Origin of the sequence: Mesorhizobium sp. CA8 (assembly GCF_020164955.1) — a bacterium.
In the GTDB taxonomy this organism is placed as follows: domain Bacteria; phylum Pseudomonadota; class Alphaproteobacteria; order Rhizobiales; family Rhizobiaceae; genus Mesorhizobium.
The window spans coordinates 1-113,189 of sequence record NZ_JAIUHG010000013.1 but is presented as its reverse complement, the minus strand read 5'-3'; the positions used below and the strand labels follow the sequence as shown (position 1 = coordinate 113,189).

Annotated in this window: 100 protein-coding genes and 3 pseudogenes; 69 read left to right on the top strand and 34 right to left on the bottom strand. The window is 64.1% G+C overall.

Going from position 1 to position 113,189, the window contains the following annotated elements:
- Positions 1–107: 107 nt before the first annotated feature.
- Genes LB553_RS16180 through LB553_RS16170 form a run of 3 tightly spaced genes read right to left on the bottom strand, consistent with a single transcriptional unit; the run spans position 108 to position 4,130 of the window.
- Positions 108–311 carry a hypothetical protein gene (locus LB553_RS16180; RefSeq protein ID WP_224514769.1) on the bottom strand — a complete coding sequence of 68 codons (204 nt, stop codon included), beginning with the start codon at positions 309–311 and terminating at the stop codon, positions 108–110.
- A gap of 54 nt (positions 312–365) precedes the next feature.
- Positions 366–2,357, bottom strand: coding sequence for a protein-L-isoaspartate(D-aspartate) O-methyltransferase (locus LB553_RS16175; RefSeq protein ID WP_224514767.1), 1,992 nt, complete (start codon positions 2,355–2,357; stop codon positions 366–368).
- A 12-nt stretch (positions 2,358–2,369) separates the two neighbouring features.
- A complete protein-coding gene (locus LB553_RS16170) occupies positions 2,370–4,130 on the bottom strand; it encodes a thiamine pyrophosphate-dependent enzyme (protein ID WP_224514766.1) in 1,761 nt (586 codons plus the stop codon).
- 255 nt (positions 4,131–4,385) lie between these two features.
- Between LB553_RS16170 and LB553_RS30810 the strand changes: the two are divergent.
- Positions 4,386–4,481, top strand: a pseudogene (locus LB553_RS30810) (hypothetical protein); the annotation flags it as partial.
- Positions 4,482–4,488: 7 nt separating this feature from the next.
- Here LB553_RS30810 and LB553_RS16160 read toward each other — a convergent pair.
- From LB553_RS16160 to LB553_RS16145, 4 genes and pseudogenes are all read right to left on the bottom strand, one after another.
- A pseudogene (locus tag LB553_RS16160) lies at positions 4,489–4,709 on the bottom strand (DUF2267 domain-containing protein); the annotation flags it as partial.
- Between the two features lie 240 nt (positions 4,710–4,949).
- Entirely contained in the window at positions 4,950–5,765 is an 816-nt protein-coding gene (locus LB553_RS16155) for an alpha/beta hydrolase (RefSeq protein WP_224514764.1), read from the bottom strand.
- 8 nt (positions 5,766–5,773) lie between these two features.
- On the bottom strand, positions 5,774–7,222 hold the full coding sequence (locus tag LB553_RS16150; RefSeq protein WP_412033345.1) for an NAD-dependent succinate-semialdehyde dehydrogenase: 1,449 nt from the start codon (positions 7,220–7,222) through the stop codon (positions 5,774–5,776).
- A 56-nt stretch (positions 7,223–7,278) separates the two neighbouring features.
- Positions 7,279–8,505 (bottom strand): iron-containing alcohol dehydrogenase, encoded by a 1,227-nt coding sequence (locus tag LB553_RS16145; RefSeq protein WP_224514761.1) that lies wholly within the window; start codon positions 8,503–8,505, stop codon positions 7,279–7,281.
- Between the two features lie 202 nt (positions 8,506–8,707).
- Between LB553_RS16145 and LB553_RS16140 the strand changes: the two genes are divergently transcribed.
- Both LB553_RS16140 and LB553_RS16135 read left to right on the top strand, forming a co-directional pair.
- Positions 8,708–9,403 carry a GntR family transcriptional regulator gene (locus LB553_RS16140; protein WP_224514758.1) on the top strand — a complete coding sequence of 232 codons (696 nt, stop codon included), beginning with the start codon at positions 8,708–8,710 and terminating at the stop codon, positions 9,401–9,403.
- A 48-nt stretch (positions 9,404–9,451) separates the two neighbouring features.
- Positions 9,452–10,045: a DJ-1/PfpI family protein gene (locus LB553_RS16135; protein WP_224514757.1), complete on the top strand. Its 594-nt coding sequence runs from the start codon at positions 9,452–9,454 to the stop codon at positions 10,043–10,045.
- 131 nt (positions 10,046–10,176) lie between these two features.
- Here the strand turns inward: LB553_RS16135 and LB553_RS16130 are convergent, their stop codons facing one another.
- Together LB553_RS16130 and LB553_RS16125 are read right to left on the bottom strand one after the other, a co-directional pair.
- On the bottom strand, positions 10,177–10,431 hold the full coding sequence (locus LB553_RS16130) for a hypothetical protein (RefSeq protein ID WP_224514877.1): 255 nt from the start codon (positions 10,429–10,431) through the stop codon (positions 10,177–10,179).
- Between the two features lie 123 nt (positions 10,432–10,554).
- Positions 10,555–11,340 (bottom strand): SDR family NAD(P)-dependent oxidoreductase, encoded by a 786-nt coding sequence (locus tag LB553_RS16125; RefSeq protein WP_224514755.1) that lies wholly within the window; start codon positions 11,338–11,340, stop codon positions 10,555–10,557.
- A 167-nt stretch (positions 11,341–11,507) separates the two neighbouring features.
- Here LB553_RS16125 and uxuA point away from each other — a divergent pair, with 167 nt between their 5' ends.
- Positions 11,508–12,692 (top strand): mannonate dehydratase, encoded by a 1,185-nt coding sequence (gene uxuA, locus LB553_RS16120; protein ID WP_224514753.1) that lies wholly within the window; start codon positions 11,508–11,510, stop codon positions 12,690–12,692.
- 65 nt (positions 12,693–12,757) lie between these two features.
- On the opposite strand, the gene pqqE is transcribed toward uxuA, so the two are convergent.
- From pqqE to LB553_RS30550, 5 genes are all read right to left on the bottom strand, one after another.
- Positions 12,758–13,867, bottom strand: a complete 1,110-nt coding sequence (gene pqqE, locus LB553_RS16115) for a pyrroloquinoline quinone biosynthesis protein PqqE (protein WP_224514752.1) — start codon at positions 13,865–13,867, stop codon at positions 12,758–12,760.
- Complete coding sequence (gene pqqD / locus LB553_RS16110; protein WP_224514751.1) at positions 13,864–14,160, bottom strand: pyrroloquinoline quinone biosynthesis peptide chaperone PqqD; 297 nt, start codon at positions 14,158–14,160, stop codon at positions 13,864–13,866. The genes pqqE and pqqD overlap by 4 nt, the downstream gene beginning before the upstream one ends.
- On the bottom strand, positions 14,157–14,915 hold the full coding sequence (gene pqqC / locus LB553_RS16105) for a pyrroloquinoline-quinone synthase PqqC (RefSeq protein WP_224514750.1): 759 nt from the start codon (positions 14,913–14,915) through the stop codon (positions 14,157–14,159). Before pqqC ends, pqqD begins: the two co-directional genes overlap by 4 nt.
- Positions 14,912–15,850 carry a pyrroloquinoline quinone biosynthesis protein PqqB gene (gene pqqB, locus LB553_RS16100; protein ID WP_224514749.1) on the bottom strand — a complete coding sequence of 313 codons (939 nt, stop codon included), beginning with the start codon at positions 15,848–15,850 and terminating at the stop codon, positions 14,912–14,914. The genes pqqC and pqqB overlap by 4 nt, the downstream gene beginning before the upstream one ends.
- Positions 15,851–15,983: 133 nt before the next feature.
- Complete coding sequence (locus LB553_RS30550; RefSeq protein ID WP_263484085.1) at positions 15,984–16,118, bottom strand: hypothetical protein; 135 nt, start codon at positions 16,116–16,118, stop codon at positions 15,984–15,986.
- Positions 16,119–16,626: 508 nt separating this feature from the next.
- Here LB553_RS30550 and LB553_RS16095 point away from each other — a divergent pair.
- The 3 genes from LB553_RS16095 to LB553_RS16085 all read left to right on the top strand — a co-directional run bounded on the left by LB553_RS16095 (position 16,627) and on the right by LB553_RS16085 (position 19,385).
- The gene (locus tag LB553_RS16095; RefSeq protein WP_224514748.1) at positions 16,627–17,610 is read left to right on the top strand and encodes an ABC transporter substrate-binding protein; all 984 of its coding nucleotides are present in this window, start codon (positions 16,627–16,629) and stop codon (positions 17,608–17,610) included.
- Positions 17,611–17,700: 90 nt separating this feature from the next.
- Positions 17,701–18,504 (top strand): ABC transporter permease, encoded by an 804-nt coding sequence (locus LB553_RS16090; RefSeq protein WP_224514747.1) that lies wholly within the window; start codon positions 17,701–17,703, stop codon positions 18,502–18,504.
- Positions 18,505–18,626: 122 nt separating this feature from the next.
- Complete coding sequence (locus LB553_RS16085; protein WP_224514871.1) at positions 18,627–19,385, top strand: ABC transporter ATP-binding protein; 759 nt, start codon at positions 18,627–18,629, stop codon at positions 19,383–19,385.
- A gap of 157 nt (positions 19,386–19,542) precedes the next feature.
- Here the strand turns inward: LB553_RS16085 and LB553_RS16080 are convergent, their stop codons facing one another.
- Positions 19,543–21,162, bottom strand: coding sequence for a GMC family oxidoreductase (locus LB553_RS16080; RefSeq protein ID WP_224514746.1), 1,620 nt, complete (start codon positions 21,160–21,162; stop codon positions 19,543–19,545).
- 357 nt (positions 21,163–21,519) lie between these two features.
- On the opposite strand from LB553_RS16080, the gene LB553_RS16075 reads away from it, so the two are divergent.
- Genes LB553_RS16075 through LB553_RS16055 form a run of 5 tightly spaced genes read left to right on the top strand, consistent with a single transcriptional unit; the run spans position 21,520 to position 26,426 of the window.
- Positions 21,520–22,794, top strand: coding sequence for a flavin-containing monooxygenase (locus LB553_RS16075; RefSeq protein WP_224514745.1), 1,275 nt, complete (start codon positions 21,520–21,522; stop codon positions 22,792–22,794).
- A gap of 36 nt (positions 22,795–22,830) precedes the next feature.
- Positions 22,831–23,247 (top strand): RidA family protein, encoded by a 417-nt coding sequence (locus tag LB553_RS16070; protein WP_224514743.1) that lies wholly within the window; start codon positions 22,831–22,833, stop codon positions 23,245–23,247.
- A gap of 5 nt (positions 23,248–23,252) precedes the next feature.
- Positions 23,253–23,927 (top strand): DUF1028 domain-containing protein, encoded by a 675-nt coding sequence (locus tag LB553_RS16065; RefSeq protein WP_224514741.1) that lies wholly within the window; start codon positions 23,253–23,255, stop codon positions 23,925–23,927.
- Between the two features lie 22 nt (positions 23,928–23,949).
- Positions 23,950–25,440, top strand: a complete 1,491-nt coding sequence (locus tag LB553_RS16060; protein ID WP_224514739.1) for an aldehyde dehydrogenase — start codon at positions 23,950–23,952, stop codon at positions 25,438–25,440.
- A 50-nt stretch (positions 25,441–25,490) separates the two neighbouring features.
- Complete coding sequence (locus tag LB553_RS16055) at positions 25,491–26,426, top strand: LysR family transcriptional regulator (protein WP_224514737.1); 936 nt, start codon at positions 25,491–25,493, stop codon at positions 26,424–26,426.
- Positions 26,427–26,438: 12 nt separating this feature from the next.
- On the opposite strand, the gene argE is transcribed toward LB553_RS16055, so the two are convergent.
- Entirely contained in the window at positions 26,439–27,590 is a 1,152-nt protein-coding gene (argE, locus tag LB553_RS16050) for an acetylornithine deacetylase (RefSeq protein WP_224514734.1), read from the bottom strand.
- A 210-nt stretch (positions 27,591–27,800) separates the two neighbouring features.
- Here argE and LB553_RS16045 point away from each other — a divergent pair, with 210 nt between their 5' ends.
- From LB553_RS16045 to LB553_RS16030, 4 genes are all read left to right on the top strand, one after another.
- Positions 27,801–29,870: an NAD(P)-binding protein gene (locus LB553_RS16045; RefSeq protein WP_224514731.1), complete on the top strand. Its 2,070-nt coding sequence runs from the start codon at positions 27,801–27,803 to the stop codon at positions 29,868–29,870.
- 172 nt (positions 29,871–30,042) lie between these two features.
- Entirely contained in the window at positions 30,043–31,083 is a 1,041-nt protein-coding gene (locus LB553_RS16040; protein WP_224514729.1) for a proline racemase family protein, read from the top strand.
- Between the two features lie 221 nt (positions 31,084–31,304).
- Positions 31,305–32,297, top strand: coding sequence for a cell division protein FtsZ (ftsZ, locus tag LB553_RS16035; protein ID WP_224514728.1), 993 nt, complete (start codon positions 31,305–31,307; stop codon positions 32,295–32,297).
- A 180-nt stretch (positions 32,298–32,477) separates the two neighbouring features.
- On the top strand, positions 32,478–33,539 hold the full coding sequence (locus LB553_RS16030) for a maleylacetate reductase (protein WP_224514727.1): 1,062 nt from the start codon (positions 32,478–32,480) through the stop codon (positions 33,537–33,539).
- Positions 33,540–33,574: 35 nt separating this feature from the next.
- Here the strand turns inward: LB553_RS16030 and LB553_RS16025 are convergent, their stop codons facing one another.
- Entirely contained in the window at positions 33,575–35,071 is a 1,497-nt protein-coding gene (locus LB553_RS16025; RefSeq protein WP_224514726.1) for an aldehyde dehydrogenase family protein, read from the bottom strand.
- A gap of 320 nt (positions 35,072–35,391) precedes the next feature.
- Here LB553_RS16025 and fghA point away from each other — a divergent pair.
- Positions 35,392–36,225, top strand: a pseudogene (gene fghA, locus LB553_RS16020) (S-formylglutathione hydrolase).
- Here fghA and LB553_RS16015 read toward each other — a convergent pair.
- Positions 36,182–37,339, bottom strand: coding sequence for an NAD(P)/FAD-dependent oxidoreductase (locus LB553_RS16015; protein WP_224514725.1), 1,158 nt, complete (start codon positions 37,337–37,339; stop codon positions 36,182–36,184). The pseudogene fghA and the gene LB553_RS16015 sit on opposite strands and share 44 nt — an antisense overlap.
- Positions 37,340–37,544: 205 nt before the next feature.
- On the opposite strand from LB553_RS16015, the gene LB553_RS16010 reads away from it, so the two are divergent.
- The 3 genes from LB553_RS16010 to LB553_RS16000 all read left to right on the top strand — a co-directional run bounded on the left by LB553_RS16010 (position 37,545) and on the right by LB553_RS16000 (position 40,847).
- Positions 37,545–38,921 (top strand): aspartate aminotransferase family protein, encoded by a 1,377-nt coding sequence (locus tag LB553_RS16010; protein ID WP_224514724.1) that lies wholly within the window; start codon positions 37,545–37,547, stop codon positions 38,919–38,921.
- A gap of 140 nt (positions 38,922–39,061) precedes the next feature.
- Positions 39,062–39,514 carry a DUF2231 domain-containing protein gene (locus tag LB553_RS16005; protein WP_224514723.1) on the top strand — a complete coding sequence of 151 codons (453 nt, stop codon included), beginning with the start codon at positions 39,062–39,064 and terminating at the stop codon, positions 39,512–39,514.
- Between the two features lie 40 nt (positions 39,515–39,554).
- Positions 39,555–40,847, top strand: coding sequence for a PQQ-dependent sugar dehydrogenase (locus LB553_RS16000; protein WP_411962144.1), 1,293 nt, complete (start codon positions 39,555–39,557; stop codon positions 40,845–40,847).
- Positions 40,848–40,856: 9 nt separating this feature from the next.
- Here LB553_RS16000 and LB553_RS15995 read toward each other — a convergent pair whose 3' ends face one another.
- Positions 40,857–41,726, bottom strand: coding sequence for a LysR substrate-binding domain-containing protein (locus LB553_RS15995; RefSeq protein WP_224514721.1), 870 nt, complete (start codon positions 41,724–41,726; stop codon positions 40,857–40,859).
- Between the two features lie 150 nt (positions 41,727–41,876).
- On the opposite strand from LB553_RS15995, the gene LB553_RS15990 reads away from it, so the two are divergent.
- From LB553_RS15990 to otsB, 14 genes are all read left to right on the top strand, one after another.
- Positions 41,877–43,079, top strand: a complete 1,203-nt coding sequence (locus tag LB553_RS15990; protein ID WP_224514719.1) for a 2-aminoethylphosphonate--pyruvate transaminase — start codon at positions 41,877–41,879, stop codon at positions 43,077–43,079.
- A gap of 11 nt (positions 43,080–43,090) precedes the next feature.
- Entirely contained in the window at positions 43,091–44,347 is a 1,257-nt protein-coding gene (gene phnA, locus LB553_RS15985) for a phosphonoacetate hydrolase (protein ID WP_224514717.1), read from the top strand.
- Positions 44,348–44,577: 230 nt separating this feature from the next.
- The gene (gene phnY, locus LB553_RS15980; protein ID WP_224514714.1) at positions 44,578–46,032 is read left to right on the top strand and encodes a phosphonoacetaldehyde dehydrogenase; all 1,455 of its coding nucleotides are present in this window, start codon (positions 44,578–44,580) and stop codon (positions 46,030–46,032) included.
- Positions 46,033–46,037: 5 nt separating this feature from the next.
- The gene (locus LB553_RS15975; RefSeq protein WP_224514712.1) at positions 46,038–47,156 is read left to right on the top strand and encodes a TIGR03364 family FAD-dependent oxidoreductase; all 1,119 of its coding nucleotides are present in this window, start codon (positions 46,038–46,040) and stop codon (positions 47,154–47,156) included.
- On the top strand, positions 47,153–48,499 hold the full coding sequence (locus LB553_RS15970) for an aspartate aminotransferase family protein (protein WP_224514711.1): 1,347 nt from the start codon (positions 47,153–47,155) through the stop codon (positions 48,497–48,499). The genes LB553_RS15975 and LB553_RS15970 overlap by 4 nt, the downstream gene beginning before the upstream one ends.
- A 5-nt stretch (positions 48,500–48,504) precedes the next feature.
- The gene (locus LB553_RS15965) at positions 48,505–49,515 is read left to right on the top strand and encodes a 2-hydroxyacid dehydrogenase (RefSeq protein WP_224514709.1); all 1,011 of its coding nucleotides are present in this window, start codon (positions 48,505–48,507) and stop codon (positions 49,513–49,515) included.
- A 255-nt stretch (positions 49,516–49,770) separates the two neighbouring features.
- Positions 49,771–50,802 carry a 2-aminoethylphosphonate ABC transporter substrate-binding protein gene (locus LB553_RS15960; protein ID WP_224514707.1) on the top strand — a complete coding sequence of 344 codons (1,032 nt, stop codon included), beginning with the start codon at positions 49,771–49,773 and terminating at the stop codon, positions 50,800–50,802.
- Positions 50,803–50,833: 31 nt separating this feature from the next.
- On the top strand, positions 50,834–51,982 hold the full coding sequence (locus LB553_RS15955; protein ID WP_224514705.1) for an ABC transporter ATP-binding protein: 1,149 nt from the start codon (positions 50,834–50,836) through the stop codon (positions 51,980–51,982).
- The gene (locus tag LB553_RS15950) at positions 51,975–52,832 is read left to right on the top strand and encodes a 2-aminoethylphosphonate ABC transporter permease subunit (protein WP_224514703.1); all 858 of its coding nucleotides are present in this window, start codon (positions 51,975–51,977) and stop codon (positions 52,830–52,832) included. Before LB553_RS15955 ends, LB553_RS15950 begins: the two co-directional genes overlap by 8 nt.
- Positions 52,833–52,834: 2 nt before the next feature.
- A complete protein-coding gene (locus LB553_RS15945; RefSeq protein ID WP_224514701.1) occupies positions 52,835–53,632 on the top strand; it encodes an ABC transporter permease subunit in 798 nt (265 codons plus the stop codon).
- A 173-nt stretch (positions 53,633–53,805) separates the two neighbouring features.
- A complete protein-coding gene (locus tag LB553_RS15940) occupies positions 53,806–54,864 on the top strand; it encodes a glycosyltransferase family 4 protein (protein WP_224514699.1) in 1,059 nt (352 codons plus the stop codon).
- Positions 54,865–55,010: 146 nt separating this feature from the next.
- On the top strand, positions 55,011–57,173 hold the full coding sequence (locus tag LB553_RS15935; protein ID WP_224514696.1) for an amylo-alpha-1,6-glucosidase: 2,163 nt from the start codon (positions 55,011–55,013) through the stop codon (positions 57,171–57,173).
- Positions 57,174–57,320: 147 nt separating this feature from the next.
- A complete protein-coding gene (locus LB553_RS15930; RefSeq protein WP_224514694.1) occupies positions 57,321–59,114 on the top strand; it encodes an alpha,alpha-trehalose-phosphate synthase (UDP-forming) in 1,794 nt (597 codons plus the stop codon).
- Positions 59,111–59,893 carry a trehalose-phosphatase gene (otsB, locus tag LB553_RS15925; protein ID WP_224514692.1) on the top strand — a complete coding sequence of 261 codons (783 nt, stop codon included), beginning with the start codon at positions 59,111–59,113 and terminating at the stop codon, positions 59,891–59,893. Before LB553_RS15930 ends, otsB begins: the two co-directional genes overlap by 4 nt.
- Positions 59,894–60,016: 123 nt before the next feature.
- Here otsB and LB553_RS15920 read toward each other — a convergent pair whose 3' ends face one another.
- The 8 genes from LB553_RS15920 to LB553_RS15885 form a co-directional block, all read right to left on the bottom strand.
- Complete coding sequence (locus LB553_RS15920) at positions 60,017–61,123, bottom strand: ABC transporter ATP-binding protein (RefSeq protein WP_224514690.1); 1,107 nt, start codon at positions 61,121–61,123, stop codon at positions 60,017–60,019.
- The gene (locus LB553_RS15915; RefSeq protein ID WP_224514688.1) at positions 61,120–61,920 is read right to left on the bottom strand and encodes an ABC transporter permease; all 801 of its coding nucleotides are present in this window, start codon (positions 61,918–61,920) and stop codon (positions 61,120–61,122) included. Before LB553_RS15915 ends, LB553_RS15920 begins: the two co-directional genes overlap by 4 nt.
- A 1-nt stretch (position 61,921) precedes the next feature.
- Positions 61,922–62,782 carry an ABC transporter permease gene (locus LB553_RS15910; RefSeq protein WP_224514686.1) on the bottom strand — a complete coding sequence of 287 codons (861 nt, stop codon included), beginning with the start codon at positions 62,780–62,782 and terminating at the stop codon, positions 61,922–61,924.
- A gap of 69 nt (positions 62,783–62,851) precedes the next feature.
- Positions 62,852–63,856 carry an ABC transporter substrate-binding protein gene (locus tag LB553_RS15905; protein WP_224514684.1) on the bottom strand — a complete coding sequence of 335 codons (1,005 nt, stop codon included), beginning with the start codon at positions 63,854–63,856 and terminating at the stop codon, positions 62,852–62,854.
- A gap of 62 nt (positions 63,857–63,918) precedes the next feature.
- Positions 63,919–65,394 carry an aldehyde dehydrogenase gene (locus LB553_RS15900; protein ID WP_224514682.1) on the bottom strand — a complete coding sequence of 492 codons (1,476 nt, stop codon included), beginning with the start codon at positions 65,392–65,394 and terminating at the stop codon, positions 63,919–63,921.
- Positions 65,391–66,443, bottom strand: a complete 1,053-nt coding sequence (locus LB553_RS15895; RefSeq protein ID WP_224514680.1) for an LLM class flavin-dependent oxidoreductase — start codon at positions 66,441–66,443, stop codon at positions 65,391–65,393. The genes LB553_RS15900 and LB553_RS15895 overlap by 4 nt, the downstream gene beginning before the upstream one ends.
- Before the next feature lie 5 nt (positions 66,444–66,448).
- Positions 66,449–68,242, bottom strand: coding sequence for an alpha/beta fold hydrolase (locus LB553_RS15890; RefSeq protein ID WP_224514677.1), 1,794 nt, complete (start codon positions 68,240–68,242; stop codon positions 66,449–66,451).
- A complete protein-coding gene (locus LB553_RS15885; protein ID WP_224514674.1) occupies positions 68,235–68,822 on the bottom strand; it encodes an amino acid synthesis family protein in 588 nt (195 codons plus the stop codon). The genes LB553_RS15890 and LB553_RS15885 overlap by 8 nt, the downstream gene beginning before the upstream one ends.
- 140 nt (positions 68,823–68,962) lie before the next feature.
- Here LB553_RS15885 and LB553_RS15880 point away from each other — a divergent pair, with 140 nt between their 5' ends.
- Positions 68,963–69,637 (top strand): GntR family transcriptional regulator, encoded by a 675-nt coding sequence (locus LB553_RS15880; protein WP_224514671.1) that lies wholly within the window; start codon positions 68,963–68,965, stop codon positions 69,635–69,637.
- Between the two features lie 16 nt (positions 69,638–69,653).
- On the opposite strand, the gene LB553_RS15875 is transcribed toward LB553_RS15880, so the two are convergent.
- A complete protein-coding gene (locus LB553_RS15875; RefSeq protein WP_224514669.1) occupies positions 69,654–70,685 on the bottom strand; it encodes a hydroxyacid dehydrogenase in 1,032 nt (343 codons plus the stop codon).
- Between the two features lie 146 nt (positions 70,686–70,831).
- Between LB553_RS15875 and LB553_RS15870 the strand changes: the two genes are divergently transcribed.
- The 6 genes from LB553_RS15870 to pcaD all read left to right on the top strand — a co-directional run bounded on the left by LB553_RS15870 (position 70,832) and on the right by pcaD (position 76,545).
- Positions 70,832–71,908 (top strand): LacI family DNA-binding transcriptional regulator, encoded by a 1,077-nt coding sequence (locus LB553_RS15870; RefSeq protein WP_224514667.1) that lies wholly within the window; start codon positions 70,832–70,834, stop codon positions 71,906–71,908.
- A 61-nt stretch (positions 71,909–71,969) separates the two neighbouring features.
- On the top strand, positions 71,970–72,959 hold the full coding sequence (locus LB553_RS15865) for a substrate-binding domain-containing protein (protein ID WP_224514665.1): 990 nt from the start codon (positions 71,970–71,972) through the stop codon (positions 72,957–72,959).
- Positions 72,960–73,026: 67 nt separating this feature from the next.
- Positions 73,027–74,019 (top strand): ABC transporter permease, encoded by a 993-nt coding sequence (locus tag LB553_RS15860; RefSeq protein WP_224514663.1) that lies wholly within the window; start codon positions 73,027–73,029, stop codon positions 74,017–74,019.
- Positions 74,016–74,792 carry an ATP-binding cassette domain-containing protein gene (locus LB553_RS15855; protein WP_224514661.1) on the top strand — a complete coding sequence of 259 codons (777 nt, stop codon included), beginning with the start codon at positions 74,016–74,018 and terminating at the stop codon, positions 74,790–74,792. Before LB553_RS15860 ends, LB553_RS15855 begins: the two co-directional genes overlap by 4 nt.
- Position 74,793: 1 nt before the next feature.
- Positions 74,794–75,648 (top strand): sugar phosphate isomerase/epimerase family protein, encoded by an 855-nt coding sequence (locus LB553_RS15850; RefSeq protein ID WP_224514659.1) that lies wholly within the window; start codon positions 74,794–74,796, stop codon positions 75,646–75,648.
- Between the two features lie 93 nt (positions 75,649–75,741).
- Positions 75,742–76,545: a 3-oxoadipate enol-lactonase gene (gene pcaD, locus LB553_RS15845; protein ID WP_224514658.1), complete on the top strand. Its 804-nt coding sequence runs from the start codon at positions 75,742–75,744 to the stop codon at positions 76,543–76,545.
- Between the two features lie 30 nt (positions 76,546–76,575).
- Here pcaD and pcaF read toward each other — a convergent pair whose 3' ends face one another.
- The 3 genes from pcaF to LB553_RS15830 are packed head-to-tail and all read right to left on the bottom strand — an operon-like array spanning position 76,576 to position 79,438.
- Positions 76,576–77,781, bottom strand: coding sequence for a 3-oxoadipyl-CoA thiolase (gene pcaF / locus LB553_RS15840; protein ID WP_224514652.1), 1,206 nt, complete (start codon positions 77,779–77,781; stop codon positions 76,576–76,578).
- Positions 77,778–78,584, bottom strand: coding sequence for a CoA-transferase subunit beta (locus tag LB553_RS15835; RefSeq protein ID WP_224514650.1), 807 nt, complete (start codon positions 78,582–78,584; stop codon positions 77,778–77,780). The genes pcaF and LB553_RS15835 overlap by 4 nt, the downstream gene beginning before the upstream one ends.
- Entirely contained in the window at positions 78,581–79,438 is an 858-nt protein-coding gene (locus tag LB553_RS15830) for a CoA transferase subunit A (protein ID WP_224514649.1), read from the bottom strand. The genes LB553_RS15835 and LB553_RS15830 overlap by 4 nt, the downstream gene beginning before the upstream one ends.
- Before the next feature lie 101 nt (positions 79,439–79,539).
- Here LB553_RS15830 and LB553_RS15825 point away from each other — a divergent pair, with 101 nt between their 5' ends.
- The 8 genes from LB553_RS15825 (at position 79,540) to LB553_RS15790 (ending at position 87,110) form a co-directional block, all read left to right on the top strand.
- A complete protein-coding gene (locus tag LB553_RS15825) occupies positions 79,540–80,310 on the top strand; it encodes an IclR family transcriptional regulator C-terminal domain-containing protein (protein WP_224514647.1) in 771 nt (256 codons plus the stop codon).
- A 148-nt stretch (positions 80,311–80,458) separates the two neighbouring features.
- Entirely contained in the window at positions 80,459–81,184 is a 726-nt protein-coding gene (locus tag LB553_RS15820; RefSeq protein WP_224514646.1) for a GntR family transcriptional regulator, read from the top strand.
- A 2-nt stretch (positions 81,185–81,186) separates the two neighbouring features.
- Positions 81,187–82,215 carry an ADP-ribosylglycohydrolase family protein gene (locus tag LB553_RS15815; RefSeq protein ID WP_224514645.1) on the top strand — a complete coding sequence of 343 codons (1,029 nt, stop codon included), beginning with the start codon at positions 81,187–81,189 and terminating at the stop codon, positions 82,213–82,215.
- Positions 82,215–83,189 carry a PfkB family carbohydrate kinase gene (locus LB553_RS15810; RefSeq protein WP_224514644.1) on the top strand — a complete coding sequence of 325 codons (975 nt, stop codon included), beginning with the start codon at positions 82,215–82,217 and terminating at the stop codon, positions 83,187–83,189. Before LB553_RS15815 ends, LB553_RS15810 begins: the two co-directional genes overlap by 1 nt.
- Before the next feature lie 39 nt (positions 83,190–83,228).
- Positions 83,229–84,293, top strand: a complete 1,065-nt coding sequence (locus LB553_RS15805) for an ABC transporter substrate-binding protein (protein ID WP_224514643.1) — start codon at positions 83,229–83,231, stop codon at positions 84,291–84,293.
- A 26-nt stretch (positions 84,294–84,319) separates the two neighbouring features.
- Entirely contained in the window at positions 84,320–85,189 is an 870-nt protein-coding gene (locus tag LB553_RS15800) for an ABC transporter permease (RefSeq protein ID WP_224514642.1), read from the top strand.
- A complete protein-coding gene (locus LB553_RS15795) occupies positions 85,189–85,977 on the top strand; it encodes an ABC transporter permease (protein WP_224514641.1) in 789 nt (262 codons plus the stop codon). Before LB553_RS15800 ends, LB553_RS15795 begins: the two co-directional genes overlap by 1 nt.
- On the top strand, positions 85,977–87,110 hold the full coding sequence (locus LB553_RS15790; RefSeq protein WP_224514640.1) for an ABC transporter ATP-binding protein: 1,134 nt from the start codon (positions 85,977–85,979) through the stop codon (positions 87,108–87,110). The genes LB553_RS15795 and LB553_RS15790 overlap by 1 nt, the downstream gene beginning before the upstream one ends.
- Here the strand turns inward: LB553_RS15790 and LB553_RS15785 are convergent.
- Positions 87,059–88,087: a LacI family DNA-binding transcriptional regulator gene (locus tag LB553_RS15785; RefSeq protein ID WP_224514639.1), complete on the bottom strand. Its 1,029-nt coding sequence runs from the start codon at positions 88,085–88,087 to the stop codon at positions 87,059–87,061. The two genes, LB553_RS15790 and LB553_RS15785, sit on opposite strands and share 52 nt — an antisense overlap.
- 352 nt (positions 88,088–88,439) lie before the next feature.
- Here LB553_RS15785 and LB553_RS15780 point away from each other — a divergent pair, with 352 nt between their 5' ends.
- The 14 genes from LB553_RS15780 to LB553_RS15715 all read left to right on the top strand — a co-directional run bounded on the left by LB553_RS15780 (position 88,440) and on the right by LB553_RS15715 (position 102,616).
- Entirely contained in the window at positions 88,440–90,053 is a 1,614-nt protein-coding gene (locus LB553_RS15780; RefSeq protein WP_224514637.1) for an extracellular solute-binding protein, read from the top strand.
- A gap of 81 nt (positions 90,054–90,134) precedes the next feature.
- Positions 90,135–90,995, top strand: a complete 861-nt coding sequence (locus LB553_RS15775) for a carbohydrate ABC transporter permease (protein WP_224514636.1) — start codon at positions 90,135–90,137, stop codon at positions 90,993–90,995.
- Positions 90,992–91,948 carry a carbohydrate ABC transporter permease gene (locus LB553_RS15770; RefSeq protein ID WP_224514634.1) on the top strand — a complete coding sequence of 319 codons (957 nt, stop codon included), beginning with the start codon at positions 90,992–90,994 and terminating at the stop codon, positions 91,946–91,948. The genes LB553_RS15775 and LB553_RS15770 overlap by 4 nt, the downstream gene beginning before the upstream one ends.
- Positions 91,945–93,030, top strand: coding sequence for an ABC transporter ATP-binding protein (locus LB553_RS15765; RefSeq protein WP_224514632.1), 1,086 nt, complete (start codon positions 91,945–91,947; stop codon positions 93,028–93,030). The genes LB553_RS15770 and LB553_RS15765 overlap by 4 nt, the downstream gene beginning before the upstream one ends.
- A gap of 3 nt (positions 93,031–93,033) precedes the next feature.
- Positions 93,034–94,095 carry an ABC transporter ATP-binding protein gene (locus LB553_RS15760; protein WP_224514629.1) on the top strand — a complete coding sequence of 354 codons (1,062 nt, stop codon included), beginning with the start codon at positions 93,034–93,036 and terminating at the stop codon, positions 94,093–94,095.
- 35 nt (positions 94,096–94,130) lie between these two features.
- Positions 94,131–95,219 carry a Gfo/Idh/MocA family protein gene (locus tag LB553_RS15755; protein ID WP_224514628.1) on the top strand — a complete coding sequence of 363 codons (1,089 nt, stop codon included), beginning with the start codon at positions 94,131–94,133 and terminating at the stop codon, positions 95,217–95,219.
- Between the two features lie 76 nt (positions 95,220–95,295).
- Positions 95,296–96,210, top strand: coding sequence for a sugar phosphate isomerase/epimerase family protein (locus LB553_RS15750; RefSeq protein ID WP_224514626.1), 915 nt, complete (start codon positions 95,296–95,298; stop codon positions 96,208–96,210).
- 69 nt (positions 96,211–96,279) lie between these two features.
- A complete protein-coding gene (locus LB553_RS15745) occupies positions 96,280–97,224 on the top strand; it encodes a substrate-binding domain-containing protein (protein ID WP_224514624.1) in 945 nt (314 codons plus the stop codon).
- A gap of 130 nt (positions 97,225–97,354) precedes the next feature.
- Positions 97,355–98,305: an ABC transporter permease gene (locus tag LB553_RS15740; RefSeq protein WP_224514869.1), complete on the top strand. Its 951-nt coding sequence runs from the start codon at positions 97,355–97,357 to the stop codon at positions 98,303–98,305.
- Between the two features lie 2 nt (positions 98,306–98,307).
- Positions 98,308–99,084, top strand: a complete 777-nt coding sequence (locus LB553_RS15735) for an ATP-binding cassette domain-containing protein (RefSeq protein WP_140630653.1) — start codon at positions 98,308–98,310, stop codon at positions 99,082–99,084.
- A gap of 4 nt (positions 99,085–99,088) precedes the next feature.
- Entirely contained in the window at positions 99,089–100,270 is a 1,182-nt protein-coding gene (locus LB553_RS15730; RefSeq protein ID WP_224514622.1) for an aldose 1-epimerase family protein, read from the top strand.
- A 76-nt stretch (positions 100,271–100,346) separates the two neighbouring features.
- Positions 100,347–101,438 carry a fatty acid desaturase family protein gene (locus LB553_RS15725; protein WP_224514620.1) on the top strand — a complete coding sequence of 364 codons (1,092 nt, stop codon included), beginning with the start codon at positions 100,347–100,349 and terminating at the stop codon, positions 101,436–101,438.
- A gap of 29 nt (positions 101,439–101,467) precedes the next feature.
- Positions 101,468–101,782, top strand: coding sequence for a MocE family 2Fe-2S type ferredoxin (locus LB553_RS15720; protein ID WP_224514619.1), 315 nt, complete (start codon positions 101,468–101,470; stop codon positions 101,780–101,782).
- 30 nt (positions 101,783–101,812) lie between these two features.
- Entirely contained in the window at positions 101,813–102,616 is an 804-nt protein-coding gene (locus tag LB553_RS15715) for a 3-methyl-2-oxobutanoate hydroxymethyltransferase (RefSeq protein ID WP_224514617.1), read from the top strand.
- An 18-nt stretch (positions 102,617–102,634) separates the two neighbouring features.
- Here the strand turns inward: LB553_RS15715 and LB553_RS15710 are convergent, their stop codons facing one another.
- Positions 102,635–104,131 carry an HAL/PAL/TAL family ammonia-lyase gene (locus LB553_RS15710; protein WP_224514615.1) on the bottom strand — a complete coding sequence of 499 codons (1,497 nt, stop codon included), beginning with the start codon at positions 104,129–104,131 and terminating at the stop codon, positions 102,635–102,637.
- A complete protein-coding gene (locus tag LB553_RS15705) occupies positions 104,128–105,129 on the bottom strand; it encodes an ornithine cyclodeaminase family protein (RefSeq protein ID WP_224514612.1) in 1,002 nt (333 codons plus the stop codon). The genes LB553_RS15710 and LB553_RS15705 overlap by 4 nt, the downstream gene beginning before the upstream one ends.
- A gap of 439 nt (positions 105,130–105,568) precedes the next feature.
- Here LB553_RS15705 and LB553_RS15700 point away from each other — a divergent pair, with 439 nt between their 5' ends.
- The 6 genes from LB553_RS15700 (at position 105,569) to LB553_RS15675 (ending at position 113,088) form a co-directional block, all read left to right on the top strand.
- Positions 105,569–106,555: an ABC transporter permease gene (locus LB553_RS15700; RefSeq protein WP_224514610.1), complete on the top strand. Its 987-nt coding sequence runs from the start codon at positions 105,569–105,571 to the stop codon at positions 106,553–106,555.
- 86 nt (positions 106,556–106,641) lie between these two features.
- Positions 106,642–107,667 (top strand): sugar ABC transporter substrate-binding protein, encoded by a 1,026-nt coding sequence (locus tag LB553_RS15695; protein WP_224514608.1) that lies wholly within the window; start codon positions 106,642–106,644, stop codon positions 107,665–107,667.
- Between the two features lie 82 nt (positions 107,668–107,749).
- The gene (locus tag LB553_RS15690; RefSeq protein ID WP_224514607.1) at positions 107,750–109,873 is read left to right on the top strand and encodes an ABC transporter permease; all 2,124 of its coding nucleotides are present in this window, start codon (positions 107,750–107,752) and stop codon (positions 109,871–109,873) included.
- Positions 109,870–110,934, top strand: a complete 1,065-nt coding sequence (locus LB553_RS15685) for a hypothetical protein (RefSeq protein ID WP_224514605.1) — start codon at positions 109,870–109,872, stop codon at positions 110,932–110,934. The genes LB553_RS15690 and LB553_RS15685 overlap by 4 nt, the downstream gene beginning before the upstream one ends.
- A complete protein-coding gene (locus tag LB553_RS15680; protein ID WP_224514603.1) occupies positions 110,925–112,421 on the top strand; it encodes a sugar ABC transporter ATP-binding protein in 1,497 nt (498 codons plus the stop codon). Before LB553_RS15685 ends, LB553_RS15680 begins: the two co-directional genes overlap by 10 nt.
- A 259-nt stretch (positions 112,422–112,680) precedes the next feature.
- On the top strand, positions 112,681–113,088 hold the full coding sequence (locus tag LB553_RS15675; protein WP_224514601.1) for a carboxymuconolactone decarboxylase family protein: 408 nt from the start codon (positions 112,681–112,683) through the stop codon (positions 113,086–113,088).
- Positions 113,089–113,189: the final 101 nt, after the last annotated feature.

The following is a 113,189-nucleotide window of genomic DNA, read 5'->3' as shown; positions in this document are numbered from 1 at the left end:
GATTGCGATACGATTCAAACAAGAGACTCCTGCCGATGTTCCAACTGGGCTATGCACAAATTATACTTCGTTGTCACGCTGTTCGGGGCATAGCAACGTAAGAACGATTATTTGTTTGTACGGATTTTCTGCCTCGGGTTGATTCCACCGGCGGCGTTAGTGTCGTTCTCGACGTCCCCTTCGACCGTGTTCTCGCCATGCTCCAGCTCGTCGCCCTCCTTGATGGTGCCCTTGGACGTGCCGATGCCTGGATCGTTCGCCATATCCGCGTCGCTCGGTTTTTTCGATTTCGGGTGCTGGTTTCCGCTCATGGTTTTCCTCGCTCTTGTCTTTCTGAACCGGAAGCGGCGCCGAATGTTCCAGCGTCAAACGCCGAATGGGTAGGTTTCGGGCATGCCTCCAGCCGCGTGCTCGGGTCCAAGAGGCGTGACGGCGCTGGTTTGATCGAACCAGACGAAGGCGTCGAACTGCCGCGCCAGCGAAGCGTCGGCATAATGGCTGTGCAGTTCGGTTTCCGGTCGGTAGATCACGCCGATGAATCGTTCCAGGCGACGCTCCGTCAGCCGGTCGCGCAGCTTCGGATCGCGTCCGAGGTCAAGCAGGAACCGCTCGATGCCGGCGTCGTGGCAGAGCCGCTCGTAGCTGTCCTCGCGCGAAGGCCGCACCGACTTGATTTCCATCTCGCCGTCCCAGTCCGTTGCCGCGGCGACAGTGCCTGCATGCGTGCCGAAACCGATGAGCGCCGCGGCATCGCCGAACCGCTGCCGGCAGAGCTGGCCGATATTCACTTCCTCGCGCGAGATTCCCATTTCGGTGTAACGGGCGTCGCCGATATGGGAATTGTGCGCCCACACCACGGCTTTGGCGTTCGGACCCCGCGCGCCGAGAATACGTTCCAGCGTTTCGAACATATGCGTGTCGCGCAGGTTCCAGGATTGCGATCCGCCATAGTACATGGTGCGGTAATAACGCTCGGCGGAGGCAATGAGCCTGGCGTTTTGCGCGGCGTCGAAAAGTTCGTCGCCGTCCCGGCCGGCATGATCGAGTTGCCTCGCCAGCATGTCGCGGCACTGCTGTAGGACCGCTTTCTCGCAGTCGCGATAGCCTTTGGTCAGCGCGGCCCGGGCATAGGTAGACGGTTCGGTCTGCCACGGCGTCAGGCAGCCATAGCGTTCCCGCGCAACCCTCGCCGCTTCCGGATCGACGTGGTCGAGATATTCCAGGACCGCGGCGATCGAGCCGCGCATGTTGTAGATATCGAGGCCATAAAAGCCTGCTTGCGGCTGGAGTGCCTTGACCTTGTCATTATGCTCGCGCAGCCATTCCACGAATGCCGCGACGTCGGTGTTGCGCCACATCCAGGTTGGAAAGCGCTGGAACGGCCGATCGGCACCGGGCGAGGCGCCGCGGCCGCGGACATAGCGGTCGATCGCGGCGGCATCGGGCCAATCAGCCTCGACCGCGACGATGGTGAAGCCATGCCTCTCGATCAGCCTTTTTGTTATTGCCGCGCGCGCCCGGTAAAATTCCGACGTGCCATGGCTGGCCTCGCCAAGCAGGACGATCCGCCGGTCCGCAAACCGGTCGAACGCTTCGGCGAAGCCGGGATCGTCGAAGTCCAAAAGCGGCTCGGCTGCCGCCGCGATCATCTCCGGCAGGCTGCGCGGGCGGGCAAGCGGCATCGTGCGGGCAATTCCTGGGCGGCTTTCCTCCGGCCAGCCCTGTTCGCCGATCAAGGGGACGAAGCGCACCCCACCGAAATCCTCCTCGCTGTAAGTCGATGCGCCGGTGCGGGTTACCTTGAGCAGCCGCTGCTCGTCAGGATCGTCGCCGACCGGGATAACCAGCCTGCCGCCGACATCGAGCTGCTGCTGCAAGGCCAGCGGCGCGCCCGGCCCGCTCGCCGCTACCACGATGGCGTCGAAGGGCGCCGCTTCCGGCCAGCCTCTGGTGCCGTCGCCGGTCCGAACTTCGATATTGCCGTAGCCTAGTTTTTGAAAGCGCCGCCGTGCTGTCTCGGCCAGCGCCGCATGGCGTTCGATCGTGTAGACATGGTCGACGACGCGGCTCATGACGGCGGCAGCGTAGCCCGATCCCGTGCCGACTTCGAGGACCTGATCTCCCGGACCGATCTCCGCCATTTCCAGCATGAAGGCGACGATATAGGGCTGCGATATGGTCTGCCCCTCCGCGATCGGCAACGGTCCGTCTTCATAGGCGAATTCCTCGTAGCCAGGATCGACGAAGGCTTCGCGCGGAACCTCCCGCATCGCCGCCAATATCTCCCGATTGTGGATGCCGCGGCGGCTGAGATGCACATCGACCATCCGACGGCGCTCGCGGGAAAGATCGAGCATAAGGATTCCTTCCTATTCGCCTGCTTCCATCATCGTCTTGGCCGGCTGCCGGGCGACATTTTCCTCGATCAGGTCGCGGCCCGGAGTCTGGGGCAGCGCCTTGCGGAAGTTCCTGGCGTAGTCGCGCGGCATCTTCGGCGGCATCATCGGCTCATAGGCGTCGACCAGCGCTTCGATGATCACCGGCCCGCTGGCGGCGAAGGCCTGGTCGAGCACGCGCTCGACATCGTCCGCCCGCTCGATGCTGAAGCCTTTTCCGCCCATCGCCTCCGCAGCCTTGGCAAAATCGATCGGCTGCAATTCGCAGCCGAACTGGGGATTGCCGAGGAACATCATCTGCTCCCAGGCGATCTGGTTCAGCATGTTGTTCTTGATGACCAGGAGCTTCAGCGGAATGCCGTAGCGCACCGCCGTAGAAAATTCGCCGAGCTGCATGGCGAGCCCGCCATCGCCGACGATCGCCGCGACCGGACGGCCGGGAAAGGCGATGCCCGCGGCGATCGCGTAGCTCAAACCGCAGGACATGGAAGCAAGCGCGCCCGAAACGCCGAAGGCTTGCCCCGCGCCAAGATCGGCATGGCGAGCGGCCAGTTCCGTGTTCTGACCGGAATCGGCCGCCAGTATCGTGTTTTCGGCGAGGCGTTCGCCGAAGGCGCGCGCGATACGCTGCGGCTTGAGCGGATGCGCCGAGCTGTCTTCGGATTGGCGCATCATCTCGCGCCATTTTTGCATCGAGCTTTGCGCCGTCGCCAGGAATTCGCCATCGCTCTTCTGCTCCAGCCGCTTGTTGAGGGCGCGCAAGGTCTCCGCCGCGTCACCGACCAGGCCGGCCTCGACCGGGTAGCGCAAGCCGATGCGCTGCGCGTCGCAGTCGATCTGGACGCCACGCGCCTTGCCCGGCTGCGGATAATATTCGATGTAGGGGAAGGTCGAGCCGACAATGAGGACGGCATCGCAGGTTTCCATCGCCTGCTGCGAGGGCAAGGTGCCCAGAATGCCGATGCCGCCGGTGGTATAGGGATGATCGTCCGGCAGCACCGCCTTGCCGAGCAGCGCCTTGACGATCGGCGCCTTCAGCAGCCTCGCCGTGTCTTCGAGTTCGGCCGCCCCGCCGATGGCTCCGCGTCCCGCCAGGATCGCCACGCGCCGCGCGTCGTTGAGGATGGCCGCGGCCTTGTCCAACTCCGCATCCTCGGCGAGGCAGTGAGGAGCGAACATGTCCTGCGGCGTGTGCGCCGGCCGGTTGCGCTTGGACCGCTTGGCTGCGTCGGCGGGCTGTTCCTGGATATCGCTGGCTATCGAAAGATGAGCGACGCCCTTGCGGGCGAGCGCCGTGCGGCAGGCAAGGCTCGCCACGTTCTCCATATGCGCCGCATCCGATACCTGGACGTTATAGACGCTCACATCGTTGAAGACGCGGGTCAGATCGACGTCCTGCTGCGTGAATGTCTCGATAAGATCGTGGAACTGCATGCCCGTGATCGCCAACACCGGGGCCTGGTCGAGCTTGGCATCATAAAGGCCGGTCAGAAGGTGGGTGCCGCCGGGTCCGGACGTTGCGAGGCACACGCCGAGCCTGCCTGTCCATTTCGCGTAGGCGCAGGCCATGAACGCGGCCGACTCCTCGTGCCGCACTTGAATGAAAGAAATTTTGTCCTGGTTTTTGCGCAGCGCCTCCATGACGCCGTTGATGCCGTCGCCGGGGAGCCCGAACACGACTTCGACGTTCCAGGCAATCAAGGTGTCGACGAGGATTTCGGCTGCATTGGGCATTGCGAGGCTCCGCTGTTGGTTTCCGAACCATCACGATTGCGGTTGGTTCCCTTGTTGGCGGCCGCAACAAACCCAAGCGCCCAGAATGCGCCCAATCCCGAAACCCCTCTATGCAAAGCGCCAGTACAGCTGTGATGAGGAAACCCGTAGCGCCCGATAGGAAGACGCGACGGAGGCCGGCAATTCGGACCGGCCGAGGCGGTATCGGCCGGTCCTGGCGAAGGAACGGGATTTGGCGGCGGCGAGGGAACGCCTAGCTTCATCCATATCGTCGATTCCATGGTCAATCAGCACGCCAAATGGCTAAAGACCTCGGCGGAGCTTTTCTGGCGCGAACCGATCGCGTCGCTCACTATCTGCTGGGGTTGTACTGATCGTAATAGGCTCCGCGGATCAGGAGCGGCAACTCGGCGGCGAGATTGGCTCCCAGGTCCGGGGGCAGGCTGTCGCGCAAGGTCCGCAGGACAACGCCAAGGGTATGCCTGCCGATCCGGCCCGAGATCATCCATGATCTCCTTCAGCCAGATATTGGTGGTCTGGTATCGTCTTGTCGAACACGTCGAGGCCATTAGAGCTCATCGTCGCCTCCAGATGAGAAAATGCCCGCACACCCATCTAAGGCAGAACACGCTGCCAGAGTTATTGTTTCGTCCGTTTGGCAATCGTTTTGATTGGCTGCCCGGAAGCGCCCACATCAACAGGGGCGCCAGGGTCTGCTTCCGTGACCCGGATATTGCCGTCCGAGATGCGCCTCATGGTGTTCGGAGCAGATCCTATCCTTACCGAAAGACGACTTTCGATCGCTGGCGTCTAAGCCTTTCATCTGGCCAGCAGACGAGTCAACAAAGCCGAAGCCTGTGTGCCAGGCATGCCGAGGTCGCGAATGCTGCTCATATGATTTGCGCCCGCCAAGCTCGAGCGCGAAACGGCCAGCCCTTGCCGTTCCAGGTGCTCGGCAAACGCTGCAGCTTGACCATGGAAGGGGGGTGTCTCATCGCTTCCGACCGCGATCTCGACCGCCACCCGACTATCGAAACGATGGCCGATGGGCGAAAAGCCGGCCACCTCTTCGTTGGTGAGCGCGATCTCCCCAGCAAGGAAGGAGCTTTGCAACGGCCTCAGGTTGTAAAGCCCGCCAAGCAGCATTGCTCCCTTGATGCCCGACGGCTGGCTGCCGTCGTTGAAGAGCATGGTAGCAAGATGCGCCCCCGCTGAATGACCGCTGATTGTGAGTTGCCCGGGATCGCCGCCAAAATTCGCGATCCTCTCATCTAGCCACCGTCTTGCCCGGCGCACCTGATCCACGATTGCAACCATCCTGACGGCAGGCATCAACGCATAGCCAACGATCGCTGCAATGGCTCCTGCGCTTGTGACGGTCTCGGCGACATACGAATAGTCGCTCTTGGAAAACATGCGCCAATAGCCGCCGTGGATGAACATGTGCACCGGCAGCCGATCGCGCCTTCCTTCCGGGAAGAACAGGTCCAGGGTTTCGGCACGGCTCGGTCCGTAGGCGACATCGGCGACCATCGGGATTCTCGCCCTGGTCTCCGCGCTTCTGCGAACAATCTCGGCGACGATTTCGTCAAATTCGACGACGTGATCACGGGTGCGGAACGGGTCTTTCGCCATTTGTCTGCTCACATCGTCACGGCGATGTACTTCGCCTCCATGAACTCGACTATGCCGTGCTTCTGGCCGCCTTCCCGTCCCAACCCGCTCTGCTTGACGCCGCCGAATGGCGCCGCCGGATCCGACATGAGGCCGCGATTGAGCGCGATCATGCCGGACTCGATCTTCGATGCCACGCGCATGCCTTTTGCAAGATCACGTGTGTAGATGTAGGCGGCGAGGCCGTATTCGGTATCGTTCGCTTTTGCGATGACCTCCGCCTCACCTTCGAAGCGGCTGATCGGTGCCACGGGACCAAATATCTCCTTATGCGCCATGAGGGCGTCGGCAGGCACATCGCAGAGCACGGTCGGCGGATAGAAGTAGCCTCTGCCTTCAGAAATCGCGCCGCCGCACAGAACTTTCGCGCCGCGGGCAAACGCGTCCTGGACGAGCCGGTCGATCTTGTCCACGGCCTTCCTTGTGATCATCGGACCGCACGCTGTATCGGATTCAGTGCCCGGGCCGACCTTGAGCGCCGCCATGCGCTTGCGCAGTCCTTCCGCAAAAGCATCGTGGATGCCGGCCTGCACGTAGAGCCGATTGGCGGCCGTGCAAGCCTCGCCCGCATTGCGCATCTTAGCGATCATCGCGCCGTCGAGAGCCGCCTCCAGGTCGGCGTCATCGAAGACGATGAATGGAGCGTTGCCGCCAAGCTCCATCGAGCAGGAGATGACGTGTTTGGCCGATTCGGCAAGAAGCACCCGGCCGACGCCGGTCGAACCGGTGAAGGACAGCTTGCGTACGCGCGCATCAGCCAGCATGGCCGATGTTACCGTGCCTGGATTCGAGGTGGTGATGACGTTGACGACGCCGGGCGGCACTCCGGCTTCCTCGTAGAGCGCGGCAAGCGCGTAAGCCGTCAGAGGCGTCTCGCTGGCGGGCTTGAGGATCACGGTGCAGCCGGCTGCAAGGGCAGGCGCGATTTTGCGCGTGGCCATGGCCGCGGGAAAATTCCAGGGCGTTATAAGCACGCAGATGCCGATGGGCTGGTAGTCGACGACAATCCGATTGGTGCCTGATGGCGACAGGCCAAATTCGCCGCTGATGCGCACTGCCTCCTCGGCGTTCCAGCGAAAGAACTCGGCTGCATAGGCGACTTCGCCGCGCGCATCGCGCAGGGCTTTGCCGTTCTCCAGGGCGATCAGCGCAGCCAGCGTCTCTGCCCGTTCCGTCATCAGCTCGAAGCAGCGCCGCAGGATCTCGGATCGCCTGCGCGGCGGCGTTTCGCGCCAACCCGATGCTGCCGCCGCAGCCGCATCGACCGCGGCCCCGGCATCGGCCAGCGTCGCATCGGGAACCGCGGCGATGACTGCTTCCGTCGAGGGATCGACCACTTCGATGACGCGGCCGTCGGATGAAGCGCGCCAGTCGCCGCCGATGTAGAGGCCGTGCGAAAAGGTGGTGTAGTCGGACATGTCGGAATCCTGGTCAAACAAGTCTGGAGAGATGTTCATAGTTTCGGATTCCTCCATCACATCGCGCTGGCGCCCATGTCGCCTTCATACGCGGCTCGGATCAAGTTTCGCATCGCCGCGATGTCGAACGGACGGGGATTGTTCTTGATCAACCTGTCTATTCCGAGCGCCTGCTCGGCCGTCCAGTCGATCTTATCCGCGGGGAGGCCGAGTTCGGCCAACGTCCGTGTGATGCCTATCGCGGCGAACAGTCGGGCGATCTCATCGATGGTCGCTTCCGCCAGGGCGGCGGGATTGCCGTTGTGGCCGGCCAAACCGAAGGCTGAGCCGATCTCGGCTATCTCCGCTGTCGCGGCGGCAAGGTTATAGCGCATCACGTAAGGAAGCATCGTGGCGACGCCCAAGCCGTGCGGCGTGTGGGTGAGGGCGCCGACCGGATACTGCACGGCGTGGGCAGCTGCCGTTCCCGCGGTGCCGAAGGCGCAGCCGGCGGCCAATGCCCCCATCATGACATCCGCGCGTGCGTCCTCGTTGGAACCGTCGCGGCAGGCTGCTTCCAGGCTGCGGCCCAGGAGTCTGATCGCCAGCAGTGCGAAATGGTCGGTCATTGCGCTCTTGCCGATGAACACATGTCTTTGCGGCAGGTCGGGGTCGGTGCCCCGCTTGGCAGCGGTGAAGGCTTCGATCGCGTGTGTGAGTGCATCGGCGCCGGCAATGGCTGTCAGTGATGGGGGACAACTCGCTGTCAGGTCCGGGTCGCACAGCGCAACCGCGGCGATGAGATGCGGGCTGGAGATGCCGACCTTGAGCGTCCGCTCCGGATCCGAGATCACCGCGACGGGAGTAACTTCGGAGCCGGTGCCGGCCGTGGTCGGCACTGCGATAAGGGGAAGGGCAGGGCCCGGCACCTTGAACTCACCATAATAGTCCTGGAGCTTGCCGCCATGGCTGATGAGCAGCCCGGCGCATTTTGCCATATCGAGGCAACTGCCGCCGCCGATGCCGATCACCATGTCCGGCCTGAACCCCTTCGCCTCTGCGATACAGGCACCCACGCTGTCGCGCGGCACATCGGGCAAGGTGCGGTCGTAGACGAGGGTGTCGATCCGGGCAGCCTTTAACCCATCGAGCATCTCAATGAACTCGGACGTTCCGGCGAGCCGTTCGTCGGTGCAGATGAATGCACGCCGGCCATATCGGCCGGCAATGGCAGCCAACGCATGGCACTGACCTTTGCCGAAGAGAATCTCGCGTGGCAGGCGCGCGGCTGCAAAAAGGGTCATCGACTGAGATCTTTCGAAAGACTTTTAGAAAGTGTCGTGTTCATCGGGGCGGTCTTCAGTTCGGGGACCGGCTTTGTCGGCTTTCGTGCCCGCGTCGGGCTTCCTAGCTCATCGGTTCATATCCTTTATAAAATCGTATAGGATATCCTATTGAATTGGCCGGAGCATCATGTTAGGGCTCGCTCGTGTCAAGAGGTAACCGATGGAAAATCCCGACCTGACGGTTGAAACCGAAGCTCGCCCAAGCGGCCGCATCCAGCGCGCCAACAGCTTGGCGGGTGACGTTTACGAAGCAATCTTCGCACAATTGATGTCGCTGAAGATTCCGCCAGGATCGCGCATTACCGTCGATAATCTTGTTAGGGAATTCGACGTTTCACACACGCCTATCCGCGAAGCGCTGGGGCGGTTGGAAGGCGAAGGCCTGGTCGTAAAGACCCATTTGATCGGCTATCGCGCGGCCCCGCAGATCACTCGGCGCCGGTTCGACGAGCTCTATGAACTGCGTCTCCTGCTTGAACCCGCCGCTGCGGCAAAGGCTACGGCAACGCTCGACGAGGAGCGCCTCACGGCATTGCGGGAGGCGGCCGGCGTGATGGCCCGGCGGGTGGGGAAGGACGAGCGTCTGCGCTATTCCAACTTCGCGCGGCAGGATGCGATCTTTCACGACAAGATCATGGAGTTCGCGCAGAACGAGCTCATTCGAGAGACGCTGAACCATCAGCATACCCACTTCCATATTTTCCGCCTGATGTACCACTCGCGGGTCACCGAGGAAGCGTTGGATGAGCACGAGGCGATTCTCGCCGCGTTCGCTGCAGGCGACGCGAGCGGCGCCGCGGACGCGATGCGCGTTCACATCGAGAATTCGCGGGACCGGCTCCTGCCTGCCTTCTAGTGACAGGTTCCTACGGCCATCGCCGCCCCAAAGCAAAGAGGACAAATCATGCCAGCCAAAAAAATCCTGATGCTGACCGGTGAGTTCACCGAGGAATACGAAATCTTCGTCTATCAACAGGCGATGGAGGCGGTCGGCCACACGGTTCATGTGGTCTGCCCCGACAAGAAGGCCGGCGATGTGATCAAGACGTCATTGCACGACTTCGAGGGCGACCAGACCTATACCGAGAAGCTTGGTCATTATGCGTTGATCAACAAGACATTTTCCGATGCGGAAAGGCAACTTGATCAGTACGACGCCGTCTATTGCGCCGGTGGCCGCGGACCGGAATATATCCGCACGGATAAGCGCGTTCAGGCAATGGTGCGCCATTTCCACGAAACCAAGAAGCCGATCTTCACAATCTGCCACGGCGTGCAGATTCTGATCGCGGTCGACGGCGTCGTGCGCGGCAAGAAGGTCGGAGCTTTGGCTGCCTGTGAGCCGGAAGTGACGCTTGCCGGCGGCACCTATATCGACCTGTCGCCAACCGAAGCGTATGTCGACGGCACAATGGTTTCGGCCAAGGGCTGGACCGCGCTCGCGGCCTTCATCCAGGAATGCCTGAAAGTGCTCGGCACGGAAATCCGGCACGGCTAGAATTTGGCGGCGCGCAGAAAGTACTTGGAGCCGGAAGCCGGCTGAACTGAAGCCGCATCGCTCCAAGTACACAATGGCTGCCATCTTTCGCCGGCCCGTTAAATCGCGTTATGGGACCTTGCCGGCAAGGCCTATGCGTGCCGATCTACCAGATGCTGGGCGGCAAATTTCGCGATCACGTGCGCGTCTATTGCGATACCGACGCGGAGAAGCAGCTTCGGCCAGTCGTCGCCTTCGCCCATGTCGGAAAGCACGCCGGGCTTGATTTCATGGGCGAGCGCTCGGGTCGTCTCGCACTCGACATTGAGCATTTGATTGATGGAGGATCGTTCGTGGTCCTCGGGCATCTTGAGTGTGCAATTGAGACCAAAAGCGGTGAGCGGCATGTAAGTCCTCCTGCTTAGCCCCGAGGGATCAACGTGAAGCAGGGACCGAGGTTGCCTAGCGGGCAAAGCGGAAATTGTCTTGAGTCAGCGGTTCCGGTAAAGACCAAGACCGATCTTCATGGGTCACTTCACGCCGATGCCGGCGGTCAGGCCGCCGTCTATCTTGTAGTCCGCGCCGGTGCAGAAGCCGGCCTTCGACGAGCACAGAAAGGCGATCAGTTCCGCCACTTCCTCAGGTTCGCCGATGCGGCCGAGCGGATGCGCCGCGCCGAAGCGCCTGTAGGCTTCCTCGACATCGGCATCGCTGCCATTGTCGCCGCGCGCGGCCTTCTCGAGGATCGGTGTGCGGATCGAGCCGGGGCTGACCGAATTGACCCGGATGCCGGCGGCCGCGTAGTCAAGCGCCAGCGAACGCGTCAGCGTGTGGATGGCACCCTTGGTGGTGGCGTAGGCGGCGACGTTCTGCTGACAGGCGAAACCCTGCACCGAGGCGACATTGACCATGGCGCCGCCGCCGCGCTTGATCATTTCCGGGATGCCGAAATGGGCGGTCAGGTAGATCGAGCCGACATTGACCGTCATCGCCTTGTTCCAGGTTTCCCAGTCGGTCGTCGTCGCGGTTCCATAGGGATGGACCGCCGCCGAGTTGACGATCACGTCGAGGCCGCTGAAACGCTCGACGCCGGCGGCGATGGCGTCGCGAACCTGGTCCGGCACGGAGACGTCGGTGTCCACGACCAGCGCGCCGGCCCCGGAGCTTTCCAACTCCGCTCTCATCGCGGCATTGGCCGCGCGATCGATGCCGCAGGCGATGATCGCGGCGCCCCCGGCGGCGAGGCGCCTGGCGGCTGCGAGACCGATCCCGGTCGTTCCGGTCACCAGCGCGACCTTGCCGTCAAAATCCTTCATTGCTGAACTCCTTTGGCTACGTCTCGGAAGCCGGTTCTTCCAGCAGGAATCGCAGGGCGAAATCGAGATGGCGGCTTACTAGATAGGCGTAAGCCAACTGTCGCGCGCCTATTTGACTCTCATTGTGGTCCAACAATAAGTTGCCCACCTCGCGGAGGAAAGCGGCAATGGAACAATGCTGGCGCTGGTATGGCCCGGACGATCCGGTGACACTCGATCATGTCAAGCAGGCCGGCGCGACAGGCGTGGTTTCGGCCCTGCACGACATCTATGACGGGCGTGTCTGGCCGCTGGAAAACATCCTCGAGCGCAAGCGTATCATCGAGGCGGCAGAACTAACCTGGTCGGTGGTCGAGAGCATTCCGGTCCACAACTCGATCAAGATCGGTTCGCCGGAGCGGCTCCGCTATGTCGGCTTCTACAAGGATACGATCCGGGCCCTGGCGAAGGCCGGCATCGCGACGATCTGCTACAATTTCATGCCGGTGGTCGACTGGACGCGGACGGATTTAGCCTACCGTCTGCCGACGACGGGTTACGCGCTGCGCTTCGATGCGATCGATTTCGCCGCTTACGATCTGTTCGTGCTGAAGCGCCGGAATGCCGAGGCCGGCTACACGCCTGCCCGCATCGCCGAGGCGGAAGCGCGGCTGAAGGAGCTCGGCGACGAGAAGATCGACAGGATCGAGCGCAATCTCATCGCCGGCCTGCCGGCCACCGAGCGCGCCTACAACCGCGACAGCTTTCGCGAGGCCTTGGCTGACTATGATGCAGTCGGGCCGAAGGAATTGCGCGAGAACCTCGCTTGGTTCCTGCGCGAAATCATTCCGGTGGCCGAGGAGGAGGGGGTGCGCATGTGCATCCATCCCGACGATCCGCCATTCTCGCTCTACGGCCTGCCGCGCATCGTTTCGACCGCCGAGGATGTGCGCTTCATCCTCAATGTTGTCGACAGCCGGGCCAACGGGTTGACGTTCTGCACCGGCTCCTACGGCACGCGCGCCGACAACGACATTGTCGCGATGGTCAAGGAATTCGCGGAGCGAATCCATTTCGTCCATCTGCGCAATGTCACCATCGAGGACGACGGCTCCTTCCACGAGGCCGAGCATCTCGAGGGTGGCACCGACATGGCGCATGTCATTCTCGCGCTGATGCAGGAGGAGGCGCGTCGCCGTAAGGAAGGCCGCGCCGACTGGCGCATTCCGATGCGGCCCGATCATGGGCATCTGCTTGCCGACGATATCGGCAAGACCAAGATCAATCCCGGCTACTCGCTGATCGGCCGGCTCAAGGGCCTTGCCGAGTTGCGCGGCATCATGCGCGCCGTCGAGCGGTTCGGGCTGGCTTGAGGTGACTGCCACCAAGGCCGGGGTATCCTTCGGACCGTTATCGGTGGCCAGGCTCAGCGCGCGTGTCACGTGGGGGGTGTGGCGCCGATCCGCCGGAAAATGAAGCTTTCATTTCCCTCCGGCGCTGCCTGCGCGGCGTCGGTCAGCATCGCCATTCGCTTGTGGATCGGCGACTTGATGCAGGCCGGATCCGTTGCCGCCGCATCGCCGGCGATCGCCATCGCCTGACACCTGCAGCCGCCCCAATCGACCTCGCGGCGCTCGCAGCTTCGGCATGGCTCCTGCATCCAGTCGGTGCCGCGGAAGGCGTTGAATGCCGGTGAATCGGCCCAGATTTCGGCGAGCCTCCAGTCTCCGAAGCGCTCGAAGCGCAGCGAGGGAATGGTCTGGGCGGCATGGCACGGCAACACGGTGCCGTCGGGAGCCACCATGAAGGCGTCGCGCGCCCAGCCGCCCATGCATGGCTTGGGATAGATGGCAAAATAATCCGGCGTGACGAAATCGATGTTCATGATGCCGGCGAGCCTTTCGCGCGCCGCCGCGACAATGTCCGCCTGCCGGTTGACCGCCGCCAGGTCGGGCATCAGCCTGTCGCGGTTGGCGAGCGCCCAACCGGCATATTGGACGTTGGCGATCTCCAGCCGCTCCGCATCCAAGGAGAGGGCGAGATCGATGAATTCCGGCACTTCCTCGATGTTATTGCGATGAACCGGCGCATTGATGGTGAGGGGCAGCCCGACCGCGCGGGCGCGGCGTGCCGTCTCCAGCTTCTTCTCGTGACTGCCCCGGTGGTTGCCGATACGGTCGGTGGTCGCCGGACGGGCGCCCTGGAAGCTTAGTTGCAGATGGTCAAGACCGGCTTCGGCAAAGGCCTCGATGCGGCCCTCGGCAATGCCGACGCCGGCGGTGATGAGGTTGGTGTAGACGCCGCGGGCCGAAAGCCCGGCGATCAATTGCCCGAGGTCGCGACGCAGCGTCGGCTCGCCGCCGGAAAGATGCACCTGCAGGACACCGAGATCGGCGGCCTGCGAGAAGAGATCGAGCCAGGTCTGCGTGTCGAGCTCGCAGTTGGCCTTCAGCAGTTCGAGCGGATTGGAGCAATAAGGGCACTGCAGCGGGCAGCGATGCGTCAGTTCCGCCAGCATGCCGATCGGAGGCAGGAGGGGCGCACTCATAGCTTCACCAAAAGCTTGTCCGACCATTCCTGCAGGAAGGCGATGACGTCGGCCGCCACGTCCTCCGGATCCGCGTCATAGTCGGCCGCAAGATCGGCGATGATGCGCTCGACCGTGGACCGGCCGTCGCAGCGGCGCAGTATGTCGAGACTGATCTCGTTCGGCCAGAAGACCTTCTCCGGCGAAAGCACGGCGAAGGCCTGCCGCACGGGATCGTACTGGATGCGCACATGCCTGGGCAGTGATGGCGCCGACCGCAACGACACGATGGCTCTGTCGCGCAGCGCTGTCATGGCGCCGCCTCCGGGCGGAAGGCGCCGGGCGGTATGTTTCCCGGCGCGCCATAAGCATGCTGGAGCGCATCGAGCATGGCCCAGAGTATGTCGCATTTGAACACCAGCGCATCGATCGCCTGCTGCTGGCGTTCGGCCGTGTCGGCGTGGGCGAGCACGTAGGCGAGGGCGAAGTCGGCGTCGCGCGATGCCTGTTCGGGCCGGCGGGTGAAATAGGCCAGCGTATCCTCGGTGATGTAGTCGTATCTGGCCAGCATCGCCGGCACCCGCTCGCCGATGATGGTCGGTGAGAACATCTCGGTCAGCGATGACGCGACCGCCTCGAGCAGCGTATGGTTTGTGCAGAAGGAAAGATAGGCGCCGACGGCGAAGCGGGTCGCCGGGAGCGCCAACCTTTCGCTCTTGACCGCTTCGGCATCGAGCCCGAGCGAGGTCGCCAGGTGCAGCCAGCGCGCGATGCCGCCGCTCCATCCGTCCTCGCCGTCATGGTCCTCGATGCGTTTGCGCCAGGCGGCGCGGAACGCCGGATCCTCGGCGCGCGCCAGGATCATGGCGTCCTTGCGCGGAATGACGGCTTGGTAGCAATAACGGTTCAGCGCCCAGGCCTGCATTTCGGCCTTCGACAAGGCGCCGCCGGTCATCCTGTGATGGAAAGGATGGCGGTTGTGGTAGCGCTTGTCGCCGACCTGCCGCAGCACTGCCTCGAACTCGCTCTTGGACAGTCCGCCTCGGGCCGCGTCGTGGAAATCGCTCAAAATTCCATCTCCATGCCATCCCTGGCGACTTCCCAGCCAGCCGCCTTGACCGCCGCGTGTTCGGCGGAATTCTCGTCCAGAACAGGATTGGTGTTGTTGATATGGATGAAGATACGGCGACCGATCTTCACATCGGCCAGGCCGGCGATCGAACCCGCTTCCCCGGACATCGCGATGTGCCCCATGCGCGCGCCGGTTTTCTGGCCGACGCAGGCGGTTATCATCTCTTCGTCCGTATAGACGGTGCCGTCGAACAGAAGGCAGGCGGCATTCGCCAGGCGCGTGCGCAACGCGGCATCGATGCGCGCGCAGCCCGGAACGTAGAAGACGGCGCCGCGACCGCCGGTCCCGCTGATGCGGACGCCGATCGTGTCGCCCGTGTCGGAGCTGAAATCGGCGGCGAGATCGCCTCTTTGCTCAAGATAGAGCGCGACCTTGCCGGGCACCGGAAAGCTGCGGACGACCACCCCGGTCGGGTGACCGTCCGCGCCGCAGATCGGCATCTCCTCCGTCTGGGCCAGCAGGCGCCGGGGCACGATCGCCGGGTCGAGGACATTGAAGATCGAATTCGCCTCCAGCGTCGCCAGCACCTGTGCCGTCGCATAGATCGCGAAAGGCTGTCGCTCGCGCAGGCTCAGCAGGCCGGCGACATGGTCCACGTCGGCGTTGGTCAGCACCACCGCGCGGATCGGCGTCGAGCGCAGCGGAGCGTCAGCCGCGGGCTGAAGCTCGGGCGCTTGCGCAATCTGCTGGCGGATATCGGGCGACGCGTTGAAGAGAACCCAACCTGTGCCGTCCGCCGATACGGCGATGGATGATTGGGTTCGCGAACGCACGCCGGGCATGCCCGCGCGAGCCGCGCGGCTCAGGCGGTAATTGCAATTCCATTGCGGGAAGCCGCCTCCCGCCGCCGATCCGATGATCTTCACGCGCATGCCAAACGCCCGCTCCGCGCCCCGTCCGATCGGCTTTTCGGCGGCAGACAGCTTGGTATTCGCGTTTCCCGCTGCAAGCCCTCACATGCGGCGGAGTGCATGCCCCTGCTGCCAGGGACATGCACCTTGCGGCCTACTTCCTGGGAGGAATTTCAGCAGGCAGATACCGCGAAATTTCGAAGCCCGCAGCGACCTGGCACATGGTCGGTTTCTTCCAGCTCTTCTTCATCGCATTGTCCTCTTCTGCCAGCCCGAAGGGGCCGGTCATGTCGTTGGCCCATTGCGGGCGGGTGCAACGGCTCGTCCATCATCTCACAAATGGACAAATGAAACACCGGGTTCTCAAACAACCAAATCGAAGATCGGTTCCTTTCCTCTATCGCCTCTTTCGTTTTCACGCCCATCGAGCTCGCCCCGGCGTCGCCGGGATCGGGTTATCATACTCGTCGATTGGGCAAACCGCACTACAATCCCTTTGGCCGGCAAGCCTCCATGGTCATCGGCATATCTGCCGGCGCCCCCGGAACCACGGTTCACCTGGCGTCCTCAATTCAGGCTTATCAGCCAAGCTCAGCCTGCTGCTTCGGTTTCGGCGAAGCAAAGGACAGAAAAAGACTTCTTTTTGCGATCCGGGCCGGGTGCTCTCTTGCAGGCCTAGAACACGCTAGGCCCGCCCGGGAGGCGACGCATAACAAGAGAGCGGCTGCCAAAACGCCGCTTGGCATAGGCCGCTTGAATGGGGCCGACGCCGGCAACAGCCATGGGGAACCACGACAATGAAGACATTCCGAAATTGCCTGATGACGGCGGTCAGCGCAGGCCTGCTGGGCCTGGGGCTTGCCGCTCCCGCCAATGCCGGCGCCATTCGCCTCGGCATGACCACCTGGGTGGGCTACGGGCCGCTGTTTCTCGCCCGTGACCTCGGCTACTTCAAGGAAGCCGGCGTCGATGTCGACCTGAAGATCATAGAAGAATCAGCGCTTTACATGGCGGCGGTCGCAGGCGGCGACCTCGACGGCGCCGCTTCCACCGTTGACGAGCTGATGAAATACCGCTCCGAGGAGCTCTGCTTCAAATATGTGGTGGCGCTCGACGACAGCCATGGCGGCGACGGCGTCGTCACGCAGCCCGATGTCAAGTCGCTCAAGGATCTGAAGGGCCAGCAGGTGGCCTTGAACGAGGGCTCCATTTCCGAATTCTGGTTCAATGTGCTCCTGAAAAAGGAAGGCATGACCGAGGACGACGTCACCATCACTAACATGACCGCCGACGACGCGGCCACCGCCTTCATCGCCGGCCAGGTACCCGCAGCCGTGACGTGGGAGCCGCACCTCACCGAAGTCCGCAAGGGCGGGAAGGGCAAGGTGCTGATCGATTCCACGACCACCCCCGGCCTGATCGTCGATGTGATCGCGCTCAAATGCGACCTGATCGAGAAGCACCCAGAGGACGTGAAAGCTCTCATCAAGGGCTATTACAAGGCGGTCGACTACATCAAGACCAACCCGGACAAGGCCTATGAGATCATGGCCAAGGGCATTGGCGGCTATCTCGAGAAGCCGGAGGATTTCGCAGCCGGCGCCAAGGGCGTGCGCTACTACGATCGCGCCCGCAACCTGGAATTCTTCGGCACGCCGCAGAAGAGCGAAGCGGCCGACCTGGTAAATTTCGCGCAGGACGTCTGGGGCAAGGCCGGCAAGCTCAAGATGACGATCGACTCGAAAACCATCCTCGACACCGATTTCATCAAGGAACAGTAGGCCATCGGGATGGCCGGGGGTCGGCCCGTCGGGCCGATCCTGCTTCTCGAACGCCTGAGTTTCAGGCCTGAAATCAACGGAGGCCATCTCATGGCACAAAGGCGGACGGCGTGGACACGCCTGACGACCCCATTCGCCAACATCCCCGCCAGCACGGCCACCACGCTTGCGCTGGCGATGTGGGTGGTCGTGATCGGCGGCTGGGCGTTGCTGTCCTATGGCCGCGTCGTGCCGAACATGTTCCTGCCGACACCTGGAACCGTGCTCGAGACGACCTATCGCATGTCTCTGGACGGCAGCCTTCTCTACCACACTTTGACAAGCGCCAAGGTGGTGATCCTGGGCTTCATCGTCTCCTCGCTCATCGCGGTGCCGCTGGGACTGTGGATGGGGACCTATCGGGCGGTTCAGGCGCCGCTGGAGCCGCTGGTCAATTTCATCCGCTATCTGCCGGTGACCTCCTTCGTGCCGCTGTTCATCCTTTGGATCGGCATCGGCATCGAACAGCGCATAGCGGTCATTTTCTTCGGCACGTTCTTCCAGCAACTGGTGATGATCTCCGACTGCGCGCGCGGCGTCTCCAGGGACCTGGTCAACGCCTCCTACACTTTGGGCACCAAGCGCAGCGAAGCGGTGTGGCACGTCATTTTTCCTGCAGCGCTTCCGGCGATCCTCGACACGCTTCGCGTCACCATGGGCTGGGCCTGGACCTATCTGGTCGTTGCCGAGCTCGTCGCCGCGTCGAGCGGCCTCGGCTATATCAGCCTCAAGGCAATGCGCGGCTTCCAGGTGGATGTGATCTTCATGGCGATCGCCGCGATCGGGCTTCTGGGCCTGATCACCGACACGGCATTCCGCATTCTCCGGGCAAGGGTCGCGCCATGGGCACCTTGATCTTGAACGCATCCTCGCAAACCGCAGCCGGATCAAGGGTAGTGATGACCGAAACCGTCAAGGCGAACCATCCGGCCGGCACGGTCCATGCATCCGGCGATCCGCGTTCGGCCGGGACCACGATGGCCATCGAGGACGTGACATTGCGCTACGGCGATGCCAATGGCGTGCTGGCGCTGGACGATGTGTCGCTGAAGGTGGCCAAGAACGAATTCTGCGTCATCGTCGGCCCTTCTGGATGCGGCAAATCCAGCCTGCTCTACCTTGCCGCCGGCCTCAATGACGCGACCTCGGGCAGCATCAAGGTCGACGGCCGGGAAGTGATCGAGCCCGGCGCCGACAGGGGCATGGTGTTCCAGAGCTACACCTTGTTCCCGTGGCTCACGGTGCGCGCCAACATCGAATACGGGCCGAAGCGCAAAGGCCTGCCAGCGGAGCAGCGAAAGCAGATCGTCGACCAGTATCTCAACGAGGTTGGCCTCGCGTCTTTTGCGAATCACTACCCCGCCCAGTTGTCGGGCGGCATGAAGCAGCGCGTGGCGATCGCGCGCGCCCTGGCCAACGACCCTGCCGTCCTCTTGATGGACGAGCCGTTCGGCGCGCTCGACAGCCAGACGCGCGGCACCATGCAGAAGCTGCTTCTGCGCGTCTGGGAGCGGCAGCAGAAGACGGTGCTCTTCGTCACCCACGATATCGACGAGGCGCTGGTGCTCGGCGACCGCGTGCTGGTGATGACGGCAAGGCCCGGCAAGATCAAGGCCGAGATCAAGGTCGACATTCCTCGGCCGCGCTCGATGGATGTAATCCTCGAACCCGACTTCATCGCGCTCAAGCGCCGCATCCTCGGCCTTCTGCACGACGAGATCGACGAGGATCACTAATCCGCCGCCCAAAAATTCGCAGCGGTTTGGGAGGGGCTTAAACAAGGCTTAAAGCGCGTTACGCATTTTAGAGCAATCGCAAGCAATCACAAATAGTTGGGGGCAGTTCTGCATACAAACGCTGAACTGCCCTCAAACGTGAAGGGCGGAGGGATCTTTACCTTTGCGCGCGATGCGCCGGGCCGAGGATCATCTCCGAAGCCTTTTGCCCGATCATCATGCTTGGCGCGTTGGTGTTGCCGCCGATCAGCTTCGGCATGACGGAGGCATCGGCGACCCGGAGCCCATCCACGCCTCTCACCTTGAGCGTCGCCGGATCGACGACAGCCATGTCATCCGTTCCCATCTTGCAGGTTCCGACCGGGTGATAGACGGTCAGCGCCTCGGCGCGCAGATAGGCCAGGATCTGGTCGTCGGTTCGGACATCCTTGCCCGGCAGCATCTCCTTGCCGCGCACCGCGTCGAACTCGGACGAGGCAAAAATCCGGCGCGCGATCTTGATGCCTTCCACCAGCACCATGGCGTCGTCTTCATGGGTGAAGAAGCGGTGGTCGATCAGGACGTCGCGGCGGGAATTGTCGCGCGACAACCTGATCTCGCCCACGCTTTTCGGTCTGAGCACGCAAGTGTGAATGGCGTAGCCGTGGCCGTATTCGATCAGCCTGCCGCGATGGCTGCGATAGCCCGGCACGAAATGGAACTGGATGTCTGGAAGGCCGTTCGCATGCCTGGTCTTCGCGAAGCCGCCGGCTTCGACATAGTTGGTGGTGAGCATGCCCTTGCGGCGGGCGAAATACTGGAAGGGCGCCGCCGCCATGCGCGGCAGGTTGGCGAGTGAGAGGCCGAGCGTCCTGGTGCTCTTGGAGCGCACGGTGATCATGCCGTCGACATGGTCCTGCAGGTTCTTGCCGACGCCCGGCAGGTCGAGGACCGGCGTGATGCCGATCTGCTTGAGCTCGGCTGCCGGCCCGATGCCGGACGCCATCAGGATTTTGGGCGAGTTGATGGCGCCGGCCGAAAGCACGATCTCACGGCCGGCCGAGAGCGTCTTCTGCTGGCCGCCATGACGCACGCGCATACCCGTGGCGCGCCCTTCGGCAATGACGAGGTCGATCACCTCACATTCGCTGAGCAGCGTCAGGTTCTTGCGGTCGAGCACCGGGCGCATGAAGGCGCTGAAGCTGCTGAAGCGCTGTCCGCGATCCTGCGTGACGTTGTAGATCCCGAGGCCGAACTGGCTTGCCGCATTGAAGTCGGTGTTGGCGGGCAGGCCGGCGCTTGCGCCAGCTTTCACGAAGATCGCGGAAAGCTCGTTCGGATCGCGCGGATTGTCGACCAGCAACTCACCTTCAGTACCGTGATAGCGCGGGTCCTGGGCAAGCAGGTTGCGCTCCAGTTTCTTGAATACCGGCAGCACATCGTCATAAGCCCAGCCGGCGCAGCCGAGTTCGGCCCACTCGTCATAGTCCTCGGCGGCGCCGCGAATATAGACCATCGAATTGATCGAGCTCGATCCGCCCAGCGCCTTGCCGCGGTTGACCGGAATCCTGCGATTGTTGAGCTGCGGTTGCGGTACCCCGACGAAACAATAGTCGTAGTTCGGGTTGCCGTAGAGCGAGAGAATGCCTGCCGGCACTCTGACCCGCAGGCTCTTGTCGCTGCCGCCGGCCTCGATCAGGCACACTGTGACCGACGGATCGGCGCTCAGCCGATTGGCGACCACGCAACCGGCCGAGCCGGCGCCGACGACGATGTAGTCAAAGCTTTCAGTTTTCATGCCCAGCCCCTCGAGAATGCCGGCGCTCGAGGCATGGCAGAACCGGCCGCCGCGAAGGCGTATCCTTGTTCCGGAACCAGTTCCGCGCGGACACATGTCCGGCCTCGCCCGCCACCTCATGCAGCGCTGTCGATCCGACCGCCGGGACTCTAGGTGCGTCTATCGGTGCGAGAAATTCGGAAATGGTTACGCGTGACTTCGGAGATTCGTTATGGGCGCCCGCCGGCACGTGCTGCTACTTGTGAGCGCCAGCAGAGAAGCGGTCGGATGGCGCAGCCTGGCTGCATCCACCAACTGCCAGAGATCGTTTTCATCCCGCGCGGCGGAAGCTGTCGGATGGTCAGAAGAGGACTGAGCATGTCGGTTGAGAAGGTAGACACGCTCGTCGTCGGCGGCGGCCAGGCTGGAGTGGCCATGAGCGAGCATCTGAGCAAATGCGGGGTGCCTCATCTCGTCCTCGAACGCGGCCGGATCGCCGAGCGCTGGCGCTCGCAGCGATGGGACTCCCTGGTCGCCAATGGCCCGGCCTGGCATGACCGGTTTCCGGGCATGGAGTTTCCGGTGACGGGTCCCGACGGCTTTCCTTCCAAGGAGGAGGTCGCCGACTATTTCGTCGCCTATGCAAAGCAGATCAATGCGCCGATCCGCTGCGGCGTGGAGGTCAAGCTGGTGCAGAGGAATGTCGGCCGTCCGGGATTTCGCGTCGAGACATCGGATGGGGTGATCGAAGCCAACAGCGTCGTGGCCGCGACCGGGCCTTTCCAGGTCCCGGTCATCCCGCCTCTCGTTCCTGACGATGCCGGCATTCTGCAAATCCACTCCAGCGCCTACCGCAATCCGGCGCAGCTACCAAAGGGCGCGGTGCTGGTGGTCGGGGCCGGATCCTCGGGCGTGCAGATTGCCGACGAGCTGCAGCGCTCAGGCAGGCGCGTCTATCTCTCGGTCGGCCCGCATGATCGGCCGCCGCGCGCTTATCGCGGGCGCGACTTCTGCTGGTGGCTGGGCGTCCTCGGCAAATGGGATCTCGAAACCCCAGGGCCCGGCACGGAGCATGTCACGATCGCGGTGAGCGGCGCGCGCGGCGGCGAGACGATCGATTTCCGCCGCCTGGCCGCGCAGGGGCTTACGCTCGTCGGCATGACAAAAACATACCAGGACGGGGTGATGAGTTTCGCGCCCGACCTTGCGAAGAATATCGCCAGGGGCGACGCCAGCCTGATGTCGCTGCTGGACGAGGCCGACGCCTATGTCGAGCGCAATGGCCTCGACCTTCCGGAAGAGCCTGCTCTTCGCAAAATCGATCCCGATCCGGACTGCGTGACCAATCCGATCCTCGAGCTCGATCTGATCGAGGCCGGGACCGCGACGATCATCTGGGCGACGGGCTTCGCCGTCGACTACAGCTGGCTGAAGGTCGACGCTTTCGACGAGAGGGGCCGGCCAAGGCATCAGCGCGGCGTTTCGGTCGAGCCGGGGATCTATTTCCTGGGGCTGCCCTGGCAGTCGCGCAGAGGGTCGAGCTTCATCTGGGGCGTCTGGCACGATGCCAAGCATGTGGCAGACCGTATTTCGACGCAGCGCAAATATCTGGCCTACCACGCCGCCGCCAAGCGCGAGCCCGTGGACGCCTGACCAGAGCTGCGAGCCCGATCCCCAATGGAGACCAAGATGGCGCATACGCGAATTCGCAAATTCAACTCCAAGGACACCTATCCCGAGCAGAAGCTCGATAACGATCTCTGCCAGGCCGTCGTCACACGCGGCGGCCGCACCGTCTATCTGCGCGGCCAGTGCCCGCAGGACCTCGACACCGCCAAGAACATCGACAGCCACGATCCGGTCGAGCAGACCCACAAGGTGATGCAGAACATCAAGCAGCTCATCGGGGAGTGCGGCGGCACGATGGAGCATCTGGTGAAGGTGGTGGTCTACATCACCGACGTTCGCCATCGCGAGGCCGTCTACCGGACGATGGGCGAATATATCAAGGGCGTGCATCCGGTTTCGACCGGCCTGGTCGTGTCGGCGCTTGCGCGGCCGGAATGGCTGGTCGAGATCGACGGCACCGCCGTCATTCCGGACTAAGCGCCATGACCTTCTCCATCGTCGCGCGCTGCAGGCGCACAGGCATGTTCGGGGTGGCGGTGTCGTCGTCGTCTCCCGCGGTCGCGGCGCGTTGTGCCTATGCGCAGGCGGGCGTCGGCGCGGTTGCCAGCCAGAACGTCACCGACCCCACGCTCGGGCCTCGGGCATTGGAACTGATGGCGCGTGGCGCTTCCGCCACGGAGGCGGTCGCGATCCTCAAGCGCACGGGCGCTTTTATCGAGTACCGGCAGATACTGGCTGTAGACGCCGCGGGCGGCAGCGCAATCCATTCCGGACCGAAAGCGCTCGGCATCTGGGCCGAGGCGCGCGGCGAGGACGTTGCCTGCGGCGGCAACCTGCTCGCGAACGCCGGCGTTCCGCAAGCCATGGTCGACGCCTTCCTTGCCTCCGAAGGCGATCTCGGTGACCGGCTGATCGTCACGATGCGTGCCGCGCTTCAAGCCGGCGGGGAAGCGGGTCCCGTCCGCTCCGCCGGCATGAAGCTGGTCCGCGATGTATCCTGGCCCGTGGCCGACCTGCGTTGCGACTGGACGGAAGTATGTCCGATCGAGCAGCTGGCGGGACTGTGGGACATCTACAAGCCCCAGCTCGATGCCTACGTCACCCGCGCCCTCAATCCGTCCGATGCGCCAAGCTACGGCGTCCCCGGTGACGAATAGTCCGGCCAGTTCTGGAGCGAGCATGAGCGAACTCAGCCACAAGGAGTGGGTCCGCAAGGCGTCGGCGATCCGCTTCCGCGACAAGGCCTTCATCGACGGCAAGCCGGTGCCGGCGCGCTCCGGCCGGACCTTCGCCAGCGTCAATCCGGCCACGGGAGCGACGCTCGCCGAGGTCGCCTCCTGCGGTGAAGAGGACATTGACCTTGCCGTCGCGGCGGCGCGGCGCAGTTTTGAGGCCGGCGTCTGGTCGCGAGCAGCCCCCGCGCATCGCAAGCAAGTGCTGCTGGGGCTGGCGGAATTGCTGCGCGAGAACCTGCCGGAGCTCGCGCTGCTGGAATCGCTGGACATGGGCAAGCTGGTCAAGGACGCCGCCACCATAGACGTGCCGGGCTCGGCGGCGATCTTCCAGTGGTATGGCGAGGCGATCGACAAGGTCTATGACAAGGTAGCCCCGACGGGGCAAGGCGACCTCGCTTTGGTGCGGCGCGAGCCGCTTGGCGTCGTGGGCGCGGTTGTGCCTTGGAATTTCCCGCTCGACATGGCGACCTGGAAATGCGCGCCCGCGCTGGCCGCGGGCAATTCGGTGGTGCTGAAGCCGGCCGAGCAATCGCCTTTCTCGGCGCTCAGGCTGGCCGAGTTCGCCATGGAGGCGGGCCTGCCCGCCGGGGTGCTCAATGTGGTGCCGGGCCTCGGCGAGACCGCCGGCCAGGCGCTGGGCCGGCATATGGATGTCGATTGCCTCGCCTTCACCGGATCGACCGCCGTAGGCAAGCTGTTCCTGCAATATTCCGGCCAGTCGAACATGAAGCAGGTCTGGCTGGAGGCCGGCGGCAAGAGCCCCAATCTGGTGTTCGCGGACTGCGGCGATCTGGATGCGGCGGCCGACATGGCCGCCTTCGGCATCTTCTTCAACCAGGGCCAGGTCTGCTCGGCCAATTCCCGGCTGCTGGTGGAACGCGGCATCAAGGATGCGCTGGTCGAGAAGCTGGCGGAGCGTGCGGCGGCGACGCAACCCGGCGACCCTCTCGACCCGGCATCCAGGATGGGCGCGATGGTGGATGCGCGGCACGCCGCTACGGTGATGCGCTTCATCGATGGCGGCAGGCAGTCGGCACGGCTGGTCGCCGGCGGCGGCCGGATCTCGGTCGGCGGGCGCGGCAGCTTCGTGCAGCCGACGATCTTCGACAATGTCTCGCCCGAGGATCCGCTCGCCCGCGACGAGATATTCGGTCCGGTGCTGTCGGTCATCGCCTTCGACAGCGAAGAGGAGGCGCTGCGGATTGCCAATGACAGCGTCTACGGCCTTGCAGCGTCGCTTTGGACCGACAGCCTGTCGCGGGCACACCGCATCGCGGAAAGACTGCGGGTGGGCACGGTTTCGGTGAATACTGTCGACGCGCTGAGCCCGATGACGCCCTTCGGCGGCTTCAAGCAGTCCGGCTTCGGGCGCGACCTGTCGCTGCACGCGCTCGACAAATATACCGCGCTGAAGACCACCTGGATCAGGTATTGAGGAGCGGCCGCGACTTGATTGCAGCGACCAAACGGGCATCATAGAAGCCCATGCCGCTTCGTTTCACACTCAGACAACTCGAGTACTTCGTCGCCGTCGGCGAGGCAGGCTCTATCGCCAAGGCAGCCGAGCAGGTGAACGTGTCGCCGCCGTCGATCTCGGCTTCGATCGCCCAGCTCGAGGCGGAGTTCGGCGTCCAGCTCTTCGTGCGCAAGCACTCGCACGCGCTTGCCCTCACGGCGGGCGGGCGCCTGTTCCTCAAGGAAGCCGCGCGGCTGCTCAACGATGCCGATGCGCTGCATGACATTGCCGGCGATATCGCGGAAAAGGTGCGCGGACCGCTGGCGATCGGCTGCCTTCTGACTTTCGCACAGATCGTGCTGCCGGCGCTGCGCCGCAAATTCGAGGACGCCTATCCGGATGTGCGCGTCCGACAGTTCGAGCGCAACCAGGGGCAGTTATTCGAGATGCTGCAGCGTGGCGAAATAGACGCAGCACTAACCTACGATCTCGAATTGTCGCAGGATATGACGTTCGAGCCGCTGATGCAGCTGCCGGCCTATGTGATGCTGCCGGCCGCGCATCGCCTGGCGGGGAGGGCGGGCATCACCCCCGAGGAACTGGTCGATGAGCCGATGGTCCTGCTCGATTTGCCCTACAGCCGCGAATATTTCCTGTCGGCTTTCCAGCCCAAGGGCCTGCGGCCAAAGATCGCCGAGCGCACCGGCGACATCGCCGTGATGCGCTCGATGGTCGCCAATGGCTTCGGCTACGGCATCGCCAACATGCGGCCGCTCAACACCATGTCGCCGGACGGCAAGCTGCTGGTCTTCGTGCCCTTGCTGGGCGACCTCAGGCCGCTGACCATGGGAATTGCGCTGCCGAATGCCGAGCATCGCACGCTGACGGTGCAAGCCTTCATCGACCACTGCCGCCGCTTCGTTGTCGAGCAAGGGGTCTTCGGCACCGAACGTATCGTCAAATAAGCCTGGTCACGGTCAGCCGTCGGCGAGCCGCGACAGCAGCCTCTCCAGCATCTCGTCGCAACGCCGCAGTTGTTCCACGCTGATAAATTCCTCCGGCTTGTGCCCCTGCGCCATCGAGCCCGGTCCGCAGACGACGGCCGGCGTGCCGAGATCGCGGCTGAACAATCCGCCTTCCGTGCCGAACGCGACCTTCATGGTATCGTTGGCGCCGGCCAGCGATTTGACGAAGGCGACCGCTTCCGAAGCGACCGGCGTGTCGAGGCCCGGATAGGTGTTGGTGATCTCGATGTCGATCGCGGCTTCGGGCGCGATCAAAGCGGCGTCGGCTGCAATGCGTGCCGCGGCGCCGCGAAGCCTGTCGAGAATGCCGGCGGCATCGTCGGCGGCGATGTTGCGGATCTCGAAATCGACCTGGCAGAGATTGGGCACGATGTTGAGCGCCACGCCGGCATTGATTTTGCCCACATGCACAGTCGTGTAGGGAATGTCATAGTCGCCATCGCGAGCGCCTTCGCGTGCCAGCCGGTCCTGTTCGTCGCGAAGCGCCCGCACAAAATCGCAACCGAGATGGATGGCGTTGAGCGCCAGCGGGGCGAGCGCCGAATGGCCTTCGCGTCCTCTGCAGAGGGCGCGCGCTGCAAGCTTACCCTTGTGCCCCGTCGCCACCTGCATGTTGGTCGGCTCGCCGACGATGCACAGCAACGGGCGTTGCGGTGCAGCGCTCAGCATTTCGATCAGGTGGCGGACGCCCAGGCAGCCGACTTCCTCGTCGTAGGAGAGCGCCAGATGCAAGGGCGTGCGAAGCGTCATCTTCGAGGCCTTGAGACACGCCGCGAGAGCTGAGGCCACAAAGCCCTTCATGTCCGCCGCGCCGCGCCCGTAAAGCCTGCCGTCGCGCGCGGTCATGGCGAATGGCGGCAGCGTCCAGTTCTGGCCATCGACGGGGACGACGTCCGTGTGACCGGAGAGCATGATGCCGGGCTTATCGGCCGGGCCGATCGTGGCGAAAAGATTGGCCTTGTGCCCGTCCGGACTGTGGATGATCTGGGAGGCGATGCCGTTTGCTTGAAGCAGGGCCACCGCATAGCCGATGAGGTCAAGGTTAGAGTCGCGGCTCACCGTCGGGAAGGCGATCAACCGCTCGAGTATTCTGACGCTGTCCATTCTTGTCTGGTCCCGTTGCCGCAGCCGTTCTCTACATCGCGTCGCGACAGCCCTGAAGTCGCATTTGGCTCAGCCTCGCTTCATCTGAGGTTAATCCAGGCGACACAAGATTAGGCGCGCCCTAATCCCCGCGGAAGAAATCCGTAGTTTTCCCGCCCACGCGCCCACTTATGGGTAATCTCCAGAGCAGCCGGCATGAAGGAAGCTATTATGCGCGACCCACGCTACGACATTCTGTTCGAGCCGATGAAGATCGGTCCGGTGACCGCCAAGAACCGCTTCTACCAGGTTCCGCATTGCAATGGCGGCGGCTATCGCGATCCCTCGGCCGCGGCCGAGATGCGGCGCATCAAGTCCGAAGGCGGATGGGGCGTCATCTTCACTGAGCAGACGGAGATGCATCACACCTCCGAGATCACGCCCTTCATCGAGCTCAGGCTGTGGGACGACGCCGACATTCCGGCTCTGGCCAAAATGGCCAAGGCCATGCACGAATATGGCGCGCTCGCCGGCATCCAGCTCGCCTATTCCGGCATCAATGGTCCCAACCTCTACACCAAGGAGGTGCCGCGCGGGCCGTCGGCGCTACCGATCCGCACCTTCACCAACGATCCGGTGCAGGCGCGCGCCATGGACAGAGAGGACATCCGCGACCTGCGCCGCTGGCACCGCAATGCCTTCAAGCGCGCCAGGCAGGCGGGGTTCGACCTGGTGTGCCTCTACGGCGCGCATGGCTTCGGCATCATCCAGCACTTCCTGTCGACCGCTACGAACCAGCGCAGCGACGAATATGGCGGCTCGCTGGAAAACCGCTCGCGACTGATGCGCGAGCTGATCGAGGAAGGGCGCGACGCGATCGGCGACACGTGCGGCCTTACGCTCAGGCTGTCGCTGGACGAGATGGTCGGCGAGCTTGGCTTCGCCAATTCGGAAGTCCGCGAGATGATCGAGATGCATGCTGAGCTGCCCGATCTTTGGGACCTCGCCCACGGCGCCTGGGAGGATTGCTCCGGGCCGTCGCGCTTCAAGGAAGAGGCGGCGCAGGAAAGCCTGGTCTCCGGCATCAAAAAGCTTACCTCGAAGCCGGTCGTCGGTGTCGGCCGCTTCACCTCGCCGGACGTGATGGTGAAGATGATCAAATCAGGCACGCTCGATTTCATCGGCTGCGCTCGCCCGTCGATCGCCGATCCTTTCCTGCCAAGGAAGATCGAGGAGGGCCGCATCGAGGACATCCGCGAATGCATCGGCTGCAACATCTGCATCACCGGCGACATGACGATGTCGATCTCGCGCTGCACGCAGAACCCGACCTTCATGGAGGAATGGCGCAAGGGCTGGCATCCGGAGCGCATGCAGGCCAAGGGCGATAGCGACAGCGTGCTGATCGTCGGCGCCGGGCCTGCCGGACTGGAGGCCGCCCGCGCGCTCGGCCTGCGCGGCTACCAGGTTGCGATTGCCGAAGCCGGCACCGCGCTTGGCGGGCGCGTGGCGCGCGAATGCCTGCTTCCGGGTCTCTCGGCCTGGGGCAGGGTGCGCGACTATCGCCAGTATCAGCTCAGCCAGATGCCGAATGTCGACATTTATTTCGAAAGCCGGCTGTCGGCGGACGACATCCTGTCCTTCGGCTTCCAGAACGTGGCCATCGCCACCGGATCGACCTGGCGGCGCGACGGCGTGGCGCGTGCCCATGTCGTGCCGATGCCGATCGACGCCGCCATGCCGGTCTACACGCCCGACGACGTGATGGACGGCAAGGTGCCCTCCGGCAATGTCGTGCTGTTCGACGACGACCATTATTACATGGGCGGCGTGCTGGCCGAGCTGATGGCGCGCCAGGGGGCGAGGGTGACCCTGGTGACGCCGTCGGCCTATGTCTCGGACTGGACCCGCAACACGCTGGAGCAGGGCGCCATCCACCGCCGCCTGACGGAGCTGGGGATAGATATCGTCCTCAACAGGACCATCACGACCATCGCGCCAGGCGGCGTCGTGACGGCCTGCGTCTATACCGGCGCTCGGCAGGAGTTGGCGGCCGATGCCGTCGTCCTGGTCACGTCGCGCAATCAGGACGATGCCGTCTGGCGCGAGCTCAAAGCAAGGGAGAACGAGTGGACCAACAATGGCATCCGCTCGATCAAGGTCATCGGCGATGCGGAAGCGCCGGGGCCGATCGCCTGGGCGACCTATGCCGGCCACCGCTTCGCCCGCGAGCTGGACGAACCCGATATCGGTGACGCGCTGCCTTTCCGGCGTGAGGTGACGGCGCTGGCGGACGGGTAGAGCCCCTCGGTTGTGGCCGCTTCGGAGCACTGTCGTTTCTTATTTCGACAAGCAGCCCAAAAAACGTCGGCGGTCAGGATTCTCCTTGAGGCCGGCGCGCGGATTGATCAGTTTGTCCCCAAGCCGGACCGCTTGCCTGGCGGGTAATCGCGGCCGACAGGGAGAAAAAACAATGCGCACCAAAACCAGCATCCGCGTCGTCGGCTGCCATGCCGAGGGCGAGATCGGCGATGTCATCGTAGGCGGCGTGCTGCCGCCCGCGGGGAGCACGATGATGGAAAAGATGATCACGATGGAGCGCGATCACGACCATATAAGGCGCATGCTGATCTGCGAGCCGCGCGGCAGCGTTGCCCGTCATGTCAATCTCCTGCTGCCCTCGACGCGCGAGGATTGTGTCGCGGGCGCCATCATCATGGAGCCCACCGAATATCCGCCGATGTCCGGCTCCAACACGATCTGCGTCGCCACGGTGCTGCTCGAGACCGGCATGGTGCCGATGCAGGAGCCGGAGACGCGCTTCAAGCTCGATATGCCCGGCGGCGTCATCGAGGTGCGCGCCGAATGCAGCGACGGCAAATGCCTGTCGATCACGCTGCGCAATGCGCCCGCCTTCGCCGAGCGCCTCGATGCCAATATCGAGGTGGAAGGGCTCGGCACGATAAAGGCCGATATCGCCTATGGCGGCATGTTCTACGCGATTGTCGATGCGCCCGCGCTCGGCTTCTCGGTGACGCCCGACGAGGCGCGCGAGTTGGCGGTGCTCGGCGAGAAGGTCCGCCGCGCAGCGCGCGAGCAGCTCGATGTCGTGCATCCGCAGTTCGACAATGTGCGCGGTGTGTCTATCGTCCAGTTCGCCATGCCATTCCAGGGACCGGGCAACGTCACGCGCAACACCTGCATCGTTTCGCCCGGGCGCTCTGACCGCAGCCCGACGGGAACCGGCACCTCGGCCCGCATGGCTGTGCTGCAGGCGCGGGGCCAGATGAAGCAAGGCGAGGTGCTGATCCATGAGTCGATCATCGGCTCGCGCTTCACCGGCAAGATTCTCGAACTCACCGAAGTCGCCGGGCGCAAGGCGATCGTGCCGCAGATAACGGGCAGAGCCTGGATCACCGGAGAGCACAATTATTATCTCGATCCGACGGACCCGTACCCGCAAGGCTACGTGCTGTCGGACACCTGGGGCACCTCGACTTCGGTGACGCAATAGAATTCCCGCAACGACGCCGGCTCGCATAACTCGAGCGCCCGGACGCTTTCCAGCGGTCGGCCGAGGCATTTGCGCTTGCAGAATGTCAGCGGACCTTGCAGGGAGGCGCCTGCTCTGATTCCCTGCGGTTGGTGGGGATCGCCTGATTCGTGTGCTCGTTGTTCCGGTTCCGCATGATCGTGCGGCGGAGCAACAGGTACCTTCGGTAGAAAGATGAGAAAATGACCGCCAAGCCGGAAATCCTGGAGATGAGGCCCAAGATCACCGTTGTCGGGGTCGGCGGCGCCGGCGGCAACGCCGTCAACAACATGATCGCCGAAGGGCTGCAGGGCGTCGAGTTCGTCGTCGCCAACACCGACGCGCAGGCGCTCACCATGTCGAAGTCGTCGCGGCTGATCCAGCTGGGCGCGCATGTGACCGAGGGACTGGGCGCCGGATCCTTGCCCCAGGTCGGAAGTGCTGCCGCGGAGGAATCCATCGACGAGATCATGGATCACCTTGCGGGAACGCATATGTGCTTCATCACCGCCGGGATGGGAGGCGGCACCGGGACGGGCGCTGCGCCCGTGATTGCGCGTGCCGCGCGCGATGCCGGCATTTTGACGGTGGCCGTCGTCACTAAGCCTTTCGTGTTCGAAGGCAAGCGCAGGACCCAGGCAGCCGAGGAAGGCATAGAACGGCTGCGCGAGAGCGCCGACACGGTGATTGTCATCCCGAACCAGAACCTCTTCAGGGTGGCCGACGCCAAGACCACCTTCGCCGATGCCTTCGCCATGGCGGACCGCGTTCTCTACGCGGGCGTCGGCTGCATCACGGATCTCATCGTCAAGGAAGGCCTGATCAATCTCGATTTCGCCGACGTGAAGTCGGTGATGCGGGACATGGGCCGGGCGATGATGGGAACCGGCGAGGCTTCCGGGGAGGGACGCGCCAAGATCGCGGCCGAGGCGGCGATCGCCAATCCGCTCCTCGACGAGGCCTCGATGTCCGGCGCCAGGGGGCTGCTCGTGTCGATCTGCGGCGGCATGGACATGACGCTGTTCGAGGTCGACGAAGCCGCGACGCGGATCAGGGAAGAAGTCGACGCCGATGCCGACATCATCGTCGGCGCCATCTTCGACCAGGCACTGGCGGGAAAGTTTCGCGTGTCCGTCGTCGCGACCGGTCTGCGCAAGAGCGCGGACATCGCGCAATTCGAGCAACGGATCGCCTGAGACCACCGGCGATCTCGCGCCTATGCCGATGGCGTGACGCGATCGGCCGATGTGTGCTTCCGATGGCGGATAGATTAAAGACTGCCGGATATCGGTGGCTGGCGCACTTACGCACGCGCCTCTTCGTCGCTAAGTTTGATGCTCACGGCACACAATCGCGGCTGACGGGAAGGGGCTCACATGAACAGCTTCGTCTATAACGGCCAACCGGCACGCGTCGTCTTCGGATCGGGCACCATTGCGCGGCTGCCGGAGGAGATCGACCGGTTGGGGCTGAAACGCGTGCTCGTGCTGGCAACGCTGTCGCGTGAGGCCGATGCGCGGCGTCTTGCCGGATCGCTCGGCGGCGTGGCCGCCGGGGTCTATGCCGGGGCGACGATGCACACGCCGATGTCCGTGACCGAGGACGCGCTGCGGGTTGTGGCGGAGCTCCAGGCCGACGGGCTGGTTGCGGTCGGCGGCGGCTCCACGACAGGCCTCGCCAAGGCGATCGCCTTGCGCACCGACCTGCCGCAGATCGTGATGCCGACAACCTATGCCGGCTCGGAAATGACGCCGATCCTCGGCGAGACGAAGGATGGCGTGAAGGTCACTCAGTCGAGTCCGGGGGTACTGCCGGAAGTGGTGATCTACGATGTCGATCTGACGATGACGCTTCCTGCCGCTTTGTCGGGAACGAGCGGCATGAACGCCATCGCCCATGCGGTCGAGGCGCTCTATGCAAGGGAAGGCAACCCGGTGATAAATCTGATGGCCGTTGAGGCCATCGGCGCTCTGGTGCGCGCCTTGCCGGTCATAGCCGGGAGCCCGCATGACCGCGACGCGCGCTTCGAGGCGCTTTACGGCGCCTGGCTCGGCGGCATCTGCCTCGGCTCGGTCGGCATGGCGCTGCACCACAAGCTGTGCCACACGCTCGGCGGCAGTTTCGATCTGCCGCATGCGGAGACCCATGCGATCGTCCTGTCGCATGTGCTGGCCTACAACGCCCCCGCCGTTCCGGCCGTCATGGAAACCCTGCGGGCCGTGCTGAAGGCGGACGATCCTGCCATGGCTCTCTACGATCTCGCCGGCCGGATCGGCGCTAAGCGCGCTCTATCTGAGATAGGCATGCCGCCAGACGGGATCGACATCGCGGCGGACCGCGCGCTGGCCAATCCGTACTGGAACCCACGGGCGCTGGAGCGGGAACCGATCCGGGCTCTTATCGCACGCGCTTATGCCGGTGAGCCGCCGCAGGCCTGAGAAACCGAGCGTCGCAGGCCGGACTCACCTGAACATCAATCTGTCTGGATCCAGACCGCCTTCGTCTCCAGATATTCGTGCAGATGCTCGACGCCGCCCTCGCGGCCGTAGCCGGACATCTTCATACCGCCGAACGGCACGGCCGGATCGATGGCATGGTACATGTTGACCCAGACCGAGCCGGCCTTGACGCGGCGCGCAAGCTTGTGCGCGGTGCCGAGATTGGTGGTGAAGATGCCGGCCGCAAGGCCGTAAGGCGTTGCGTTGGCGCGCGCGACAACCTCATCCAGCGTGTCGAAAGGCATGGCCGAGATGACCGGCCCGAAGATTTCTTCGCGCGCGATGGTCATCTTGTCAGAGACCGCGCCGAAGACGGTCGGGGCGATAAAATTGCCGCCGTCATAGAGCTCGCCCGTCAGCCTTGAGCCGCCGGCGACCAGTTTGGCGCCTTCGTCGCTGCCCGCCTTGATGTAGCCTTCCACTTTGCCGGCCTGCCTTGCATTGATCAGCGGCCCGATTTCGGTCTCCGCCTCGATGCCATGGCCGATGCGAAGCTTGCCGGTGAAGTCGGCAACCCGACGCACGAACTCGTCATGGATCTCGCGCGCCACGAACAGGCGTGAGCCGGCAATGCAGATCTGACCGGAATGCACGAACACCGCCATCGCCGCGACCGGCACGGCCTTGTCGATATCGGCGTCGCGGCAGACGATGATCGGCGACTTGCCGCCGAGCTCCAGCGAAACGCGCTTGAGGTTGGCGACGCCGGCGCGGGCGATCGCCTGGCCGGTCAGCGTCGAGCCCGTGAAGACGATCTTGTTGACGTCCGGGTGCTCGGCAAGCCGCGCGCCGGCCTCGGCGCCCGTCCCGGTGACGACGTTGACGACGCCGTCGGGGACGCCGGCCTCCTGCATCAGCTTCGCGATCAAGAGCGGCGTCAGCGAGGCATCCTCCGACGGCTTCAGCACGATGGTGCAGCCGGTTGCCAGAGCCGGCGCGATCTTCCAGATCGAGGCGGCGGTGGGCGCATTCCAAGGGATGATCGCGCCGACGACGCCGACCGGCTCGCGCCGGGTGAAGGAGACGATCTCGCCGGGTATGGAATTGTCGATCGTCTCGCCATGCAGCGCGGTCGCCATGCCGCCATAGAAGCGCAGCATGCCGATGACCCGGCGCCGGTTGGCAAGCGTGCGGGTGATCGGCAACCCCATGTCGAGCGTGTCGGAAACGCTGAGCTCTTCCCAATGCTTCTCGAACAGGTCGGCGATCCGCAGAAGCACGCATTGCCGCTCGTAAGGGGAGAATTTCGACCATGGGCCTTCGAAGGCGGCGCGCGCCGCGGCCACCGCCGCGTCGATATCCGCGGCTCCGCCGCGCGGCACGGTGGCCAGCACTTCGCCCGTCGCCGGGTTCAGCGCCTGCATCTCCTCGCCGGATTGCGCTGCGACCCACTTGCCGCCGATGAACATCGGCCGGAATTCGCCATGGTAGAGCGTGGCGGCCTTCGCCCTCGGGTCGAAGTTCAGCGTCATCGTCTCCTCCTCACGAATTCCGACGCGACTATTACTCCCGCTGCTGGCGGGCTCAAACAAGGAAAGCTAAAGGGCGTTCAGATAATCGGATAACGCGCAGGTCCTCGCCTTGGCGACGCATCGATAGCGGAGAGCTTTGCGGCGACGCTCGATGGCCGCAGTCGGCACTGGGCGGCTCCTGGCGGCACAGGCCAGTGTTGGTCCGGCAGGCTACCGGTGCCGGCCTATTCATCGCCTTGATAGTTTTGCGAGGCGCAGGTTGCGTGAGTCCCGGCCGGCGGTTATGCCGGATCGAGATTTGCTGACGAAAGACAGAGCCGATGAAGGTCGTTTCCACATCGAAATCGCATGGCGGAATCCAGGGCGTCTATTCGCACGCTTCCGAAGTCTGCGCCTGCGACATGACCTTTGCTGTGTTCATGCCGCCGCAGGCCAAGGATGGGCGGCTCCCGGTCCTGTGGTACCTGTCGGGCCTTACCTGCACGCACGCAAATGTCATGGAGAAGGGCGAGTACCGGCGGATGGCATCCGAGCTCGGGCTGATCATCGTGTGTCCCGACACCAGCCCGCGCGGAGCCGACGTTCCGGACGAGAAGGACAATTGGCAGTTCGGCTGCGGCGCCGGCTTCTACCTCGATGCGACGCAAGAGCCTTATGCGGAGAATTAGCGCATGTATTCCTATATAGCCGAGGAATTGCCGGCGCTCGTCGGCGCCAATTTTCCGGTTGACATGTCGCGCCAGGCGATCTTCGGCCATTCGATGGGCGGACATGGCGCGCTGACGATCGCGCTCAAAAATCCCGAGCGCTACCGGAGCTGCTCGGCCTTCGCGCCGATCGTGCAGCCGTCGACGGCCGGCTGGTCGCGGCCGGCATTCGAGAAGTATCTCGGAGCGGACGAAAAGAGCTGGCGCGCCTATGACGCGACGCTGCTGATCGAGGACGGCAAGCGATATCCGGAATTCCTCGTCGACCAGGGCGCGGCGGACGGCTTTCTGCAGGATGGCCTCCGCCCATGGCTGCTCGACGAGGCCTGCAAGAAGGCAGGAATCGACCTCACCCTGCGCGTGCAGGAAGGCTACGATCATTCTTACAACTTCATCTCGACCTTCATGGACGATCACCTGAAGTGGCATGCCCGCCGCCTTGGGTGATTTTCGGCGTCAGGGACCGGGCCACATGGTCGGCGATCGCCAGGCTGGAGGTCAGGCCGGGACTTTCGATGCCGAAGAGGTTGACTAGGCCACCGATGCCGTGCGTCTCGGCATCCTGGATCACGAAGTCGCTGTTGGCGTCGCCCGGGCCTGACAATTTCGGCCGGATGCCGCTATAGGCTGCCTGCAGGCTGTCGTCGGCCAGGTCGGGCCAGTATCTGCGGATTTCGGCATAGAAGCGCTCGCCGCGCGCCGGATCGACGCGATAATCGATTGTGTCCGTCCATTCGACATCAGGCCCGAAACGGGCGGTGCCGGCAAGGTCAAGGGTCAGATGGACGCCAAGTCCGTCGGGCTCGGGCACGGGATAGACAAGATGTGAAAACGGCGCCCGCCCGGCAATCGAGAAATAATTGCCCTTGGCGAGGCGAAGCGCCGGTAGGAATTGCCGGCCGAAGCCTTCGATCGAGCCGGCAAGCGTGACCGCGCCGAGACCGGCCGCGTTGATGAAGCGCGGTGCGGCGATCTCGAACTCTGCGCCGCTCGCGGAATCCATCGTCTCCAGCACGACGCGGTCGGCCTCGATGCGGCCGGAAACGATGCGGGTATTGAGCGACAGCATTGCGCCGCTCTCCTCGGCATCGCCGAGCAGGGCAAGCATCAGCCCGTGGCTGTCGACAATGCCGGTCGAGGGTGACAGCAGCGCGGCGGTGCAATGCAGCGCCGGCTCCAGCGCTTGTGCCTCCTCAGCGGTAAGGAAGCGCAGGTCATCGACACCGCAGGCGTTGGCATTGGCGCGGATGGCGGCCAGCACCGGTTCCTGCGTCTCGTCGGTCGCGACGATCAGCTTGCCCGTGCGGCGGTGCGGGATCGAACGTTCGGCGCAGTAGCGGTAGAGCATGTCGCGTCCCGGTAGGCAGAGCCGGGCTTTCAGCGAACCCTGCGGGTAATGGATGCCGGCGTGGATGACTTCGGAATTGCGCGAACTCGTTTCGGTGCCGATGGCGTCCGCCGCTTCGACGATCAGGGTTTCGAGACCAAGCGCCGCCAATTTGCGCGCGATCGCCAGACCGATCACGCCGGCACCCGCGATGATGCAATCGACCTGTTCCATGCCCTGATCCTGCTGCGCGTCATTTACATCATTGCCGAGACAGTCCGAGGCTTGTTGGCGCTATCGATCCCGACATCGCGGCTCTTGCGATCAGCCAGCGCGATGAGGCATCAACCGCCACAATGCAAGGCGGAATCTTCGGACTTCTCAACCAGAGAGGCGGTCCTATTTCCGCTTTGGACGCCTGCCGACAGGAGCCACCACGATGGACGCCACACCGAATTCCCCTGAAGCCCGCGACATCCGCTATCACATGCATGGCTATACCAACGCCCGCAAGCATCAGGAAACCGGACCGCTAGTCATCGAAAAGGGCGACGGCATCTATGTCGAGGACATTGCCGGCAACCGCTACATCGAGGCGATGGCGGGCCTGTGGAGCGTCGCCGTCGGTTTTTCGGAAAAGCGGCTAGTCGAAGCGGCGACAAAACAAATGTCGAAGCTGCCCTTCTATCACGACTTCGGCTCGAAAGCGCATTCACCGTTGATCGATCTTGCGGAGAAGCTGGTGCAGATGGCGCCAGTGCCGATGAGCAAGGCCTATTTCACCAATTCCGGCTCTGAGGCCAATGACACCGCGATCAAGATGATCTGGTACCGGTCGAACGCGCTTGGCCAGCCGGCGCGCAAGAAGATCATCAGCCGCAAGCGCGGCTACCATGGCGTCACCATCGCCTCGGCGAGCCTGACTGGGCTGCCCAACAACCATCTCTCCTTTGACCTGCCGATCGCCAACATCCTGCACACCTCGACCCCGCATCACTGGCGCGACGCCGAGCCCGGCGAGAGCGAGGAACAGTTTTCCGCGCGGCTCGCCGACGAACTGGAAAAGCTCATCCTAGCCGAGGGGCCTGAAACGATCGCCGCCTTCATCGGCGAGCCGGTCATGGGCGCCGGCGGCGTCGTCGTGCCGCCTGCCGGTTATTGGGAAAAGATCCAGGCGGTGCTGGCGAAACACGACATCCTGTTGGTCGCCGACGAGGTGATCTGCGGCTTCGGCCGCACCGGCGAGATGTTCGGTTCGCAGACCTTCGGCGTCAAGCCGGACATCATGGTGCTGTCGAAGCAGATTTCGTCCTCCTACCTGCCGATCTCGGCGCTGCTGATCAACGATCGTGTGTTCGAGCCGATCGCCGACGAGAGCGACCGCATCGGCACCTTCGGCCACGGCTTCACCGGCGGCGGCCATCCGGTCGCCGCGGCCGTCGCGCTGGAGAACATCAAGCTGATCGAGGAGCGCGACCTGGTCGGCAATGCGCGCAAGGTCGGCGCGCATCTGCAGGCGCGGTTGCGCCAACTCGCCTCGCATCCGCTGGTGGGCGAGGTGCGCGGCGTCGGTCTCATCGCCGCCGTCGAGCTTGTCGCCGACAAGGCGACCAAGGCGCCCTGGGGCAAGCCAGCCGCGCTCGGCGCGCTGGTCAACGGCTTCCTGCAGCAGAACGGCGTGATCTCGCGCAACATGAGCGACGCGATCGCCTTCTGTCCGCCGCTGATCATCACCGAGGCGCAGGTCGACGCGTTGGTCGATGCGTTCGAGCGTTCGCTCGACGCCGCCCTGCCGCAGGTCCATCCGCGGAACTGACGAGGCCGCGAGGGCTACCCGGCGGTAGCCTGGGCTGGCAACCGGTTCGTTCACCTTCTGGTGAGCGGTAGATTTTCCAGCGGAACATTCGCGTTTTCGCGCTGTTACATCCAAGCAGCAGCGCGGAAAGGAGCCTCCGCATGGACAATCCGCGATCCACGGCAAGCATAGCCGGCCATCCCATCCACCCCATGCTCGTCACTATCCCGATCGCCTGTTTCGTCGGGACTTTGATCACCGATATCGCCTATTGGCAGACAGCCGAAATGACCTGGGCCAATTTTTCGGCCTGGCTCCTGACCGTGGGTGTCATTGTCGCTATTCTGGCCGCCATCGCCGGGCTTACCGACTTTCTTGGGGACCGCAAGATACGCGCTCAGCCGACCGCATGGCTGCACATGGGGGGTAACCTCATCGTGCTCGTGCTGTCCTTCCTCAACATGCTCATCCACACGCGCGACGCCTGGACGTCCGTCGTGCCGACCGGACTGATCCTGTCGGCGCTAGTTGTGATCATCCTGCTCTTCACCGGCTGGCTTGGCTGGGCGCTGGTCTATCGCCATCATGTAGGAGTGGCCGATGAGACGACTTGATAGCCTAATCAAATGGACGACCGCTGCGCTTTGCAGCGCAATGGTCCTGGGCGTTGCCGGCTGCAGCGACGACAACACCGATCCGAACGCGCAGATTGGCCCAAATCCGAAACTGCCAGAGATAAACCAATACCTGTTCCCGCCGATGCATCTAGCCTCGGTGGTCGGTTGGAAAAACGATGAAAAGCCGACCGTCGCGCAAGGCCTGCAGATCGAGGCGATGGCCAAGGGGCTTCAGCATCCTCGCTCGGTTTACGTGCTGCCCAATGGCGACATCCTGGTGGTGGAGTCCAAGGCGCCGAACGAAGCATCGGTCAAGCGCCCGAAGGACATCGTCATGGGTTGGGTCGAAAGCTGGGTCACCTCCAGCGGCGACACCGGCCCGAGCAACCGCATCACGCTCTTGCGCGACACCAATGGCGACGGCAAGCCGGATTACCAGGGCGTGTTCCTCGACCATCTCAACGCGCCTTTCGGCGTGGCGCTGGTCGGCAACGACTTCTATGTCGCCAATACCGATGCCATCGTGCGCTACCCCTATCAGCCGGGCGACACCAAGATCACGGCACCGGGCAAGGTGCTGACGGAACTGCCGGGCGGGCCGATCGATCACCACTGGACGAAGAGCCTGGTGGCGAGCCCAGACGGTTCGCTGCTCTATGTCGGCGTCGGCTCGAACTCCAACATCACCGAGAACGGCATCCAGGCCGAGAAGGACCGCGCTGCGATCTGGGAGGTCGACCGCGCCACCGGCCGCTCGCGCATTTTCGCCAGCGGTCTGCGCAATCCCAACGGCCTGACGTTCGAACCTGAAAGCAAGGCGCTTTGGACGGTGGTCAACGAGCGCGACGAGCTCGGGCCGAACCTGGTGCCGGACTACATGACGTCCGTGAAGGACGGCGCCTTCTATGGCTGGCCCTACAGTTATTACGGCCAGCACGTCGATCCTCGCGTCATGCCGCAGCGGCCGGACATGGTGGCGAAGGCCATCCCGCCGGACTACGCGCTGAGCTCGCATGTCGCGCCGCTCGGGCTTGCCTTCTACACCGCAAGCAACCTGCCCCAATTCTATCGCGGCGGCGCCTTTGTCGGTGAGCATGGCAGCTGGAATCGCTCCCGCTTCAATGGCTACAAGGTGATCTTCGTGCCGTTCAGCGGCGGGCATCCGAACGGCAAGGCGCAGGATGTCGTCACCGGCTTCCTCAACGACAAGGGTGAGGCGAGGGGCCGTCCGGTCGGCGTTGCCGTCGACAAGTCCGGCGCGCTGCTGATTGCCGACGATGTCGGCAACACGGTGTGGCGGGTCACCACGGCGGCACCCGGATCCACGTAAAAGCCGGGCTCAATCTTCCGACATCGAGCGGGCCATGTCGAGGAAGGCGCGCACGAGCTTGCCGCCGCTGCGTTCGCGCAGGCAGATCAGCGCTTCCTCCATCAGCGTTTCCGGCGCGTCGATCGCGATCGGCACCAGCCGCGAGTCGTGGCCGAACTCCGCAGCCGAGACGAAACCGACGCCGGCTCCGGAGGCGACGATCTCGCGCACAGCCTCACGGCCTTCGGCTTCGATGGCGGGCTTCAGCTCGACATTGGAAGCCGTGGCCAGATCTTCCAGCTTCTTGCGCGTTTTCGAGCCGCGCTCGCGCATCACGAGCGGCTCCTGCGCGAGCTGTCCGAGCGTCAGCGATTTCCTGCCCGACAGCGGATGATCGGCTGACACGAAAGCAATGATCGGCGTCGAGTTGAGCTTGAGCATCTCGAAATCGCGGCCCGCGGGCATCTCACCAAGAACGCCGATGTCGGCCTCGTAACTGTAAAGACCGCTGATCACGGTCTCGGTATTGCCGGAGCGCAGGGACACCTGGACGCCCGGATAACGGGCGCGAAAAGCGCCGAGAATATGCAGGAGATGGTGCGCCGCGTCGGCAACGATGCGCAATGTGCCGGAACGCAGCGCGCGCGATTCGGTCAGAAGCTCCAGCGCCTGCTGTTCGGTCTCGAACATGCGATGCGTGATCTCGAGCAGCCTCTGGCCTTGCGTTGTCAGCGTGACCTGCTTCTTGTTCCGGTTGAACAGGAGTACGTCATACTCTTCCTCCAGCTTGCGCACTTGGTCCGAAATCGCCGGCTGGGTGAGGAAGAGTGCTTCGGCGGCACGCGAAAAGCCGCCCGAAACGGCGACCTGGTGAAATGCCCTGAGCTGAACATAGCGCATTCGCATGGCTCCTATGGAGGCGCTTATCGTTCAGGTTCGTAGCATCGACCAGATCGATACATCAATACAAAATAACGATTTTACAAATATATCATGCCCACTGAGAATGGCTGTCATATTCCAATGACAGGATCGAAGTGGGAGGGCAGCATGCTCGCTGAGATGGAGTTTGCGGCGACCAAGCCTCTGGATGCGCCGGCGCTGGGCGAACCTTATCTGCTGACGCCCGGCCCGCTCACCACGGCCTATGCCGTCAAGCAGGCGATGCTGCGCGACTGGGGCTCCTGGGACGGCGATTTCCGCGCCATGACCGCCGAGCTGCGCCGTCGCCTTCTGGCATTGACCGGCGACGGCCGTGACGAATTCGACTGCGTTCCGATGCAGGGCAGCGGCTCGTTCTGCGTCGAGGCCATGCTCGGCTCGTTCGTGCCCAAGGACGGCAAGGTGCTGGTTTTGGCCAACGGCGCCTACGGGCTGCGCGCGGCGCAGACCATGCAGTATATCGGCCGCGCCTACACGTTGATCGACAAGGGCGACTACCTGCCGCCGCGTGGCGAGGAGGTTGCCGCAGCGTTGAAGGCCGACCCGGCCATTACGCATGTCATCGCCATCCACTGCGAGACGAGCTCAGGCATCCTCAACCCGGTGGCCGAGATATCGGAAGCCGTCTATGCCAATGGCCGCAAGCTTCTGATCGATTCCATGAGCGCGTTCGGCGCCATCCCGCTCGACGTCAACGACATCCGCTACGAGGCGATGGTTTCGTCGCCCAACAAATGCATCGAGGGCGTGCCGGGCTTCGGCTTCGTCATTGCCCGCAAAAGCGAGCTCCAAGCCGCCAAGGGCCGCAGCCATTCGCTGTCGCTCGACGTGCACGCGCAATGGGCGAACATGAACAAGACAGGGCAGTGGCGCTACACGCCGCCGACGCATGTGGTCGCCGCCTTCCTCGAAGCGCTGCGACTGCACGAGGCAGAAGGGGGCGTCGCGGGGCGCGGCGCGCGCTATACGCGAAACCGCGACGTCATGGTGGCCGGCATGCGTGAGTTCGGGTTCGAGACCCTGCTCAAGGATCGCTGGCTGTCGCCGATCATCGTCACCTTCTTCAACCCGGCGCATCCGAACTTCGTCTTCGATCGCTTCTACGAGCTGATGAAGGACAAGGGCTTCATCATCTATCCGGGCAAGCTCACGGTCGTGGACTCCTTCCGCGTCGGCTGCATCGGCCAGATGGACGAGCACGTCATGCGCCGCGTGGTCGAGGCGGCTTCCCAGTCGCTGAACGAAATGGGCGTCGACACCGCCGCCCCGTCCCCCGCCGCTATCGCCGAGCGCGCCAAGCTCGCCGCCTGAAAGGTCTTCGGATGAACCAGATGTCTCCCGTCAACGTCACGGCCAATGGCCGCTCCTATGCGTGGCCGCGCGTGCCGGCCATCGCCATCTGCCTCGACGGCTGCGAGCCGGCCTATCTCGATGAGGCTATTCATGCAGGGCTGATGCCGGCGCTGGAAAGGATCAAAAAGAAGGGCACGGTGCGCTTCGCCCATTCGGTGATCCCGAGCTTCACCAACCCCAACAATCTGTCGATCGCCACCGGCCGGCCGCCGGCGGTGCATGGTATCTGCGGCAACTACCTCTACAACCCGGAGACGGGCGAAGAGGTGATGATGAACGACCCGAAATTCCTGCGCGCGCCGACCGTGTTCCAGGCCTTCTACGATGCCGGCGCCAAGGTGGCGGTGGTGACGGCCAAGGACAAGCTGCGCGCGCTGCTCGGCAAGGGACTGAAGTTCGACGATGGCAGGGCGATGTGCTTCTCGGCCGAGAGGTCCGATACCACGACGAAAGCCGAGCACGGCATCGACAATGCCTCGAAGCATTTCGGCCTGCCCGTGCCCGAGGTCTATTCCGCCGAACTTTCGGAATTCGTTTTCGCCGCCGGCGTGCAACTCCTGAAGGAGTTCCGGCCAGACGTGATGTATCTCACCACCACCGATTATGTTCAGCACAAATACGCGCCGGGCGTGCCTCAGGCCAATGCCTTCTACGAGATGTTCGACAAATATCTCGCCGAACTCGACGCGCTGGGTGCCGCGATCGTCGTTACCGCCGACCATGGCATGAAGCCGAAGCACCACGCCGACGGCTCGCCCAATGTGGTCTATGTGCAGGACCTTCTCGACGAATGGCTGGGCAAGGACGCAGCCCGTGTCATCCTGCCGATCACCGATCCTTATGTGGTGCATCACGGCGCGCTGGGTTCCTTCGCCACCGCCTATCTGCCGAAGGGCGCCGACTGCGAGGCGGTGATGGAAAAGCTGCGCAAGGTCGAGGACGTCATCCTGGTGCTCGGCCGCGAGGAAGGCTGCGCCCGCTTCGAGCTGCCCGAGGATCGCATGGGCGACATCATCCTGATCTCGGGCGAGAACAATACGATTGGCACGTCGGAGCACCGGCACAATCTGGCAGCACTCGACGAGCCGCTGCGCTCGCATGGTGGGCTGACGGAGCAGGAGGTGCCGTTCATCGTCAACCGGGTGCTGCCGGATTTGCCGAGCGAGCCCAAGCTGCGCAATTTTGACGCGTTCTACTACGCGACGATGGCGGCGGCGCTGGGTTGAGGTGGGCGCTGTCGACCCCCACTCCGCCGGGCTTCGCCCGGCAACTCTCCCCTGATCGACCGGGAGAGGAAGGCGCCCAGTCGATTCCGCAGCGCTTTTGCTCAAATGCTGCGCTGTTGGATTGGAGGAGAGCGCTGAGCTGATTTCCTCTCCCCGTCGATCGGGGGAGAGGTGGCCCGAAGGCCGGAGTGGGGTCGACCCCGCGACGTATCCAAGACTGGAACCAATCGATGACCCAACTCGATCCTGCCATCAAAGTCCGCCATGAGCCGATGCGCATCGCCGGCGAGAAGGTCGATGCCGATCAGAAGCTGGAGGTGCGGTTTCCCTGGAACGACACCGTCATCGGCACGGTGCCTGCGGGCGGAGCGGAGCATGCGCGGCGCGCCTTCGAGATCGCCGCCGCCTACCAGCCGAAGCTGACGCGCTACGAGCGGCAGAAGATCCTGCTCAAGGCCGCCGAGCTGCTCGATGCGCGGAAGGACGAGCTATCGGATCTCATCACGCTGGAGCTCGGCATCTCTAAGCAGGATTCGCTCTACGAAGTGGGCCGCGCCTTCGACGTCTTTACGCTTAGCGGTCAGCTGGCCATCCAGGACGACGGGCAGATCTTCTCCTGCGATCTCACCCCGCATGGCAAGCAGCGCAAGATCTTCACCATCCGCGAGCCGCTCAGCGCGATCTCGGCGATCACGCCGTTCAACCATCCGCTCAACATGGTGTCGCACAAGGTCGCGCCGGCGATCGCCACCAACAACTGCGTCGTGGTCAAGCCGACGGAGCTGACGCCGATCACCGCGCTGATGCTGGCCGACATCCTCTACGAAGCCGGCCTGCCACCCGAAATGCTTTCGGTCGTCACCGGATGGCCGGCCGATATCGGCGGCGAGATGATCACCAACCCCAACATCGACCTCATCACCTTCACCGGCGGCGTGCCCGTCGGCAAGATGATCGCGTCGAAGGCCGGCTACAGGCGCCAAGTGCTGGAGCTCGGCGGCAACGATCCGCTGATCGTGCTCAACGATCTTTCGGACGAGGACCTCGCGAAAGCGGCCGATCTGGCCGTCGCGGGCGCGACGAAGAATTCCGGCCAGCGCTGCACGGCGGTCAAGCGCATCCTGGTGCAGAAAAAAGTCGCCGACCGTTTCGTGCCGATGGTGCTGGAGCGGGCCAAGGCGATCCGCTTCGGCGATCCGCGCGACCCGGCGACGCAGCTCGGCACCGTGGTGCATGAGAAGGCCGCGGCGCTGTTCGAGAAACGCGTCCACGTGGCGGCGGAACAGGGCGCCGAAGTGCTCTACAATCCAGGCCGCAAGGGTGCCTTGCTACCGCCGATCGTCGTCGACCGCGTGCCGCACCAGTCCGAGCTGGTGATGGAGGAAACTTTTGGCCCGATCGTGCCGATCGTGCGCGCGCCCGACGATGACGAGGCGCTGATCAAGCTGTCGAATTCGACTGCTTTCGGCCTGTCGTCAGGCGTCTGCACCAACGACTTTCGGCGCATGCAGAAATACATCACCAGCCTCAAGGTCGGCACCGTCAACATCTGGGAAGTACCGGGCTACCGCATCGAGATGAGCCCCTTCGGCGGTATCAAGGATTCCGGCAACGGCTACAAGGAAGGCGTCATCGAGGCGATGAAGAGCTACACCAACGTCAAGACCTTCTCCTTGCCGTGGTAGGCGCCGTGACGGACAGTTTCGACCTTGCCGTCGTCGGCTCCGGCATCATCGGGCTGGCTCACGCATTGGCCGCCGCTCGGCGCGGCTTGCGCGTTATCGTCATCGATCGCGATCAGAAGGCCAACGGCGCCTCGATCCGCAATTTCGGCCTCGTCGTCGTGACCGGACAGGAGCCTGGGCCGTCGCGCCGCCTGGCCGAGCGCAGCCGCGAGATCTGGCTCCAGCTTGCGAACGAGGCGGGGATCGAAATCCTGCATCGAGGCAAGCTCATCGCAGCGCAACGCCCGGAAGCGCTTGCGCTGCTCGAGAATTTCAAGTCCGGCGAGCATGGCGGCGCGTGCAAGCTTCTAACCGCGCGCGAGGCGCTCGCGCATCAGGCCGGCCTTGACGAGAAGGCGATCATCGGCGGGCTCTACAGCCCGTTCGAGTTGCGCGTGGAGTCGCGTGAGGTGCTGCCGCGACTGGTATCGTTCCTGGCTGAAAAGCATGGCGTCGTGTTTCGCACCGGCGTGTCGGCGACCGAGGTCGCTCCGCCCTTTGTCGAAATCAGCGCGGGACGTGTTCAAGCGGAAAAGGTCGTCGTCTGTCCCGGCGACGATTTCAGCTCACTCTATCCGGAACTGATCGGCAAGCACGGCGTGCAGCGCTGCAAGCTGCAGATGCTGCGCCTCGCCGATCCGGGCTTTCGGCTTTCGTCCGCGCTGATGTCCGATCTCAGCCTGTTGCGTTATGGCGGTTTCGCCGGCCTTCCCGAGGCCGGCGCATTGCGAAGCAAGCTGGGCGAACAGCGCGGGGCCGCGTTGGCCAACGGCGTTCACCTGATCGTGGTGCAGAGCGCGGACGGTTCGCTGGTCGTTGGCGATTCCCATCATTATGGGCTGACGCTCGATCCGTTCGGATCGGAAGCGGTCGACCAATTGATCCTGGATGAACTCAAGGCATTGTTCGGCAAGGTGCCGAACGTGCTTGCGCGCTGGACGGGATACTACGCTTCAGCGAAGAATGCGGTGCTGCGCGAGACCCCGCATGAAGATGTCCGGCTGGTGATCGTCACCAGCGGCACCGGCGCCAGCACCGGCTTCGGGCTTGGCGAGGAGACCATCGTGGAGTTGTTCGGCCAATGACGCTCGTCCATACCGAAGGCGAATCCAACAAGGCTCCAGCACGACAGGAATGGAACGCCAGGCAGAGCCACGCACCGTCACAGGAACTCCTGCGGCGCGACGCGGCGGTCTTCCTGCACCAGAGCCTTTCCAGCCCCTGCGTCTCGGCCATCGCCAAGGCGGGAGGCATCTGGATCGAGGACACGGCCGGACGCCGCTACATGGATTTCCACGGCAACAGCGTCCACCATATCGGCTACGGCCATCCGCGGCTTAAGGAAGCCATCCGCAAGCAAATGGATGAACTGCCCTTCTCGCCGCGCCGCTTCACCTGCGAGCCTGCGGTCGAATTGGCCGAGACGCTCGGCAGGCTGGCGCCGGGGGATCTCGGCAAGGTGCTGTTCACGACTGGCGGCTCCGACGCAATCGAGGTCTCGCTGAAATTGGCGCGCGCCGCCACTGGCCGGTTCAAGACATTGTCGTTCTGGGATGCTTTCCATGGCGCAGGCTTCGGCGCTTCCAGCGTCGGCGGCGAGGCGACGTTCCGCTCCGGCATTGCCGGGCCGCTTTTGCCCGGCACCGAGCATGTCGCGCCTTGGGCACCGCACAATTGCCCGTACGGCACCAATTCGCTGGAGGATTCTGCCCGAGCGTGCGCCAACATGATCGCTTACGTGCTAGGACGCGAAGGTGATTTCGCCGCTTTCATCGCCGAGCCGATGCGGGCGACGCCGCTGGTGCCGGCGCCGGGCTTCTGGAAAGCGGTGCGCGAAGCCTGCGACCGGTACGGCACGCTGCTCATCTTCGATGAAATCCCGACCGGGCTCGGCAAAACAGGAAAATTCTTCGCTTCCGAGCATGATGGGGTGACGCCCGACATCATCGTGCTCGGCAAATCGCTCGGCGGCGGCATCCTGCCGATCGCCTCGGTGATCGCGCGGCGCCATCTCGACGTCGCGGGCGACTATGCCATCGGCCACTACACGCATGAGAAGAACCCGGTCACCGCGCGCGCCGCGCTGACGACCATCGCTATCATTCGCGACGAAAGCCTCGTCGAGCGCTCGGCGGAGCTTGGCGCCTATGCGCTCGCCCGTATGCAGGACCTCATGCAGCGCTCGCCTTTCGTCGGCGACGTCAGGGGCAGGGGCCTGATGTTCGGCGTCGAGATGGTCGAGGACAAGGCGAGCCGGACACCGGCGCGTGCGCTTGCCGAGAAGATCTACTATCGCTGCCTCGACGAAGGCCTGAGCTTCAAGATCAGCCAGGGCAATGTGCTGACGCTCTCGCCGCCGCTGGTGATTGCGCGCGCCGATCTCGACCGGGCGCTCGACATCGTCGAGGCCGCAGTGCTGGCGGCGTGAGCCGGATGAAGGCTGTCCGCACCGACAGAGAGCTGGAGTGCCCGGGCATTGACGCCGGCTTGAGAGCGCGCGGCGTCGAGCTCGTCACGCTGCCGGACGGCATTCCCGAAGCCGAGCTCATGGCAGCGGTCGCCGATGCCGATCTCATCCTGATGTGCTACACGCCGATCACCGCGCGTGTCGTAGAGGCCGCGCGTAACCTCAAGGGCATCGTCAAATATGGCGTCGGCATCGATGCCATCGACATCCGGGCGGCGATGCGGCGCGGCATTCCCGTCGTCAATGTTCCCGACTATGCGGAAGAGACGGTCGCCGAGGGCGCTTTCGCGCTGATGATCGCGCTGGCGAAGCGGCTGCCCGCGATCACGGCGGCGGTTTCGCGCGACGGCTGGATCTGGCCCGAGCAGCGCTGGCTGGGGCGCGATATCGCCGGCGCCACGCTCGGGCTGGTCGGCTGCGGCAAGATCGGCCGCAGCATGGCGCGCATGGCGGGGCAGGGGTTTCGCGCTAGGGTGCTCGGCTTCGATCCCGGCGTCGACGCGGCAACGATGCGGGATGCGGGGGTCGAGAAGGTCGAGGACCTGAAGGCCATGCTTGGCGCTTGCGATTTCGTCTCGGTGCATTGCGTGCTGAACGATCAGACTCGCGGCCTGATCGGAGGCCAAGAACTGGCCTGCATGAAACCTTCGGCGATCCTCATCAACGTCTCGCGCGGGGCACTCATCGATGAAGCAGCACTTGTCGAAGCGATCGTTGCCGGGCGCATCGCCGGAGCCGGGCTCGACGTCTATTCGCTGGAGCCGCTGGCGAGGTCCGGCCACCCAATGAGCGCGCTTTTCGATCGCGACAATGTGATCCTGTTTCCGCATCTCACCTTCTTCACACATGAGGCGATGCGCCGGCTCGAGGACGACACGCTCGCTCGCTGTTTCGAGGTGCTCGAAGCTCGACCCGTGACGATCCGATCGCACGACCCGCGCTTGCGCGCGCAGACGACGAGCGTCGAATTTCGCTGAACAATCCGTCATTTCCCTGAGGCATCGGAACCAGATGTGCAGGAGAACATGCCTGCAACGGTCACGCGACAGTTCCGCGACAAATATCAGCTGAAGCTTGCCTGTCATAAAATAAATAGATTTTACTTATCGATCGACGGGCCTCAAAGTTGGCACAACGACGACATGCACCAGCGCTGCAGAACCCTTGGCGGGCCGACCAACGCCACCACGAGTGCGTCGCAGATTGTGCTTTCAATCAAAGGGGAACTGACCATGAAATCGCGAAATCTCATCGTGGCTATGGCCTTCGGCGCAGCGCTGCTGGGCTCATCGGCACTCGTCGCGCCGGCCTTCGCCGACGGCGTCGTCACCATCTATTCGGCCGACGGGCTGCATGACGGCAATGGCAGCTGGTACGAGACCGAGTTCGCCGCCTTCACCAAGGCCACCGGCATCACCGTGCAGTATATCGAAGGCGGTTCGGGCGGCGTCGTCGAGCGCGTCGCCAAGGAGAAATCGAACCCACAGGCCGATGTCCTGGTAACGCTGCCGCCCTTCATCCAGCGCGCAGCCGCCGATGGGCTACTGCAGGATTTCAAGCCGGAAGGCTCCGACCAGATCGACGGCGGCACTGACAAGTACCGGCCGCTGGTCAACAACTACATGAACTTCATCTACAACGCCTCGGTGCTCTCTGAAGCGCCGAAGAGCTACAACGACCTGCTCGATCCGAAGTTCAAGGGCAAGATCCAGTATTCGACGCCCGGTCAGGCCGGCGACGGCACCGCCGTCATGCTCGAGATCATCCACGCCTTCGGCGGCGAGGACGCCGGCTTCGAATACATGAAGAAGCTGCAGGACAACAATGTCGGCCCGTCCGCCTCGACCGGCAAGCTCACCGCGCTGGTCAACAAGGGCGAGCTCTATGTCGCCAATGGCGACCTGCAGATGAACCTGTCGCAAATGGCCGATAATCCGAACATCAAAGTGTTCTGGCCCGCAGGCCCGGACGGCACCCGTTCCACTTTCGCGCTGCCCTATGAAATCGGCCTGGTCACCGGCGCGCCCAACAGCGACAATGGCAAGAAGCTGATCGAGTTCCTGCTCTCCAAGGAGGCGCAGTCGACGGTAAGCTCCGTGGCGCTCGGCCTGCCAGCCCGCAAGGATGTGAAGCCGGACGACGCCAATTTCGCCGAGGCGCGGGAGGCGATGAAAGGCGTGACCATCTGGGCACCGAACTGGGACGACGCGCTCGCCAAGCTGCCTGACTACGTCAAGAAGTGGAACGAAGCGACGGGAAGTTGATCTCCTGGTGACCTATTCCGGAGTAGCAGCCATGTCGGTGCCCGCTTTCACGGGAAGCAATGTCATGGACGTCGACGCCGCGAAAATTCGCGGCGCCGGCTCCAATGTCCACTTCGACAAGGTCAGCGTCGCCTATGGCGCGCATGTCGTGCTGCATCCGCTGACGCTCGATATCGCGCCCGGCGAGATCCTGGCGATGATCGGGCCTTCCGGCTCCGGCAAGACGACGGCGCTTCGGGCCGTCGCCGGTTTCGTCAGGCCGGCAAGCGGCCGCATCCGTATCGGCGCCACCGACGTGACGGATCTTCCGCCCTATGAACGCGGGCTCGGCATGGTGGTGCAGAACTACGCGCTGTTCCCGCATATGCGGGTCGAGGACAACGTCGCCTTCGGGCTCAGGGCGCAAGGCGCAGACAAGGCGCTGATCGGCGAACGCGTCAAGGACTCGCTTGCGACGGTCGGCATGTCGGGCTTTGCCAAACGCTACCCGCGCGAGCTTTCCGGCGGCCAGCAGCAGCGTGTCGCGATCGCACGGGCGCTTGCGGTGCGGCCGCGCGTGCTGTTGCTCGACGAACCGCTATCGGCGCTCGACGCGCAGATCCGGCGCAATATGGTCGAGGAGATCGCCAAGCTGCATCGCGACCTGCCGGGACTGACGATCCTCTATGTCACCCACGACCAGACCGAAGCGCTGACGCTCGCCGACAAGATCGCCATCATGCGTGACGGCCGTGTGTCTTCGCACGGGCCGACGGTGGAGCTCTATCGCCTGCCGCCGAACCGCTTCACGGCTGAGTTCCTGGGTCGCGCGAACCTCTTGCCGGTGACGGTCACTGAAGGCGCTACGGGACCGAAGGGGTTCGCCACGGCTAGGCTCGGCGATGCCCTGCTGGCAGGCGCCGCACGAGGCGAGAAGCCCGGCGACAAGACCCTGCTCTGCATCCGGCCGCAGCATCTCAGCCTCACCGGGGACGAGGAACACACCAACAGGATCGTCGGTACGCTGAAGGAAGTGCACTGGCAGGGCGAACTCACCCATCTCGTGCTCGAAGTCGATGGCACGCCGGTGCGCGTCTCGGCAACCAGGCTGCCGGTGAGTCTGCCGGAGCGCGGCTCGGCCGTGCCGCTCTTCTTCACGCCTGGCGATACCTCGCTTGTTCCGGAAGACGTCCGTGGCTGACGCGGCGGTCCTTCCCGCGCCGGCAGCGAAAAGAGTGCCCGGCCGGTTCTGGATCGTGCCGCCGGCGGCACTGCTGGCGCTGTTGTTCTTCTATCCGCTGGTGTTGATCGTCCAGCAGGCGTTCATGGACGACAGCGGCATGGCCAATGTCGGTGAATTCGTGCGCGTGCTGCATGCGCGCTTCTTCCTCAACGCGCTCATCAACACCATCACCATTTCTGTCACGGCGACGGCCGGATGCCTGATCGTCGGGCTCGTGCTGGGGCTGATCCTCGCCTTCGTGCCGTTTCCAGGCAGCGGCGTCATTGCCCGGCTGATCGACACCTTCATCGCCTTGCCGACTTTCCTGGTCACGCTTGCCTTCACCTTCCTCTACGGCTCGGCGGGCATGCTCAATGCCGGATTGACGGAAGCGTTCTCGCTGCAGGCGCCACCCGTCAACTTCCTCTACTCGACCTGGGGCGTGGTGCTGGCCGAAGTCACCGTCTACTCGCCTTTCGTGCTGCGTCCGCTGCTTGCCGCCTTTTCGCTCGTCGACCGCGGCCAGATCGAAGCAGCGAGCGTGCTCGGCGCGAGGCCGTTCCGCATCGTGCGTCAGGTGATCCTGCCGGCGGCCGTGCCTGCGCTGATTGCCGGCGGCAGCCTCTGCCTGCTGTTGACGGTGAACGAGTTCGGCATCGTGCTGTTCATTGGCGCCAAGGGCGTCATCACGCTGCCGCTGCTGATCTACAGCAAGGCGATCCAGGAATCGGCCTATCAGGTCGCCTGCATCATCGCGGTCATCAACATCGCACTGTCGCTGGGACTGTTCGGCCTCTACCGGTTCGCCGCCGGCCGGCTGGGAGCATAGAGATGCTGGTCTGGTCGCGCCCCGGTCGCATCGTGATTTGGTTGGTCTTCACGCTGCTGTTCGGTGTGCTGTTTCTGGCGCCGCTGGCAGTGATCCTGCTCTCCAGCCTGGCCGACCAATGGAACGGCGTGCTGCCCAGCGGCCTGACAACAGAGCATTACAGCGATGTCGTGCAAGGCGCGGCGTGGAAGGCGGTGAAGGCGAGCCTCGTCACCGGCTTCCTGGCCAGCGCCGTGGCGCTGGTCAGCGGCACCTGGGCAGCGCTTGCGCTGCGTATCCAGGACGCCACTCTGGCCAGGGTGCTCGGCGTGCTGTTCTTTATCCCCAGCGCCGTGCCTTCGGTATCCGTCGGCCTCGGCCTGCTGGTGGCCTTCAGCCATCCGCCGCTGCTCCTCAACGGCACGATCGCTATCGTGATGGTCGCGCATTTCGTGCTGATCTCGGCCTTCACCTTCGGCAATGTGTCAGCCGGGCTGGCGCGGCTCTCGCCCGATTTCGAACAGGTGGCGTCGAGCCTCGGGGCGCGTCCGGCCTACCGGCTCCGGCATGTCACGCTGCCCTTGCTTGCGCCCTATCTGGTTGCCGCCTTCGGCCTGAGCTTCGCGCTGTCGATGGGCGAGCTTGGCGCCACCGTCATGGTCTATCCGCCGGGCTGGGTGACGCTGCCGGTATCGATCTTCAGCCTCACCGACCGCGGTGATGTGTTCGCGGGTGCGGCGCTGACCATGGTGCTCGTTGCCGTGACGCTCATCCTGCTGCTTGGGCTCGAACGCGTCACCGGCCGGCAGGCGAGGTCGTGACCTCGCCCATCTAGCGCGGTTCACCGCTTCAGGGGAACGGCGAACCGCTCTATCCGGTTGATTTGCTAAGGGAATTCCAGACAGAAAACCGCTCAACCGAGCCCGCGGCCAATTGGGCAGGAACGATCTTGCGGCTGACGCATTTTGCTTCGCGTCAACAGCCGAGGGACCCGATGCGCATTGCCCATGTCGCGCCGCTCTACGAATCCGTGCCGCCGAAACTCTATGGCGGGACGGAGAGGATCGTCTTCTACATCACCGAAGCATTGGTCGAGCTCGGACATGATGTGACTTTGTTCGCGAGCGGCGACAGCGAGACGTCGGCGCGGCTGGTGCCTGGACGCGACCAGGCGATACGCCTCGATCCGCGGCCGAAGAAATCGGAGATCGCCGCGCATCTGGCAATGCTTGCCGATGTGCGCGAGCGCGCCGGCGAGTTCGACGTCATCCATTTCCATCTCAGCCACTTCCTACATTTTCCGTTCTTCGAGCTGATGGCGGCGCGGACGGTGACGACGCCGCATGGCCGGCTCGACTATGTGGATATGGCGCCGGCCTACAAATGCTTTCCGCGTTTCCCGATGATCTCGATTTCGCACAGTCAGAAGCGCGGCCTGCCGGACGCGAACTGGCTCGCCACGATCTATCACGGACTGCCGCTCGACGCCTACCAACCGACTTATGAGCCGCAGGCGGAAGAACCGTATCTCGCTTTCCTCGGACGCCTGTCGCGCGACAAGCGGCCGGACCGCGCCATCGAGATCGCGCGTCGGTCCGGGTTGAAGCTGAAGCTGGCGGCCAAGATCGGCGACGATGACCGCGCCTATTTCCGCGACAATATCGAGGCGCTCATCGATGGCGACCGCATCGACTATGTCGGCGAGATCACCGAAGATGAGAAGGCCGGGTTTCTCGGCAATTCGGCAGGCCTGCTGTTTCCCATTGACTGGCCGGAGCCGTTCGGCCTTGTCGCGATCGAGGCCATGGCCTGCGGCACACCGGTGATTGCCTGGGACCAGGGCGCCTTGCCGGAGATCGTCGACAATGGCGTCACCGGCTTCGTCGTCGACAGTGTGGACCGTGCCGTGGCGTCGATACCCGCGCTTCTCGATCTTGACCGGCGGCAGGTGAGGGCGGTGTTCGAGAAAAGGTTCTCGGCGACAAGAATGGCAAGCGACTATCTTGCTGCCTATATGCGTCTGACCGGCACGCCACAGGCGAAGGCCTCTTGATCTTTATGCCTAGAGCCGGATGATTTCAGGTCTGTTCGGCCTGACCCTGAATCCGGCTCTAAATTAAAGAGATAGAGCGTGATGTCGTCCGAAAGCCGCTTTTTTCGGCATCATGCTCTGGGGCGGGGCAAACGAAGAGGTGACGAATGACGGAGCTCGACGAGCGCAAGCTCGATCCTGCCGTAGCCCTTTCTTCGCTCGACGAGATCGCGCCACGCGAACCGCACCGGCTTTTTGCCCTCAAGCAGGGCGACTGCTTCGCCGTCGCCGATGCCTATGGCGACATCAGAGGGGCGGGGGACGGTTTCTTCCGCGACGACACCCGCGTGCTTTCCGAATTCCGCCTGACTGTCGGCGGCAGGCCGATGTCGCTGCTCGGCGCCTCGCTCAGCCAGGATAATGTGCTGTTCACGTCCAACCTCACGAACCTGCCGATCCAGACTGCCGCAGGCCGCGATATCCCGCAGGGTGCAATCCATATCGAACGCGTCAGGCTCCTCTGGCAGGACAGGCTGTTCGAGCGCATCACGCTTTCCAACTATAGCCGCGAGCATTCGACCATCACTGTCTCGCTGCATTTTGCCGCCGACTTTCGCGACATGTTCGAGGTGCGCGGCTCGACGCGGGTGAAGCGCGGCACGACGCATGTCATCAAGACCGACAAGACCTCGGCGCTGCTCGGCTATGACGGCCTCGACGGTCTGCCGAGGCTTTCCGCGATCGCCTTTTCGCAGGCTCCCGACAAATTGAGCGACAACCGCGCCGATTTCCTGATTGCGGTGACCAAGCGCAGCAGCAAAGTACTTTATGTCGAAGTCGGCCCGGAAGCTTCGGAGGCCCCCAATCGCGACCGTTTCCGCGCCGCGGCGGCACGGGCCCGCTTTGGCATGCGCGCCAAGCGCAGGCATGGCGCCACCGTGCATAGCTCGGGCCGCGTCTTCAACGATTGGGTCGAGCGCGCCCGCGCCGATGTCGCGCTGCTTACCACCGAGCTTCCGACCGGGCCCTATCCCTATGCCGGCATCCCGTGGTTCTCGACGGCATTCGGCCGCGACGGCGTGATCTCGAGCCTGCAGATGCTTTGGCTCAATCCCGGCCTGGCGCGCGGAGTGCTTGCTTTCCTGGCCGAGCACCAGGCGACCGAAACCTCGCCCTTTTCGGATTCGCAGCCCGGCAAGATCATGCATGAGACACGCAAGGGCGAGATGGCGGCGCTGCGCGAACTTCCTTTCGGCCGCTATTACGGGGGCGTCGACACCACGCCGCTCTATATCCATCTGGCTTCCGCCTATGCCGACCGCACCGGCGACATGGCCTTCATCGACAAGCTTTGGCCTTCGCTGAAAGCCGCTGCCGAATGGATGGAGGAGGCGGGCCGCACCACCGGTTTCGTCACTTACCAGCGCGCCGCCGAGTCAGGCCTCGCCAACCAGGGCTGGAAGGACAGTTTCGATTCGGTCTTTCACGCCGATGGGCGCATCCCAAAGGGACCGATCGCGCTGGTCGAAGTGCAGGGCTATGTCTTTGCCGCCTTCCGCGGCATGGCGGCGCTCGCACGCCGCCGCGGCGAATTCGCGGACGCCGAGCACTGGGAGGGCCGCGCCGAGGAAATGCGGGTCGCCGTGGAACGCGACTTCTGGCTGGATGATATGAACTTCTACGCCTTGGCCATCGACGGCGATGGCCAGCCCTGCAAGGTCCGAACGTCAAATGCCGGGCACCTGCTTTTCGTCGGGCTGCCGCAGCCCGAGCGCGCCCGGCTGGTCGCCGACCAGCTGCTGTCGGCCTCCTTCCATTCCGGCTGGGGGCTGCGGACGCTCGCCGACGATGCGGTTTTCTTCAACCCGATGTCCTACCATAACGGCTCAATCTGGCCGCATGATACGGCGCTTTGCGGCGTGGGCCTCGCGCGTTACGGCGAGCGCGACAGCGTGGTGCGGCTGATGAGTGGTACGTTCGAATCTGCCGTGCATTTCAACATGCGGCTTCCGGAACTGTTCTGCGGTTTCGCTCGGGCGCCCGGCGAGGCGCCCATCGCCTATCCCGTCGCCTGCCTGCCACAGGCCTGGTCGGCCGGCTCCACTTTCATGCTGATGCAGGCATGCCTGGGCCTGGAGATCGATGGCTGGGAGGGCGAATTGCATGTCACGCGACCGAGGCTGCCGATCGGCATCGATACTCTCATGATCAGACACCTGACGGTCGGCGACAAGGCGATCGACCTCACCTTCCAAAGGGTTGGCGACCGCGTCGCCGCCTTTCTATCCGACCGGCATGAGGGCCAGGTGCCGCTTATCGTGCGCACGTAAATTCAGCGCTGCAACCCCACGTTCAACAATCGGGAAAGGTCGGAACTGATCGCTGGTTTGTGCGTTGCAAACGTGACCCGGCTTGCCCCTCCGCGGCCGGTAAGAACGAAAACAATGAACGATAGCCGGAGGCAACCTGGCATTTCAATGACACAATATGGCGTCGACCTGTTATTGGTCCTTATTCTCGCAAGCCTCGGATTGTCCGCACTAGCGATTTTCATTTCGATATCCCGGTACCGTCGCAATCACCCGAGGGCATCGGCCGTGCCGGGCGCCGGCGACGAGTTTACCACCGAGGCGGCGCGAAAGGTTCTACGCGAATACGAGAAGAACGGGCAGTCGGTCGATGCGGCTCTGGTGACATGGTCGCCGGACACGCTGCGCAAGATCCTCGCCGACGAGTTGCCGGGAGCGCAGGTGATCGTCGTCTCCAATCGCGAACCTTATATCCACAATGAGACGAAGGATGGCGGCGTCGAGCTCGTCGTGCCGGCGAGCGGACTGGTTTCGGCGCTGGAGCCGATCACGCGCGCCTGCGCCGGCACCTGGATCGCCTATGGTGGCGGCACCGCCGACCGGACGGTGGTCGATGGAAACGACCGCGTGCAAGTGCCGCCTGGCCATCCCTCCTACACGCTGCGCCGGGTCTGGCTCAGTGACGACGAGTATCAAGGTTATTATCTCGGCTTCGCCAATGAAGGCCTGTGGCCGCTCTGTCATATCGCCTTCACGCGGCCGATTTTTCGCGAGTCGGACTGGGAGGCCTATGAAGCCGTAAACCGCAAATTCGCCGAGACGGTGGTTGCCGAGGCTCGCAACGAGCGGCCGATTGTGCTCGTCCAGGACTATCACTTCGCGCTTTTGCCGCGCATGATCCGCGAGCGTCTGCCCGAGGCGATCGTCATCACTTTCTGGCATATCCCCTGGCCGAATTCGGAAGTGTTCAGCATATGCCCGTGGCGCGAGCGCATCCTCGACGGTCTGCTTGGCAGTTCGATCGTGGGCTTCCACACCCAGTTCCACGCCAACAATTTCACCGAGAGCGTCGACCGCTTCATGGAAAGCCGCATCGAGCGTGCCGATGCCGCTATTTCCTATGGCGGCCAGGTGACGCTGGTGCATTCCTATCCGATTTCGATCGAATGGCCGGTCGAGCTCCTGAACGCCCTGCCCAGCGTCGAGGAATGCCGGATGCGCGTTCGCAAGCGGTTCAGGATTCCAGCCGGCGCCAAGCTGTGCGTCGGTGTCGAGCGTCTCGATTACACCAAGGGCATACTCGATCGCTTCCACGCGCTGGAGGAGTTGTTCATTCGCCATCCTGAGATGGTGGGCAAAGTCGTGTTCCTGCAGATCGCGGCGCCGAGCCGCGGTACGTTGCCGGCCTACAAACAGCTGCACGAGGAATGTCTGCGCTGTGCCGAGGAGCTCAATCAGCGCTACGGCAGCGAGTCTTACCGGCCGGTGGTCATGGTGGCCGAGCACCATTCGCAGGCCGCGGTCTATGAACTCTATCGCGCCGCCGACATCTGCCTGGTCACCAGCCTGCATGACGGCATGAACCTTGTCGCCAAGGAGTTTGTCGCCTCGCGCGACGACGAGCAGGGCGTGCTTTTGCTCAGCACTTTCGCAGGCGCCTCGCGCGAGCTGCTGGAGGCGCTGATCGTCAACCCTTACGACGCGGCGATGATGAGCGAGGCGATGCTGCAGGCGCTGATCATGGGGCCGGACGAACAGCACGAGCGCATGCGGCGCATGCGCGAGATCGTGCGCGACAACAATGTCTTTCGCTGGGCCGGCAGTATGCTGCTCGACGCCGCGCGGCTGAGAAAACGCGGCGAGCTCGACCGGGTCACCGGCTTGTACGACCGGCCGGCAAGCGTCACCGGCGATAATGTCGTTTCCATGTTCGAACGCAAACAGGCAGTCGGATTCCGATGAATAGTCAGGCAGACCTTACCCCACCGCTTCCCGAAGGCCGGTGGGCGCTTTTCCTCGACATCGACGGGACTTTGCTGGAGCACGCGGCGCATCCCGACGCCGTCTCGGTCAGCCGGGAGTTGCGCCTTCTCCTGGAGAGGATCGAGCGGCGGCTCGACGGCGCGCTCGCCTTCATCACCGGCCGCTCGATAGCAGCCGTCGACCATCTGTTCGACCCGTTGAAACTGCGGATCGCCGGCCTCTACGGGCTGGAGCACAGACTTCGGCCGGACGGAAAGATCGAAGCCGCCGACGAACCGGCGGATATGGCGGCACTTGCCGACGAGATCGAACTGGAGCTGGCAAGCAAGGCCGTCTATGTCGAGCGCAAGGGCCCGGTGCTCGCCATCCACACAAGGGCCGCGCCGCAGCTTCTGGCGCGGGCGACGGAGCTGGTCGAGGCAGCGCTCGCCCGCTTGCCGCAAGGCTACCGCGTGATCGCCGGCAATGCCGGGGTCGAGCTGATGCCGCTCGAAGCCGCCAAGGGAGCCGCGATCCGGCGCTTCATGCAGATCGATCCTTTTACCGGCAGACGTCCGGTGTTCCTCGGCGACGACACGTCCGACGAGAACGGCTTCGACACGGTCAATGCCGCGGGCGGAATCTCGATCCGCGTCAAGCCGCAGGGCGAGACGGCTGCCCGCTTCGTCATCGAGGATGTCGCAAGCGCGATCGCCTGGCTAGAAGCCAATTTCGGCGAGCCGGTCGCACCAACGGTGAGCCGCAATCTCGTCGCCTAAACCGGCCAGATGCTCCACAGCTATTGCTGCTGCAGGCCCGTGATCATAGCGATGATCTCGTTTCTTGTCGGCCTTCTTCGTCTCGCGCACGCACGCCCGAGCGTTCAACTTTGATCGGGACCGTTAATATGACAGCTCCTTGCCGGTTTTGCTCGAGGCAGGAAACAGGAAGGCACCGGCGGGATCGAAGAATATCTGCCGCCCGCCGAGCGAGGCATCATGCGTTGCCGCTGCCGAAGATGTCGGCCGGATGTCGATTTCCTGTCCGGCGCCCGTGCGCGCCACAATACGCCGGCGTTCACCGTAGAAGGCGACATCGACGATCTCGACCGACAGCTCCGCATTGTTGGGCGAGCGCTCAAGGCGAAATGCTTCCGGCCTGATCATCAGCTTGGTTTTCTGTCCGGGCGCGAAGTTGCCATTGGCGTTTATGCCGGAGACAAGCGCGCCGTCGGCGAGGCGAATGGTCGAGGCGCCGCCCACCGTTTCCAGATGCTCGGCGGCGAGGAAATTCGAGTTGCCGATGAAGCCGGCAACAAAATCGGTTGCGGGCCTAAGGTAGAGGTCTTCGCCGGTGCCGATCTGTTCGATGCGGCCATCCCTGAAGAGGGCGATGCGGTCCGACAGATGCAGCGCTTCTTCCTGATCGTGGGTGACGTAAAGGATGGTGACGCCGGTTTCGCGATGGATGCGTCGGATCTCGGCCTGGATCTCCTCGCGCAGCTTCTTGTCCAGTGCCGACAGTGGTTCGTCCATCAGCAGGATCGGCGGATCATACGCCAGCGCGCGGGCAAGCGCGACGCGCTGCTGCTGACCGCCCGAGAGCGCCGCGGGCAGACGCTCGGCGAAGCTTTCCAGCCGCACCAGGGAGAGCATGTCGGCGACCTTGCGCCTGACCTCGGTCTCCGGCCGGCGGCGGACACGAAGCGGGAAAGCGACGTTTTCGGCGACGCTCAGATGCGGGAACAGCGTGTAGCGCTGAAAAACCATGCCGATGTTGCGCTTGTGCGAAGGCACTGAAAGCAGCGACTTGCCCTGCAGCAGCACATCGCCGGAGGTCGGATCCTGGAAGCCGGCGATGGCATAGAGCGTGGTCGACTTGCCGGAACCGGACGGCCCGAGGAAGGTCAGGAACTCGCCCTTCGGAATATCCAGCGTTACATCATGAACGGCGGTAAAGGCACCGAACGTCTTGCGCAAGTTGCGGATCGAGAGAAAGGCTTGGGTCATGTCTGCAGCTTTCGGCGCAAGAGTGCCGTCACGATCATCAGGGCCAGCGTGAGCGCGACCAGCACACTGGAGGCGGCGGCGATGACGGGGGTGAGGTCGGAGCGGAGACTCCCCCAGATCTTGACTGGCAAAGTCTGCAAAGTGGGGCTCGCCATGAAGATAGCGACCACGACCTCGTCCCAGGAGGCCAGGAAGGAAAAGATCGCGGCGGAGAAGATGCCGACGCGGATCGACGGCAGAGTGATGCGCAACTTGGCCTGCAGCGGGCTGGCGCCGCAGACGATCGCCGCATCCTCGATCGACTTGTCGAAGCCTTCCAGAGCGGTCGCGATCGGAATGATGGCGAAGGGCAGCGCCAATACGGAGTGGGCGACGACGAAGCCGATAGTGGTGCCGCCGAGGCCAAGCCGCAGGAAGAAGGCGTAGATCGCGATAGCGAAAACGACAACCGGCAGGACCATCGGCGTGAGCAGCAGCCCGCGCAGGACCTCGCGGCCGCGGAACTGGCCGCGAATCAGCGCGAAGGAGGCGAGCAGGCCGATGGCGACGGCGAGGATCGCCGTCATCGTGGCGATACGGGCGCTGGTGAGGGCCGCTTCGATCCAGGAGGGGTCGGCGAACAGTTCCTGATACCATTTCAGCGTCCAGCCGGGGGGCGGAAAGGCCAGCCAGCGCGAGGAGCCGAAGGAGAGAAGCACGATGAAGACCACGGGCAGCAGCAGGAAGGCGGCGACCAGGGCGGTGAAGGCGAGCAGTGCTGCCTTCAACCAGCCGAGGCGGTCATAGTCGAGCAGCATCTCAGGCGCCTACCGACGCGCGTTTTGACCCGACCAGGCGCAGCTGCAAGGCATAAAGTGCCATGGTGACGACGAGCAGGATGAAGGCGGCAGCACTCCCCAGGCCCCAGTTGAGCAGCGACTGGATCATTTGCGCGATCATTTCGGCGAGCATCATGTTCGACGTGCCGCCGAGCAGCGCCGGCGTGACGAAATAGCCGAGCGACATGACGAAGACCATCAGGCCGCCGGCGGCTATGCCGGGCAGTGACAGCGGCAACAGGATGCGCCTGAAGGCGGCGAGCGGGCTGGCACCACAAAGGGCGGCTGCGCGCAAAGTCATCGGATCGATGGCGCGCAAGGTGCCGACCAGCGGCAGGATCATAAAGGGCAGCATGATGTAGACCATGCCGATGGTGACGCCGGTGAGATTGTTGATCAGCGGTAGCGGCTGATCGATTATGCCGGCGCCCATCAGCGCCCGGTTGATGACGCCGGTGCGCTGCAAGAGCACCATCCAGGCATAGGTGCGGGTCAAGAGGTTCGTCCACATCGAAAGGATGATGATGCCGAACAGGATCGAGGCGAGCGCCGGCGGCATGATCGCCAGCATCCAGGCAACGGGGAAGGCGACGAGCACGGTGACGACGGTGACGACGAAGGCGACCACGAAAGTATTGAAGAACACACGCACGTATGTGCCGTCGCCCAGCAGCGCCGCGTAATTCTGCAGGCCCGGAGCGGGGTCGGTGACGCTGCGCAGCAACAGCGCCAGGACCGGAACGACGAAAAACAGTCCGACCAGGATCAACGCCGGAAGCAGGCCGCCCAGGCCTGATGGTATGCGCGAAGTTGCGATCCCTTGCTGTGCTTCCACCGACATAACGGTAATCCCGGATTGCGGATCGGGGCGGCGAGCGCCGTCCCGATCCTTGTCACGAAAGGACAGCGTCTACTTCGCCTGCCAGGCGTACCAGCGCGTGGCGATCTCGTCGCGATGCTCGGCCCAGTAGTTCATGTCGAGATTGATCTGTCCGTCGATATGGGCGTCGGGCAAGCCCTTGACCACGTCGACGGGCATTTCGGCCTTGGCCTTGGTGTTGATCGGCGCGTAGCCGCTTGCCTCGGCGAATTTCGCCTGGCCGGTCGGGCTGGTCGCGGCGGCGAGGAACTTCATGGCGCCCTCTTTGTTCTTGGCGCCCTTCGGCACCACCAGGACGTCGGCGGCGGTGAGGTTCTGGTTCCAGGACACGCCGACATCGGCGCCGTCCTTCTCGAGCGCGAAGACGCGGCCGTTCCAGAGCTGGCCGAATGCGGCCTCGCCAGAGGCGATCAGCTGCTGCGATTCGGCGCCGCCACCCCACCAGACGATGTCCGACTTGATGGTGTCGAGCTTCTTGAAGGCGCGGTCGAGATCGAGCGGATAGAGCTTGTCGGCCGGCACGCCATCGGCGAGCAGCGCGATCTCGATCACCCCGGGCGCCGACCATTTGTAGAAGGTGCGCTTGCCCGGAAATTTCTTGGTGTCGAACATGTCCGCCCAGCTTGCCGGCTCGCCGGTCACGGCGCCCTTGTTCCAGGCGAGCACGAAGGAATAGTAGAAGCTGCCGACGGCATTCTCATTGCTGAAGCGCGGGTCGAGATCGGCCTTCGGCACGACGGCGAAATCGATCGGCTCGAGCAGACCGTCCTTGGCCGCCTTGATGGCGAAATCCATCTCGACGTCGACGACGTCCCAGGTGACGTTCTTGGCGTCGACCATGGCTTTCAGCTTGCCGTAGTCGGTCGGTCCGTCCTGCAGCACCTTGATGCCTGACGAGGCGGCGAAAGGCTCGGCCCAGGATTTGGTCTGGGCTTCCTGGGTCGTCCCGCCCCAGCTGGTGAACACCATTTCATCGGCCTTCGCGGCCGTGGTCGCCATCAGTCCGGCAAGGATGCCGGCGAAAATCAGTTTCATATCGTTCTCCTCTGATTGGTTGTTCCGTTTCTTGTTCTTGTCTCCACCGTCGCCATGCCTTCTCAGCGCATGACGAAGGGATCGGGGATCGGGTCGTCCGAGGTGCGGATCCACACCGATTTCGAGCGCGTGTAATCGCGGATGGCGTCGAGGCCGCCTTCGCGACCGAGACCCGAAAGACCGTAGCCGCCGAAGGGGACCAGCGGCGAGACGGCGCGGTAGGTGTTGACCCAGACGACGCCGGCACGGATGCCGCGGGCCATGCGATGCGCCTTGGCGAGATTCGAGGTGAAGACGCCGGAGGCGAGCCCGAATTGCGTGTCGTTGGCCAAAGCCAGCGCTTCAGCCTCGCTGTCGAAGGCAAGCACGCTCAGCACCGGACCGAACAGCTCTTCACGCACGCAGGCGAGAGCCTGATCCTGCGCCTCTATGATGGTCGGCGCGTAGTAGTATCCGTCAGCCTTGCCCTTCGGCCGTGCGCCGCCGGTGACCAGTCGGCCGCCTGCCGCCACGCTCTCCGCCACGATCGCCTCGATCCTTTCGCGCTGGCGCGAGGTCGCCAGTGGGCCTATCTCGGTGGCGGGATCCTGCGGGTCGCCGATGACGATGGCTTCGGCTTTGCGCCTCAGCCGCGCCAGGAAATCGTCCTTGACCGAACGCTCGGCCAGAAGCCGCGAGCCCGCGACGCAGCTCTGGCCCGTGGCGGCGAAAATACCGGCCACTACTGCATTGGCGGCGCTGTCGAGATCGGCATCGGCGAAGACGACGACCGGGCTTTTGCCACCGAGCTCGAGCGTGGTGTAAGCGAGGTTCTCGGCGGTGTTGGCGACGATCCGCCGGGCGGTCGAAGGGCCGCCGGTGAAGGCGACGCGGGCGACGAGCGGATGGCTGGTCAGGCGGTGCCCGCAATCATGGCCGAAGCCGGTGAGAATATTCACGCTGCCGGCCGGAAAGCCGGCCTCATGGACGAGCTCGGCGAAAGCCAGCAGCGGCGCCGGCCCATCCTCGGAGGCCTTAAGAACGACGGTGCAGCCGGCGGCCAGCGCCGGGCCGAGCTTGACCGCCGACAGGAAGAGCTGCGAGTTCCAGGGTACGACGGCGGCAACGACGCCGATCGGCTCGGGCCGAACCGTCACTTCCATATCGGCCTTGTCGATCGGGACGAAGGCGCCTTCATGCTTGTCGGCCAGTCCGCCATAATAGCGGTAATAATCGCCGACATAGGCGATCTGGGCACGCGTCTCGCGGATGATCTTGCCGGTGTCGCGCGTTTCCAGCTCGGCCAGACGGCCGGCATTGGCGGCGACCAGATCGCCGAGCCTCACCAGCAGTTTTCCACGCGCCGTCGCTGTCATCGATGCCCATGGACCGGAGCGCAGCGCCCGGTGCGCTGCCTCCACGGCGCGATCGACATCGGCAACCGAAGCGGCAGGCATCGTCGCCCAGGGCAGGCCTGTGGACGGATCGACGCTTTCGAAGCTGGAGGCGGCTTCGGCGAACCGGCCGTCTATGTAGTTCCTGAAGACAGTGCTGCTCATCGCGACTCCGCCTCCTGGAAAGCCGGCATCACCTTGTCGATGAACAGCTGCAGCGATTTCTTCTTGCGCTCGTGCGAAAGGCCGCTGTCGATCCAGATCGAATACTGGTCGTAGCCTTGCGCCTCATAGATCTTCAGCCTGGCGATCACCTCGTCGGCCTCGCCGATGACCAGGTTTTGCCGGATCTTGTCCGGCGCGTATTGGGGCATCGCCGCGATCTCTTCCTCGGTCAGCGGCTCCAGGACGCCTTGGTGAACAGGTTTCTTGTTCAGGAACCAGGCGCCGAATTGGCAGTAGAACTGCGACAGGTCCCGGGTCAGGCCATCGGCGTCGGCGGCACTCTCGGCGACGAAAGTGTGCATCAAGAGCATGATCTGCGGTCGCGGGATGCCCGGATGGGCCTGGCAGGCGGCGTTGAAGCGCTCCATCAAGCTCGCTACCTCGCCATCTCCGGAGGCAAGCGGCGTCACCTGCACCTGGCATTTGTTGGCTACCGCGAACTCGTGCGAATTCGGGTCGCGCGCGGCCACCCAGATCGGCGGGTAGGGTTTTTGCAAGGGCTTGGGGGAGGAGGTGGTCGGCGGGAACTGCCAGAACTCGCCGGAATGCTCGTAGTCGCCGTCCCAAAGGCCGCGGATCGCCGGTATCATCTCGCGCATGCGCTGGCCGGCGCCCCACGCATCCAGTCCCGGGAAGATGCGCTGATACTCATAGCTGTAGGCGCCGCGCGCGATGCCCAGATCCAGCCGGCCGCCGGTGATGACATCGGCCATCGCCGCTTCGCCGGCGAGTTTGATCGGGTGCCAGAAGGGCGCGATGATCGTGCCAGTGCCGAGACGGATGGTATTCGTCTTTGCGGCGAGATAGGCGATGTTGATGAACGGGTTCGGCGAGATGGTAAATTCCATCCCGTGATGCTCGCCGATCCAGGCGGTCTCGAAGCCTGCCGCTTCCACCAGCAGGACCAGTTCTTCCAATTCTAGCAGCAATTCGGAATGCGGCTTGGCGAGATCCGAGCGCTCCATATGGACGAAAAGCGAAAATTTCATCGATCTCACCGCTGGCCGGAATGGATTGGCGTCGACGGCGCCGGCCTTGCGAGCGGCCGGACCTCGCCTTCGACCTCGTTGCCGACATAGACGCCGAACATGTCCTCGGCACGCTCGCGCGCGTAGCGGGCGAGCATCGAACGCACTGCCGGGTCGGCGATCTTCAATTCCGCGATCCGCTCGATCTCGACAAAGCGGATCTTGCCATCGCCGGAGACGGGGGCGTCCACAGTCCCGCGATAATAGACGTGCGTGCGTGCGGCGTCCGTCGCATCATCCCACACTGCGTAGAGGAAGCCGAGCTCGGCATCGATCGCCTTGGCGGCAAGTTTTCCCCTGAGGCTGCGGGCATCGTTCGCGGCACCGAGGCCGCGGCCGGCTGGCAATTGGTAAGATCCCTCTGCGGTCTCGAAGAAGAGCACGCGGCCTTCGTTCTCGAGGATCGCGCCGACCTCGGTCCCGGGCGGAGCGGCGGCTGCCAACGCCTCCTGGCTCAGGCCCGGCGTGACATAGGCGCCCCGGCAGTAGCCGAGAGGCTGTGCGCCATTGTGGCTGAAGTCATGGACGCGGCCGATGAGGATCGAATGGTCGCCGGCATCGACCAATTGCTCCATACCGCAATCGAACACCGCAACTGATCCCTCGATCAGCGGATTGCCGGTCTGCCCGGGTTGCCAAGCCACGGAGGCGAATTTGTCCGCGGCCTTTGAGGCGAAGATGCCGGACGCGGATTTCTGGGCTTCCGACAGGACGTTGATGGCAAAGCCTCTCGAAGTGGAGAATGCCTGATGTCCCAGCGCTTTCTTGGCAAGGCAGACCAGCACCAGCGGCGGGTCGAGCGAGACGGAGGTGAAGGAGTTGGCGGTGAAGCCGCGCGGATCGCCAGCCTCGTCGATCGTGGTGACGATGGTGACGCCGGTCAGGAAGGAGCCCAGCGCGCGCCGGAACTCCATGGCATCGAATGCCGGACCGGCGTCCGCGCCTGCGGAAGCGCTCGACGCCTCGTCGAGAAAGTCCATTATCCGTTGAGTCACTTTTTGCGGCGACGCGATTGTCATCATGTGCTTTTCGCCATTCAACACCAGGCACCGCCCCGCCGGCGCGAGCCGCGCCATCGCCGCCGACATGGCGGGGGTCGAGTTGCGATCCTCCGAGCCGGTCATGAACAGCGCGGGTGCGGCAAGGTCGGCCAGGTGATCGGTGTGCGCGGTGTCGGCACTGGCAAAGAGGCGGTAGGTGCGGGCATACCCTTCGGCGTTGACGCTTTCGAGTGCTGAACGAGCCGTCGCGGCCGCGTTTGAAAGAGCCGGCGGAATCGGATTGCCGAACCAACGAGCGATCGTGGCGGCGATGGCCGACGGATCGCCGGGCCGGCCAAGCGCTGCCGCCCGTTCGCGCACCGCCTGCGCGAGCTCGGGCGGGCGACGGAAGACGGCGTTGAGACAGACGATGGCGCTGATGCGAGCGGGCGCTCGGAGCGCGAGTTCCTGTGCCACCAGCGCGCCCATCGAGTGGCCGACAACGGCGACGCGATCGAGGCCGAGATAATCAAGCAGGCGGATCGCCTGATCGGCGAAGTCCGACAGCTGGGCATTCGCCGGCGGGAGGGGCGAAGAACCATGGCCGAGCATGTCGATGGCGATCACGTCGAAGCGGTCCTGCATCGCGGCGATCTGCGGCCGCCAGATCTCGGCATTCATGCCGACGCCGTGGATAAGCAGAACCGGTCTGCCTGAACCGGCACGGATGAAGCCGGTGCCGTCGGGTGCCTTGCTGCGGATCGTCGCGGCGTCAGCCATGCAGATCTCCGAGCTCCCTCAGATCCTGGTACCGATCGCCGATCCGGTGATGCGGGCGGCCGCCGATCGATGCGCCGAGCGCCACGACCAGTTCGTCCGGAGCCGGCGCGTCGCCGATCTGGAAATGCACCGTCAGGTAATGCGAGCGGCGGCCTTCGTCGTTCTTGTCCATCAGCGGGATCATGATCGGCGTGTTCGGACCGCCACGCAGATTGGTGAAGGCGAGATAGGTCTTGGCGCCGACAGCGCGGCGATAGTGGTTGCCGAAATGCAGCGTGTGGATCAGCGCCGAAGCATGCTCGACCTCGCCGGATGTGCCGCAAATGGCGGCCTTGCCGTAGCCTTCGATGGCCTCGCCCGAACCCGCCACGCCGATGATCTCATTGGTCAGCGTTTCGCCGAGCACCGGCGCGAAAGCGCGGATCTCGGGCGAGAGGTCCTCGGTGAAGCCGCGGCCTGCCCACGGGTTGGTGAGCACCGCGGCGACGCCGATCAGGCGCAGCGGCCGCGGGGCCGTCTTGCCGCCCTCGATCAGGGTGTTCTCGGTATAGGTGACGATCTTGCGGATGGCCGGCTGCATGAAAGTCCTCGGGATGGGAGCCGCTCGCGGCCGCATCGATTTGTGTATCATCTTATGGTATACCATGCTATGGGGTGCCGCATGCCTTGTCAATCCGTCATGGAATCTGTTTTTGTGATCAGGCTAGGGATTCAGGAAAAATGGCTGACACGCTTCGCATAGACCGCTCCGCCAAGACGTTGAGGACACTGGCGCTGGAGCGCATGCGCGAGGCAATCATGGATTTCCATTTCCAGCCCGGCGAAAGGCTGGTCGAGCGGCCGCTATGCGACCAGCTCGGGGTCAGCCGTTCGGTCGTGCGCGAGGTGCTGCGGCAGTTGGAGGCCGAAGGCCTGGTGCAGATGATACCTGGACATGGGCCGGCCGTGGCAAAGCCTGATCTTGGCCGGACCGACGAGATCTACGAGTTGCGCGCGCTGCTGGAGGGCATTGCGGCGAAGGCCTGCGCCACATCGGCCACCGACGGTCAGATCGCGCTGCTCGATGCGGCGCTGGCAAAGCTGCTCGAGGCGTGGGCGTCGGGCGTGCCGGCCGAGGTGATGCGGGCGACGGCGAGCTTCTATGAGGTGCTCTTCGAAGCCGCCGACAAGCGCATAGCCTGGGAGATCGTCACCGGTCTCAATGTGCGCATCAACCAGCTGCGTTCGATGACAATCCTGTCGCAGAACCGCCGCGAGCCGGCGATCGCCGAAATGCACGCGATAATGGATGCGATCCGTTCGCGCAAGCCGGAAGCGGCGGAGGCGGCGGCGCGGCGGCATGTGGAGACGGCCTGGCAAATCGCGCGCGACGCGCTTCGGCTCGGGACGCTTTAGGCAGCCCTGTTCGAAACTAATTCCTGTCGACCGGCTTGGAGCGCATGCGCGACACCGTTTCGCGTTCGGCGCGCTTGGAGCGCAGCGGCGGCAGGCCGCGGTCGATGAGGTCCATGTCCTCCAGCACCATGTCACCCATGCGCTTGAAGGCGATGTCGAGCGCGCCGGCGCGATGCGCCGAACGCAGGAAGCCGGGGAGGGTGCGGACGGGATGGTCCTTGGCCAGCGGCTCCTCCGGGAAGACGTCGCTTGCGGCGACGATGTGGCGGCTCTTCACCGCTTGCATCAATGCCGGGAAATCGACGACGCCGGCGCGGCTGAGCAGGATGAAGGCCGCGCCCTTGCGCATTTTGGCAAAGGAGTCCGCGCCGAGAAAGCCCTGGTTCTCGCTGGTGACGGAAGCGACCACAAAAACGAAATCGCTTTGCGACAGCACCTCGTCCAGCGAGGCCGGCTCGACGCCATTGTCGACCAGGATCGACGGCGGCAGCCACGGATCATAGACCTTGGTGCGTGTGCGAAAACCGGTCAGCAGGCGGTTGAGCGCGCGGCCGAGGTCGCCGAAGCCGATGATGCCCACATCGGCGCCGGAGAGAAGCCGCGCAGTCTGGTTGCCGTCGCCGCCCCACAGTTCCTTGCCCTGCCGGAAAGCGAGGTCAGCGTCGACAATGTTGCGCGCTAGGTTCAGCGCCATGGCGAGGCCAAGCTCCGCCACCGGTTCGGCAAAGACCAGCCCGGTGGTAACGACATGGATGCCGCGTGCGAACAGCGTCTCATAGGGCATGTTGTTGAGGAGGTTGGTCTCGACGTTGAAGATGCAGCGCAGCGCCTTCAGCTTTTCCAGCGTGTCGGAGGAAATCGGCGGTTGGCCGATGATGTAACGCGCCTCGGCCAAAGTTTCGGCGGGTAGGGCGGAAACGTCTTCCGGCGTGGTCTCGACAATGCGATAGTGGCTGCGCAGGCGTGCCAGTTGCGGCGGCGTGAAGATCAGGTCGAGCGTGCGCGGTTCGGGTGCGCTGATCACCAGCGGCAAGGTGTTGTCGGACATGTTTTCCTCCCGGGACACGATTGGGTCGCGTCAATCACTTCTTTCCAGTCTTACTCCCGGTGAAACGATTTACAAGAACGAAAAATCGATTTATCGATTGGAATGGCGAGGTGGCTGATCGGCTGCCTGCCTTCGGGAGGAAGTCAATGGCGCAACAGGAAGCCCGGCAGCGGCGTCCGTCGATCCATGACGTGGCAAGCCATGCCGGCGTGTCCGCGGCCACCGTCTCCAAGGTGCTGGCCGGCGTCATCACGGTGAAGCCTGAAAACGCGCAGCGCGTCTTCGATGCCGTCGAACGCCTGGGCTACCGCGTCGATCCATTGGCGTCCGACATGCGCAGGGCCAAGCGCCGCATCATCGGCGCCATCATGCCGGAATTCGAAAGCGAGTTCTTCGGTTCGATGGTCACCGAGCTGGAAGGCCTTGCCGAGCAGCGCGGCTATACGCTCGTCGCGGCATCGAGCCGTGAATCGGAGGCGCGCGAGAAGGAGATCCTCGCCCGCATGCATGACTGGCGCGTTGCCGGCGTGGTGCTGGCGCCGGTGCGCAATGAGCACGGGCCGGCGGCTGCCTTCATGAAAGCCCACGGCATGACCGGCGTGCTGATCGACCGTGTCTTGTCCGACGACGCTTTCGACACGGTCTCGGCCGATAGTTTCGCCGCCAGCGCCGAAGTGGCGCGGATGCTGATCGGCAATGGGCACAGCCATATTCTGGTCATCGGCCTTGCCGAGCAGGCGGCGACGGTGCGGGCGCGCCTGGAAGGTTTTCGCAGCCAGGCGCTGGCGCTCAACCCGTCGGCACGCATCGACGTCATCACCTCGGAAGTCAGCGTCGAGCCGCTGCGATCTTCGCTGCGCGACTATTTCGGGAGAGGCGAGAGGCCGACCGCCGTCTATTCGCTGCTTTTGAAGGGCACGCTTGTCGCGCTGTCCGAATTCCGCCGCCGCGGCTGGCACTGCCCGAACGATATCTCGCTGGTCGGCTTCGACGACGCCGAATGGATGCAGGTGACATGGCCGGCGATCGCGGCCGTGGTGCAGCCGGTGCGCCAGATCGCCAGCGAGGCGATGAACCTTTTGTTTCGCAGGGTCGAGGGTGATGCGGGACCACCCGCGGCGCGGCTCGAGCCCTGCCAGGTGTTGATGCGGGAATCCGTTGGCTCGCCAGGCAACGGCCCGCATTCCGGGGGAGGAGATCGACAACAGCCCCCATTGTCGTGAGCGGAAGCATGCGCCGGCCCTGGCCGTGGCATCCGGCGCCAAGAATCGAATGGAGGATCGAATGATATCGCATTTCTTGAAGATAAATCGATTTACACTTGCCGTAGGCGTCGCGCTTGCGTTCTCCGCCGTCGGCGTCGCCAAGGCCGAGGACGGCGAATATGGCGTGCTGATGAAGACGCTGGCCAACCCGTTCTGGGGCGCGATGGCGCAAGGCGTCGCGGACGGCGCGAAGGAAGCCGGGGTTAAATATTTCCAGCAGGCGGCCGAGAGCGACCAAGCGGCCGAGCCGCAGCTCAACCTTTGCAACACCATGCTCGAGCGCAAGCCGGTGGCGATGATCACTGCCGCCATCAACTCGACCAATCTTCTGCCTTGCCTGAAGTCGGCGCAGGAGGCCGGCATCAAGATCGTCGATCTCGACAACAATCTCGACCAGGCGGTGCTCGACAAGGAAGGCGTCAAGGTCACCTTCCATATCGGCTCCGACAACATCGCCGCCGGCGCGCAGGGTGCGGAATATCTCGCCAACAAGCTCGGCAAGGACGCCAAAGGTCCGGTGCTGGTGATCGAAGGCCTCTCCGGCAACATCACCGGCGAGAAGCGCGCCAAAGGCTTTGCCGACAAGCTGAAGGAACTGGCGCCCGGCCTTGAAATCGTCGCCTCGCTGCCGGGCGACTGGGATCGCGGCAAGGCCGCCTCGATCGCCACCGACACGCTGACCGCGCATCCCGATCTCGTCGCCATCTTCTGCGCGAATGACGGCATGGCGCTTGGCGCGGTGGAATCGGTCTATGCGGCGGGCAAGGGTTCTCAGGTGACGATCATCGGCGTCGACGGCAATGTCGATGCGGTGAAGTCGATCAAGGAGGGCCGCCTCAACGCCTCTGTCGCGCAGCTTCCCTATCTCGTGGGCAAGCAGGCGGTGGAGAACGTCAAGAAGGCGCTCGGCGGCGAGAAGGTTCCGGAAAGCATCGCCGTGCCGACTTTGGTGCTGACCAAGGACGTGCTCGACGCCGGCAAGGAGCCGATGCTGCAATATGTGAAATAGTCCTCCCGGACAGGCTGGCGCGGGTCTACCCTGCGCCAGCCAACTTTTTTGCGAACAGCGAGGCAAGATGGCTTCCGAAACGACGCAGCCCGGCTTCTGGGCTCGGGTGCAGCGCGCATCCGTCGAAAGGCTCCACATCAGGCTGGAGTCGCTGGTGGTGCTTCTGGCGCTGAGCACGGCGATGGCGCTGCTGTCACCGTATTTCCTGTCGCTCAGCAATTTCCTCAACATCCTTTTGGCCACCTCGACGATCGGCGTGCTGGCGATCGCCGCCACCTTCGTCATCGGCTCGGGCGGGCTCGACCTGTCGCTCGGCTCGGTCATGGGGCTGGCCGGGGTCGCGGGCGCTTTCGTCGCGGTCAATCTCGGCTGGCCATCGGTCTTCGCAGTAATCGCCTGCATTCTGGCCGGCGGGATCGCCGGCTACATAAACGGCCAGTTGGTCACCCGTGCCTTCGTGCCGGCCTTCATCGTCACGCTCGGCATGCTGGGTCTTGCGCGCGGGCTGGCGCTGGTCATCTCGAAGGGCAGGGCAATCTACGGACTGCCGCCCGAGATCGTCTATATCGGCCAGGGCCGGCCCTTCGGTGTCCCTATGCCGGTCATCATCTTCGTGCTGACGGCAATCGTCGCGCATGCGGTGCTCGCCTATACGCGCTTCGGCCGACACACGCTGGCGCTGGGGGACAGTGAAGGGGCTGCCCGCGCGGCCGGCATCCGCGTCGAGCATCACCGCCGCATCATCTACACGCTGTCCGGCGCGCTTGCCGGGCTCGCCGGCCTGCTCTTCACCGCCCGCGTCAATGCCGGCGATCCGACCGCCGGCATCAACTACGAGCTTACCGCGATCACGGCGGCTATCATCGGCGGCACCAACCTGTTCGGCGGCCGCGCCTCGATCCTCGGCACGATGATCGGCGCGCTGATCATGGGCGTCTTGCAGAACGGGCTGACGCTGCTTGCGGTGCAATCCTATTACCAGCAGATGGCGATCGGCGCGGTGCTGATCCTCGCCGTCTTCATCGACCAGTACCAGGTGCGGAAAGAGTCGCGCGTATGACCCTGCTTTCGCTTCGTGGCATCCGCAAGAGTTTTGGCGCGGTCGATGTTTTGCATGGTGTCGATCTTTCGGTCGCGGCCGGCGAGGTGGTCGGGCTGGTCGGCGACAATGGCGCCGGCAAGTCGACGCTGATGAAGACCATCACCGGCATCTACCGCGCAGACACCGGCTCGATCGAATTCGATGGCAAGGACATACTGGCGCTGGATCCCGGCCAGCGCCGCCGTCTCGGCATCGAGATGATCTACCAGGACCTGTCGCTGGCCAAACAGCAGGACGTGGCCTCGAACATCTTCCTCGGACGTGAACCGACGAAAAAGTTGCTCGGCCTAGTCCCGGGCTTCGTCGACAAAAGCGAGATGGATCGTCAGGCTGCGAAAATGATTGAGCGGCTGGGCGCGCATCTGCCGTCAATAAACCGATCGGTCGGTTCGTTCTCCGGCGGCCAACAGCAGACGGTGGCGATCGCGCGTGCGCTCACCTTCAATCCAAAGCTCGTCATCATGGACGAGCCGACTGCGGCGCTGGCCGTGCGCGAGGTGCAGAGCGTGCTCGACCTCATCCGGCGGCTGAGGTCGGAGGGCATCGCCGTCATCCTGATCTCGCACCGGCTGAACGACGTGCTGTCGGTCACCGACCGCATCGTCGTGCTGCGCCACGGCAGGGCGGACGCCGATCTCGTCACCGCCAACACCAACATGAACGAAGTCGTCAGCCGCATCGTCGGCGGCGGCGATACGGCCGCAGCGGCGGCGCATGAGCAACGAGGCTGACATGAATACCTTCGGACTGCATACTTTCGCCATCGCGCCTGTCTGGGATCTTGCCCGCATAGAGCCGCAGATGGACCGGCTGAAGGAGCTCGGCATCGGCCTGATGGAGATCCCGCTGCTTCGCCCCGAGGAGATCGATACCAAGCGCACGCGCGGCTTCGCCAATCACTACGGCGTCCAGCTTATCCCCTCGCTCGGCCTGCCGCGCGCGCTCGACGTGGTCGAGCGGCCGGACGAGGCGCTCGACTTCCTGCAGCCGGCCTTCAAGGTCTGCAACGAGGTGGGTGCGGAAGCGCTCGGCGGCGTCACCTATGGCACGATCGGCAAGACCACCGGCCGGGTGCCGACGCAAAGGGAGATCGACGGCATGTGCCGCTTCCTCGAACGGGCGGCGAAGGCGGCGAAGGCGCGCAGCCTCAAGCTCGGCATCGAGCCCTGCAACCGCTACGAGACGCATCTGATCAACCGCGGCATCGACGCGGCGCGCATCATCGAGCGCGTCGGCGCCGATAACATCTTCATCCATCTCGACACCTACCACATGCATATCGAGGAGGAGAGTTTTGCTTCCGGCTTCGAGGCGGCGGCGCCTTATCTCGGTTATGTGCATGTGTCGGAGGCCAATCGCGGCGTGCCGGGGCGCGGCATGCTCAACTGGGCGGCCTGCATGAAGGCGATCGCCGATATCGGCTACGAGGGCGCGATCACGCTTGAAAGCATGAACCATGTCGATGTCGACATCGCCGGCGGTCTCGCCGTGTGGCGGCCGGTGGCAGAAGATCCCCGCGACGTCATCGAGGTCGGCCTGCCGTTCCTGCGCGAGGAGGCGAAGAAGGCCGGACTGACGCTGGGATAGAATCGAGTAGCGCAGCCAAGAGACCGAAGCCTGGACGGCGCTATTTGCCGAACCAGATACCTCGTGCAATGTGGCTTCGGAGGATCAAAAATCGTGCCATTCGTCAGCATCGGCGGCGTCGCGCTGCACCACCGCTACATAGAAGCGAAGGGCACTTCGCGCCCGATCATCTTCATCAATTCGCTGGGCACCGACTTCCGCATCTGGGACGACGTCATCGCGCGGCTTACCGACGAAATGCCGATGCTCGTCTATGACAAACGCGGCCACGGGCTTTCGAATATCGGAAGCGGTGTGCGCTCGATCGACGACCACGTCGATGATTTGAGCGCGCTTATAGATCACTTCGGTTTCGATAAGGTGGTGCTCTACGGCCTGTCGGTTGGCGGGATGGTCGCGCAAGGGCTCTGTGCCCGGCGGCCCGAACTCGTCGATGCGTTGATCCTGGGCGACACCGCGCACAAGATCGGCACCGCCGAGAGCTGGAACAGCCGCATCGCAACCGTTGAGCGCGACGGCATTGAGGCGATCGCCGACGCCGTGCTCAAGGGGTGGTTCACGCCGCATTTCGATGCCACGCGCGCGGCCGATCTTGCCGGCTGCCGCAACATGCTTACCAGGCAGGCCCTGGCGGGTTATATCGGCACCTGCATGGCGGTCCGCGACGCCGATTTCACCGAGAGCGCCCGGCGCATTGCGGTGCCGACGCTCTGCCTCGTCGGCGACCAGGACGGCTCGACGCCGCCGGAGCTGGTCCTATCGCTGGCCGACCTGATCCCCGGCGCACGCTTCGAGGTGATCCGCAATGCCGGGCACATTCCCTGTATCGAGCAGCCGGAAGCGCTCGTCACTTTGATCCGCGATTTCATCGCCTCGCTTCCCGGCCGCGGGCGCTAACTCCGACTATCGAACGGCCGTCAATCGATGTCACACCCGCTCCAGCGCGATGGCGATGCCCTGGCCGACGCCGATGCACATGGTGGCCAAAGCGAGCTTGCCGCCGCGCTCGCGCAACTCGAGCGCCGCCGTGCCTGTGATGCGCGCGCCGGACATGCCGAGCGGATGACCAAGAGCGATGGCGCCGCCATTCGGATTGACGTGCGCGGCGTCCTCGGCGATGCCCAGCTGGCGGAGCACCGCAATGCCCTGGGAGGCAAAGGCTTCGTTCAATTCGACGACGTCGAACTGTTGGGGCGTCAGGCCAAGGCGGGCGCAAAGTTTCTTCGTGGCCGGCGCCGGGCCGATGCCCATGATGCGCGGCGCCACACCGGCGACGGCACCGCCGAGGATACGGGCGATCGGCGTCAGCCTATGTTTCTTAGCCGCTGCTTCGGACGCGATGATGATGGCGGCCGCGCCGTCATTGACGCCGGAAGCATTGCCGGCGGTGACGGTGCCGCCCCGGCGGAACGGCGTCGGCAGTTTGGCCAGCACCTCGATGGTCGTGCCGGCGCGAGGGTGTTCGTCCTTCGCGACGACGACCGGATCGCCTTTCTTCTGCGGGATGGTCACCGGCGTGATCTCCTTCGCAAGCCGGCCATTTTGTTGCGCGGCGACCGCCTTGTCCTGGCTGCGGACCGCGAAGGTGTCCTGGTCGGCTCTGCTGACGGAAAAATCCTCGGCGACGTTCTCGCCGGTCTCCGGCATGGAATCGACGCCGTACTGCTTCTTCATCAGCGGGTTGACGAAGCGCCAGCCGATGGTGGTGTCGTAGATCTCGGCATTGCGCGAGAAGGCGGTGTCGGCCTTCGGCATGACGAAGGGCGCGCGGCTCATCGATTCCACACCGCCTGCGATCATCAGCTCGGCCTCGCCTGATTTGATGGCGCGCGCGGCGATGGTGACGGCATCCATGCCAGAGCCGCACAGGCGGTTGACCGTCGAACCGGGGATGTCCTGCGGAAGGCCGGCAAGCAGCAGCGCCATGCGCGCCACGTTGCGGTTGTCCTCGCCGGCCTGGTTGGCGCAGCCATAGACGACGTCATCGACCGCCGCCCAGTCGACGCCCTTGTTGCGCTCAACGAGCGCTCTTAACGGGATGGCGCCGAGATCGTCGGCACGCACCGGGGACAATGAACCGCCGAAGCGACCGATGGGCGTGCGGATGTAGTCGCAGATGAAGGCGTCAGTCATTTATGCAGCTTTCCCGTTGGCGGTCCTTGATGCGCCGCCCTGGTGCGGGCCTGCAGGTCGCGCAATGTCTTCAACTCCAGTTCCGTCGGCGCCGGCGTCTCGTCAAGGGCCTCGGTGAACTTGACCAACCAGCCACAAGTCTCCTGCACCTGCTCGCGCGTGACGCCGGGATGCAGCGACACCACGGTAAACTCCTTCGTCACCGGGTCCGGCTTCCAGATGGCGAGGTCGGTGATCAAAAGCGTAGGCCCGGCGGTATCGATGCCGAGCCGCTTGCGATGATCGCCGCCGCCGCCATGGCCGAAGGAGGTGAAGAAGTCGATCTTCTCGACCATGCCGCGCTTCGACTGGGCCATGGTGATGTAGACCTGCCTCGACGAGGTGGCGATCTCCGGCGCGCCGCCGCCGCCGGGCAGGCGGGTCTTGGGATGCGCATAGTCGCCGATGACGGTGGTGTTGATGTTGCCGAATTTGTCGAGCTGGGCGGCGCCCAGGAAGCCGATCGAGATGCGGCCGCCCTGCAGCCAGTAGCGGAACATCTCCGGCACGGAGACGGTGGTGACCGCCGTCTCGCACAATTCGCCGTCGCCGATCGACAGCGGCAAGACGTCGGGCGCGGTGCCGATGGTGCCGCTCTCATAGATCAGCGTAATGTCGGGCGCATGGGTCAGCCGCGCGACATTGCAGGCGGCCGATGGCGCGCCGATGCCGACGAAGCAGACATCCTCGCTTTCCAGCGCGCGGCTGGCGGCGATCGTCATCATCTCGTTCGGGGTGAAGCCCAGATTGTCCGCGTCGCTCATGCGGCTTTCCTCAAATGCTCGACGCGGCAGGCAAAGTCGTCCGCGCTGCTTTCGATGACGTTCTTCTGGATCCACGCCTGGAAGCGGTCGCGGTCGGCGGCGATCTCGTCCCATTCGAGATAGGCGGCGTTGTCGCGCTCGTAATAGCCATGCGTGTAGGAGGGGTGCGAGCCGCCCGGCACGACGGAAATCGCCGCGATCGTCCAGTTCGGCAGCACGGTGAGGTTTGGGTGCAGATCGGCGAAATTGTCGACCACTTCCTCGACCGTAACCACTGCCCGCTTTGCGGCAAGAACGGCTTCCTTCTGGATGCCGATGATGCCCTCGACCAGCACGTTGCCCTTCCGGTCCGCCTTCTGCGCGTGGATGAAGGTGACGTCGGGCCTTATCGCCGGAACGGCCGCCAGCACCTCGCCTGTGAACGGGCAGGTGACCGATTTGATGTTGGGATTGACCGCGGCAAGACCGGCGCCGCGATAGCCGCGAAACACCGCGCAGGGCAGGCCGGCGGCGCCCGCCTCGTAGGCATTGGCCATGCCTGCGTGGCTGTGCTCCTCGACCTCGATGGCGCGCGGAAAGCCGTTCTCGATGGCGTCGCGGGCGCGCCTGAGCAGGCCGACGCCCGGATTGCCCACATAGGAGAAGACCACCTTCCTCGCCATGCCCATGCCGATCATCTGGTCGTAGATCAGGTCGGGCGTCATGCGGATCAGCGTCAGGTCGCGAAAGCCCTGGCGGATCGCCTCATGCGCTGCGGCGGTGGGGATCAGATGGGTGAAGCCCTCGAAGGCGACCGTATCGCCGTCGTGCAGGTTTTCCGCGACCGCTTCTTTCAGCGGCAGGAACTTGACCATCGCCGGGCTCCATGAAAAGTTCGTATTGCGAACATATGTTTTACATGAGATATTTTTAGCTCCAGCCTTTGCATTGAGTCAACGCCGGCCTGGAGGCGCCCGTGGAAGAGGAATCCATTTCGCGCGACCATGTCGGCTCGTTGGAACGCGGCCTTACGGTGATGGAAATCCTCGCGCGCCATCCGGCCGGCATGACGCTGACCGAGATGGCGGAGGAGGCGGATCTCACCCGCGCGGGCGCGCGCCGTTTTCTGCTGACATTGGTCGCCACGGGCTATGCCACCCGGTCCGGCCGGCTGTTTTCGCTGTCGCCGCGTCTTTTGACGGTCGCGCGGACCTGGCTCGGCGGCGCATCGCTCTGGACGTCCGCGGCGCCGATCATGCGCGAGGTGGCGGCGAAATTCGACGAGGCCTGCAACGCGGCCGTGCTGTCGGGCGAAGACGTCGTCTATGTCGCGCGCATCCCCGGACGGCGCATCCTGAATGTGGCGCTCGATGTCGGTACGCGGCTGCCGGCCTATTGCACGTCGATGGGGCGGGTGCTGCTGTCCGGACTGGCGGCGGACGAGTTGCAGACCTTCCTGGCGCAAGCGAAGATCGAGCGGCGGACGCCGAAGACGATCACCGGCCGCGCCGCGCTCGGCAAGGCCATCGACAAGGCGAGAGCGGATGGCTTTGCCATCGTCGACGAGGAACTGGAACTCGGGCTGCGCTCGATCGCGGTGCCGATCGTCGATCGCGCCGGCCGCACCGTCGCCGCCATCAATGTCTCGACGCAATCCGCGCGTTTCTCGGTCGAGGCGATGGAGCGCGACATCCTGCCGGCGCTGCGGCAGGCCAAGCAGCGCGTCGAGGAGTTCTTCTTCATTTGAGCGGCGCGTCTCCGATTCTGCCGGTCAAGGCCGCAGGCTCATTCCGCGCCCAACCCCTCATTCTTGAATCGTGACCAAGGTTCGTTGACGGGGGAATTCCAATCCGATATTGAACAGGATTATACAGGTTCACTGAACAGGTATCGATATGGCCCGTCGCGCGACGCAGATCACTCCCGGCACGGGCAAGCCCGAGCAGATCGCGACGGTTCTGGAGCATGAGATACGCTCCGGTCTGCTCGGCTTCGGCGACCGCCTGCAGAGCGAAAACGAACTCGTCCAGCGCTTTTCCGTCAGCCGCAATACGGTCCGCAAGGGGCTCGAGGAACTGTCGAGCCGCGGGCTGATCACCACCAAGGTCGGCATCGGCTCCTTCGTCACCTTTGACGGCATGCCGGTCGACGACGCGATCGGCTGGTCGCGCGCGCTTGCCAATGCGGGCGCCAATGCCGAGACCCGCACTTTGCGGCTCGAGATCATCGAGGATGCCGAACTGGCGGCCAGGCTCGGCGTCGAGAGTCCATCCTTCATCGCCGTCGATCGCGCCCGCACCAATGCCGATGACGGCCATGCCATCTCGATCGAGCGCAGCCGGCTGCCGTTGTCGCCGGAATTGGAGGACATACCGCTGCGCGGCCTGCGCGAAGGCTCGCTGCACCAGACCCTGCGCGGGGCAGGGCTTGTTCCCGATCACGGCGAGGAATGGGTCGACATCGAGATGCTGAGCGCCGTTGACGCGGCGATCCTCGCCTGTTCGCCCGGCACGCCGTTCCTGCGCACACGCCGCCTGACACGCGCCGCCGACGGGCGTGCCATCGAATTCGTCACCAGCCTGCTCAACCCGGCGCATTTCGCGCTGCACCTGGAGTTCTGAGCATGGTGGCCGACGCAATGGACCGGGCTATGGGCGCGCTGATCGGCGGGGCGCTGGGCGATGCGCTGGGCATGCCGACGCAGCTTCTGTCGCCGGCCCGCATCGCCGCGCTCTACGGCCACGTCGAGGATTTCGTCGCGCCTGCCGCCGATCACCCGGTGTCGAAAGGGCTGCCCGCCGGCGCGATCACCGACGATACCGAACAGGCGCTGCTGCTTGGCCGCATCCTCGTCGAATCCGGCGAGCGCTTCGATCATGCACGCTGGGTCAACGCGCTGCTCGACTGGGAGCGCGAGGTCAAGGCGCGCGGCAGCTACGACCTGCTTGGACCATCAACCAAGCGCGCAATCGATGCCATCAACAGCGGCGTGCCGGCGGAGGAGGCCGGGCGCAGCGGCGACACCAATGGCGCTGCGATGCGCATCGCGCCGGTCGGCATCATGATGCCGCCGGAGCCGCTCGACGTTCTGGTTTCCAAGGTGGCGGAAACCTGCCGGGCCACGCACAACACGTCGATCGCCATTGCATCGGCTGCGGCGGTCGCAGCCGCTGTCAGTCTCGGTGTCTCGGGCGGGGACTGGCGCGCCGCTTCCGACCATGCGGTCGCCGCTGCAAGGCTAGGTGCTGCGCTCGGCCATTGGGTCACCGGCGGCAACATCGCCGCGCGCATCATCTGGGCGCAGGAGCTTGTCCGCGGCAAGGCGGAGAAGGAAGCCATCAAGCTGATCATCGATCTGGTCGGCACCGGCGTCGCCAGCCAGGAATCGGTGCCGGCGGCCTTCGCCGTGCTGGAGATCGCGCAAGGCGATGCGTGGCGGGCAGCCGTCATCGCGGCCAATCTCGGTGGCGATACCGACACGATCGGTGCGATTGCCGCCGGCATGGCCGGCGCCTGCGCTGGCCTGTCGAGGCTGCCGCAGGACCGCATCGCCCAACTGCATGGGATCGACATCGCGCAGCTTCGCGGGCTGGCTGGCGACCTGGTCGCCGCACGCGGCTCCAAGGCCGGCCAAGGCAAGGAGGTTGCCTGATGAGCGGGCGCCTCGTTCATGTCGGCAGCGCCGTGGTCGACTATGTCTACCGCATCGATGCCCTACCGGCGGCCGGCACGGAAAAGACCGCGTCAGCTTACGCGCGGGTCGCCGGCGGCGGCTTCAACATGATGGTGGCGGCAAGCCGCACCGGCATGAAGGTGGTGTTCGGCGGCCAGCTCGGCACCGGACCGGATGGAGACTTCCTGCGCGCCGCCTTCGCGGCCGAAGGCATCGAGACGCTGACGCCGCCATCGCCTTCGATGGACAGCGGCAATTGCGTCGCCATGATCAGCGGCGACGCCGAACGCACTTTCGTCTCCTGGCCGGGCGCCGAGAGCCGGCTCACGCCGGACATGATGAAGCCGGTGCAAGTGGTTCCGGGCGATTGGGTTTTCACCTCCGGCTATACGCTGAGCTATCGTGGCAGCCGCGATGCGCTTGCCGATTGGATCGAGGCGCTGCCGGCCGGCATTCCTTTCGTCTTCGATCCGACACCGGTGATCGCGGATATTCCACGGCCGATCCTGGACAGGGTTTTGGCGCGTACGACCTGGCTGAGCTGCAACACCAATGAGGCCGCCGAGATTGCCGGCGCCGGCGATGCCCAGACCGTTGCGATCCGATTGCTTGCCGAGCATTGCCCCAGGGCCGAAGGCGTCGTCATCCGCGCCGGCGCGCATGGCTGCCTTGTGCGCATGGCCGATGGCGGCACCCGCGCGGTGCCGGGTTTCGAGGTGGAAGCCGTCGACACCAATGGGGCCGGCGACACGCATATCGGCGCCTTCGTCAGCGGCCTTTCGCGCGGCATGGGTGCTTGCGAGGCGGCACGCTATGCCAATGCGGCCGCGGCGCTTTCGGTCACCCGCCATGGCGGGTCATCGGCGCCGACCGACATGGAAATCCAGGAGTTCCTGGCTGAGCGCGGCGAAGCGACGACCGCGCTCGGCCGGGCGGAAGCGACTGCAACTTAACAAGCCCGTCAATCGGGCAAACAATGAGAGGAAAAGAACATGCGCATGCCCAGACTGACCGCTTTCCTGACGGCGACCGCCGTCTTCGTCTCAGCATTTACGCTTGGAGCACAGGCCGCCGAGGAAGTGCATGTGCTCAACTGGAAGGGCTATGGCGCCGATGAACCGTGGGCGGTCGCAAATTTCGAGAAGGCGACCGGCTTCAAGGTGGTCAACGACTTTTTCAACTCCGAACAGGAGATGCTGACCAAGATCCGCACCAATCCCGGCCTCTACGACGTCGTCATGATCAACGCCGCCTTCAACGACCAGGCGATGGCCGGCAAGCTGATCCAGCCGATCGATGTCTCGAAGCTTTCCAACTATGCCGACATCGCCAAGGACAAAGCCAGCTCGCCGATGCTCAACCATGACGGCAAGGTCTATGGCGTGCCGTGGGTGTGGGGCCTGACGGCTTTGGCGATCAACGAGAAGTCCTTCGACAAGCCGCCGACGAGCATCGCCGAGATGTGGCACCCGGCGCATAAGGGCCGCGTCATCATCCGCGACGACGCCGTAGAGGCGGTGCAGTTCGGCGCAATCGCGACGGGGCAGAACATCAACGACATCAAGGATATGGACGCGGTCAAGGCGAAGCTCACCTCGCTGATGCCGCAGATCAAGACCTTCTGGAGCTCGGAGAACGACTGGAACCAGATGGTCGCCTCAAACCAGATCGACATCGGCACCTATTGGAGCGGCTCGGCCGACCGCGCCAAGACGCATTTCAAGCTGCCGGTCTCGCTGGTCATCCCGCAGGAAGGCGCCGTCGCCTGGCTCGACGCCTTCTCGATCCCGGTCGGCTCGAAGAATGTCGCGGGCGCCGAGGCCTTCATCAACTATATGATCGACCCGAAATTCTATGTTGAATGGGTCACCAAGGTCGGCGCGCCGGTTTCGGCCAACACCAAGGCTGTCGACGCGCTGCCCGAGGACGCCTTCAACCGCAAGGTTATGGGCAGCCCGGATGTCGCCAAGCGCATCCAGTTCCAGGCGCCGATCACCGATGCGCAGCGCGAGAAGTACCTGGCGCTGTGGCAGGAGCTGAAGGTCAACGTGAAGTAATCACGTCTTTCGGTGAGGAGAGGCAGATGGCTGACCAGCTTGCGATCGGTTCGCGCCGCGGACTGAAGCCGGCCCTGCCGCTTCTCCTTCCCGCCTATCTGTGGCTGACGGTCGCGATCTTCCTGCCGCTGTCGGCCATGGTCTTTTTCTCGTTCATGACCGACTTGCCGCTGGCCGGGAAGGAATGGTCGTTCACGCTCGGCAACTACGCTGCCTTCTTCTCGCAGAGCCTCTATTCGACGCTGCTGCTTTCATCGCTGCGGCTCGGGCTCGAGGTGACGCTTTGGTGCGTCGTCATCGGCTACCCGGCGGCCTATGTGCTGGCCAAGGTGCTGAAAGGACGCAGCCGCGAGGCGATCTTCCTGCTCGTCATCTTGCCCTTCTGGTCGAACGGGCTGGTGCGCATCTTCTCCTGGGCGATGGTGCTGCGCGAAGGCGGCATCCTCGACACCGCGCTCAACGCCGTCCTGCCGTTCAAGATCAACATCGATCTCATGTATTCCTATCCGGCCGTCATCATCGGCCTGGTGCACTCCTATGTGCCCTACATGGTGCTGACCTGTTACCTCACGCTGCAGGCCATCGACGACTCGCTGATCGAGGCGGGCCGCTCGCTTGGCGCGTCGCGTCGGCAGGTGCTGTGGCGGGTGATCATCCCGCTGTCTATGCCCGGCCTGATCGCGGGAGCGGCGCTGATCTTCGTGCCGGTCGTCGGCTCGTTCATGGAGCCGCGCATCCTCGGCGGCCGCACCGGCACTTTCTACGGTACCGTCATCGAGGACCAGTTCGTCGCGGTCTTCAATTGGCCACTGGGCGCGGCACTCTCCTTTATCCTGCTCGCGGTCGTGCTGATCATCCTGGCGCTGGCGGCGCCCGTGCTGCGGAGGGCTGCGTGATGGCGACAACGCGCATCCTCGAATGGCTCGGGCGCCTCTATATCGTGCTTTTGCTCGGCTTCCTCTACTTGCCGATCATCATCATGACGGCGATGTCTTTCAACGCTTCGCCCTTCTACCAATTGCCGTTCGAGTGGACGACGGACTGGTACGCCTCGCTCTGGCAGAACGATCAGCTGATCGCCGCGACCTGGAACAGCATCGAGATCGCGATCATCACCACTTTGATCTCGACGGTGCTGGGTTCGATGGCCTCGCTGGCGCTTTACCGTTACGACTTCCGCGGCAAGAAAGTGCTGCAGGCGCTGCTCTTCCCGCCGATCGCCATTCCGTGGCTGATCACCGGCACGGCAATGCTGATCTTCTTCTTCGGCGTCGGCATCGGCCGCGGGCTGGTGGCAATCCTGCTCGGCCATGTCGCGCTGGCGCTGCCTTATGTGATCGTCGTCGTCTCGGCGCGGCTGCAGACCTTCGCGCCTGAGCTGGAGGAGGCGGCGCGCTCGCTCGGCGCCAACCAGTGGCAGGTGACCATGCGGGTTACTTTGCCGTGGATCATGCCCGGGGTGATCGCCGGCGGGCTGTTCGCCTTCGCGGTGTCGTTCGACCAGTTCGTGGTCTCGTATTTCCTATCGACGCCGGGACAGACGACATTGCCGGTCGAAATCTATGCCGCGATCCGCAAGGGTTTTACGCCCGAGATCAACGCGGTCTCGACGATCATCATTGTCGTGTCGATGGCGCTGATGCTGCTCACGGCGCGCTTCTTCAAGTTTGGCGGAGAGAAATAATGGCTGGCGTCCAGGTCGCGAACGTTTCGCGCAGCTTCGGCGCGCACAGGGCGCTGGACGATGTCTCGATCGACTTCGCCGACGGCGGCTTCTATGCGCTGCTCGGACCGTCTGGCAGCGGCAAGACTACGCTGCTCCGCCAGATCGCCGGCTTCGATTTTCCCGACGCCGGCAGCATCGCCATAGGCGGCGAGAGCGTCGAGCGCGTGCCGGTCGAAAAGCGGCGCATCGGCATGGTGTTCCAGAACTATGCGCTGTTTCCCAATATGAGCGTCGCCGACAATGTCGCCTTCGGCCTTTCGGTGCGCGGCGAGCCGAAGGCGACGATCGCTATGGAAGTGCAGCGCGCGCTCGACCTCGTGCAACTCGGCAAGCTCGGCGGGCGAAGGCCGCATCAGCTCTCCGGCGGCCAGCGCCAGCGCGTGGCGCTGGCGCGGGCCATCGTCACCAAGCCGCGCGTGCTGCTTCTCGACGAGCCGCTCGGCGCGCTCGACAAGGCGTTGCGCGTCGATATGCAGATCGAGCTGAAGCGCATCCAGCGCGAGATCGGCATCACGACCATCTTCGTCACCCACGACCAGGAAGAGGCGCTGACGATGAGCGACCGCATCGGCATATTGCGCGACGGCAGGCTGGTGCAGGAAGGATCGCCGGAAGAGATCTACGATCGGCCGCAAAGCGAGTTCGCAGCGACCTTCCTCGGCGACGCCAATATCTTTCGCGGCGACGCGACCGGCTCCGGGATCAAGCTGCCGGACGGCACGACGATCGCGGCTTCCACAGGCGCATCGGTGCCGGCCGGCGCCAAGGCGAGCTGCGCGGTTCGCCCCGAGCGCATCCGGATTTCGCCCGGCGCGGCAAAGCCCGATCAAGCCACTGCCAACACGCTTACTGGGCAGATCTCGAAACGCATCTTCGCCGGCAACAACAGCACCTATTTCGTCGACCGCGACGGCCAGACGCTGAAGGTGATCGTCCAGAACACCGGCGCCGAGCGCCTGGCCGAAGGCCAGCCCGTCGTGCTCAACTGGTCGCCGGACAGCACGGTGCTTATCGCCGCTGAGCTTGGCGAGCCCCGCGGTCAAATCTCCGGGATGCTCTCGCGGAAAATCACCTGCAGCCGCGGCTGGTGAAGCTCGTAGGGCAATCCCCTGACCGAATGCGACAGGATGTTGAGCGCCTCCCGGGCCTCGACGCGCGGGTTCTGATCGATCACCGCGTCGAGCGTGCCGTCGAGCAAAAGCTCCTTCGTGCCGTCCGTCACCTCATGGCCGAGGAAGAGGATCTTCCTCGCGCGTCCGCGCTCCTTCAGCGCGCGGGCGATGCCGGTGTTGCCGGCGCCGACATTGTAGATCGCGGCGAGGTCGGGGTGGCGCTCGAGCAAAGCGGAGGCCTCGGAATAGGCCTTTTCGCGATCGTCGAGCATTTCACGCATCTCGACGATTTCGAGGTTGGGAGATTCTTCGGCGAGGATATGGCGAAAACCCATCTCGCGTTCCTCATGGCCGCGATAGGCGAGCGAGCCTGCGAACAGCGCAACCTTGCCCGGACGTCCGGCGCCCATGAAGCGGTTGAGCAGATAGCCGGCCAGCCGCCCGGCGGCGCGGTTGTCGATGCCGATATAGGCGACCCTCGGCACGTGCAGGATGTCGGAGGCGATGGTCACGACCTTGATGTCGCTCGCCGACAGCGAACGGATCGCCTCGCGCACCGTCGGGTGGTCGAGCGCGATGACGCCGACGCCTTGCGTCTGGCCGTGCAAGTCCTGCAGCAGGCGGGCGAGCCGGTCGGGGTTGAAGCCTTCGATGGTCGTCACGCGCACGTCGAGATCGGGCCGCGCCAATGCCTGCGCCTCGATGTGCCGGTGCAGCAGCTTGATGAAGGAGTTGGTGCCGGCCGGCAGCGCGAAGTCGAGCCTTATCGTCTGCCCCGGCACGGCTCTCTGCGGCGCGCCGTTCGGCGTTTCGGCGATGTAGCCCAGGCGCTGCGCCATCTCGATGACGATCTCGCGCGTGCGGGCGCGCACGCCTGGCCGGTTGTTGAGCACGCGGTCGACCGTGGCCGGAGAAACACCGGCTTCCCGGGCTATGTCTGTCAGGGTTGACCGCACGTCGAGCACCTCATCGCAAGCATCAAAATCACACAGGTTCCACTCAGTTCGGGAAAACGCTTCAGCAGCGACCGCGATTCTGATGTGAAATGATGTAACCGCCCTTGGCTTGCGCGCAAGCCAGCTGGGTACATAACGCGGCGAAGGTCCGGCCAATCCGGTCGGATCGAGGCGAAAGCCCCTCAAATCCAAGCAATGGGTGCGACGTGATGGGTTCGGCGGACTGCATTCTTTCCCTCATTTGCGATCTTATGACGTATTTTGAGTATTTATGATGTTGACAGGCTTCACGCACTGTCGTCAATATCCCTCACGCGGGCCATGGAGGAACAGGCCCCGAGGGAGGAATTCGATGTCTCAACTAATCCGCATGTCGCGGCGCCGCTTGTTGGCGTCCGGAGGAAAGGCGGCGGTGTTCGTCGCCGCGACTGGTATTGCACCGCAGTTCATTCGTCCCGGCCGCGCCTTCGCGGCGGACGCGCTGGCGCCCGGCATGATCGGCGGGCCGACCGGCTTCGATGGCGCCGAACGCTATCAGTACGGTCCCGACACGCCGGAAGGACGCGCCATCGAGGCAGCCAAGGCGCTGAAGGCGGCCGGCAAGGCGCCGGCAAAGATCGTGCTCGGCCTGTCGGACGGCTCGATCGGCCAGTTGACCAAGCCTTTCCCGGCCGGCGCGCCGTCGATCAAGGATCTGTGGGAAAAGGAAACCGGCATCGCGATCGAGATCGTCGGCCTGCCGAACGGCCAGGAATTCACCAAGACGATGCAGGACATCTCCACCAAGGGTGGGGCCTACGACATCTATTCGACCGAATGGAACCGCCTTGGCGATCTCGCCGAAACCGGCGGCATCGCCAAGCTCGACGACTTCGTTGCCAAGCACAGGCCGGAGTGGGACGACCCCAAACAGGGCTACGTCAACGGCGCCAAGGGCGTGTCGCTGCTCAACCAGTATCGCGGCTCGACCTATGGCGTGTCGCTGGACGGCGACTTCCAGACCTGGGTCTACCGCACGGATCTGTTCGGCGATGCCGCTGAGCAGAAGGCCTTCAAGGACAAATACGGCTACGACCTCGCTCCGCCGAAGACCTGGAAGCAGCACAGCGACGTCGCGGCCTTCTTCCAGCGGCCGGACAAGGGCCTGTTCGGCTCCACCGACCTGCGCAACCAGGGCTGGGGCTACACCAACTGGTACCAGCGCTATGTGTCGATGGCGTCGCCCAACCAGTTCCTGTTCGGCGACGACGGCAAGCCGCTGATCAATTCCGAGCAAGGCATTGCCGCCACCAAGGAATATGTGGAGTCGCTGGCGCATCATTCGCCCGACGCGATCTCGTGGGGCTGGCCGGAGCAGTATAGCAACTTCGCCAAGGGCGGGGCAGCGATGACCTGTGCCTTCTCCAACCTGCCGAAATTCCTCGACAATTCCGGCAACAAGGATTCCGCCGTCACCGGCAAGATCGGCTCCATGCTGCCGCCGGGCCGTGAGATCGACGGCAAGCTGATCAGCCGCTCGGTGCTCTGGTTCTCGCTGACCGGCATGGTCTCGTCGCAGTCGAAGAATCCGGAGGCCGCCTACCTGTTGCTGCAGTGGCTGGGTTCTGCCCGCATCTATGCCTGGATGAGTGCCAATCCCGGCGGTTATCTCGATCCGTTCCGGCTCTCGGACTTCTCCGATCCGCTGGTCCGCCAGACCTATCACGCCTACCACATGGACGTGGTGCGCGAGACGGTGGCGCGCACGGTGCCGACCATCAACTATCCAGGCGCCACGGCCTTCCACAACGCGCTCGACGAGAACCTCGTGGCCTCGCTGACCAAGGCCAAGACGCCGGAGCAGGCGATGGCCGACACCGAACGCGAATGGAAGAAGATCGCGCGGCGCATCGGCGAGGACAAACTCCTCGAAGCCATCAAGACCAACAAGGAGGCCTGGCCCACAGTTCTCGATCCGATCAGCTGATCCGCCTCCCTGGATCAGAGCCGGAGGGGAGGGGCGTCAGCTCTTCCCCTCCTTCCTTAACGCCGCCAGCAAAGCAACCAGATGAAGCGTTCCGTTCCCTTCGAGATATTCCGCTATGCCGCGATCTTCGCGGCGATGGCTGTGACGTTGGTGCCGATCCTGTGGATGGTGTCGATGGCGTTCAAGCCGATCGGCGAGTGGTCGGCGACCGGCGCCGACCTGACCTGGTGGCCGAGGCAGCCGACGCTCAGCAATTTCCGCTTCGTGTTCGGCGAATCCGACAACGACCTGATCGTCGCGCTGGACCATACGGCGGTGAAGCCGATCCTGTCGTCGCTGCTTTCGGCGGTGTTCGGGACCGTGATCGCCATGTCGGCGGGCACCGCTGCCGCCTACGGCCTTTCGCGTTTCGGCTCGGGCCAGAACCTGCCGCTAGCGCTGACCCAGCTCAGGCTGTTTCCGCCGATGGCGGTGATGATCCCGGTGATGATCATGTGGGCTTTCCTCAACCTCAATGACACGTGGTTGGGGCTGGCGCTGATCTACGGCATCGTCACGCTGCCTTTCGCCTTCTGGCTGATGAAGACCTTCTTCGACGACATGCCGCGCGAGATCGAGGAGGCCGCACTGGTCGAGGGCTGCTCGCGGCTGCGCGTCTTCACCCGCATCACGCTGCCGATGATGCGCGCGCCGCTGGCGAGTGCTGCGCTCTTCGTCTTCATCCTCAACTGGTCGGATTATCTCATCGCGCTGCTGCTCACCACGCGCGAATGGGTGACGATCCCCGTCTACATGGCGTCGCTGTCGTCCTCGATGACAGGGCAGCTCTACGGCGCGAAGGCTGCGCTCGGCCTGATCGCGGCGGTGCCGCCCGTCATCATGGGCATCGCCATCCAGCGTCATCTGGTGCGCGGGCTGACCTTCGGAGCGCTCAAGCAATGAGCGCGGTGACGGCGACGATTTCGGAGGACGAAATGGGCGCGCGGACAAAGCCCGCCACGCCTGACGAGGGCGCGCGGCTGGGCTTCCGACTGACCTTGCCGGCGCAGATATTGGTGCTGTTCATCTCGGCCTTTCCGCTGCTGATGCAGCTCTACATCAGCGTCACCGACTGGTCGCCGCTCTCCGGCATCGGCTGGTGGAACGCCTGGGAGATGTGGAACAGTTTTGCCAACTATACCGACCTTGCGGCCGACACCCGCTTCTGGAGCGCCTTGCAGCGCACCGCGATCGTCATGCTGGTCTGCGTGCCGGCGGAGTTCCTGCTGGGTTTGGCGCTGGCGACGCTGTTTGCCGACGACTTCCCCGGCAAGCGCATCTTTTATTCGATCCTTTTGATGCCGATGATGGTCGTGCCCGCGGTCGCCGGCTACATGTTCTTCATGCTGTTCCAGTCGGGCGGCCCGGTGAACGACATCCTGTCGCGGATCGTTGGCACGCCGGTCACCATCGCCTGGCTGTCCGATCCGAACCTCGCGTTGATCGCGGTCATGGTCGCCGACATCTGGCAGTGGACGCCGCTGATGTTCCTCATCCTGCTTGCCGGCCTGGTCGGTGTGCCGGAAGACCAGATGAAGGCGGCGACGCTGCTCGGCGCCGATGCCTGGCAGCGCTTCACCACCATCGTGCTGCCGAAGATGAAGACGATCATCATCATCGCGCTGGCGATCCGGGTGATCGAGAACTTCAAGATCTTCGACACGCTCTACATCATGACCGGCGGCGGCCCCGGCGTCGCCACCGAGACGATCTCCGTCTACATCTATAAGGTCACCACGCAGGACCTGATCTGGGGCTATGGGGCGGCCATCGCTTTAGCCATCCTGATCGTGCTTTCGATCGTCGCGGTCTACGCCATGAAGCGCATGGCCAAGGCGCGGGAGGTGCCGGCATGAGCGCCATCCATCTTCAGAACCTGGTCAAAAAATTCGGCGACTTCACCGCGCTGAAGACGATGGATCTCGAAATCGCCGACAGCGAGTTCATGGCGCTGCTCGGGCCGTCCGGCTGCGGCAAGTCGACGACGATGAACATGATCGCCGGCATGGAGGAGCCGACCAGCGGCAAGATCCTGTTCGGCGAGCGCGACATGGCGGGCGTGCCGATGGGACGGCGCGGCGTGGGCTTCGTGTTCCAGAACTACGCCATCTTCACCCATATGACGGTGCGACAGAACCTCGCCTACGGACCAAGGATGCGCGGTGCCGCCAAAGCCGAGATCGATCGCCGCGTCGGCGCCATCGCCGAGATGCTGCAGCTTTCGCCACTGCTCGGCCACAAGGCGGACCGGCTTTCGGTCAACATCCTGCAGCGCGTGGCGATCGGCCGCTCGGCGATCATGGAGCCGGCGATCTTCCTGCTCGACGAGCCGCTGTCCAATGTCGACGCGGCCTTCCGCGCGGTGATGCGCACCGAGCTCAAGCAACTGCAGCGCCAGTTCAGGCAGACGATGGTTTATGTCACGCATGACCAGCTCGAAGCGATGACTATGGCCGATCGCATCGCGGTGATGGATCATGGCGTGCTGCAGCAGGTCGGCACGCCACTCGAAGTCTACAACAATCCGGCCAATGTCTTCGTTGCGCGCTTCATCGGCGCCCCGGGCATGAACCTGCTCAAGGGCAGGCCGGCGGAGAGCGATCGCGGGCTGGTGATCGATCTCGGACCGCTCGGCGTCACCCCGCCTTTGCCGGACGAACTGGCAACCGCGCTGCGCACAGTGCGCGGCGACGTGCTCTACGGTTTCCGGCCGGAGCAGGTGACGCTTGCCGAACGCGGGCTGTCGATGCCGGTGAGCTTCGTCGAGCGGATCGGGGCGCGCACGATCGTCCATCTCGGCGAAGGCGAGGGCGCGGTGAAGGCGGTGTTCGAGAACGGTGTCGGGCTGTCAGTCGGACAGGCTGCGGTGGTCGCGCCGCCGGCCTCGTCGGTGCGCGTCTTCGACGCCGCGACCGGCCTTGCAGTGAGGGCGGGCTGAGCCATGTCCGATATCGTTTTCCGCAATGTCACGAAGCGCTACGGCAACACCCTTGCCGTCGACGACACTTCCTTCACCGTCAACGACAACGAGTTCTTCTGCTTCTTCGGTCCGCCGCTGTCGGGCAAGTCGACGATCCTGCGCCTTGTGCTTGGATTGGAGCAGCCGGACCAAGGCGAGATCCTGATCGGCGGCAAGCCGGTCAACAGCGTCTCGCCGGCCGAACGCAACGTCGCTATGGTGTTCCAGAACCTGGCGCTGTTCCCGCATATGAGCGCGCGCGACAATGTCCGCTTTCCGCTGGTCGAGCGGAAGGTGGCAGAGGCCGAGATCGAGAAGCGGCTGGCCGAAGTCGCGGCCAAGCTCCATATCGGCCACATCCTGCATAAGCCGCCGGCGCAGCTTTCCGGCGGCGAGCGGCAGCGCGTGGCGATCGCGCGCGCCCTGGTGCGCGACCCGGCCGCCTATCTGATGGACGATCCGATCTCGGCGCTCGATGCGCGGCTGCGCGAGGAGACGCGCGTCGAGCTGAAGCGCATCCAGCGCGAGCTCGGCAAAACGCTGATCTACGTCACGCACGACCAGGAAGAGGCGATGTCGGTCGCCGACCGCATGGCGATCCTGGAGAACGGCCGCATCCGGCAGATCGGCGCGCCGTCGGAAATCTACGACCGGCCGGCAAGCGCCTATGTGGCGCGCATGCTGGGATCGCCGATGATGAACATCCTGCCGTCGGTGCGCGGCGCAAGCGGGATCGAGGCGGCCGAAGGGACAATCCGCATTGCCGATGCCGAAGCGCCCGCCGAGGCGATCGAGATCGGGTTGAGACCCGAAGACATCGAGGTGCGGCCATGGACGGGAAACGGGACGGCGGAAGTCCGTCCGGCGCGGGTGTTCGAGGTCGAGCCGCTCGGCGGCTACACCGTGGTGACTCTGGCGGCCGGGCAAGCACGGCTTAGGGCATTGCTGCGCGGGCAGCCCGACATCATGCCGGATGCGATGGTGGCGATTTCCTGCGAGCCGGGCCGCGTGCATTATTTCGGCCAGGACGGAGGCGCGCTGTGACGGCGGCCGCTAGGACGGAATTTCGGGAGGAAGAGATGGCAGAAAAACGCTTCGAGCCGGACGTCAAGGTTCGCACCAGGGACTACAAGATCGGCTGCGTCGGCGCCGGCATGATCATGGCTGAGTGTCATCTGGCGGCCTACAAGGAAGCGGGCTTTCCGGTGGTGGCAATCGCCTCGCGCACCAAGGCGAATGCTCAGAAGGTCGCCACCCGCTGGGACATTCCGACTGTCCACGACACGCCGGAACAGCTGATCGAAGATCCCAACGTCGACATCATCGATCTGGCCTTTCCGCCGGACCAGCAGCCGGCGCTGATCCGCCATGCGCTGAAGCAGAAGCACATCAAGGCGATCCTGGCGCAGAAGCCCCTGGCGCTGTCGGTCGAGGAAGCCGTCAAGCTGCGCGACGAGGCGGCGAGGGCCGGCAAGATCCTCTCGGTCAACCAGAACATGCGCTACGACCAGTCGATGCGCGTCCTGAAGCAGATCATCGACAGCGGCGCGCTCGGTGACATCGTCTTCGCGCAGATCGACATGCATGCGATCCCGCATTGGCAGACCTTTCTTCAAGGCTACGATCGGCTGACGCTCGCCAATATGAGCGTGCACCACCTCGACGTGTTGCGTTTCCTGTTCGGCGATCCCGACGAGATCACGACGCTGACACGCAAGGACCCGCGCACCCAGTTCGACCACTCCGACGGCATCACCGTCTCGACGCTGCGCTTCCCGTCGGGCGTGCTTGCCGTCTCGCTGGAGGACGTCTGGTCCGGTCCGCGCCAGGAAGGTTACAAGGATGACCAGCACATCAACTGGCGCGTCGACGGCACCAAGGGCGTCGCCAAGGGCACGATCGGCTGGCCGACGGGTGCGGCCTCGACGCTGACCTACGCTTCGGCCGAGACGACCGGCGGCGAATGGGTGTGCCCGAGCTGGGAAACGATGTGGTTCCCGCATGCCTTCATCGGCGTGATGGAACAGCTGCAGCACGCCGTGAAGACCGGCACGCCGCCGGCGCTCTCCGTCGCCGACAACGTCAAGACCATGGCGCTGGTCGAGGCGGGCTACCGTTCGATGGCCGCGGGCCGGACGGTCAAGCTCTCCGAAATCTCAATCACCTGAAAACATTGGCAACTGAATCAACCCAATCAACTGAAATCACTGGCAACTGAATCGCTTACAGGGAGGAATTCACATCATGATGCAGGCAGGTATTTTCACGGGCTATTTCCCGTACGGCCTCGAGGAGACGGCGCAGAAGATCCGCGGTCTCGGCTTCAACACGGTGCAGCTCGACCTGCACTTCAAGGACATCGACCTCTCGGCCGGCCAGATCACCACGGACAAGGCGAAGAAGGTGCGCGACACCTTCCGCGACCATAACCTGCCGATCTGCTGCGTGTCGGGCTACACCAACATCATCCATCCGGACAAGGCGGAGCGCGAGAAGCGCGTCGGCTATCTCAAGGAGATCATCCGCAATGCGCGCCATTTCGGCTCGCCTTACGTGATCTCGGAAACCGGCACCTACAACACCGAGTCGGACTGGGTGCATCACCCGAAGAACAAGACCGAGGAAGGCTTTGAGGAGTGCCGCAAGGTGATCGCCGACCTTGCCCAAACAGCTTACGACCATGGCGCGGTCTTCCTGCTCGAAACCTATGTCAACAATGTCGTCGGCTCGGTCGAAGAGACGGTGAAGATGTTCGCGCAGGTCGACCATCCCGGCCTCGGCCTGCTGATGGATCCGACCAACTATTTCGAGACCCACAACATCGACCGGATGGACCAGATCCTGAACCAGGTCTTCGACACGCTGACCGACAAGATCAAAATCGCGCATGCCAAGGACGTGAAACGCTCGGGCGACGACAAGTCCGAGAAGCATGCCGATATCGGCGATGCGGACGCGATGGAAAGCCACACCTTCCGCGGTGTGGGCGAGATCGAGCTGCCGGCGCCGGGCCTCGGCTCTCTGAACTACGACCTCTATCTCAAGCGTCTCGCCGAGAAGCATCCGAATATCCCGATAATCATCGAGCATCTGTCGGAAGACGACGTGCCGCGCGCCAAGAAGTTCCTCGACGGCAAGTTGCGCGAGAACGGCCTCTAAGGGGTCGCGCGGGCGCCGTCGCTCGGATGGCGCCCTGCGGCTGCATGAACACAAGGTGGAGGAAACCAGATGTTGAAATTCGGATTGAAACTGGCGGCCGCGGCGACCGTATTCGCCGGCATCGCGTTCGGCTCGGCTGCGCAAGCCGCGGACGGCCAGAAGACGTTCTATCTCTTGTCGCATGGCGGCCCGTCCGATGCGTTCTGGATCGACTGGAACGCCGGCGCCACCAAGGCCTGTGAACAACTCAAGGTGACCTGCAAGATCTCCTTCAGCGGCGGCGACATGGCGGCGCAGAAGGAAGCCTTCAACTCGGCGCTCGCCGCCAAGCCGGACGGCATTGCCACGACCTCGGCGCAGCCGGGGCTGTGGACCGAGGAAGTGAAGGCTGCCAAGGCCGCCGGCATACCGATCGTGTTCTTCAATACGGACGATCCGGCCACCGGCCGCCAGGCCTATGTCGGCGCCGATCTCAAGGAAGCCGGCGCCATCTGGGCGAAGTACCTCGTCGACCACAAGATGGTGAAGCAGGGCGACAAGGTGTTCCTGCCGGTCGAGGTGCCCGGCGCCAGCTACCAGCAGCTCGAGACGGAAGGCATCGCCGGCGTCTTCGATCCGCTCGGCATCAAGTATGATGTGGTCGATTGCGGCAGCGACCCGGCGGGCATCATCGCCAAGATGACCGACTATATGGTCGCCAACAATCCGCCGGCGATCATCGCGCTCGGCGATTCCGTCGCGGCCAGCGTCAAGCGAGTGTTCGACGGCGCCGGCATTCCGGCCGGCAAGATCCCCGTCGTCGGCTGGGGCAATTCCAAGGAGACGGCGCAGGCGGTCAAGGACGGCTTCGTCAATGCCGCCGCCTGGCAGTATCCTTCGGCGCAAGGCTTCATGCCGGTCGCGCTGCTCGGTCTCGCGGCCTCGGGCGAGCCGATCGGCTACGACATCCACACCTTCGGCCTCTACGACGCCTCCAGCGTCGAGCCGATCCTGAAGCTCTACGACAAGAAGTGAGAGAACTGGCGCCCGTCGTGTGAGCGGCGGGCGCAAGGCAGAAAGCATGGTTCAGCAAGTCATGGTTCAGCAAGTCGGGGCAGTCACCTCGGAAGACGGCGCGGGGCGCGCGAAAGGCAGGTCGAGCCTGATGCGCTCGCCGCAATTCTCCTCCTTCGTCATCCTCATCGTGCTCCTGGTGGTGTTCGCGCTCGCCGACGGCAATTTCCTGTCGCCGCTCAACATCTCCAACATGATGGCGTTCCTGCCGGAGCTCGGCATCATCGCGCTCGGCATGACGCTGCTTCTGACCGCCGGCGAATTCGACCTGTCGGTCGGCGCGGTGTTCGCGCTCGCCCCGGTGGTGGTGATGCTGCTGGTGCAGAATGCCGGGGTCGATATCGGGGTCGCGCTGCTCGCCGGACTTCTGCTGTGCATCGCGATCGGCGCGATCAACGGCGTGATCGTCACCAAGATCGGCATCTCGTCCTTCCTGGTGACGCTGTCGATGCTGCTTATCGTGCGAGGTGCGGCGCTCTACATCACGCAGGGCTTTCCGCTGAAGTCCTGGGACCAGCCGGGCTTCTTCGTCACGCTGCTCGCCGGCAGCTTCAACATCGGCGCGTTCCGCTTCTACACCTCGCTCTGGTGGTTCATAGGCCTGTCGCTGCTTGCGGTCTATGTGCTGCGCTACGCCAAGCTCGGCAACTGGATCAGCGCCATCGGCTCCAACCGCAACGCGGCGGTGGCGCGCGGCGTGCCGGCCGATGCGGTCAAGATCTGGCTGTTCATCCTGACCTCGCTGCTCGCCGGGCTCGCCGGCATGATCAGCGCTTTCCGCATCTCGGCGGCTTCGCCGGTCGCGGGCACGGGCTACGAGCTGGAGGTGATCGCCATGGTCGTGGTCGGCGGCACGGCGCTGACAGGCGGCCGCGGCACCATCCTCGGCACCATCGTCGGCGCGCTGATGCTGCGGGCGATCCGCAACGGCATCGTGCTCGTCGGCGTGCCGGGGCTGGCTTACAACATCTTCGTCGGCGTCATCATCCTCGCCATGCTCATCCTGCACGCGCTGCTGCAGAAAAACGCCACAAGGAGCTGAAGATGATGCAGGAAGTGCTCCGGCTGCAGAACTTACAAAAATCCTTCGGCAGCGTGCGCGCGCTGAAGAACGCCTCGCTGACGCTCAAGGAAGGCGAGGTAGTGGCACTGCTCGGCGACAACGGCGCCGGCAAGTCGACGCTGATCAAGGCGATCTCCGGCGTTTTTCCGATCGATCGCGGCGATATCTATGTACGCGGCGAGAAGGTCTCGATCCGCTCGACACGAGAGGCAATGGATCTTGGCATCGAGACCATCCACCAGGACACCTCGCTTGCGCCCGACCTCAGCATCGCGCGCAACCTGTTCCTCGGCCGCGAGCCGGTCAATCTCAAATGGCTGGGCGTCTTCGCGCCGCTCGACCTCGCCAAATTGCGCGATGCGGCTTCGGCGCTTCTCAAGCGCGTCGGCATCTCCAAGAAGCTCGACGCCGATGCATTGGTCTCGACGCTTTCCGGCGGCGAGCGGCAGTCGATCGCGATCTCGCGCGCCATGCAGTTCGCCGCCAAGGTGATCATCCTTGACGAGCCGACCAACAATCTCGGCGTCGAGGAAACGCATGGTGTGCTGCGTTTCGTGAAAGAGATGCGCGCGGCCGGGCATTCGGTGCTCTTGATCACCCACAACATCCACCACGTCTTCGAGGTCGCCGACCGCATTATCGTCATGCGCCGCGGCGAGATCGTTGCCGAGCAGACGGTCGCCGACACCGACCTCCTGACCGTGGAAAGCCTGATAACCGGCGCCGACCTGTCGGCCCTCATGAAAAGGGCGCAGTGACGGCATGGTGAAGCTCTACGGCCAGACGCTTTCACGCCGGCAGGTCGCCGAACGCTCCGGCATGCTGTCGCAATTCGCCGGCGTGCGGCTGATGACGCTCGGCGACGGCGTCGAGCGCGGCATCCGCATGCTCGAATTCCGCACCGGCTCGGGCCTGCGCTTCACCGCGCTGGTTGACCGGGCGCTCGACATCGCCGATTGCGAGTACAAAGGCCAGGCGATCGGCTGGCACTCGCCGAGCGGTTTTCGCAATCCCGGCCTGCATGACTATGAAGGCGAGGACGGCTTTGCCTGGGGCCGGTCCTTTTCCGGCCTGCTGGTCACCTGCGGCCTCGACCACATTCTCGGCCGCAACGAGGTGCCGGCCGAGAACTATAATTATCCTGGACGCAAAACGGTGACGCATTCGCTGCATGGCCGCGTCGGCACCATTCCGGCGCGGCTCACCGGCTATGGCGAAAGCTGGGACGGCGACCGCTGCATTTTGTGGGCGGAAGGCGTCGTCCAGCAGGCCAGCGTGTTCGGCGAGGATCTGCATCTCATCCGCCGCATCGAGGCCGATGTCGGCGGCAGCGAGATCCGGCTCTCGGACCGCGTCGTCAACCACGGCTTCCACCGCACGCCGCATATGTATTTCTACCACGTCAATGTCGGGCATCCGCTGCTCGACGAAGGCTCGCGTTATCTGGCGCCGATCCGCGACGTGGTCTGGGCCGCGCATGAAGGCGAGCGCTACGAAGCGCAGAACGTCGGCTATCGCACCGTGCCAGCACCGCAGCCTGGCTTCAGCGAGCAAGTCTGGCAGCATGAGCTTGGCGCCGACACCAGGAGCGAGGTGCCGGTCGCCGTCGTCAACGACCGGCTTGGCCTCGGCTTCGAGGTCGTCACCCGCAAGGACCAGATGCCTTGTTGCTATGAGTGGCAGAATTTCCAGGCCGGGCAGTATGCGCTTGGCATCGAGCCGTCGACGCACCATGTGCTCGGCAATCTTGCCGCGCGCGAGCGTGGCGAGATGATCTGGCTGGAGCACGGTGAAACCCGCGCGTATGACGCGGTGTTTCGCGTCCTCGACGGCAAGGATGCGATTGCCGCCGCGGAAGGAAGGATCGCGGCAATCGCCCGCCAGCCCGAGCAGGATTATCCTCAGCCTTCCGGCAATTTCCCAAGACTGGCGGGCAGGGGATGAGCGCGACATCTATCCATAGCAAGCTCTCCGGCCGGCGGACCGGATTGCCAGCGCTCAGTGAAGATTGGAGGCCGATGTGACGACGGCAAAAAAACGCGACTACAGCCTTGTCGGCGAAAGCACTCGGCTTGCGATCGAGACCGGGCTCGCCTCGGCCGAGTGGTACCATACCGACGTGCCTCGCAAGACCATGAAGGAGTTGATGCAGCGCTCCGACGGGCCGGCGATCCGTGACACCATCATCTGGATCGTCGCGATCCTGGGCTCGGCGGCTGGCATCGTCTGGTTCTGGGGCACGTGGTGGATCGTGCCGTTCCTGTTCGTCTATGGCGTGCTCTACGGCTCGTCGAGCGACTCGCGCTGGCACGAATGCGGCCACGGCACCGCCTTCCGCACGCGCTGGATGAACGATGTCGTCTATCACATCGCCTCATTCATGCTGATGCGCAACCCGGTGCAGTGGCGCTGGAGCCATGCGCGCCACCACACCGACACGATCATCGTCGGTCGCGACGCCGAGATCGCGGTGATGCGGCCGCCGGATCTCATCAAGGCGGCGCTTGCTTTCACGGGCATCCTCGATTTCCGTTATTCGCTGCCGACGCTGGTGCGCCAGGCCTTCGGCACATTATCGGACGACGAGAAGAGCTACATTCCGGAAATGGAGCAGCACAAGGCGGTGATCGCGGCGCGCTGGCACATGGTCGTGTATGCCGCGACGATCGCTGTCGCGATCGCGCTTAGGTCATGGATACCGCTGGTGCTGATCGGCCTGCCGCGCCTCTACGGCACCTGGCACATGGTGCTGACCGGGCTGCTGCAGCATATCGGGCTGGCCGACAACGTCACCGATCACCGGTTGAACACGCGCACCGTCTACATGAACCCGGTCAGCCGGTTCATCTACTGGAACATGAACTACCACGTGGAGCACCACATGTTCCCGATGGTTCCGTATCACGCGCTGCCGAAACTGCATGAGCTGATCAAGCATGATCTGCCGGAGCCGAACCCGTCGATGTGGCACGCCTATCGCGAGGTCTGGCCGGTGCTGCTCAGGCAGCTGAAATACGAGGACTATTATCTCAAGCGCGAATTGCCGCCGACGGCCAAGCCCTATCGCGGCGAATTCCATGATCTCGACATAACGGCCGCGGCCGCCGAATAGGCCTCGCGCAGGCAAGCTGGAGACAGACGATGGCGGAGTGGGTTGAAGCATGCGCGGTGGACGACGTGGACGAGGAAGATGTGATCCGCTTCGATCATGGCGGCCGCACTTTCGCGATCTACCGCTCGCCGGAGGATGCGTTCTTCGCTACCGACGGTTTTTGCACGCATGAAAAGGCGCATTTGGCCGACGGGCTGGTGATGGATGACATCATCGAATGCCCCAAGCACAATGGCCGCTTCAACTACAAGACCGGCCAGGCCAACGGCGCGCCGGTCTGCGTCAACCTCAAAACCTATCCGGTCAAGGTCGAGGCCGGTAAGGTGATGATTGATATCGGCTAAGGCCGTAGGCGAATCAACAGGGACAAACCAATGAGCCGAAAGAGACCGACCGTTGCCGATCTGCGCGCCATGAAGGGCAAGCGACAATTGACCATGCTGCGCGTGCTGACGCTGGAGGAAGCCGAGGCTGCCGAGCGGGCAGGGGTCGACATCGTCTCGGTGCCGCCGGAACTGGTTCTCAACCCGCAATATCGCGACGCCGCGCCCAGCCTCTTCACCATGCCGGGCGACAATTTCTTCGAGATCGGCACGGCCGACGATTTCGTGCGCTGGTCGTTCCGGCTCTACAAGGCCGGCGCCGACGCGGTCTATTGCAGCGCCGGCTACGCCACGATCAAACGCATGGCCGACGACGCCATCCCAGTCATCGGCCATGTCGGCCTGATCCCGTCGCGCGCGACCTGGACCGGCGGCTTCAAGGCGGTCGGGAAGACCGCGGATACGGCCATGCAGGTGTTCGAGGCGGTCAAGCAGCTGGAAGCGGCCGGCGCGATCGGGGCCGAGATCGAGGTGGTGCCGGTGGAAGTGGCGAAGGCGATCTCGGAGCGCACCCCGCTGATCATGCTGTCGATGGGCGCGGGCACGGGCTGCGACGCGCAATATCTGTTCGCCGAGGATATTCTCGGCACAAATCGCGGTCACATGCCGCGCCACTCGAAGGTCTATCGCAACTTCGCCGCCGAATATGACCGGCTGCAGCAGGAGCGCATCGCCGCCTTCTCGGAATATGTGGCCGACGTCAACAGCGGCGCCTATCCCGAAGACAGGCATGTCGTGCATATGGATCCGGAAGAACTCACCCTCTTCATGAAGAAGGTGGACGTAAAGTCCTGATCCAGGAGTCGAAAAGCTTCAGACCGTTGCCGGGGGACCTTGCCAGATTCCGCTGGCGAGGGCGGCGTAAAGCGCCTCGGAATCGATGCCCAGCGGCCTGTCTTCCTTGAGCGTCGCCACATGCGAACGCACGGCCGCGTGGATTGCGCCGGTGGCCGGCGCGAGCGCTATGCCTTCGCGCAAATCGATAGCCTGGGCCGCCGCCATCAGCTCGAAGGCGATCAGCCGCCGCCACAGCACGATCATCTCGGCGCATTTGGCGACGGCGAGCGGCGTCTGCGTGGCGTGATCCTCGACGCCCTCGGACACAGGCAGGAAATCGAGCATCACCGGATTGGCCTTATGGCGGATCGCAGCCAGGATCGCCGTCACCGTCTTCTGCAACGGCACGAAGCCGGCAGAGGCACCGCCGACCGGCGACAAATATTTCGGCAGGCCGTGGCGGGTCGAGCCGGTGAGCTGGACGAAGCGCGCGGCGGACGCTGCCGCGCATTGCGCGATCGCAAGGCCCAGCGTCTCGAGGGCGAGCGCCAGCGACGCGGTATGGAAGTTGCCAGTTGACATGACCAGTTCGTCCTCCACAAGCACCAGCGGATTGTCGGCGGCGGCGTTGAGCTCGATCTCGACAGCCAGCCTGGCATGGTCGATCGCCTGGATCAGCGCGCCGTGGATCGAGGGCATGCAGCGGATCGACAGCGGGTCCTGGATGGTGGTCGGCGCCGGCGCCTCATCGCGCGCCAGAAGGTCGCGCAGCGCCTTGGCCGCAAGCTGCTGGCAGGCGCCCGGACGCGCCTGATGCTGGCGCGGATCGAAGATGATGCGGTTGGCGCCGATGCCTTCCATCGTCAGCGCGCCGGCCTGCTGCTGCTGGTCGAGCGCCGACAGCGCATCGGTCAGCGCCAGCGCTGCGGTCCCGGTGGAAACCGCCGAAGCATTGATCAGCGAGAGACCGTCCTTCGGCGAGAGGGTGGCGGGTGCCAGCCGCGCCATCATCAGCGCCTTGGCGGCAGGCATGCGGCGGCCCTGATATTCGGCTTCGCCATCGCCGATCAGCACCCGGGCGATCGCCGTCATCAGCAGAAGATCGCCGGCGCCGATCGAACCCAGCGACGGCATCACCGGATGCACGCCGGCATTGAGCGCTTCGACCAGCGCGATGAACACGCGCGGCGACAGGCCCGAGCCGCCGGCGGCGAGCATCGCAAGGCGGGCAAACATCGCCGCCCGCACCACCGGCACCGGCAGCGCCTCACCGACGGCGGCGCTGCGGCCTTCGATCAGCTGGCGCTGGAACGCGCTGGCGTCGCCTTCGACCGCGGTGACGAGATTGGCGCCGAGGCCTCTGTTCAGCCCGTAGATCTGTTGGCCTGCGGCCGCAGCGGCATCGAGGACCTGGCGAGCCTTGTCGAGCTTTTCGAGGACGGCAGGCGTGACCTCGACCTTGCAGGCATTGCGCGCGGCGGCAACCACATCCTCGATGCTGACGCCGGCCCCGGTGAGAACGAGCGGGCTCATGCGAAGCGCAGCCTCTGGCCGATGCCGTTTTCGCCGGCCTTGGCAAGCATCGCCTTGCCGAGCGCGATGTCGGAGAGCGAGAGGCCGCGATGCCAGAACAGGATCGTCTCGCCATCGCTTTGCCGGCCGGCTTTGAGGCCGGCTGCGATCTGGCCGAGCTCGGCGTGCAGTGTCGCCTCGCTCAACCGTCCCGTCTCGACATGGGCGCGCAGCGAGCCGAACTTGCCGCCCTTGCACTGGCCCCAGTCGTCGACGACGATCTTCTGCATGATATCGGTCAATGACAGCTCGACCGCGCTCATCGTGCCATAGGGCACGACCAGCGCGCCGCGCTTGATCCATTCGGTCTTGAGCAGCGGCTGCGGTTCCGGCAGCCGCGAGGCTTCGACGACGATGTCGGCGCCTTCGACGCAGCTTTTCCAGTCAGCCACGGCCACGACCGGCTTGCCGAGGTCGGCTGCCAGCCTCGCGACAAAGCTCTCGCGGCTTTCGGGCCGGCGTGAGTGGACGCGGATCTCGTCGAAGTCGAAGAGATGGTCGAGCAGGCGCACGTTCCAACAGGCGGTGCCGCGCGCGCCGATATGGCCGAGCACCTTGGACGACCTCTTCGCCAGATGCTTGGCGCCGATGGCGGTGACCGCGCCGGTGCGCATGTCGGTGATGACGGTGGCGTCGAGGATGGCGCGCGGCGTGCCGGTGCGCGGATCGAAAAGATTGAGAATGCCGAATTCCGACGGCAGGCCATGCCTGTAGTTGTCGACATAGTCTCCGACGATCTTCACGCCGGCGGCGTCGAGCGGCGCCACATAGCCGCGCAGGACGTTGAAGTGGCCGTGGAAGGAGGGATCCGGCTCGAGATGGACCCGCGGCTCGATCACCGTCTGGCCGTTGCCCTGCGCGACGAGCCCGGCTTCGACGGCGCCGATAATCTCGGCGTCGGTCATGGCAAGCGCTTCGATGTCGAGAGCATTGAGATAGTCGATATAAATCGGCTTCATGCGTTTTCCTCGGCCACCCCGGCTCATCCATAACAGGCGAAACGGCGACACGGAAGTTTGTTGGATAAGCTCTGGACTGGGCCGGCGCCACGGCGGTGTGTGCATGCTCCTGCCGGCCAATGCCGGCGCAGAGCTTTCGGGCCATTCAGCGAAGAATTGACGTCGTGCCGGGCGCATTTTGCGGACTCGAATTGCGCCGGTCCCGCGGGTCCGAACAGGTTCTTCCGCGCGCCGTGCGATCACGGCAACGAACCGCCAAAAATCCAAGAGTTTCCAGCTATTGCGCCAGTTGCGGCAATCGATGCGTCCACTCGGAAAATAGTCGGAGAGGCGCGGTTCTTGAACGCGGATTCATTTGACGAGCCGCTGTTGAGCCGATTAGCTTTCATGCGGGGTGAGGGCCGGCAAGGCCTTGCCCTCGGGGCGAAAGACACAAGCGATGAATGCGATCGGCTGGCCGAACTGGAGGCGCCTTAATCAGGAAGGCATCGTCTTTGCGATCGCCATCCTGTTGTTCGCCGCCGCTGCCCTGGGCCTGCCCGGGTTCCTGGCCGCCGACAATCTGGTGGCCATCGTCCGCTCGGTCTCGGTGCTCGGCATCCTGGCGCTCGGCATGGCGGTCGTCATCATCGGCCGCGGCATCGACCTGTCGGCGGTGGCGATCATGGCGATGTCGGTCGCCTGGTACCTGCAACTGCTCAACACCGGAACTTCGGACGGACTCGCCTTCGTCTATGTGCTGGCGGGCGTTTTAGCCATCGGCCTGCTCAACGGCTTTCTCGTCGCCTATGCCGACGTGCCGGCGATCTTCGTGACCTTGGCCACCGGCTCCTTTGTGTTCGGCTATGTGCGCTCGCAACTGATCACGCAGGATGCCGTGCCGGTGCCCGGCGGACACTGGGTCGAGCTGCTCGGCGGCGTCCGCTTCCTCGATATTCCGGTCGAGGTGTTCGTCTTTGCCGGGCTGGCTTTCCTGGTGTTCCTGTTCCTCCGCTACACCAAATGGGGCCGCTTCATCTATTTCGCCGGCGACAATCCGGTCGCTGCCCGCAACATCGGCGTTCCGGTACGGCCCATGCTGGTGCTGCGCTACGTGCTTTCGGCCTTCGTGGCGCTGATCGCCGGGCTTTTGACGGCAGCCAGCCTGCATTCGATCAACACCCGCATCGTCAACTCGACGCTGCTCTACGACATCGTCCTGGTGGCGGTGATCGGCGGCATCGGCCTTTCGGGCGGCAGGGGCGGGGTGCGCAATGTGCTGGTGGGGGCGGCGCTGATCGGCATCCTGCTCAACGCCATGACCATTATCGACATTCCGCTGCTCTACCAGAACCTGATCAAGGCGGCGATCCTGCTCGGGGCCATCATCGTCGACGGCATCATCAATCCGCGCGACGAGCAGACGACGCAACAAGGCGACATTTAGAGCAGATGGGCTAGCCCATCTTGCTCTCGGGTACCCGGGCGATCGCGACGATCGCCCGGCAACGAAAACCGAACCAGAGGTGTGACATGAGACTACTCAGAACATTGATGGCCGCCGCCACGGCGCTCGCCGTTACCGCCTTCGCGGCTCCGAGTCTTGCCGCGGACGATCCCGGCCCGGCCGCCTATGCCAAGGCGCTCAACGGCAAGCGCGTCATGCTGGTGCCGCTGGCGATGGGCTTCGACCTGGCGCAGGGTTGGGCGCACTACCTGAAGAAGGAAGTCGAGGCCTGGGGCGGCACGTTCGAGACCCGCGACCCGAACTGGGTGGTCGATGCCGGCGCGCAGGCGATCACCGACGCCATCGCTTCGGACACGCGGCCGGACGTGCTGATCATTCATGCGCCCGACCTCAACTCCTACTCGAAGCTGATGAAGAAGGCGCAGGCCGCCGGCACCTATGTGCTGCTGGTCGACAATCCGGCGAACTTCCCGGCCGACGCCTTCGTCGGCAGCGACTGGGACAAGCTCGGCCAGCTCGAAGCCGAAGCGGCGATCAAAGGCTGCGGCGAGAATTCGTCCAAGAAGATCGGGCTGGTGCAGGGCGACCAGGCAAACTCGTCGAGCCTCTACCAGTATGCCGGCATCATGAAGGTGCTGGAGAAGCATCCCGACTTCCAGGTCGTGGCCAAGCCCGACTCGAACTGGGACGCGACCACCTCGCGCAACGTGACGACGACGATGCTGCAGCAGCACCCGGACATCTGCTCGATCATCGATTTTTGGGACGGCGACGCCACTGGTGCCTCGGCCGCGATCCGCGACGCCAAGCTCGACGGCAAGGTGTTCCTGGTCACCACCGGCGGCGGCGAGAAGGCGGCCGATTGCGACAAGCTGCAAGACGGCACCTATGGCGCCGTGGTGATGACCGATCTTGCCCGCCAGTCGGGCGACATGAACGCCATCATCAAGTTCCTGCTGCAGAGTGGGCAGCCGGCCGGCACCTCGCACACCTATATCTACACGCTGGAGAAAGCCACGACCAAGGCCGACCTCAAGCCCGACAGCTGCTGGGACCTGAAGGCGCTGCAAGCCGAAGCGGCCGCGAAATAAACCGCGCCGCCCCAAGAGCATCCCATGAGGTGGCCGGATCGTTCCGGCCACCTCTTTCCCGTTTTAATGACAGCGGCAGCCGATGAATTTCCGTGAACGCCTCCAGGCCTGGCGCTTCAACCTCGTGCCCGACCATCTGGTCGGCGAGATCTTGACCAAGCGCTGGACCGACAACGCCATACCCTTCCTGGCGCTGGTGGCGACGCTCGGCGTGTTCGGCTCGATTATTCCGGGCTTCTTCAAGCTCACCTCGCTGCAGGAATCGACGCGCCAGCTCGGCGAGTTCTCGCTGGTCGTCATCGGCGTGACCGTGGTGATGCTGGGCGGCGGCATCGATCTTTCGGTCGGCTCGATCTTCGCGCTGTCCTGCTTTTCCGCCGTCTACGTCTTCTTCATCCTCGAACAGTCGATCTGGCTCGCGTTGGCCGCGGCACTTTGCACGGGTCTCGTCTTCGGCGCCATCAATGGCTACCTGGTCGGGTATCTCAGGCTGCGCGCCTTCCTCACCACGCTGGTCACCTTCATTTTCGGGCGGGCGCTGTTCGACATCCTCGTCACCACCTATGCCGCCGACGTGCAGCTTTCCCAAGCAAGCTCCGATGTGCTCGATTTCATCGGCGACGGCACGTTCTGGGGCCTGTCGGTCTCGGTCTGGCTGGCCATTATCCTGGCCATCGTCACGCATATCGCGCTGACGCGCTCGCGCCCGGGCTGGCATGTGCTGGCGGTCGGCGGCTCCCGGCGCTCGGCGCATAATGCCGGCATCCGGGTGCGGCGCACCGTGTTCATGACCTATGTCTTCTCGGGCTTCTGCGCCTCGATCGGCGGCTTCCTGATCGCCTGCCGGTTGAGCGGGGCAGGGCCGGGCACCGGCCTCAATCTGGAAATCATGGCGCTGACGGCGGCGGTGGTCGGAGGCGTCAGCCTGGGCGGCGGACGCGGCTCGGTGGTCAAGGGCCTGATGGGCGCAATCATCGTGCTGACCATGACCAACGGGCTGATCCGGCTCGGCTACGGCACCGGCACCAACCAGATGGTGCTCGGCATCCTTTTGGCCGTCGCCGTCACCATCGACATCCGCTGGCTGAAGAACCGCCACAAGGTGCTGAACGAGGTCTATGTCGCGCCGGTCTACCTCAAGATGGGCGAGACGCAATCGGCCGCGCCCGGTTCCGGCACGTCCTACGAGCTCGACAATCGGCTCTCGGCGGCGGACCATATCGGGCTCGGCGAGCTGGAAGGGCCAGAGGACGTCATCCTCGACCGCGACGACCATCTCTACTGCGGCACGCGCCATGGCGAGATCGTCCGCTTCTTCGCACCGGACTACCGGCGTTCCGAAGTCTTTGCCCACATCGGCGGGTTTCCGCTGGGCTTGGCCTTCGACCGGGACGGCAATCTGATCAGCTGCGTCGGCGCCATGGGGCTTTATTCGGTCTCGCCAGACCGGGAGGTGAAGCGCCTCTCAGCAGAGACGACACGCTCCTGGACCTCGATCGTCGACGATGCGCGCCTGCGCGATCCCAACGATTGCGACATAGCGCCGGACGGCCGCATCTATTTTACGGATTCGACCAAGCGCTATGACGCCCATGACTGGGCGCTGGATTCGATCGAGAACCGCGCCACGGGCCGTCTTTTGGTCTACGATCCGAAGGACGGATCGACCAAGACGCTGCTCGACGGCTATCGCTACACCAACGGCGTGTGCATGGCGCATGACGGCAAGTCGCTGTTCTTCGCCGAAAGCTGGGCCTGCCGCGTGCATCGCTACTGGCTGGAAGGGCCGAAGGCCGGCACCGCCGAATGCGTCATCCGCGACATGCCGGGGTATCCCGACAACATCAACCGTGCCTCGGACGGCAATTACTGGATGGCCTGGCTCGGCATGCGCACGCCAAGCTTCGACCTGTCGCTGCGCCATCCCGACATGCGTAAGCGCATGACGCGACGCCTGCCGCAGGACGAGTGGCTGTTTCCCAACATCAACACCGGCGGCGTGGTGAAGTTCAACGAGAAGGGCGGCATCGTCGAGGCGCTCGGCGATCTTTCCGGCAACGCGCATCCGATGGTCACCTCGATGCGCGAGCACAAGGGCTACCTCTTCGTCGGCGGCATCCTCAACAACCGCATCGGGCGGTACAAGATCGAAGGCGCCGATCCAAACTGGACGAGCCCTGCCTCCTATTGGGGAGCGAAGGCATGATCCTCGATCCGATCCTGGATGTCTTTCGCGGCAAGGCGGTTACCATACCGCCGCTCGACGGCGCGTTCCGTCCCAACACCCGGCTGGACGACGCAACGGTTTTCGCCGAACTGAGCGAGCCGGACAATCTGCTGGTGTCTGACGGGCGGCTGCTTGTCTCCAGCGGTAACGCTATCCTGGCGGTTGCGGCCGGTTCCGAGCCCGTCGTGGTCGAGACCTTTCAATCCCCCGTCACTGCGCTGGCGCTGTCGCCAACGGGCGAACTGACGGTCGGGCTGGAGAGCGGCAAGCTGCTGATCGCCGGCAAAGAGGTTTCGCTGCCGGCCGAGATCCGTTGCATCACCGCGCTTGCCTATGCCGACGACGGCACGCTGTGGCTGGCCAATGGCTCCAGCGAGCATGCGCCGTCGCAATGGGCGGCCGACCTGATGAAGAAGGGCGCATCCGGTTCGCTGTGGCGGTGCGGGCCAGGAGGCATTGGTTTTCAGAAGATCGCCGGGGACATCGCCTTTCCCTATGGGCTTCACCCGGTCGGCGCCAACGTGCTGGTGAGCGAAAGCTGGCGCCACCAGCTCGTGCGCTTTGACGGCGCGAACGGAAGCCGCTTGACGGTGCTGACGCATCTGCCCGGCTACCCGGCGCGGCTGGCGCCTGCCGACGATGGCGGCGCGTGGCTGACCCTGTTTGCGCCGCGCAACCGGCTGATCGAATTCGTGCTGCAGGAAACGCATTATCGCCAGGACATGATCGACCAGGTGCCGCCGGCCTGCTGGATTGCGCCGGCGCTGGCCTCCAACCGCAGCTTCCTCGAGCCGCTGCAATGCGGCGGCATCCGCACCATGGGCATCCGCAAGCCGTGGTCGCCCAGCCGCTCCTATGGGCTCGTAGTCAGGCTCGACCGAACCATGCAGCCGCAATTCAGCCTGCACAGCCGCGCCAACGGCACGCGGCACGGCATCTGCAGCGTGGCGGAACAGGACGGGCGCCTGTTCGTCGCCTCGAAGGGCGGTAATTGCGTGCTGGCGCTCGACCTCGCTTCGGGAGGTTTCCGATGGAACTGATCGTCCGTCTGGAAAACGTCACCAAGACCTATCGCGGCGTTCCGGCCGTGAAGAACGTCAGCTTCGATTTGAGGAAGGGCGAGATCCATGCGCTGCTCGGCGAGAACGGCGCCGGCAAGTCAACGCTGACCAAAATCATCGCCGGCGTCGTCGAGGCAACTTCGGGCAAGATGTTCCACAAGGGCGTCGAGACGGCTTACGCCTCCCCGCACGCCGCGCTGGAGGCGGGCATCGCCATGGTGTTCCAGGAGACCAGCCTGGTGCCGTCGATGACGGTGGCGCAGAACCTTTATCTCGGCACGGAGAAATTCCTCAACCGGCTGCGCGGCACCTACATCTCGGCGCAGCAATTCCTGCAGTCGCTGAATTTTCCGGTCGACCCCAATGCGATGGTGGCGACGCTGGGCGCGGCCAAGCGGCAGATGGTCGAGATCGCGCGCGCCGTCCACCACAATGCCGAGATCATCATCTTCGACGAACCCACCGCGACGCTGACGCCTGAGGAGAAACGCCATTTCTTCGCGCTGATCCGGAGGCTCAAAGCGCGTGGCGTGTCGATCGTCTTCATCAGCCACGCGCTGGAGGAAGCGCTGATGATCGCCGACCGCATCACCATCCTGCGCGACGGCGAACTGGTGATCACCGACGAGACATCTGCCTTCGACCGCGACAGGATCGTCGCCGCAATGGTCGGGCGCTCGCTCTCAGGACAGATCTACCGCCAGCGCGACGAGACGAAGCTGCGCAAGGCCGGCAAGAAAGTGCTCTCGGTGCAGGACATCTCGATGAGCAACATCGTGCGCAACAATTCCTTCTCGATCTTCGAAGGCCAGATCACCGGCGTGTTCGGGTTGATCGGATCGGGCCGCACCGAGACCTTCAAGATCGTCTCGGGCATCTACAAGCGCGACTTTTTGCGCGGTGGCGCGATTGAATTGGACGACAAGCCGGTGCGCTACCTCGTGCCGAGCGAGGCTGTGGCCGACGGCATCGTCTACGTCACCGAGGACCGCAAGAGCGAAGGCATTTTCGAGACCATGGGCATCGCCGAGAACCTGTTCGGCGGACTGCTTGCGGCGGGCCGGGAAAAGGCCTGGGTGATCAACCAGCAGGAGATGCGGCAGCTCTCGGCCGAATGGACGAAAACGCTCAACATCAAGGCGATCAACGACAATGCCCGCGTGGTCGAGCTTTCCGGCGGCAATCAGCAGAAGGTGGTGATCGGCAAGGGACTGGTGCAGCAGCCGCGCATCGTCATCCTCGACGAGCCGACGCGCGGCGTCGATGTCGGCGCCATCGCCGAGATCCACCAGATCATCAACCGACTGGCCGACGAGGGCCTCGCCGTCGTCGTCATCTCGTCCTATCTGCCGGAGATCATGAACCTGTCCGACCGCATCCTGGTCTGCCGCCAGGGCCGCATCGTGGAAGAGTTCTCGCCGGCTGAGGCAACGGAGGAGAAGATTATGTATGCGGCGGTGCACTAGGGTTCGCCGATATTCAGGTGAGGCCGGCCTGCAAATGGTGGACTCCTGCGCTTCCGGTGCTCACGTACGAAAAGTACGCTCCGCTCCGGTTCTCGGAGCCCGCCATTTTCGGCTCGGCCTGACCTGAATCTCGACACACCCTGGCGGTGCCGCCTACCACGCAGAAAGGCGAAAAGTGCCAATCAAGTGAATGGATTGTCAGAGGCTATTAAGCATCCGATTCAATCCTCTGGCATCAAAAAACCGAAAGGACCACACCATGGCCACCACAAAGCTTCTCAGCGATGCCGAGGTCGAAAAGATCCCGGCGGTGAAGGCGGTGTTCGACGATATCCGCGCGACTCGGAAGTCCGACTTCGTCAACAATTTCTGGCGCGGGCTGGCCAACGATCCGGCGGCGCTGAAGCGGGTGTGGGAGCAGCTCAAGGCGGTGATGGTCGCCGACAGCGCCATCGATCCGCTGACCAAGGAAATGATCTATATCGCGGTCTCGACCGCCAATGGCTGCTCCTATTGCGTCCACTCTCACACAGCTGCCGCCCGCGCCAAGGGCATGACCGACGCGCAACATGGCGAGCTTGTGTCGATCATCGGGCTCGCAGGACAGACCAACCATCTGGCGACGGCAATGCAGATATCGCTCGATCCCCAGTTCGAGGTGAAGTGAGGCGCCGGCTTCCCCTTCTCCCCCTGTGGGCCTGTTGCGTAATTGGCTGGTTGTGATTCTCTGAGAAGGAAGCTCGGAGGGAATCGCAATGGCGGTGAAGC

Excerpts from the sequence above, each read along its gene's own strand:
- LB553_RS16180 (WP_224514769.1), bottom strand. The coding sequence starts at position 311 with ATGAGCGGAAACCAGCACCCGAAATCGAAAAAACCGAGCGACGCGGAT.
- LB553_RS16175 (WP_224514767.1), bottom strand. The coding sequence starts at position 2,357 with ATGCTCGATCTTTCCCGCGAGCGCCGTCGGATGGTCGATGTGCATCTC.
- LB553_RS16170 (WP_224514766.1), bottom strand. The coding sequence starts at position 4,130 with ATGCCCAATGCAGCCGAAATCCTCGTCGACACCTTGATTGCCTGGAAC.
- LB553_RS16155 (WP_224514764.1), bottom strand. The coding sequence starts at position 5,765 with ATGGCGAAAGACCCGTTCCGCACCCGTGATCACGTCGTCGAATTTGAC.
- LB553_RS16150 (WP_412033345.1), bottom strand. The coding sequence starts at position 7,222 with ATGTCCGACTACACCACCTTTTCGCACGGCCTCTACATCGGCGGCGAC.
- LB553_RS16145 (WP_224514761.1), bottom strand. The coding sequence starts at position 8,505 with ATGACCCTTTTTGCAGCCGCGCGCCTGCCACGCGAGATTCTCTTCGGC.
- LB553_RS16140 (WP_224514758.1), top strand. The coding sequence starts at position 8,708 with ATGGAAAATCCCGACCTGACGGTTGAAACCGAAGCTCGCCCAAGCGGC.
- LB553_RS16135 (WP_224514757.1), top strand. The coding sequence starts at position 9,452 with ATGCCAGCCAAAAAAATCCTGATGCTGACCGGTGAGTTCACCGAGGAA.
- LB553_RS16130 (WP_224514877.1), bottom strand. The coding sequence starts at position 10,431 with ATGCCGCTCACCGCTTTTGGTCTCAATTGCACACTCAAGATGCCCGAG.
- LB553_RS16125 (WP_224514755.1), bottom strand. The coding sequence starts at position 11,340 with ATGAAGGATTTTGACGGCAAGGTCGCGCTGGTGACCGGAACGACCGGG.
- uxuA (WP_224514753.1), top strand. The coding sequence starts at position 11,508 with ATGGAACAATGCTGGCGCTGGTATGGCCCGGACGATCCGGTGACACTC.
- pqqE (WP_224514752.1), bottom strand. The coding sequence starts at position 13,867 with ATGAGTGCGCCCCTCCTGCCTCCGATCGGCATGCTGGCGGAACTGACG.
- pqqD (WP_224514751.1), bottom strand. The coding sequence starts at position 14,160 with ATGACAGCGCTGCGCGACAGAGCCATCGTGTCGTTGCGGTCGGCGCCA.
- pqqB (WP_224514749.1), bottom strand. The coding sequence starts at position 15,850 with ATGCGCGTGAAGATCATCGGATCGGCGGCGGGAGGCGGCTTCCCGCAA.
- LB553_RS30550 (WP_263484085.1), bottom strand. The coding sequence starts at position 16,118 with ATGACCGGCCCCTTCGGGCTGGCAGAAGAGGACAATGCGATGAAGAAG.
- LB553_RS16095 (WP_224514748.1), top strand. The coding sequence starts at position 16,627 with ATGAAGACATTCCGAAATTGCCTGATGACGGCGGTCAGCGCAGGCCTG.
- LB553_RS16090 (WP_224514747.1), top strand. The coding sequence starts at position 17,701 with ATGGCACAAAGGCGGACGGCGTGGACACGCCTGACGACCCCATTCGCC.
- LB553_RS16085 (WP_224514871.1), top strand. The coding sequence starts at position 18,627 with ATGGCCATCGAGGACGTGACATTGCGCTACGGCGATGCCAATGGCGTG.
- LB553_RS16080 (WP_224514746.1), bottom strand. The coding sequence starts at position 21,162 with ATGAAAACTGAAAGCTTTGACTACATCGTCGTCGGCGCCGGCTCGGCC.
- LB553_RS16075 (WP_224514745.1), top strand. The coding sequence starts at position 21,520 with ATGTCGGTTGAGAAGGTAGACACGCTCGTCGTCGGCGGCGGCCAGGCT.
- LB553_RS16070 (WP_224514743.1), top strand. The coding sequence starts at position 22,831 with ATGGCGCATACGCGAATTCGCAAATTCAACTCCAAGGACACCTATCCC.
- LB553_RS16065 (WP_224514741.1), top strand. The coding sequence starts at position 23,253 with ATGACCTTCTCCATCGTCGCGCGCTGCAGGCGCACAGGCATGTTCGGG.
- LB553_RS16060 (WP_224514739.1), top strand. The coding sequence starts at position 23,950 with ATGAGCGAACTCAGCCACAAGGAGTGGGTCCGCAAGGCGTCGGCGATC.
- LB553_RS16055 (WP_224514737.1), top strand. The coding sequence starts at position 25,491 with ATGCCGCTTCGTTTCACACTCAGACAACTCGAGTACTTCGTCGCCGTC.
- argE (WP_224514734.1), bottom strand. The coding sequence starts at position 27,590 with ATGGACAGCGTCAGAATACTCGAGCGGTTGATCGCCTTCCCGACGGTG.
- LB553_RS16045 (WP_224514731.1), top strand. The coding sequence starts at position 27,801 with ATGCGCGACCCACGCTACGACATTCTGTTCGAGCCGATGAAGATCGGT.
- LB553_RS16040 (WP_224514729.1), top strand. The coding sequence starts at position 30,043 with ATGCGCACCAAAACCAGCATCCGCGTCGTCGGCTGCCATGCCGAGGGC.
- ftsZ (WP_224514728.1), top strand. The coding sequence starts at position 31,305 with ATGACCGCCAAGCCGGAAATCCTGGAGATGAGGCCCAAGATCACCGTT.
- LB553_RS16030 (WP_224514727.1), top strand. The coding sequence starts at position 32,478 with ATGAACAGCTTCGTCTATAACGGCCAACCGGCACGCGTCGTCTTCGGA.
- LB553_RS16025 (WP_224514726.1), bottom strand. The coding sequence starts at position 35,071 with ATGACGCTGAACTTCGACCCGAGGGCGAAGGCCGCCACGCTCTACCAT.
- LB553_RS16015 (WP_224514725.1), bottom strand. The coding sequence starts at position 37,339 with ATGGAACAGGTCGATTGCATCATCGCGGGTGCCGGCGTGATCGGTCTG.
- LB553_RS16010 (WP_224514724.1), top strand. The coding sequence starts at position 37,545 with ATGGACGCCACACCGAATTCCCCTGAAGCCCGCGACATCCGCTATCAC.
- LB553_RS16005 (WP_224514723.1), top strand. The coding sequence starts at position 39,062 with ATGGACAATCCGCGATCCACGGCAAGCATAGCCGGCCATCCCATCCAC.
- LB553_RS16000 (WP_411962144.1), top strand. The coding sequence starts at position 39,555 with ATGGTCCTGGGCGTTGCCGGCTGCAGCGACGACAACACCGATCCGAAC.
- LB553_RS15995 (WP_224514721.1), bottom strand. The coding sequence starts at position 41,726 with ATGCGCTATGTTCAGCTCAGGGCATTTCACCAGGTCGCCGTTTCGGGC.
- LB553_RS15990 (WP_224514719.1), top strand. The coding sequence starts at position 41,877 with ATGCTCGCTGAGATGGAGTTTGCGGCGACCAAGCCTCTGGATGCGCCG.
- phnA (WP_224514717.1), top strand. The coding sequence starts at position 43,091 with ATGAACCAGATGTCTCCCGTCAACGTCACGGCCAATGGCCGCTCCTAT.
- phnY (WP_224514714.1), top strand. The coding sequence starts at position 44,578 with ATGACCCAACTCGATCCTGCCATCAAAGTCCGCCATGAGCCGATGCGC.
- LB553_RS15970 (WP_224514711.1), top strand. The coding sequence starts at position 47,153 with ATGACGCTCGTCCATACCGAAGGCGAATCCAACAAGGCTCCAGCACGA.
- LB553_RS15965 (WP_224514709.1), top strand. The coding sequence starts at position 48,505 with ATGAAGGCTGTCCGCACCGACAGAGAGCTGGAGTGCCCGGGCATTGAC.
- LB553_RS15960 (WP_224514707.1), top strand. The coding sequence starts at position 49,771 with ATGAAATCGCGAAATCTCATCGTGGCTATGGCCTTCGGCGCAGCGCTG.
- LB553_RS15955 (WP_224514705.1), top strand. The coding sequence starts at position 50,834 with ATGTCGGTGCCCGCTTTCACGGGAAGCAATGTCATGGACGTCGACGCC.
- LB553_RS15945 (WP_224514701.1), top strand. The coding sequence starts at position 52,835 with ATGCTGGTCTGGTCGCGCCCCGGTCGCATCGTGATTTGGTTGGTCTTC.
- LB553_RS15940 (WP_224514699.1), top strand. The coding sequence starts at position 53,806 with ATGCGCATTGCCCATGTCGCGCCGCTCTACGAATCCGTGCCGCCGAAA.
- LB553_RS15935 (WP_224514696.1), top strand. The coding sequence starts at position 55,011 with ATGACGGAGCTCGACGAGCGCAAGCTCGATCCTGCCGTAGCCCTTTCT.
- LB553_RS15930 (WP_224514694.1), top strand. The coding sequence starts at position 57,321 with ATGACACAATATGGCGTCGACCTGTTATTGGTCCTTATTCTCGCAAGC.
- otsB (WP_224514692.1), top strand. The coding sequence starts at position 59,111 with ATGAATAGTCAGGCAGACCTTACCCCACCGCTTCCCGAAGGCCGGTGG.
- LB553_RS15920 (WP_224514690.1), bottom strand. The coding sequence starts at position 61,123 with ATGACCCAAGCCTTTCTCTCGATCCGCAACTTGCGCAAGACGTTCGGT.
- LB553_RS15915 (WP_224514688.1), bottom strand. The coding sequence starts at position 61,920 with ATGCTGCTCGACTATGACCGCCTCGGCTGGTTGAAGGCAGCACTGCTC.
- LB553_RS15910 (WP_224514686.1), bottom strand. The coding sequence starts at position 62,782 with ATGTCGGTGGAAGCACAGCAAGGGATCGCAACTTCGCGCATACCATCA.
- LB553_RS15905 (WP_224514684.1), bottom strand. The coding sequence starts at position 63,856 with ATGAAACTGATTTTCGCCGGCATCCTTGCCGGACTGATGGCGACCACG.
- LB553_RS15900 (WP_224514682.1), bottom strand. The coding sequence starts at position 65,394 with ATGAGCAGCACTGTCTTCAGGAACTACATAGACGGCCGGTTCGCCGAA.
- LB553_RS15895 (WP_224514680.1), bottom strand. The coding sequence starts at position 66,443 with ATGAAATTTTCGCTTTTCGTCCATATGGAGCGCTCGGATCTCGCCAAG.
- LB553_RS15890 (WP_224514677.1), bottom strand. The coding sequence starts at position 68,242 with ATGGCTGACGCCGCGACGATCCGCAGCAAGGCACCCGACGGCACCGGC.
- LB553_RS15885 (WP_224514674.1), bottom strand. The coding sequence starts at position 68,822 with ATGCAGCCGGCCATCCGCAAGATCGTCACCTATACCGAGAACACCCTG.
- LB553_RS15880 (WP_224514671.1), top strand. The coding sequence starts at position 68,963 with ATGGCTGACACGCTTCGCATAGACCGCTCCGCCAAGACGTTGAGGACA.
- LB553_RS15875 (WP_224514669.1), bottom strand. The coding sequence starts at position 70,685 with ATGTCCGACAACACCTTGCCGCTGGTGATCAGCGCACCCGAACCGCGC.
- LB553_RS15870 (WP_224514667.1), top strand. The coding sequence starts at position 70,832 with ATGGCGCAACAGGAAGCCCGGCAGCGGCGTCCGTCGATCCATGACGTG.
- LB553_RS15865 (WP_224514665.1), top strand. The coding sequence starts at position 71,970 with ATGATATCGCATTTCTTGAAGATAAATCGATTTACACTTGCCGTAGGC.
- LB553_RS15860 (WP_224514663.1), top strand. The coding sequence starts at position 73,027 with ATGGCTTCCGAAACGACGCAGCCCGGCTTCTGGGCTCGGGTGCAGCGC.
- LB553_RS15855 (WP_224514661.1), top strand. The coding sequence starts at position 74,016 with ATGACCCTGCTTTCGCTTCGTGGCATCCGCAAGAGTTTTGGCGCGGTC.
- LB553_RS15850 (WP_224514659.1), top strand. The coding sequence starts at position 74,794 with ATGAATACCTTCGGACTGCATACTTTCGCCATCGCGCCTGTCTGGGAT.
- pcaF (WP_224514652.1), bottom strand. The coding sequence starts at position 77,781 with ATGACTGACGCCTTCATCTGCGACTACATCCGCACGCCCATCGGTCGC.
- LB553_RS15835 (WP_224514650.1), bottom strand. The coding sequence starts at position 78,584 with ATGAGCGACGCGGACAATCTGGGCTTCACCCCGAACGAGATGATGACG.
- LB553_RS15830 (WP_224514649.1), bottom strand. The coding sequence starts at position 79,438 with ATGGTCAAGTTCCTGCCGCTGAAAGAAGCGGTCGCGGAAAACCTGCAC.
- LB553_RS15820 (WP_224514646.1), top strand. The coding sequence starts at position 80,459 with ATGGCCCGTCGCGCGACGCAGATCACTCCCGGCACGGGCAAGCCCGAG.
- LB553_RS15815 (WP_224514645.1), top strand. The coding sequence starts at position 81,187 with ATGGTGGCCGACGCAATGGACCGGGCTATGGGCGCGCTGATCGGCGGG.
- LB553_RS15810 (WP_224514644.1), top strand. The coding sequence starts at position 82,215 with ATGAGCGGGCGCCTCGTTCATGTCGGCAGCGCCGTGGTCGACTATGTC.
- LB553_RS15805 (WP_224514643.1), top strand. The coding sequence starts at position 83,229 with ATGCGCATGCCCAGACTGACCGCTTTCCTGACGGCGACCGCCGTCTTC.
- LB553_RS15800 (WP_224514642.1), top strand. The coding sequence starts at position 84,320 with ATGGCTGACCAGCTTGCGATCGGTTCGCGCCGCGGACTGAAGCCGGCC.
- LB553_RS15795 (WP_224514641.1), top strand. The coding sequence starts at position 85,189 with ATGGCGACAACGCGCATCCTCGAATGGCTCGGGCGCCTCTATATCGTG.
- LB553_RS15790 (WP_224514640.1), top strand. The coding sequence starts at position 85,977 with ATGGCTGGCGTCCAGGTCGCGAACGTTTCGCGCAGCTTCGGCGCGCAC.
- LB553_RS15780 (WP_224514637.1), top strand. The coding sequence starts at position 88,440 with ATGTCTCAACTAATCCGCATGTCGCGGCGCCGCTTGTTGGCGTCCGGA.
- LB553_RS15775 (WP_224514636.1), top strand. The coding sequence starts at position 90,135 with ATGAAGCGTTCCGTTCCCTTCGAGATATTCCGCTATGCCGCGATCTTC.
- LB553_RS15770 (WP_224514634.1), top strand. The coding sequence starts at position 90,992 with ATGAGCGCGGTGACGGCGACGATTTCGGAGGACGAAATGGGCGCGCGG.
- LB553_RS15765 (WP_224514632.1), top strand. The coding sequence starts at position 91,945 with ATGAGCGCCATCCATCTTCAGAACCTGGTCAAAAAATTCGGCGACTTC.
- LB553_RS15760 (WP_224514629.1), top strand. The coding sequence starts at position 93,034 with ATGTCCGATATCGTTTTCCGCAATGTCACGAAGCGCTACGGCAACACC.
- LB553_RS15755 (WP_224514628.1), top strand. The coding sequence starts at position 94,131 with ATGGCAGAAAAACGCTTCGAGCCGGACGTCAAGGTTCGCACCAGGGAC.
- LB553_RS15750 (WP_224514626.1), top strand. The coding sequence starts at position 95,296 with ATGATGCAGGCAGGTATTTTCACGGGCTATTTCCCGTACGGCCTCGAG.
- LB553_RS15745 (WP_224514624.1), top strand. The coding sequence starts at position 96,280 with ATGTTGAAATTCGGATTGAAACTGGCGGCCGCGGCGACCGTATTCGCC.
- LB553_RS15740 (WP_224514869.1), top strand. The coding sequence starts at position 97,355 with ATGCGCTCGCCGCAATTCTCCTCCTTCGTCATCCTCATCGTGCTCCTG.
- LB553_RS15735 (WP_140630653.1), top strand. The coding sequence starts at position 98,308 with ATGATGCAGGAAGTGCTCCGGCTGCAGAACTTACAAAAATCCTTCGGC.
- LB553_RS15730 (WP_224514622.1), top strand. The coding sequence starts at position 99,089 with ATGGTGAAGCTCTACGGCCAGACGCTTTCACGCCGGCAGGTCGCCGAA.
- LB553_RS15720 (WP_224514619.1), top strand. The coding sequence starts at position 101,468 with ATGGCGGAGTGGGTTGAAGCATGCGCGGTGGACGACGTGGACGAGGAA.
- LB553_RS15715 (WP_224514617.1), top strand. The coding sequence starts at position 101,813 with ATGAGCCGAAAGAGACCGACCGTTGCCGATCTGCGCGCCATGAAGGGC.
- LB553_RS15710 (WP_224514615.1), bottom strand. The coding sequence starts at position 104,131 with ATGAGCCCGCTCGTTCTCACCGGGGCCGGCGTCAGCATCGAGGATGTG.
- LB553_RS15705 (WP_224514612.1), bottom strand. The coding sequence starts at position 105,129 with ATGAAGCCGATTTATATCGACTATCTCAATGCTCTCGACATCGAAGCG.
- LB553_RS15700 (WP_224514610.1), top strand. The coding sequence starts at position 105,569 with ATGAATGCGATCGGCTGGCCGAACTGGAGGCGCCTTAATCAGGAAGGC.
- LB553_RS15695 (WP_224514608.1), top strand. The coding sequence starts at position 106,642 with ATGAGACTACTCAGAACATTGATGGCCGCCGCCACGGCGCTCGCCGTT.
- LB553_RS15690 (WP_224514607.1), top strand. The coding sequence starts at position 107,750 with ATGAATTTCCGTGAACGCCTCCAGGCCTGGCGCTTCAACCTCGTGCCC.
- LB553_RS15685 (WP_224514605.1), top strand. The coding sequence starts at position 109,870 with ATGATCCTCGATCCGATCCTGGATGTCTTTCGCGGCAAGGCGGTTACC.
- LB553_RS15680 (WP_224514603.1), top strand. The coding sequence starts at position 110,925 with ATGGAACTGATCGTCCGTCTGGAAAACGTCACCAAGACCTATCGCGGC.
- LB553_RS15675 (WP_224514601.1), top strand. The coding sequence starts at position 112,681 with ATGGCCACCACAAAGCTTCTCAGCGATGCCGAGGTCGAAAAGATCCCG.